Raw genomic sequence first — 115,343 nt, forward strand, 5'->3', positions numbered from 1 at the left:
TCTGGCACAACGACAAGACCGGCCAGCCGATCAAACGGTCTCTGATCCCCTACGACCACTGAACTTGACCAGACCCCTTGGACTCATTCATCTAGTAGGCGTTGAGCTGGGCTCTCCGCTTGGCAGCGATATTACCCGCAGTTTTGCGTGGAATGGAGATCCGCTGCGGGTCTCCGTCGGAGACGAACCTCTTACCAGGGTGCTTGTTCAGCCATTCCAGCCAGTACTGCGAGCACCACTTCCGGCACTCGCCCCGCTTGCCGTTGCTCTGGATCCGCTGGATCGCGCCCGCGTCGAAATTTTTCGCGTAGGGCGAAAACGAGGGTTCGGCGCCCGCGAGGAAGACGCCCGCGAAGTCGTAGCCGGTGCCGTCCCACGATCCGGCCTTGGCGATCTTCTTCGGGTACGGCATGGAGCCGAACGGCAGCGCGAGCGTGTCGGAGGCCGGCGCGCCGAGCTTCTTCAGCAACCGCTCCAGCCTGACGATCTGCTCCCTGACCTTCTTCTTCGACAGCACGGCCAGGTTGGGGTGGGACCAGGTGTGGTTGGCCACCTCGAAGCCGCGTTCGGTCAGCCACCGTACGGCCCTGGCCTGGTCCTCCTGGTTTCGCAGCCCGAAGGGGTAGTGGTTGATCCAGAAGGTGGCCACGGGCCTGAAGCTCGGGTACTTCTTCGCCACGTCGTAGATGATCCCGACCGCGGTGTCCTTCTTGGGCATGCCGCCGCCGTCGAGCGCGAAGTGGCTCGCGTGACCGTCGTCGAAGGTCAGCACGACGGGGAACTTGCCGGCCGGCACCCTGATGTCGCCGGTCACGAACTCCTTGGCGGTGATCGGGACGTAGCCCTGCCTGGCCAGCTTCTCCAGCTCCTGGCGGACCTGCGAGGGCGTGCGGTCGATCGACGCGAACCGCTTCTTCAGGATCCGGTGATACATGATCACCGGGACCAGGCCGAGCTCGTTGGCCTTCACCTGCCTGGCGAACTCGGGCGTGGCGGTGACCCCCGGCGGCAGGTCGGAGCTCGGCAGATCGAGTTTCGCTTCTGGCGTAATCGCGGGTTTCTTGGACGGCTTGGCCGTGCCGACGGCCGCAGTGCGACCCGCGGGCTGGTCCGGGGTGGGCAGCAGCAGAAGGGTCGCGATGGCGAGCGTGATCACCACGAGGTTGGCCAGCCCAATGATCCGCGCGAGCAACGCTGAATTCCGCACTGAACTCCCGTGCCGATCGGGGGCAGACCAATCACCTCAGCCTAGTCCAGAACGTCACAGAGATCGCTCACGACGGAGCGCCCGGCCAGTGCCCCGCATCCGCCGACGCGACCCATCTGCCCGACAGCGCGACCCACTCGGCGGTGCGGGACCCGCCGTGCGCCGCCGCCCCACCTTCCCGCTCCAACCCGCCGCCGAACCCCACGACCGGCCAACCGCACCGCGAACGGGCCACCGGGCGACCAGACCGCACGACCGGGCCTATGGACGAATGGCCGACCAGGCTGGGCCGCGATGCGACCCGACCGTGCCTCACCCCCGGCCTGCCTGCCCGATCCCGCGCCGGACCGGGCGAGACGGCCGCGCGAACCAAGCCGCAGGCGGGAGAGGTCTCGATGGGGCGGGGTCCCGGTCGGGCGCGTGCGGACCCCGGCCCGGGTGCCGAAGAAGGCGGCCGACGAACCCGATGTCTGCGGCCCCGGCCCCGTGGGTCTGGAGTGGCGTGATGGACGGACACCCGCCCCGTGCCTACGGTGGCCCCTCCCGTGCGTGCCGTACAGAAGCAGCCACGTAGATGGGCCGCGCAGACAGGGGCCACGGAGAAGGGGGCGCGACGCGGGTCAGTGGCCGGCGTCCTCCCAGGTGCGGCCGACGCCGACGGAGACCTCCAGCGGTACGCGCAGGCTGTAGGCGGAGTTCATCTGGTCACACACCACCTGCCTGAGCGTCTCCAGCTCGCCCGGAGCCACCTCGAACACCAGCTCGTCGTGTACCTGCAGCAGCATCCGCGAGGCGAGCCCCTCCTCGCGCAGCGCCTGGCTCACGTGGAGCATCGCGACCTTGATGATGTCGGCGGCCGACCCCTGGATCGGCGCGTTGAGCGCCATCCGCTCGGCCATCTCCCGCCGCTGCCTGTTGTCGCTGGTCAGGTCGGGCAGGTAGCGGCGGCGGCCCATGATGGTCTCGGTGTAGCCGTCCTTGCGGGCCTGGGTGACGATCTCGTGCAGGAAGTCGCGGACGCCGCCGAACTCCTCGAAATACTCCTCCTTGAGCGCCCTGGCCTCGGCGACGGGGATGTTGAGCTGCCCCGAAAGGCCGAAGTCGGACAGCCCGTAGGCCAGGCCGTAGTTCATCGCCTTGATCCTGGCGCGCAGCTCGCCGTCGACCTGCTCGGGTGGCAGGTCGAAGACGCGGGCGGCGGTCGCCTGGTGGAAGTCGTGGCCCGACTCGAAGGCGGCGATCAGCGACTCGTCGCCCGACAGGTGGGCCATGATGCGCAGCTCGATCTGGCTGTAGTCGGCCGTCAGCAGCGTCTCGTAGCCCTCCCCGACCACGAAGCCCTGCCTGATGCGGCGGCCCTCGGCGGTGCGGATCGGGATGTTCTGCAGGTTGGGCTTCTCGCTCGACAGCCGCCCCGTGGCCGCGACGATCTGGTTGAACGTCGTGTGGATGCGCCCGTCTTCGGTGATCTCCTTGATCAGGCCCTCGACCGTGGTGCGCAGCTTCTGCTGGTCGCGGTGGCGCAGCATGATGATCGGCAGCTCGTGGTCGGTCTGCGTGGCCAGCCAGGTGAGCGCGTCGGCGTCGGTGGTGTAGCCGGTCTTGGTCTTCTTGGTCTTGGGCAGGTTGAGCTTGACGAAGAAGATCTCCTGCAGCTGCTTGGGCGAGCCCAGGTTGAACGGCTCGCCGACCACCCGGTGGGCCTCCTCGACGGCCTGCTTGACGGCGGCGCCGAACTCCGACTCCAGGCCCGCGAGGTATTCGCGGTCGGCGCCGATGCCGGCCCGCTCCATCTCGGCCAGCACGCTCAGCAGCGGCAGCTCGACGTCTTCCAGCAGCTGGGTGCCCCCGCGCCCGGCCAGGAACGACTCCAGCGAGTCGGCCAGCTCGGCCACCGCGTGGGCGCGCAGCGCCAGGTCCTTGGCGGGGGCGTCCTCGTCGTCGCCGAACAGCGCGGCCTGGCCGCCGGAGTCTTCCTCGACCTTGAGGTCGCGGTGGAGGTAGCGGCGGGCGAGGTCTTCGAGGGCGAAGGTGCGCTGTCCTGGCATCGCCAGGTAGGCGGCGAGCGCGGTGTCGCAGGAAAGCCCCTTCAGCTCCATCCCCTGGGCCCACAACGCCAGCATGGGGCCCTTGGCGTCGTGGACGGCCTTCGGCCTCGCCTCGTCGCCCAGCCACGCCCTGAGAGCGCTCTCGTCGGCCTCGGTGAGCCTCGTCGGGTCGATGTGGGCGGCGGTGCCGTCGGGCGAGGCGATCGCGATGCCGTCGATACGGCCGGTGCCGCTGCCGTAGGCGCCCTTGAAGGTCAGCCCCGCGCGACCCTCGGGCATCGCCGACAGCCACCCCGCGACCCGGTCGGGGCCGAGGATCACGGTCTCGACCTCGAAGCCCCGCTCGGGCTCCGCCTCGCCGGTGCCGAGCACCTTGAAGACGCGCTCGCGCAGCTCGCCGCGGATCTGCAGCGAGTCGAACAGCTTGTTGATCTCCTCGCGGTCCCACCCGCCCTGCTTGAGCTCGGCCAGGTCGGCCTCGACGGGCACGTCGCGCAGCAGCTCGGTCAGGCGGCGGTTCATCAGGACCTGGGCGACGTGCTCGCGCAGCTTGTCGCCGACCTTGCCCTTGACCTCGTCGACCCGGTCGACCAGGGCGGTCAGCGAGCCGAACTCGCGCACCCACTTGGCCGCGGTCTTCTCCCCCACCCCTGGGATGCTCAGCAGGTTGTCGCTGGGGTCGCCGCGCAGCGCGGCGAAGTCGGGGTACTGCTGCGGCGTCAGGTCGTACTTCTCGACGACCGCCTCGGGCGTGAAGCGCGTCATGTCGCTGATGCCGCGCCTGGTCATCAGCACCGTGACGTCCGAGCTAACCAGTTGGAGCGCGTCGCGGTCGCCGGTGACGATCAGCACGCTCATGCCCTCGGCCGCGGCGCGCGTGGCCAGCGTGGCGATCAGGTCGTCGGCCTCGTAGCCCGCCAGCGACAGGTGCGGGATGCGCAGCGTGTCGAGCAGCTCGAAGATCAGCTGCATCTGGCCGCGGAAGTCTTCGGGCGTCTCGCTGCGGTTGGCCTTGTAGTCGGCGTATTCGGCGTGCCTGAAGGTCGGCTCCGACCTGTCGAAGCACACCGCCACGTTGGTCGGCTGCTCATCGCGCAGGATGTTGGTCAGCATCGAGGTGAACCCGTAGACCGCCTCGGTGTGCTGACCGTCGGTGGTCATCAGGTTGGCGTCCTTCAGGGCGTAGAACGCCCGGTAGGCAAGCGAATGCCCATCCAGGAGCAGCAGGCAAGGACGGGCGGGGGTCACTTCACTCTTCGGCACACTGGCAGCCTAGTCTCCATGTGCGACAGATAACGTGAGCTCTAGGCACAGGAGGCCTCCCCTTGACGTTCGACGTGACCGTGGTGAATGAGCTGAACAAGGGCACGCTCGGCGAGCGGATGGGCATCGAGTTCGTCGAGGCCGACGCCGAGCGGGTAGTGGCCAGGATGCCGGTGAAGGGCAACACCCAGCCGTACGGCCTGCTGCACGGCGGCGCCTCGGTGGTGCTGGCCGAGTCGATCGGCTCGATCGGGGCGGCCATCCACGCGGGCCCCGACCGCATCGCGGTGGGGATCGAGATCAACGCCACCCACCACAGATCGGCGACCGAGGGCTACGTGACGGGCGTGGGGACGAGGCTGCACGGCGGCAGGTCGCTGGCCAGCTACGAGGTCGTGATCACCGACGAGCAGGGCCGCAGGGTGTGCACCTCGCGCATCACCTGCATGCTGCGGGACGCCTGAGCGACACCGGTGACTTGCGCGCACCCTTTGCGCGCCCGCCCCACCCGTCGCTACGGTTGAGCCGGCAGAGCCCGCGGGGAGGCCGAGTAGAAAACGCGTGGGGCCGAGCAAGCCCCGCACGGTCCCAAAGGCCCCCCCGGGTTCCTCTGTACGGCTAGAGCACCTTCGACAGGAAGAGCTTCGTCCGCTCGTGCTGCGGGTTCGCCAGCACCTCTCGCGGCGCCCCCTTCTCGACGACGAGCCCGTCGTCCATGAACACCAGCGAGTCGCCGACCTCGCGGGCGAAGCCCATCTCGTGGGTGACCACGACCATGGTCATGCCGTCCCTCGCCAGGCCCTTCATGACGTCGAGCACCTCGCCGACCAGCTCGGGGTCCAGCGCCGAGGTCGGCTCGTCGAAGAGCATGAGCTTGGGCTGCATGGCCAGCGCCCTGGCGATCGCGACGCGCTGCTGCTGGCCGCCCGACAGCTGGGCGGGGTAGTTGCGCATCTTCCCGCCGAGCCCCACCCGCTCGAGCAGTTCGGCGGCCCTGGTGCGTACCGCGGCCGAGGACTCGCGCTTGACCCGCTGGGGCGCCTCCATGACGTTCTCCAGCGCGGTCATGTGCGGGAAGAGGTTGAAGCGCTGGAACACCATGCCGATGTCCTTGCGCTGCGCGGCGACCTCCCTCTCCTTGAGCTCGTGGAGCTTGCCGCCGTGCTCGCGGTAGCCGATCAGCTTGCCGTCCACCCACAGGCGGCCGGCGTTGATCTTCTCCAGGTGGTTGATGCAGCGCAGGAACGTGGACTTGCCCGACCCGGACGGGCCGATGACGCACATCACCTCGCCGTTGCGCACCTCGAGGTCGATGCCCTTGAGCACATCGACGTGGCCGAAGCTCTTGCAGACCTGCTCGGCCCTGACCATCACGTCGTTCATGCCGCCCCGCCTATGACCCTGACCCGGCCACCGCCGGGGTGTGACCCCTTCGCGTAGTGACGCTCCAGGTAGTACTGCCCCACCATCATGATCGAGGAGAGGATGAGGTACCAGATGCACGCCATGATCAGCATCGGGATGACCTGGTACGTCGAGGCGTAGATCGTCTGCGCGGTGAAGGTCAGCTCCAGGTACGGGATGGCCGCCACCAGCGAGGTGTTCTTCAGCATCGAGATCGCCTCGTTGCCGGTCGGCGGCACGATGACCCGCATCGCCTGCGGGAGCACGATCCGCCGCATCGTCTGCATGCGGGTCATGCCCAGCGCCTGGGAGGCCTCCTGCTGGCCCGGATCGACCGACAGGATGCCCGCCCTGATGATCTCGGCCATGTAGGCCGCCTCGTTGAGGATCAGGCCGACCGCCGCCATCAGCGCCGCGCTGTAGAGCGCGTTGGTCGGCCAGGTGACGAACTCGGGGCCGAACGGGATGCCGATCCCGAACTGCGGGAAGAGCGCGCCGATGTTGCCCCAGATCAGCAGCTGCGTGTAGAGCGGGGTGCCGCGGAAGACCCACAGGTACAGCCAGGACGCGCCGCGCATCAGCGGATTGGCCGACAGGCGCATGAGCGCGAGCACGATGCCCAGGCCGACACCGCCGATCATGGCGGCGATCGTGAGCCAGATCGTGTTGCGCACGCCGTTGAGCACGGGCTCGGACAGGAAGTACTTCCACTGTTCGGGCCAGTTCCAGTTCTGGTTGGTGATCACGTTGCTCACCAGCATCGCGCCGAGCACCACGATCACAGCCGCCGCGACCCACCGGCCCGGATGGCGGACGGGCACGGCTCTGATCGTTTCAGGCCGCGCCCTCTCCGTTTCTTCCATGGGTTACCCCTGCGCGCCGTTGATCACCGGGTCCGTGATGGCGCCGTCGCCGACGCCCCACTTGTCGAGGATCGACTTGTAGGTGCCGTCCGCGATGACCTCCTTCACCGCGCCGAGCCAGGCGTCCTTGAAGGTCCCCGAGTTCTTGCTCATCGCGTAGCCGTACGGCGCGGTGTCGTAGGCCTGGCCGATGATCTCCAGCTTGTCACCGGTCTGCTTGACCGCGTAGCCGACGATGGGCGAGTCGGCGAGCATGCCGTCGATCTTGCCGGACACCAGGTCGGCGTTGACCTCGGTCTGCTGCTTGCGCACGACCTGCTCGATGGCGGGCTTGCCGGCCTTGACGCACGCCTCGCTCTTGGCCTTGATGTCGTCGACCTGGACGGTGCCCTGCTGGACGCCGATCTTCTTGCCGCAGGCGTCGTCGGGGTTGACCCCCTTGGGGTTGCCCTTCAGCGTCGCCCACGCCGTACCGGCGGAGTAGTAGGTGACGAAGTCGACGACCTTCTCCCGCTCCTTGTTGTCGGTGAAGGACGAGGCGCCGAGCTCGTACTTGCCCGACTGCAGTCCAGGGATGATCGTGTCGAATCCGGCGTTCTGGAACTCGGCGGTCAGGCCGAGCTTGCCCGCGATGGCCTCGACCAGCTCGACGTCCCAGCCCACGATCTTCTGCGAGGCGGGGTCGACCGACTCGTTCGGCGGGTAGGAGGCGTCGACGCCGACGACCAGCTTGCCGTCGGACTTGATCGCGTCAGGCACCATCGCCGCAAGCGTGTTCTGCGGACTCGGCGCGGCCGTGGCCCCGGTGGCCGCGGGGGCCGCGGGGCTGGCGCCGGTCGTGCCGCCGCCACCACAGGCCGTGAGCGTCAGCGCGCCCGCGACGACGAACGTGCCAGCCGCGAGCGCGCGGCGGGAAAGAGTACCCATACTCACAACGGTCCCCTTCGGTTCCTGGTCTTGTCGCAGAGATGCTCCCGCAAGCTTGTCACCAGGCAGATCACCGCTCAGACACAATCGGACAACTTCCTACAAGCGTAAGTCTTTCGACATAGGCCGAATATCTGGTCAACATCTCTTGTGACGGACCTCTGTCACAACGCGCCGTCCTCCTCGTACCGTGGCGACGTGCGCCGACCCATCCTCATCGCCTGCGCCCTGGTGGCGCTGACGTCCTGCAGTTCGGCACCCGCGCCGGAGCGAGCACAGGCGAGGCCGACCTACGACCTGCCCGCCCGGCCGGTTCGCGTCAACGAGGTCCCGATCCACGCCGCGCCCGTCACCGACGGCGACGCCCGGTTCCAGGTCATCGGCCTGCAGACCGGTCAGGCCAGCCTCTCAGGCAGTCACGCCGAGTGGCCGGCCAAGGGGCAGTTCATCACTGTCCGTGTCGTGGTGGAAAATCCGGGAAGATCCACATCCCGGTTCGACGCTCGCAGGCAGCGACTGGTCATCGCCGACGGGCGCACCTTCCCGATCAGCGACACCGCGCAGATCACCAAGCGCCAGCCCGTCGAGATCCCGGTCGGCGCGGGCGTGCGGCTGGAGATGGACCTCTGGTTCGACATCCCCAAGGACGCCCGACCCACCGCCATCAAGCTGTACGGCGACCCGCCCATCGGCTATCCCGGCACCGATGGCGCCCAGGTGAGCCTGAAATGACAGCGGGCGAGGCCCGTAAAGGCCTCGCCCGCCGCGCCGTTCAGTGACCGTTGGCGCTCGGCTCACCGAGGTCGCCGCCCAGGTAGGCGGCCCGCACCGCGGGATCGTTCAGCAGATCGTGCGCCGGAGCGCTCTTGACGATCTTCCCGGTCTCCAGCACGTACGCCCGGTGCGCCAGTTGCAGCGCCTGCTGAGCGTTCTGCTCCACCAGCAGGACCGTCGTGCCCCTGCGGTTGATCTCCTCGATGATGTCGAAGATCTGCTTGACCAGCAGCGGTGCCAGGCCCATCGACGGCTCGTCCAGCAGCAGCACCTTCGGCTTGGCCATCAGCGCCCGGCCGATCGCCAGCATCTGCTGCTCGCCGCCCGACATCGTGCCCGCGAACTGGGTGCGCCGCTCGGCCAGCCGAGGGAACAGCTCGTAGGCCTCGTTCAGCTCAGGGGCGATGTCGCCACTGCGCGCGTAGGCGCCCATCAGCAGGTTGTCGTGGACGGTCATGCCGGGGAAGATGCCGCGGCCCTCGGGCGACTGGCCCAGGCCCGCCTCGACCCGCTTGTGGCCGGGCATCTTGCTGATGTCGCGCCCGTCGAAGACCACCGAACCCGACGACAGCGGACGCAGGCCGGAGATGGTCTTCAGCGTCGTCGTCTTGCCGGCGCCGTTGGCGCCGATCAGCGTGACGATCTCGCCCTCGTTCACCTCGACCGAGATGCCCTTGAGGGCCGCGATCTTGCCGTAGTGGACGTGGATGTCCTTGACCTCAAGAAGCATCTGCGGGTGCCCCCAAGTACGCCTCGATGACCCGCGGGTCGTTCCGCACCTCGTCGGGCAGCCCATCCGCGATCTTCTCACCGAAGTCGAGAACGCTGATGCGGTCGCTGATGCCCATGACGAGGCTCATGTCGTGCTCGATCAGCAGGACGGTGCGCCCCGCGTCTCTGATGTCCCTGATGAGCTGCTGCAGGGCCTCCTTCTCCGCGGGGTTCATGCCCGCCGCGGGCTCGTCGAGCAGCAGCAGCTTCGGGTTGGTCGCCAGCGCCCTGGCGATCTCCAGGCGGCGCTGGTCACCGTAGGGCAGGTTCTTGGCGTAGTCGTCGGCGCGATGGGAGACGCCGCAGAACTCCAGCAGCTCCATGGCCAGCGCCCGGCCCTCACGCTCGGCCTTGCGGTGCCACGGCAGGCCGAGGGCCACGCTCACCATGCCCGACTTGTGGTGCGCGTCCGCGCCCACCATGACGTTCTCCACCGCCGACATGTTGTGGAACAGCCGGATGTTCTGGAACGTACGGGCGACGCCACGCTTGGTGATCTTGAAGCGCTTGATGCCGCTGATCTTCTCGCCGGCGAAGCGCACCTCGCCCTCGGTCGGCTGGTAGACGCCGGTGACCACGTTGAACACCGTGGTCTTGCCCGCGCCGTTCGGGCCGATCAACGCGAAGATCTCACCCTCGTTCACGGTGAGCTCGACCCCGCGCAGCGCCGTCACGCCGCCGAAGCGCATCGTGAGCCCGCGCAGCTCGAGCAGGGCCTTCTTCTCCTGGCTCACTTGCTCACTCCCTCGACCGCCTCGGGCTTCGTCTCGGGACCCGCGACCTCGGCGCCGAGGCTGCCCATGCCGCCCGATCCCTCCTTCAGTTCAGCCTTTCGCTGTCTGGAAGGCAACAAGCCCTCCGGCCTGAAGATCATCAGAGCGACCAGCACCGCGCCGAAGATCAGCATGCGGTACTCCTGCAGGCCGCGGAAACGCTCCGGCAGCCACGCCACGATGAACGCGCCCAGCATGACGCCAGGCAGGTTGCCCGCGCCGCCCATGACCACCGCGGCCAGGATCGTCGCCGACAGCAGGAACAGGAAGTCGTTCGGGTTCAGCGAGATGACCTTCGCGGCCCAGACCACGCCCATCGCGCCACCGATCGAGGCGCCGATGGCGAAGGCGAGCATCTTGAACCTGAACGTCGGCACGCCCATCACCTCGGCGGCGTCCTCGTCCTCGCGGATGGCCGCCCAGGCCCTGCCGACCCGGCTCTTCTCCCAGCGCTTGACCAGGATGATCACGATGACGGCCAGCCCGACCAGCATGTAGTAGTACGGCCTCGGGTCCAGCACGCCGTACTTGAAGATCTGGACGCCGAAGAGCTCCACACCCTCGATGCTCGGCGGATGCGGGATGCCGCGGATGCCGTTCGGACCGCCGATCGCGTCGGTGTTACGGGCCGTGATGCGGATGATCTCACCGAAGCCCAGGGTGACGATCGCCAGATAGTCACCGCGCAGTCGCAGCGTCGGTGCGCCCAGCACCACGCCCGAAAGGGCGCAGATGAGGATGCCGACGACCATGATCTCCCAGAAGTTCCACCCCAGCTCGGTGCCCAGCAGACCCATCGAGTAGCCGCCCACCGCGTAGAAGGCGACGTACCCGAGGTCGAGCAGACCGGCCTGGCCGACCACGACGTTGAGGCCGATGGCCAGCACCACGAAGGTGCCGATCGGGAAGAACAGCACGCTGGCCCAGTCGGAGTACGGCGACATGATCGGCGCCAGCGAGTCCGATGGAAGCAGCAGCGCGCCGATGATGAGCAGCACGTAGACGGCCCACCGCTGCCACCAGGGGGCAACGGACCACGCGTGGTGCATGCGGTCGGAGAAACCCGCCCACGCGGATCGGATACTTGACATGGGATTCTTCTGGTTCATGCGCGCGCCTGCTGAAGTGATTCACCGAGAAGCCCGGTGGGCCGGAACATCAGGACCAAGACGAGGACCGTGAACGAGATCACGTGCTTCCAGTCGGAGCCGAAGATGATGGCGCCGTAGTTTTCCACCAGCCCCAGCGCGATTCCGCCGACCAAGGCCCCGCGAAGGTTTCCGATACCGCCGAGAACCGCGGCGGTGAAGGCTTTGATACCGAAGAGAAAACCGATGTAGTAGTTGGTGTTCTCATATGCCAGCAAATACAGCGCACCGGCCACACCGGCCATCGCGCCGCCGATGAGGAACGTCATCTGGACGATCTTGTTGATGTCGACGCCCATCAGCACCGCGGCCTCGGGGTTCTGCGCGGTGGCGCGGATGCCTCGGCCGATCTTGGTTCGGTTGACCAGCCGCTCCAACAGGATCATCATCCCGATCGCCGCCACGACCACGAACACCTGGTGAGTCATCACCTTGTGGCCGAAGATCGAGAACAGCTCCGTGCGCTCCATGATGCGCGGCAGGCCCATCTGAATGCGGCCGCGCTCAGGTCTGTTGAAGACGGTGGGGATGACCAGGAGCGCGAACAGCTCCTGCAGGAAGATGGAGGCGCCGATGGCCGAGATGAGCGCGGCCAGGCGTGAGGCGCCACGTTTGCGCAGCGGACGGTAGGCGATCCGCTCGAGCGCCGCGGCGGTGCCCGCCGAGGCCAGAGCGCCGGCGGCGACCATGGCCAGGATCAGCCCGACGAGCGCCACGCCGGTCAACGGAGTGTTGATGCCGAACACGAACGGCACGAACATCGCGCCGAAAGTGCCGATCATGAACACTTCCGAGTGGGCGAAGTTGATCAGCCTCAGCACGCCGTACACCATCGTGTACCCGAGCGCGATCAGCGCGTAGATGGAACCGAACGCCAGGCCGTCGATGGTTTGCGGCCAGAACTGAGCGATGAAGTCATTGAACACGAGACGATAACCACTTCTAGGCGAGGATTCTCCTGCACTGCCGGTAGCAGATGCGCGAAAGGAGCGGGACCGCTCGCGGCGATCCCGCTCCCCGCGCGTCAACTACCCGATCTCACCTGAGAGACAGGCGGGAGACCGTTACCCGAGCTTGGCCTCGGATGCCTTGCCGAGCAGGGTGATGTTGCCGCCCTTGACCTGGTACATGTAAATGTCCTTGGCCACGACCTCACCATTGGACTCGAACTTCACCTGCTTGGAAACGCCGGGGAAGTCGACCGTCTGGATGAAGGTGTTGATGTCCTCGGCAGTCACCTTACCGGCCTTGATCGCCTCGACGAAGACCGACGCGGCGTCGAAGCCCTCCGTGGCGTAGATGGCCGGGTCGGCGTTGTAGGCGGCCTTGTAGTCGGCCGCGAACTTCTTGACCTTCTCGTCGGTCACCTCAGGCGTGGCGATGTAGCAGGGGCAGCCCACGAGCGCACCCTCCGCGTTGGCCGCGCCGGCGCCCTCGATGAGGCCCTTGTCCAGCGAACCGTCGCCGCTGAAGAACTTCGCGTCCTTCAGGCCCTTGTCGCGCAGCTGCTTGAGCAGCGGGCCGGCCGCCGCGTAGTAGCCGCCGAAGAAGATGGCGTCGGGCTTGCCCGCGGCCACCTTGTTGACCACCGAGGAGAAGTCGCTCTCGGCCGGGTCGAGCGAGTCGTCGGTGACGGTCACGCCCTTGGCCTTGAGCTGAGCGCGGACCGCGTCGGCCAGCGGCTTGCCGTACTCGGACTTGTCGTCGATGACGAAGACGTTCTTGGCCGCGGCGGCGCCGGCGATGAAGTCGGCGATGCCGGGGCCCTGAACACCGTCGTTCGGCAGGACGCGGTGCCAGTACTTCCAGCCATTCTGCGCGAGCGCGGCGTTGGTCGCCGAGGCCGAGACGCTGGGAATCTTCGCCTCTTCGAGCACCGGCGCCACCTGGGCGGACTCACCGGAGAACGCGGGGCCCACCAGAGCGACGATCTTGTCGGTCTTGATGGCCTGCTGGGCGAGACCGACGGCCTTGGTGGCGTCAGCCTGGCTGTCGTACTCCACCATCTCGATCTTGACCTTGGGGTTGGTCGCGTTGTACTGGTCAATGGCCAGCTTCGCGCCGTTCCTGGGCGGAATGACAATGCCCGCGTTGGAACCGGTCAGGTCGCCCATGAAGCCAATCTTGACAGTGGTGGGCGCCGCCTCCCCGCCACCGGGCGCCGCAGGTTCAGTGCCGCCGCCGCACGCGGCGAGGCCGAGCGTGAGAGCCATACCAACGGCAAGCGCGCCGCCGAAGCGAGCAATCTTTGGCCGCAAGGCTGCCTTCCTTTCGCCTGATCCTTTGTCAGGACCGGAATCACAGAGTCATGCCCATGCGGGGATGACCCAGGGGGTTGTGACGGTTAGTACAGCCAGGAGATGTCACGGGTTGGTACAGCGAACAGCGTCGTTACCGCTTCGTTATTACACCGATCCTTTACGGCGACCGCAGCGAATTGAAAGGTCAAACAACCACAAAGGAACGTTCCACAGTGTGAAACGACCCGTAGACGCTTCCGCACCTCAGAGGGCATGCTGATGTGAAATCGGTCAGCCGCCGCGCCCCCGGATGATCGGAATCCCGCTCGGTTCCTCAGCCCTGCTTGGCCGCGTCGTCCACGACGATCTGCGCCACCTCGCGCATGCTCAACCGGCGGTCCATCGACGCCTTCTGGATCCACCTGAACGCCTGCGGCTCGCTCCAGCCGTGCTGGGACATCAGCAGCCCCTTGGCCCGCTCGACCAGCTTGCGGGTCTCCAGCCGCCCCGACAGCGACGACACCTCGGCCGCCAGCGCGACCATCTCCTCGTGCCTGCTGACCGCCATCTCGATCGCCGGCACGAGGTCGGCCTTGGTGAACGGCTTGACCAGGTACGCCATGGCGCCCGCGTCACGCGCCCGCTCCACCAGGTCACGCTGGGAGAAGGCGGTGAGGATGAGGCACGGGGCGATCCGGTCGGCGACGATCCGCTCGGCGGCGGAGATGCCGTCGAGGATGGGCATCTTGACGTCGAGGATCACCAGATCGGGGCGGAGCTCGGTGGCCAGTTTGACCGCGTGCTCACCGTCACCGGCCTCGCCCACGACGACGTAGCCGTCCTCCTGGAGCATCTCCTTGAGGTCGAGGCGGATCAGTGCCTCGTCTTCCGCGATCACCACTCGCCGCTGCGTACTCACGAGCAGAAGACTACCGATGTCCGCTAGATTAGATCCACGCTGGCGTCATCGGGCTGTTCTGTGCGGCTTGTGCCCAGCGTGTGGACAGGTCCGAAGATCGCCCCGATAGACCAATCGGCAGAGTCGATGGACTCAAAATCCATTCAGTGTGGGTTCGAATCCCACTCGGGGCACCTTGGCCGCCCGGTCCCACCGACCGGGCGGTTTCGTTTCGCCGCACCCCCGAAACTGTCGGTGACGATCGGCATACTGCACGCATGCACCGCCGCTCGACCGCGCGCCCTCCAGGGCTTCCCTGCCGGGTGATCGCCATGCTCTGCGGCGTTCGGCGGGAGGGCACGGTCGGCTACGAGTTCTCCCCATTGCGCCGGACCACCCGGTCACTCGCGAGTGGCTCGCCGTACAGGAGGCGTCGCCGTAGGAGAAGTTTCGCCGTGCGGAAAGCCCCGCCGTGCGGCCCTGTGCGGGAGCCTCGCCGTACAGGCCGCGTCGCTGTACCTGGAAGCTGTGCGCTGGACTTGAAGAGCTCTCTGCCGGCTGGAGGAGCGGCGTGCCTGGGTGGTCGGGGTGGCGGGCGCGGGGTGACGGTGATCGCGGAGGGAGGTGGCCGAGCTGACCGGCTGGATCGAGGAGCCGCTCGTGGGCGGCGGGGTCAACCAGGTGAGCAGGGTGGGAGCGACGGTACGCAGGCCGGTGGGTCGGTGGACGCCGACGGTGCACCGCCTGCTCGCGCATGTGGCGGCGGCGGGGTTCGGGGGCGCGCCGCGCGCTCACGGGATCGACGCGGAGGGGCGCGAGATCCTCGACTTCATCCCCGGCGAGGTGGCCCACCATCCGGTGCCCGGCCACGTGTGGCGCGAGGCGACGCTGCGGCGGGTCGGTGTGATGCTGCGTGAATACCACGATGCGAGCGAGGGGTTCGGCTCGGACGGGCCCTGGTGCCTGCCGCCACGCGAGCCCGCCGAGGTGATCTGTCACGGCGACGTCGCGCCGTACAACACGGTGTTCCGCGAGGGGCTGCCGGTGGCGTTCATCGACTTCGACACCGCGCATCCGGGGCCACGGCTGTGGGACGTCGCGTATGCGGCCTACCGGTTCGTCCCGCTGAGCGCCGGTGGCGACGTGGCCGGGCAGGGGCGGCGGCTGCGCATCCTCTGTGACGCGTACGGCGTGGCGTCGGCCCGCAGGCCCGCCCTGCCGGTCATGGTCCGCGAACGGCTGCACGCGCTGGTCGACCACATGCGCGCCAGGGCATCCGCGGGCGACGCCGCCTTCGCCGGGCACCTGGCCGATGGGCATGACACGCTCTACCTGACCGACGCCGACCACGTCGCCCGGCACGCCGCCTCGTTAGTCGAGGCCCTTTCTGCCGGGCGTCCAGAAGGGCTTGGTGATGACGTCCCTGCGTGACCAGCCGCGCTCGTCGACCAGGTGGGCGCGGATCATCTGGATGGTGCGCGCCTCCCCCGCCAGATAGGCGACGCCCGGCTCGTCGGGCAGGTCCAGCGCGGACACCGCCTTCACCAGCGCCGCGGAGTTCGCCGCGGGCGCGCCGTCTCTGCACACCTTGACGAGGTCGCCCTGCAGGTCGAGGTGACCGCCCGGCTCGTTGGCCTCCACCGCGCCATAGACGGGCTCGGTGGCGGGTACGGCACGCAGCATCGGCCCGAACGCCACCGCGGCCGTCTCCTCGCCGGCGAACAGGTGGTACGGCGCGCCCTGCCGTAACGTGAACCTGCCCTCGGGCTTGGTGAAGGAGACCTCCTGGCCTGGGCGGGCGGTCCTGACCCAGGCCGCGCCGGGCGAGTCGGCGCCGTGGTCGTAGCCGATCAGGTCGAGGCACTCCCACGCGGGGTCGTGGTGCCAGACGGAGTACGTGCGCAGGGTCAGGGGGCCGTGCACGAGGACGCGGACGTGCTGGCCCGGCGTCCAGGCCAGTCCCGCGACGGCCTCGCCGCCGATTCTGATTCTGCGCATTCGGGGGGCGATGTGCTCGTTCTCGACGATCTCACCGGTGATGAACAGCCGGGAACGCAGCGCGCGGGTGATGGTGTTCACGGCACCTCTCTCCGATATATCTGATGTGTTCAGCGACTATATCGCGACATATCTCAAATCGACACCCGTTCTGGGTGCAAGATGGGAAGCCGCTTACCGGAGGCCGGAGCCGTGGATGGGTGGCGGCGGGGCGTTCACCCGGGCTTCGTCAGGGTCACATCACCGGTACGCGGCACGCTTCGGTTGGGATCGCACTGAGCGGGGATGTTCACCACCGACATGATCCGTGGAGGGGGGCGGGGATGGCGCTGACCGTGTTGCACCGTGAGGCGTTCCTGGCAGAGCCGCACATCGGGGCGCTCGCCGTACAGGATGAGCAGGGGCGGGGGCCGCTGACCGTGCCGGTCTGGTACCACTACGCGCCCGGCGGCGAGGTGACCTTCCTGACCGACGGCGACTCACGCAAGGCCAAGCTGATCGCCAAGGCGGGACGGTTCACCCTCCTCGCCCAGCGGACGATCCCCACCTACCGTTACGTCTCGGTCGAAGGGCCCGTCATCTCCTCCAATCCGACCACCGTCGAAGAGATGACCAGGATCGCCGCACGTTACCTGCCCGAGGACGGCGTCGACGGCTACGTCGCCCAGTCGAACCTCTCCGTGCTCGTGACCTTCCACATGCGTCCCGAGCGTTGGCTGTCGGCCGACCTGGGCACCATCTGAGCCTCCGGTATTTTGTGGCGTGTGACTGCTATCGATCCCACCAGCACCGGCGCGCACGGCGTCGGGCTTGCCACCATCGCCGCCGACGGCACGGTTCTCGACACCTGGTTCCCTTCGCCCGAGTTGGGCGAGCCGCCTTCCGTGGGCACCCGGCGCCTGTCCGCCGAGGAGGCCGGTGACCTCGCCGCGCTGACCGGCAAGGACGACGTGCGCGGGGTCGAGGTGGTCGCCGTCCACACCGGCATCGCCAAGCTGTCGGAGGCTCCCGCCGACGCCCACGACGCCTACCTGCGCCTGCACCTGCTGTCGGCCCGCCTGGTGCGTCCCCACGGCCTGAACCTGGACGGCGTGTTCGGCAAGCTCGCCAACGTCGTGTGGACCAACCACGGCCCGTGCGCCGTCGACGGGTTCGAGCAGACGAGGGTACGGCTGCGCGCCAGGGGCGCGGTGACCGTCTACGGCGTGGACAAGTTCCCGCGGATGGTCGACTACGTGGTGCCCTCAGGCGTGCGCGTCGCCGACGCCGACAGGGTACGGCTCGGCGCCCACCTGGCCAACGGCACCACGGTCATGCACGAGGGCTTCGTCAACTTCAACGCGGGCACGCTCGGCGCGTCCATGGTGGAGGGGCGGATCTCGGCGGGCGTCGTGGTCGGCGACGGCTCCGACGTGGGCGGCGGCGCGTCGATCATGGGCACGCTGTCGGGCGGCGGCAAGGAGGTCATCTCGATCGGCGAGCGCTGCCTGCTCGGCGCGAACGCCGGCGTGGGGATCTCGCTCGGGGACGACTGCGTGGTGGAGGCCGGGCTGTACGTGACGGCTGGGACCAAGGTGGCGCTCCCGGACGGCCGCGTGGTCAAGGGCAAGGAACTGTCGGGGGCCAGCGGCCTGCTGCTGCGAAGGAACTCGCAGACGGGGGCGGTGGAGGCGGTTCCCCGCACCGGAACGGGGATCGAGCTCAACGCGGCCCTACACGCCAACGACTGACAGAGCTGCTCGGTACCGCCGACCGGGGTTCGTCCGGTCGGCGGTCGTCAGTCGAACAGCTCGTCCACGGTGACGACGTCGAACGCCCGATCGAACCAAACGTCCAGTTGCTCAAGATTGCGGCAGGCGAGAATGCGTCCACGCGCCTGCTCGGAAACCGCGACGCTCCGCCAGGACAAGGTCTTCAGTACGGCGTCGGCGGTAGCCGCAGCCTTGCCGAGCTCGTATGCCGGGTATCTGTCGAGCGCCCTCACTCCGACGGCTTGCCGGTACGCCTGCGGCTGACGGAAGAACTCGCGGAGCGCATCACTCATGCGAAGAGCTCGTCGATCGTCGTGATCTCGAAGGCGCGATCGAACCACACATCCGCCAGCTCGGGGTCGAGACAGGCGAGAATACGCTCGCGCGCCTCTTCCGGGACGGTCACCTTCCGCCTGGCCAGAACCTTCAGAACGCCCTCGGCCTTGGCCTCGGCCTGGTGCTTGCGAGCGAAGTCGCTCTTGTACTTGTAGGTTCCCACAGCCATCAGTTCCTCCAGATGCTTGCGGGCGGCCTCCGGCAGCGCCGTGACCAGGTAGTCGGAGTATATCCGGCCCCTCTGATCATCTAGGCTGACCAGCGACGCGTACACCGCCTCCAGTACTTCTATACCAGCAGATCCATCCGCGTGCGCCAGCGCCGACAGCACGGCCATCTCGGGCATGGCGATGGCTTCGGCATCGGACCGGATGACGGGCATCAGTCCGGGCCCTACGGCGTAGGGTGTTGTGACCGAGCCCGGCCCCATCACGATGGGCTTAGCCGCCCATGCGGCGACCTTGTTGGACGGGGTAAGAACCAGCAGCACGACAGGGCAGTGGCACCGGTCCCACACCGTCGCCACATAGACCGGCCAACTACCGAGTTTGTCCTTGTCTCCTTCCGCTGCATCTCAACGATCACCGCGAGGACAGCTTCCCCCTCGGCGCGAAACACGATCAGAGAGTCTGCGCGGTATTCGGCGGGGGTGCATTGCGACATGTCCGCCGACTCGATTCGCGCTTCGTCGAAGGACGGCACCGGGAGTTGGAAGACCCGGGTGAGGAGTTCGGGAACGAGCTCTGGATTGTTGTCGCAGAGCTCGATCCACATCTCGTGCTCAAGAGTGAGGGCCACGCCGGGAAGATTACCGAACGTTTGCTCGCGCTACTCTGCGTATACCGAAAATGTCTTTGAATTTGCTTGACACTCCAAGCCGCGATAGCACGCCAACGACGCGGGGAGCGCGAGGGGCCGGCAGGCCCCTCGCCGGGGTTTCAGGGGCGTGCCCCTGAAAAGCGCTGCCCGAGCCGGAGGCGAGGACCATGCCCGTGAGCCGGGGTTCCAGGGGGTTCGCACCCCCTGGAGAACGCAGCCCGAGCCGTTAGGCGAGGACCATGCCGTCAGTGGGCGTGGGAGACCGCCGACCCGATGGTGTGGACGCGGAGGGCGTTCGTCGAGCCGGGCGTGCCGGGAGGCGAGCCCGCCACGATGACGACCTTGTCACCCTTCTCGAGCCGCCCGAGCGACAGCAGCGACGCCTCCACCTGCCTGACCATGTCGTCGGTGTGGTGGACGAACGGCACCTGGAACGTCTCCACGCCCCACGTCAGCGACAGCTGGCCGCGCACGTGCGGCGCCGAGGTGAAGGCCAGCAGCGGGATCGGCGAGCGGTAGCGTGCCAGGCGGCGGGCCGTCTCGCCGGACATCGTGAAGGCAACCAGCGCCTTGGCTCCGACGATGGCGCCGACCTCGGCCGCGGCGCGGGCGATGGCGCCGCCGGTGGTCTCGGGGAGGCGGTCGAGGCTGTGGGTGGCGCGCAGGGAGGACTTCTCCGCGGCGCAGGCGATGCGGTCCATGGTGGCGACGGACTCGATGGGGAAGTTGCCGACCGAGGTCTCGCCGGACAGCATGACCGCGTCGGCGCCGTCCATGACGGCGTAGGCGACGTCGGAGGCCTCGGCGCGGGTGGGGCGGGGGGCGTTCATCATCGAGTCGAGCATCTGGGTGGCCACGATGACCGGGCGGGCCTTCTCGCGGCACAGCTCGATGATGCGCTTCTGGACGATCGGCACCTCTTCGAGGGGAAGCTCGACGCCGAGGTCGCCGCGGGCGACCATGATGCCGTCGAAGGCCTCGACGATCTCGGGCAGCCGCTCCACGGCCTGGGGCTTTTCGATCTTGGCGAGCAGCGGAAGCCGTACGGCCTCCTGCTCCATGATGTTGCGGACCACGTCGGCGTCGGAGGGGCGGCGCACGAACGACAGGGCGATCATGTCGAAGCCGGTGCGCAGCGCCCAGCGCAGGTCGGCCTCGTCCTTGTCGGTGAGGGCGGGCGCGCTGACGTTGACGCCGGGAAGGTTGAGGCCCTTGTTGTCGGAGATCATGCCGCCGATGACGACGCGGGTGGTGACACGCTGGCCGTCGACGCGGGTGACCTCGAGGACGACGCGGCCGTCGTCGACGAGGATGGTGTCGCCCGAGTGCACGTCGGACGGCAGGCCCTTGTAGGTCGTGGAGACCTGCTCGCGGTCGCCGGGGACCTCTTCGGTGGTGATGGTGAAGACGTCGCCGAACCCGAGGCGGACCGGGCCCTCCTCGAACTTGCCGACGCGGATCTTGGGACCCTGCAGGTCGGCGAGCACGCCTACGCCCCGGCCGAGGTCGGCCGCCACCTCCCGCACCCGGTCGAGAACCTCTTTGTGCAGCTCATGGGTGCCATGGCTGAGGTTGAAGCGGGCAACGTCCATGCCTGCGCCGATGAGCTCGCGGAGCCGGTCGGCGGAGGATGTGGCAGGACCGAGGGTACAGACGATTTTCGCGCGACGAGTCACGTGTCCTACCTTAAGTGGTACAGACCACTTGGCAGTCACGCGCGGGAGAAATCCCGGTGACGACGTCTCCACAGGTACCCGACCCAGGAGAGAACCACAAGGACTGCCACGCCGAGCCGTGCCAGATTCGTGTATTCCTCCGGGTAGACGACGCCCTCGATGTAGTGGTCGATGAATCCGGAGGGGGTCAGTCCCGCCGTCCCGGCCGCGCGCCGCCCCCAGTCCTCGGCGACGGTCAGGGGGCACTCGATGCCGGTGACGATCGACAGCACTCCCCAGCCGGCGACGGCCAGGTGCGCCCAGAGGGTGCGCGGCCAGCGCCAGGCCAGGAATCCGCCGACTCCCATGTAGGCGAGGAACAGGAAGTGCGCGACCATCGCGGCGTCCGCGACGAGCCGGTACACCACCCCATCCAGTACGGCAGGCACGAGATAGCTCCTCTGTGGTCACCGGCCGGCCTCTGCCTGGTCGACGCCACTCGGGCGCGACGGCGGGCCGCCGTCACATCACCGCTGAACCCCAGTGAGGCCGGCTCTCACCCCATGTCTACCTCTTCGCCATCGATTCATGGCGCCACTGTCGCCGCCTTGTAGGCGTTGACCACGCCCCTGCCGTAGAACCCGTTCTTGGCCGTGTCTCCCACGCAGGTCTGCTTCTCCTCCTGCCCGAAGTACCGGTACACGTAGGTGCGCGGCGTCGGGCAGGCCTTCTGGGTGGCGCTCGAGTACATCAGTCGTTCCACCGACGCCGGAGCCAGCGCCACCCCGCCGGGTCCCGGCCTGCCGAAGCGGCTGATCAGGATCGCGGCGACGCCCGTGGCGTGCGGGGCGGCCATGGAGGTGCCGTCGAGGTACTGGTAGTAGGCGCACTCGCCGCGGTGGCAGTCGCGGACGACCTCGGACGTCTTCGGCTTCCCCGCCGCGTCGATCTTGTTCTCGGCGCGCAGCACGGCCTTGGGCGCGGCGGCCAGGATGGACCTGGTGTGCGAGACGCCGCCGCCGTCGAGCGTGTCGCCGCCCGGCGCGGAAAGGTCGGTCTGCTCGATGCCGTAGTCGGAGTAGAGCGCCTTGCGCCCGGACGGGCCGAGCGCGGCGATAGAGATGACGCCGTCGGACTCGGCAGGCACGTTCAGGCAGGAGTTGTCGATGGTGCGGGAGTGGGCCTTGTTCCTGGGGTAGTTGGGGCTCGCCTCGTCCGTGCGCGGGTCGCCGAGGTCGATGGAGCCGTTGCCGAGCGCGGCGATGAGCGTGACGCCCTTGCCGCGGGCGTAGTCGAGGGCGCGCTGCATGCCGGTGATGATGCCGCGCTGCTCCAGCCTCTGGCGTGGGGTGTCGGCCTTGTTGTTGGTGCAGTTGAACAGCCAGGGGTCGATGTAGAAGCTCATGTTCACCACGTCGATGCCGTTGTCGGCGGCGTAGGTGAGGGCGTCGAGGCTGGGCTTGAGGAAGAACATGCCCGAGTCCTGGCCGGATCTGAGGTTGACCACCTGCACGTTGGGGGCGACGCCCGCGATGCCCCTGCCGTTGATCGGGGCGGCGATCGTGCTGGCGACGTGGGTGCCGTGGCCTTCGTCGTCGACGTCGGCGGGGTCCTTGCAGCTCTTGACTTCGCAGGGCCCGTCGAGCGGCTGGCCGCTCGGGTCCTTGGGCCGGTCGGTGACGAAGTTGCGGCTCAGCTTGCGGTTGAAGTTGGCGGCGATGTCGGGATGCTTGCCGTCGATGCCGGTGTCGATGACGCCGACCAGCACCTTCCTGTCGCCCGGCGCGACCGTGTTGGCGCGGTCGGCGCCGATCATCTTCATGTCCCACTGGCGCGAGGCCAGCGGTTCGCGCGCCTTCGTGCCCGGCGCGCCGTCCTTGCCCGGTCCCGTATCGGGCAGCGTCGCCGAAGTGCGGGCGGGCAGTGCCGTGGCGGTACGGCCGGCGGCCCATTCGGGGTGGAGGGCGGGCAGTGCCGTGATGGTACGGCCGGCGGCCCATTCGGGGTGGAGGGCGGCCCATTTCTGTCGGGCCGCGGCCGAGGTGAAGCCGATCGGCCGGTCGGTGGAGATCCCCACGATCGCCTCGTCGTCGCCGAGCGTGTCGAGGAAGGAGTCCGCCACCCCGTGTGCCACCACGTAGCCGAGCCGGGGCTCGGTCGACACGGTCCGCCCGCCGCCGGCTTCGATCGCGGCCAGCGCCTTGTCCTTGCCACCCGCCGCGTAGAAGACCAGATAGTCGGCGCCGGGAGAGGAGGCCGGGCGTGGTGGTGGGGCGGACGCACAGGAGGCAAGAGGTAGCGTCATCGCCGCCGCCACGATTGCATAGCCGATCCGCCGCATAGAGAACCCCCCGTTGTCGCTCACCACACGCATACGAGGGGAGCATCCTCTCGACACCATTCCCCGTCTGCAACTTATTCACCCTTTTGCGTGATTTATCGCAGCCTTTACCGGAAAGCGGTGGTGGGCCGGGCTCCTGCCGTACCGGACGAAGAACGCCCGCCCGAGCGGACCCCGGGCGGGCGTTCTCACACAGCAGACCTCACACAGCAGACCTCACACAGCGGACGTCACACCAGCGGGCGCGCCGTCGGCAGGATCGGGTACGGCAGGGCCGTCTCGCCGGTCAGGAACCGGTCCACGCCCGAGGCGGCCGCCCGCCCCTCGGCGATGGCCCAGACGATGAGCGACTGGCCGCGGCCCATGTCCCCCGCGACGAACACGCCGTCGACGTTGGTCATGTAGGTCTTGTCGCGCGCCACGTTCCCCCTGGGGTCGTAGTCGACGCCGAGGTCCTGCAGCAGCGCGCCCTTCTCAGGACCGAGGAAGCCCATCGACAGCGTGACCAGCTCGGCCGGGATCTCCCGCTCGGTGCCGGGGATCGGCTTGAAGCCCGACTGCGGCCCCTCGACCTCGACCAGGCGCAGCGCCCTGACGTTGCCGTCGGCGTCGCCCGCGAACTCGGTCGTGGAGACCGCGTAGACGCGGTCGCCGCCGCCGTCGGTCAGCTCCTCGTGCGCGCTCTCCGTCTTGAACAGGATGGGGAACGTCGGCCACGGCTGCGAGCCGGGCCGGGCGGCCGGCGGCTGCGGCATGATCTCCAGCTGGGTCACCGAGGCGGCCCCCTGGCGGATCGCGGTGCCGATGCAGTCGGCGCCGGTGTCGCCGCCGCCGATCACCACGACGTGCTTGCCGCGGGCGTTGATCGGGGAGTTCTCGAAGTCCTTGTTGGCCGGCGGCAGGTACTCCATCGCCTGGTAGACGCCCTTGAGGTCGCGTCCGGCGACCGGCAGGTCACGCCAGGCGGTGGCGCCGCCCGACAGCACGACCGCGTCGAACTCCTCGCGCAGCTGGGCGGCGGTGATGTCGACGCCGACGTCGACCGAGGTCCTGAACTCGGTGCCTTCGGCGCGCATCTGGTCCAGGCGCCGGTCGATGTGGCGCTTTTCCATCTTGAACTCGGGGATGCCGTAGCGCAGCAGCCCGCCGATGGCGTCGGCCCGCTCGAAGACCACGACGTCGTGGCCGGCGCGGGTGAGCTGCTGGGCGGCGGCCAGGCCCGCGGGGCCCGAGCCGACGACGGCGACCTTCTTGGCGGTCCTCCTGGCGGCCGGCTGCGGCGTCACCCATCCCTCGGCGAAGGCGTGGTCGATGATCTCGACCTCGACCCGCTTGATCGCCACGGGGTCGGAGTTGATGCCGAGCACGCACGCCGCCTCGCACGGGGCGGGGCAGAGCCTGCCGGTGAACTCGGGGAAGTTGTTCGTGGCGTGCAGCCGCTCGATCGCCTCCCGCCAGTCGTGGCGGTAGACGAGGTCGTTCCACTCGGGGATGAGGTTGCCGAGCGGGCAGCCGTTGTGGCAGAACGGGATGCCGCAGTCCATGCAGCGGGAGGCCTGCTTGGTCAGCTTCGGCGCGGGGAAGTCCTCGTAGACCTCCCGCCAGTCGCGGATGCGGACGTCGACGGGGCGGCGCGCGGGCAGCTCCCGGTCGTGCGTGAGGAAACCCTTGGGGTCGGCCATGGTGTGCGCCTCCTTAACCCTGAACCGCGGCCGTCATGACGGCCTCGTCGATGTTCCTGCCTTCGATGCGGGCGGCCTCGGCGGCCTGCAGCACCCTCTTGTAGTCGGTCGGCATGACCTTGCCGAACCTGGTGAGCGCGCTGTCCCAGTCGGCCAGCAGTTCCTTGGCGACGGGCGAGCCCGTCTGCTCGAAGTGCCTGCCGACGACCTCGTGCAGGAAGCGCGCGTCCTTGTCGGTCAGCGGCTCGATGGCCACCATCTCGCGGTTGACCCGCTCGGCCCGCAGGTCGAGCAGGTAGGCGACGCCGCCCGACATGCCGGCGGCGAAGTTGCGCCCGGTCTGGCCGAGCACGACGACCTTGCCGCCGGTCATGTACTCGCAGCCGTGGTCGCCCACGCCCTCGACGATGGCGGTGGCGCCGGAGTTGCGGACGCAGAAGCGCTCGCCGACCACGCCGCGGATGAACACCTCTCCCGACGTCGCACCGTACAGGGCGACATTTCCAGAAATGATGTGACCGTCGAGCGGGGCGGTGTCGTGCGGGCGCACCGTGATCCGGCCGCCCGACAGGCCCTTGCCGAGGTAGTCGTTGGCGTCGCCGGTCAGCCGCAGCGTCACTCCTCGCGGCACGAACGCGCCGAAGGAGTTGCCCGCCGAGCCGGTGAAGCTGATGTCGATCGTGTCGTCCGGCAGGCCCGCGCCGCCGTACCGCTTGGTCACCTCGTAGCCGAGCATGGTGCCGACGGTGCGGTTGACGTTGCGGATCGGCAGGTCGAGCGTGACCGGGGTGGCGTGCTCAAGCGCGCCCTCCGCCAGGGCGATGAGCGTGTTGTCGAGGGCGTGCTCCAGACCGTGCTCCTGGGCCAGGGTACGGCGCAGCGCCGTCCCCTCGGGCAGCTCGGGCCGGTGCAGGATCGGCGACAGGTCGAGGCCGTTGGCCTTCCAGTGGTCCTCGGCCGCGCTCATGTCGAGCAGCTCGACGTGCCCGATCGCCTCGTCGAGCGAGCGGAAGCCCAGCTCGGCGAGGTACTCACGGATCTCCTCGGCGATGAACTCGAAGAAGTTCACCACGAACTCGGGCTTGCCGGCGAAGCGCGCCCGCAGCTCGGGGTTCTGGGTGGCGACGCCGACGGGGCAGGTGTCGAGGTGGCAGACGCGCATCATCACGCAGCCCGAGACGACCAGGGGGGCGGTGGCGAAGCCGTACTCCTCGGCGCCGAGCAGGGCGGCGATGACCACGTCGCGGCCGGTCTTGAGCTGGCCGTCGACCTGGACGACGATGCGGTCGCGCAGGCCGTTCAGCAGCAGCGTCTGCTGGGTCTCGGCCAGGCCGAGCTCCCACGGGGCGCCCGCGTGCTTGAGCGAGGTCAGCGGGGAGGCTCCGGTGCCGCCGTCGTGGCCGGAGATCAGCACGACGTCGGCGTGCGCCTTGGAGACGCCCGCGGCGACGGTGCCGACGCCGACCTCGGCCACCAGCTTCACGTGGACCCTGGAGGCCGGGTTGGCGTTCTTCAGGTCGTGGATGAGCTGGGCCAGGTCCTCGATGGAGTAGATGTCGTGGTGCGGCGGCGGCGAGATGAGGCCGACACCGGGGGTGGAGTGCCTGGTCTTGGCGATCCACGGGTAGACCTTGTGGCCTGGCAGTTGCCCGCCCTCGCCTGGCTTGGCGCCCTGGGCCATCTTGATCTGCAGGTCGTCGGCGTTGACCAGGTACTCGCTGGTCACCCCGAATCGGCCGCTGGCCACCTGCTTGATGGCGCTGCGCCTGGCGGGGTCGTAGAGGCGCTCGGGATCCTCGCCGCCCTCACCGGTGTTGGACTTGCCGCCGAGCCTGTTCATGGCGATGGCGAGCGTCTCGTGCGCCTCCATCGAGATGGAGCCGTAGGACATGGCGCCGGTGGAGAACCGCTTGACGATCTCGGAGACCGGCTCCACCTCCTCCAGCGGCACCGGGGTCCTGCCGGAGGCGAACCTGAACAGCCCGCGCAGCGTCATCAGCCGCTCGGCCTGCGAGTCGACCAGGCCGGTGTACTCCTTGAAGATCTCGTAGCGGCGGCTGCGCGTGGCGTGCTGCAGCTTGAAGACCGTCTCGGGGTTGAACAGGTGCGGCTCGCCCTCGCGCCGCCACTGGTACTCACCGCCCACATTGAGGCGCCGGTGGGCGTTCTCCGCGCGTGGGTAGGCGTGGCGGTGGCGGGCGGCGGCCTCCTGGGCCAGGACGTCGAAGCCGACGCCGCCCAGCCGCGAAGTGGTGCCGACGAAGCAGGTGTCGATGACCTCCTCGCCCAGGCCGAGCGCCTCGAAGATCTGGGCGCCGGTGTAGCTGGCGACCGTGGACACGCCCATCTTGGACATGACCTTGATGACGCCCTTGCCGTAGGCCTTGATGAGGTTGCGCACGGCCTTGTGCTTGTCGACCTGGAGCATGCCGGTGTCGACCATGTCCTCGACGGTCTCGATCGCGAGGTAGGGGTTGACGGCGCCGGCGCCGTACCCGATGAGCAGCGCCATATGGTGGCACTCGCGCGCCTCGCCGGTCTCGATGACCAGGCCGATCTTGGTGCGGGTCTTCTCGGCGATGAGGTGGTGGTGGACCGCGCCGGTCAGCAACAGCGACGGGATCGGCGCCAGCCGCTCGGAGAAGCCGCGGTCGGACAGCACGATGACGCGCGCACCGCCCGCGATCGCCTCGGAGACCTCGGCGCAGATGGCCGCCAGCCGCTCGCGCAGCGCCTGTCCGCCGCCGGCGACCTTGTACAGGCCGCTGACGACGTAGGGGTGGAAGCCGGGCAGGTGGCCCTCGTCGTTGATGTGGATGATCTTGGCGAGCTCGTCGTTGTCGATCACCGGGTACGGCAGGACGAGCTGCCGGCACGAGGCGGGTCCCGGGTCGAGCAGGTTGCCCTCGGGGCCGAGCGTGCTGGCCAGCGAGGTGACCAGCTCCTCGCGGATGGCGTCCAGCGGCGGGTTGGTGACCTGGGCGAACAGCTGGCTGAAGTAGTCGAACAGCAGCCTGGGCTTCTCGCTGAGCACGGCGACGGGCGTGTCGGTGCCCATCGACCCGATCGGCTCGATGCCCGACTTCGCCATCGGCGACAGGATGATCCGCAGCTCTTCCTCGGTGTAGCCGAACGTCTGCTGCCGCTTGACCAGCGCCTCGTGGGTGGGGATCTCGTGGGAGCGGGCGGGCAGTTCCTCGAAGCGCACCAGCCCGGCGTGCAGCCAGTCCTCGTACGGCAGCGCGGAGGCCAGCTCGGCCTTGATCTCGTCGTCCTCGATGATCTTGCCGCGGACGGTGTCGATGAGGAACATCCGGCCCGGCTGCAGGCGGCCCTTGCGGACGACGTCCTCGGGCGCGAAGTCGAGCACACCGGCCTCGGAGGCCAGCACGACCAGGCCGTCGGCGGTCACCCAGAAGCGGCCGGGGCGCAGCCCGTTGCGGTCGAGGACCGCTCCGGCCAGCGTGCCGTCGGTGAAGGTGATCGAGGCGGGGCCGTCCCACGCCTCCATCATCGAGGAGTGGAACTCGTAGAAGGCCCGGCGGTCCGGGTCCATCTCGGTGTGGTTCTCCCACGCCTCGGGGATCATCATCAGCACCGCGTGCGGCAGCGAGCGCCCGCCCAGGTGCAGCAGCTCCAGCGTCTCGTCGAAGGAGGCGGTGTCGGAGCCGTCGGGGTCGCAGATCGGGAAGAGCCGCTCGAGGGCGCCGGGGATGAGGTCGGAGGCCAGCATGGCCTCGCGGGCGCGCATCCAGTTGCGGTTGCCCTTGACCGTGTTGATCTCGCCGTTGTGGGCGACGTAGCGGTAGGGGTGCGCCAGGGGCCAGCTCGGGAAGGTGTTGGTCGAGAAGCGCGAGTGCACCAGCGCGATCGCGGTCTCGTAGCGCTCGTCGGACAGGTCGGGGAAGAAGGGCTCGACCTGCAGCGGGGTGAGCATGCCCTTGTAGACCAGCGTGCGGCTGGACAGCGAGGGGAAGTAGACGTCCGCCTCGTGCTCGGCGCGCTTGCGCAGGCAGAAGGCGATCCGGTCGAGCTCCAGGCCGCTCTCGCCCTGCGGGCTCGAGACGAACAGCTGGCTGAAGTACGGCATGACCGCGCGGGCGCTCGGGCCCGCGTTCGAGGCGTCCACGGGGACCTCGCGCCAGCCGAGGACCGTCAGGCCCTCCTCCGCCGCGATCTCCTCGATGAGGCGGACGGCGCTCTGCCTCGCCTGTTCGTCCGAGGGCAGGAACGCCATGCCCACGGCGTAGTGGCCCTGGTCGGGCAGCGGGAAGCCGGTAGCGGCCCTGAGGAAGAGGTCGGGGACCTGCGTCAGGATTCCGGCGCCGTCGCCGGTGTCCGGCTCGCTACCCTTGGCCCCCCGGTGGTCGAGATTGCACAGGGCCGTCAGAGCCTTCACGACGATCCCGTGGTCACGTCGCCCGTTCACGTCCGCGACCATCGCGACGCCGCAGGCGTCGTGCTCGTTGGCGGGGTGGTAAAGGCCCTGGGGCTCGGGGAACCCGAGGTGGGCAGCAGGCATTGAATCCCTCCCGTCGTCATCGTCTGCTTTGGTGTTGCAGGCGGGGACGACGTTGGCCCTGCTGCGATTCAGTGGGTAGAGGGTATCGCACCCTGTCGGATTAGTGCCCACCAGGTCCACATCGCGAACATTCACAAAATTTCGGCATGCGGACGCTCTTGTCCCAACACGCGATACTTTTCGCGTATTCCCCACCCTTGTCTGGAGACCCGCCGGCCCCCGCCGCCACGGATAGGGTTGCCCCATGGAACGCGACGGCCTGGAGGCCCTGCTGGCGAGCGCCGGAATCGACGGCAGGCGGCTGCGCCACGCCCTCATGCTCGTCTGCGACGGCCGCTGGCGGACACTGGCCGACCTGGTCAGGGAGAGCGCCACGTCCAGACGTTCGATCGAGGCCCTCCTGCGCGAGGTCAGGCTCGAACGGCAGGGCGAGCGCTTCCGCGTGCCGCTCCCGCACACGCCCGACTACCAGGACCTGTTCGCGGTCGGCGAGCCGCCCGCCGACCCCGTCGCCCACCTGCTCCCCCACTACGAGCACGTGGTCAAGCGCATGCGCGACCTCATCGGCCAGGCCCCCGCCGCCCGGCAGGCGCTCGACCACGTCTCGGCCACCGCCGAGACCGTCGTCCGCCGCGCCCTGCTGCTCGGCGCCAGGTTCTGGCTGCCGAGGGCGCGCGTGCTGTGCGTCGGCGACCATGACCTGACCTCCCTGGCGATTCGGCTGGTGCACCCGGAGTGCGAGGTGACGGTCGTCGACATCGACGAGCGCATCCTGGCCTACATCGACGCCCAGGGCCTCGGCGTCTCGACCCGGTGGGCCGACCTGCGGCTCGGGCTGCCCGTCTCGGCGCGCGAGCACGACCTGGCCGTCACCGACCCGCCGTACACGCCGGAGGGGATCGGGCTGTTCGTCGCCAGGGCCGTGGAGGGGCTCAAGGACGACGGCAGGGTCCTGCTGGCGTACGGCGCGAGCGAGCGCACGCCCATGCTCGCCCTCAAGGTGCAGAACGCGCTGTCCGACCTCAACCTCACGCACGAGGCCATCTATCCCGACTTCAACCGCTATTTCGGTGCGGAGGCGATCGGCTCGGCCGCCGACCTGTACATCCTGCGGCCCACCACCAAAACCCGCCCCGCCGTGGCAGCCAGGGTCGACCGGCTCGCCACCGCGATCTACACCCACGGCCCGCAGTCCATCGAGTCGACGCCCGCCACGGGAGCCCGGCCCGACGCGGAGGCGCGACCTGCCGCGGGGGCGCGACCCGACGCGGGGACGCGGCCCGACGCGGGGACGCGGCCCGACGCGGGGACGCGGCCCGACGCGGGGGTGCGACCCGACGCCGCGACGCGACCTGCCGCCGGGGGGCGGCCCGACGCGGGCTCGGACTTCACGCCCGACCTGCTCGTCGGCGACTGGCCGAAGGACCTCCCCCAGCCGCGCACCAGGCTGGCCACCTGGCTGGCCAAGCCGCACGCCTCCGCGCCCTCCGCGGTGGCGATCGCGGTGCCCGCGGGGCTCGAGGCGGCGCTCCCCCGCCTGCTGCTGGCGGGGCGGGCCGCCCACGTGCGCGTCCACCTGGCCGAGCCGCCGCCGCGCGAGCTGCCCGTGGTCTCGGGCGTCTACGCGGTCACGGTCGACGGTCGCGTGCTCGACGCGGTACGGCTGCCGCCGCCCTCCGACGAGGCGGGCAGGGTGGTGCGCCGCATCCTCGACAACGCGCACGGGAAGCTGGCCAACACCTGGCGGGAGGGGCTCATCGCGGCCGCCGCGGCGCGGGGGGCCACGCTGACCAAGAACGACGCCCGCACCCTCATCCGGCAGGCGGCTCCATGGGCGGAGTCGGTCACGGTGCTGGAGGTGCCGCTCCACCGCCTGGAGGCGCTGCCCGCAGCCGTCGCCGAAACGCTCGCCACACTCCCCGCCTGACGCTCGCCTGCCCTCGGACGCACCCCGCCTGACCCCCGACGACCCTCAGACGCTCCCTCCGCTCCCCCTCGGACGATCTTCGGATCCGCTGGACGATCGAGGGATCCCCGGCGGCCGGACCGAGAGCCTGGGGTCGGCGGCCGGGGTCACGGGCCAGGCGTCACGGGCCGGGGGTCAGGTGGCGGCGATGACGCGGGCGGAGATGACCGTGCGGCCGAGGCCGTCGAGAGCGATCTGCGGGTGGGCCAGGTCGGGTTTCCCGCCGCCCACGGGGCCGACCCAGCTCACCGTGACGAAGTGTCCGAGCGCCCGCGCCTGCGCCCTGCTGCGGGAGACGTCGAAGGTCGCCGCCTGCCGTACGAAACCGCTCGTGCGCAGCTCGGACACCAGCGCGTCGGCCGCCCGCCCGTCGGCCAGGTTGAACAGGAAGAATTCGCCCGCGACCGTGCGGTCCGCGCTGGTGTAGGCGGCGCGCACCACCTGTGTGCACCCCGCGGCCTGCGCCCCCCACATCACTTCTCCGCAGTCGGTCAGCAGGGCGGCGGACTCGCGCACCATGCTCACCCCGCCCGAGGTGAGCGTCGCGGTCGCCGGGCCGAGCACCTCGGCCTCGGTGAGCGGCGCGGGATCGAGGACCGCGGTGTCGATGACCGCGTACTGCGCCGACGTCGGCTCCCCCGCGAAGACGGCGGCCCTCGGCCCGTCGCCGCGCAGGAAGACGAAGGCAGCGGCCGCGGCGAGCGCCACGAGGGCGGCCAGGATGGGGATGAGAACGCGGCGGGGCATGGTCATAAAGCCTAGGAGGTGCCGGTCAGCGCCACTACCCGCTTGAACAGAGGCTTCTCGACGGTCCGTACGGTGAGGGCGAGGTTGGCGAAGTCGTCCTTGGGTGTGGGCTCGGCGCCGTCGGCGCGCGACAGCCACACCAGCGCGACGTAGTGGCCCAGCGCGTAGGCGCCGCCCTCGGTGTAGGCGTCGGCGGGGAAGGCGGTGACGGGGCGCACCCAGCCGCCCCTGTGCAGCGACTTCAGCGACTCGACCAGCTCGCCCGCGGCCTTGGCGTCGTTGAGGTTGAGCAGCGTGAACTGGGCGAGGTAGCGGCCGTCGGTGCTGGTGTAGCCGGCCCGCGCGGCCTGCGAGCAGCCCGCGTCGGCGACCTGGGCGACGAGCTCCTCGCCCCACAGCGCGGCCGAGCAGTCGGTGTCGACGACCTTTTCGCCCAACTTGAGCGTGACCCTGTGCGCGCCCCTGAGTGTCTTGGTGGCGAACAGTTCCTTGGCGGTGATGGGCCGGGTGTCCTTGGCGCGCTCGGCGATGGGCTGGAAGACCTTGGGCGAGGTCCAGCCCTCGAACTTCTCCGGCCGCAGCCCTTCGGCTCTCAGCCCGGCGGCCTGCTGCGCGTCGGGCCTGGCGTCGGCGCCGAGCGAGGCGATCACGAGGGTGAGCGTGACGGCCGCGATGAGCACGCCCGCGACCGAGGCGATGATCACCAGCAGGCGCTGCTGCTCCGGCCGCAGCCCCCACTCGGTGAGGACGGGCAGGTTCCAGTCGGACGGCGGCGTTCGTCGGCGTTTCCTGGTGCTCACAGCCCGCCCGCTCCTCCGATCAGGTTGCCGAGCCCGAAGGTCAGCCCCGCCGCCACGCCTCCCACGACGAGCTGGCGCAGGCCGGAGAACCACCAGCTGCGCGCGGTGACGGTGGAGACCAGCGCCCCCGCCCCGAACAGCGCCAGGCAGGACAGCACCGCCGACAGCCACAGGCTCGTGACGCCGAGCAGGTAGGGCAGCAGCGGCAGGATCGCGCCCACGCTGAAGGACAGGAACGACGACACCGCCGCGATCTTGGGCGCGGGCAGGTCGGCGGGCGTGACCCCCAGCTCGGTTTGCGCGTGGACCTCCAGCGCCTTTCTCGGGTCGCGCGAGATCTGCCTGGCCACCTCGGCCGCCAGCGCGGGATCGACACCCTTGTCGATGTAGACCTGCGCGAGCTCCTCCTGCTCGGCCTCGGGATGCCGGGCGAGCTCCCGCCGCTCGACGTCGATCTCGGCCAGGGCCAGCTCGCGCTGGCTGGCCACGGAGACGTACTCGCCTCCGGCCATGGAGAACGCGCCCGCGGCGAGCCCCGCGATGCCGGCAAGCGCGATCACCTTGGTGTCGTCGGTGCCGCCGGCGACACCGGCGATGAGCGCGAAGTTGGACACCAGCCCGTCCATCGCGCCGAAGACCGACGGCCTCAGCCAGCCGCCGTTGACGTCGCGATGTTCGTGGTGGATCTCCGCGCGCCCGCTCATCAGGACTTCTTTTCCTCCGGTACGGCCTGCGTCTGGCCGTCCCCTTCCCCGTCGGGGGCGTGGTCACCCTCGTCGCCCCCGGCTGCCTGCTCTCCAGCGGAGGAGGGCTCGTCTGAGGTGTCAGAGACCTCGGCGGACTCGGCGGGAGGTTCGCCGGACTCGGCCGAGGGTGAGACGACGATCTCCTCGGTGTCCTTGTTCCTGGTCAGCCAGAAGTAGATCAGCGCCCCGACGAACAGCACGAGGGCGGTCCACTGGTTGATCCGCAGGCCGAGGAGGTGGACGGCGTGGTCGACGCCGCCGACGGGGTCGACCCGCAGCCCCTCGATCCAGAACCTGCCGAGGGTGTAGCCGGCCACGTAGAGCGCGAACAGCCTGCCGTGGTGCAGCGCGAACCGCTTGCCCGCCCAGATCAGCACGAAGCCGAGCACGACGTTCCACAGCGACTCGTACAGGAACGCCGGGTGGTAGAGCCCGGTGTAGCCGTCGATCGTGCCCGCCTTGCCCGGCTCGATCTCCAGGCCCCACGGCAGCGTCGTGGGGCCCCCGAACAGCTCCTGGTTGAAGTAGTTGCCCCACCTGCCGATGGCCTGGGCGAAGGCGATGCCGGGCGCCACGGTGTCGGCCACCGCGCTCAGCGACAGCCCCCGTTTACGGCAGGCCAGCCACACCCCGACGCCGCCGAGCGCGATCGCCCCCCAGATGCCCAGGCCGCCGTTCCAGATGAACAGCGCCTCGTACGGCTCGTTGGGCGCCCGGTCGCCGAAGTAGAGCTGCCAGTCGGTGATGACGTGGTAGAGGCGGCCACCGATCAACCCGAAGATCACCGCAGGGACGGCGATGTCGACGATCGTGCCGGGCGTTCCGCCGCGAGCCCGCCAGCGGCGCTCGCTGATCCAGACCGCGACGATGACGCCCAGAACGATGCACAGCGCGTAGGCCCTGATCGGGATCGGGCCGAGGTACCAGACCCCCTGGGAGGGGCTGGGAATCGAGGCAAGGGGCATGTCAGTGGAGAGTAGCGGACCCGTGGCTACTTGGCGGCATCGAGAACGGCCTGACGCAGCTCGCTGGGCACGAACACGGTGTTCTGCTCCATGTCCTTGCCGTTGAGCTTGACCGTCGGCGTGCCCTTCAGGTTGTTGGCCGCGATGGTCTTGTCGCTGGCGGCGACGTAGGCCTGGGCGTGCTTCTGCGAGGTCACGCACTGGGCGAAGTCAGGGGCGGTGACGCCCGCCTCCTTGCCCAGCTCGACCAGCTGCGCGGTGGAGAAGCCCTCGACGGTCTCGTCGGGCTGGTTGGCGAAGAGCTTGTCGTGGTAGGCCATCCACTGCTTGCCGTCGGTGACGCAGCGGGCCGCGGCGCCCGCGCGCACGGAGTTGTTCCTGGTGATGCCCTTGTTCATCTGCGGCGGGAAGATCGTCATCGGGTGGTAGACGACCTTGGCCTTGCCCTCGGCGGCCAGGTTCTTGAACGTCGTGCCGCTCGTCTCCTCCAGCTGCTTGCAGGCGGGGCACTGGAAGTCCTCGTAGATGTCGACGACGGGAGCGGTCACCCCTGCGTTGGCCATCACCACCGAGCCGTCGCTCTGGATCGTGACGGGCGCCAGGTTCGCTGCCGCCTGCTCCGACTGGCTCTGGTTGGCCGCGAACAGCCACCCGGCGCCGATCGCCGCGACGGCGACCACGCCCACGGTGACGTAGGTGGCGATCCGCTTGCGGTGCTCCTGCTTCTTCTCGGACTCGCGCTGCGCCTTGATCCGCTCCCGCGCGGACTGTTCCCGCTGGGCCTTACTCATCCTCATCCCCTCCGATGTCGTCCATGTCGCCGTCGCGCCTGCCCGCCAGCCCGAGAACGGTGTCCAGGGCCAGACGCCCCGGCGGGAAGCGGACGGTCCATACGGCCAGCAGCACCAGACCGAAGTCGCGGACGATGTCGAGCAGATAGCTCGGCTCCTCCCACGCCTTCAGCTCGCCGCCCCCGCCGAAGCAGCCGCAGTCGATCCGCAGTCCGTTGGCCCACGCCCACGCGATGCCGAAGACAAAGGCCAGCATGAGCAGCCCGCCGACCACCGCGGCCGCCCTGGTGAGCAGGCCGACCACCAGCAACACGCCGACGACGATCTCCGCGATCGGCAGGCCGTAACCCACGGTCGTGGCGAGCGCGTCGGGCAGCAACCGGTAGGCCTTGACCGCCAGGACGGAGTCGTGAATACTGCCGATCTTCAGGCCACCGGCCACGATCAGCACTCCGCCCAGGACCAGCCGGGCCAGGGTCGTCACCCAGGGTATCGCCACACTAGCGGTGCGTAGCCGTTGCGACGCGGTCACATGCCTCTCCTCTGTAGTCACATCTGGAATGCGCACAGTACCTGGATGCCATCTGATCACGTGCTGGATAAGACTCAACTAAGGTCGGCGGCCACGAGGCCGCCGTGTTGCTGAGCGCGGAACTCGCTCGGCGGCAGGCCGGCCCTGCGGGTGAAGATCCTGGTGAAGTAGGCGGGGTCGTCGTAGCCGACCCGCCTGGCGATCGCCGCGACAGGCAGCTCCGAACCGGCCAGCAGGTCCTTGGCCCGGTTGAGTCTGATCGACAGCAGGTAGTCCTTGGGGCTGCAGCCGGCCAGGCGGCGCACGACCACGCGCAGGTCGCCGACCGTCATGCCGAGCCGTTTGGCATGCTCGGCGACGGAGATGGGCAGGCAGGCGTCCCTGGCCAGGCCCGCGAGCACGGGGTCGCCCGCCGCGTCCTCGTCGGCCCTGGCGTGGCGCAGCGCGACGAGGACCTCGTGGACCAGCGCGGAGGTCTCGACCTCCAGGTAGGGGCTGCCCCTGCGGATGGCCTGCGCGATGCGGCCGATGGCGTGCGCGGCGGGCTCGGCGGTGGTGAGCGGGGTGACGGGCGTGGCCGCGTCGACGAAGCCGAGGTCCTGGTAGGCGAGGGCGGCGGGCCCGGTGAAGTCGACGAACCACTCGACCCAGCCGGTGTCGTGCGGGGCGTAGTGGTGCTTGACGCCGGGCAGTAGCCAGAGGACCGAGGGGGCGACGACCTCGACGGGCAGGCCGCCGGCGTGGGAGAACCAGCCCTTGCCCTGGGTGACGACGACGGCGACGTGGTGGTCGAGCGCGCGGGGGCCGACGGTGGGCAGCCGGCCCTCCAGGTGGCCGACGCCGAGACAGACGAGGCCGAGCCTGCGGTGAGCGGGGCCTGGGGTGAGGTAGTGCATCCACCGCCGGAAGTCGTCGGCCATCCGCTCCCCCCTTCCGTCCAACAACTTGACCAGCTTTGTCCATGGTCCCTGAGCTGGGAAATCGGCAAGCTGCTACGCGCGGAATCCTATCTCAAGGGGCAAGATGCGAAATTTCACGATTAATGGGGGCGCGTTCCTGCTGGACGGCGCGGAGTTCAGGGTGCTGTCCGGAGCCCTGCACTACTTTCGCGTCCTGCCCGAGCAGTGGCGCCACCGGCTCGGGATGCTCAGGGCGATGGGTCTCAACACGGTCGAGACCTACGTGCCGTGGGACCTCCACGAACCCCGCAAGGGAGAGTTCCGCAGGCTGGACGAGCTGGCCGCCTTCCTCGACGCCGCCGCCGAGGAGGGACTGCTGGCCATCGTCAGGCCGGGGCCGTACATCTGCGCAGAGTGGGACAACGGCGGCCTGCCCTCCTGGCTGACCGCCGAACTCGGCCCGCGGGTACGCACCCGCGACGCGGAGTACCTGTCCCATGTCGAGCGCTACTTCGACGAGATCGTCCCGCTGATCGCCGACCGGCAGGTCACCAAGGGCGGCAACGTGATCATGGTGCAGGTCGAGAACGAGTACGGCTCCTACGGCAGCGACGCGGTCTACCTGCGCCACCTGGCCGACGACCTGATCGCGCACGGCGTGGAGGTGCCGCTGTTCACCTCCGACGGCGCCGACGACTTCTACCTCACCGGCGGCACCGTCCCCGGCGTGCTGGCGACCGTGAACTTCGGCTCGGGCCCCGAGAATGCCTTCGCCAAGCTGCGCGAGCACCGACCGGACGATCCGCTGATGTGCATGGAGTTCTGGTGCGGGTGGTTCGACCACTGGGGGCAGGGGCACGTCACCCGCGACGCCGCCGACGCGGCCGACACCCTGGAGCAGATCCTGGCCGCGGGTGCCTCCGTCAACCTGTACATGGCGCACGGCGGCACCAACTTCGGCACCACCGCGGGCGCCAACAGGGTCGGCGAGCTGGCGGGCGGCGAGTACCGGCCCACGGTCACCTCCTACGACTACGACGCCCCGATCGACGAGCGCGGCGCGCCGACGGAGAAGTTCTGGCGCTTCCGCGAGATCCTGTCGCGCTACAACCCCTCGCCGCCCGACGTCCCCGGCCTGCCGCCCGTCCTGCCGCCCGCGGCGGTGCCGCTGGTTGAGTCCGTACGGTTGGGCGACGTCCTCGACGAGGTGGCAGGCCCCGCGGTGACCGCTCCCCTGCCGCCGACGTTCGAGGACCTCGGCCTGACCCACGGCCTGGCGCTGTACCGGGTCGAGGTGCCGGGGCCGCGCAGGCCGTACCGGCTGCGGGTGGGCGGCGTGCACGACCGGGCCCACCTGTACGTGGACGGAGAGCTGACGGCGGTGCTGGAGCGCGGGGGCGAGGAGCCGGTCCTGGAGGTGCCTGGTCCGGCCACGCTGGAGCTGCTGGTCGAGTCGATGGGCAGGACCAACTACGGGCCCGCGCTCGGCGAGCGCAAGGGCCTGATGGCGCCGCTCATGCACGACCAGCAGTACCTGCACGGCGTGACGGCCAGGCCGATCGCCCTGGGTGAGCTGCCCGCGCTGCCGTACGAGGACGGGCTGTCCGCAGCGGTGCCCGCGTTCTTCCGCGGCACGCTGGAGGTGGCCGAGCCCGCCGACGGCTTCCTCGCGCTGCCGGGGTGGGGCAAGGGGTACGTGTGGGTCAACGGTTTCCTGCTCGGCCGCTACTGGGACCGGGGTCCGCAGCGCACCCTGTACGTGCCGTGGCCGCTGCTGCGGGCGGGCGCGAACGAGATCGTGATCCTGGAGCTCGACCACGCGGGCTCCCCCACGCTCGACCTGCGTTCCGAACCCGACCTCGGCTGATCGACGCGGACGCGGTGGGCCCCCGGGATCTTCCCGGGGGCCCTGTTCGTGCCGGGGTCAGCTGCAGGAGAGCCTGGCCTCGCCCCAGTCGGCGTGGTCGTTGCCGTTGCCGTCGCCGCCGTCGGCGACGCGGAGCTGGACGTTCTTGGCGCCGGTCAGGTCGGCCGTCAGCTCGTAGGCCGGGTCGGCGGCCCGTAGCACCGGGCTCTGCGCCACCACCCTGCCGTCGGCCACGACGGAGAACTGCACCGAGCCGCGCGTCGCCTGCACGTCGTCGACGCCGACCCAGGCCGACAGCGCCGTGCACCGCGCGCCGAGGAAGTACGTGACCGACGCGGGGGCGTGCGTGCCCAGGCCCTTGGCGAAGGCCTTCCCGCCGATCGTGATCGGCTTGCCGTCGCCCTGGCCCTGCTCGCCGTTGGACTGGTCGCGCTCGACCGGCCCCCACCCGTTGGTGGCCGCGGTCCAGTCGATGTCGCTGACGAACACGTCTCCGGTGGGCGGCGGCGGCATCGTCCGTACGGCGGCGCCCGCCTCCAGCGTCTTGGTCACCCCGCCCACCTCGTAGGTGAGCGTGGCCTTCAGCTCGTATGGCTGGTAGGGCGCGTCGACCGGCGGCGTCACCTTCCACCCGGTGGACAGCTGCTGACCGGGCTCGACGGACGCGGCGTTTCCGTCACCGGTGACCGTCCAGCCCTGCGGCGCGCTCAGCCGTACCGCGACATTGCGCGCGACGGTGTCCTCCAGGTTGGCGAACACGGTCGTCACGTCGTTGGGCAGTCCTGGCTCCAGGGTCTCGGCGGCGGGCCGCACCGCCAGCGAGGCGCAGGCGAGCTGGTCCTGGGCGGGTCCGAGGTCGGTGACGGAGAAGTCGTCGAGGACGAAGTCGGCGCCGTCCTTTTCGGCCTGCAGCGAGCGCAGGCCCACCCAGACGTCACCGCAGCCGGCGACGACCCGCTCGGTGAACGTGGCGGTGGTGAGCTTCTGCTCCAGCGGGGTCTGGCGCAGCTCGACCGTCTGTCCGGCCTTGTCGTAGCCGGTCACCCAGGCGAAGGTGCCGGGCAGCGCGTTCTGGTAGCGGAAGGACACCTCGTAGGCGTGGCCGGGCTCGAACCTGGTGCTCCATGGCACGGTCCGGTAGACCAGTCCCTTGCGCTCCTCGTGCGCCTTCAGCGACTCCTGGCCGCCGATGACGTCGTCGACGGCCTTGCCGTTCCATCCGGCCTGGGTGTAGGGGGCGTTCTTCTGTGCGAGGTGGGTGCGCGGGTCGGTGCTGCCGCCCGCGTCGCCCTTCACGAACGGGCCCCAGCCCTGGTCGACGTGCTCGAAGTCCTCCACCTTGCCGGTGGGCTCGGTCCTGACCAGCCGTACGTCGTCGACGCGCACGGCGGCCTCGCCCTCCTCGGCGGTGACGCGCACGGTCGCCTTGTCCTTGGGCGCGGTGAAGGCCACCTTGACCCGCTGGAAGTGCGTGCCGTGCTTCTCGTCAGCGGCCACCTGGTTCTTCACCGTCGAGCGGTCGAGCCAGGCGGAGACATCGACGTCGCGGGCGCCGTCCACGCTCAGCGTGGTGCGCCGCGCCTTGCCCGGCTCGACCTCGATCCAGGCCGACAGGCTGTAGGTGGCGCCGGGGGTCAGGCCCTTGAGCCGCTGCGCCAGCGAGGCCCGCGCGCCCGCGCCGAGCAGCGCGACCCGCTGACCGGTGGCGGTGGTCTCGACGCTGACCGCGCCGCCGGTCTCCCACTTGTCCATCGTGTCGCCGTTGAAGCCGGGGTCGGCGATGCCGCTGCCCTCACCCCACTGCGCCTTGCCCTGCTTGGGCGCCTTGCCGGGATGGAGGACGTACGGCACGCCCGCCTCCGCCTGCAGCGTGATCTTCCCGTTGACCGGGACGGCGGTGCCCACCTCCACCTTGCCCTGGGTGGTCAGCTTGTAGACGCGCATCTTCGTGGCCGCGTCCCAGGTGGTCGTACCGCCCGCCGGGTTGTAGTGGTAGTACCTGCCCTCCCACGGGATCAGGTAGGTGCCGCCGTCGATCACCTTGGCCTGGCCCGCGTACACCTCCCGCTTGCCGTTCACGGCCGTGGCGCGCACGCCGTCGCCGAAGACGATGCCGTCGGCGTTCCAGTCCATGATCGGGAAGTGCTGGAGGTACTTGGCGGGGAGGTTGTTCTCCCAGATGTTGCGGTAGAAGGCGGCCCAGTCGACCTCGCCGGTCCAGCCCTCGAACTCCTCGATGCGGGCGTTGCCCAGGATGGGGTGGCTGTTCCAGACGTCCTTTTCCTGGTTGCGGATGAAGCGGATGATCTGGGAGTTGAGCCCCTTGTTGGTGGCGCCGCCGTAGCTGAGGTCGCTGGCCCAGTGCGACCACAGGGAGGCGCGCTCCAGCTTGTCGGCCCACTCGCTGGAGACCTGCCAGCCCTGCTCGCGCAGTTCGGCGAGCGTGCGGTCGGCCACCCACCCGTGGGTGTAGTAGACGTCGAGGTAGAGCAGGGCGAGGTTCGGGTCGGTCTCCTCGCGCAGCTGCTTGAAGCGCTTGGCCAGGTTGCCGGTGGCCAGGTCGGTGCGCTGGTCGATGTAGTACGACTGGCCGAGCCAGTCCCAGCCCCTGGCGTTCTTGTTGACGAGGCTCTCGTCGAACGCCTTCGCCTCGGCGTAGGCCTCGGTGGCGTTGACGTGGACGCCGAAGGCGGCGTTCCAGTCCTTGCCGGCGCGCAGCAGCGTGTTGAGGTCCTTCAGCCCGCCCGCGCGCTTGTTGTAGTTGCCGCCGTAGTCGGGGTGGGCCGAGTCGTGGCCCTCGGACTGGTAGCCCTTGAGGATGGCGAGCTGGCCGAGCCCGTCGGTGGCCAGCGAGATCCGCTTGACGTCGTCGAGCGTGCGCAGGAACGGGTGGGTGGCCTGGCTGGCGAAGTTGAACGGGATGTGGATGGCCACCCGCTCGCGGGTCTGGTCGGCGCCGAGCGGCTTGACGCCGATCCGCCGGAAGGCGATCGCGCCGTCCTGCCAGTCCACGCCGCCGTCGCCGTTGGCGTCGGGGGTGACGACGACCTTGGCCCACGGCAGTTCCTCGGTGAACGGCGCGCCCGAGGCCCGGTAGGTCCACTGGCCGCTCCACACGCCGACCGTGACCTTGCCCGCCGCGTCCTTGCGGGCCTGGTGCCAGAACCTGGCGGCGTCCACGTTGGTGGCGCCCGAGGGCCGGTCGAAGCTGGAGTTCGACTCGATCGCGGCGGCGAGCTCACCGGTGTTGACGATGGCGTAGGTCGCTCCCACGGGGGCCGTCTCGGCCGGGGTGGCGGAGGTGACCTGGGCGAACCTGTCGGCGGTGCGGGTGGAGTCGGGGTCCAGCCTGGTGAAGGCGGTGGCCGCGCCCGCCTGGTCGCCGGCCACCGACACCAGGTCGTGTCCGGGGATGTCGATCGTGCCGACCCTGAACGCCTCGGTGTCCTTGACGGCGTCGATCCTGAACGTGGTGGTCGCGCCGTCCAGCGCGATGCTGGCCTCCAGCTCCACGCCCGGCAGCGCGTCGAAGGTCAGCCGGTAGCGGGCCGTGGCGGCGTCGCTCCCCGTCGAGACCCCGGTGACCGGGTACGGCTTGCCGTTCAGCTCCACGTCGGTGATCGGGGCGCCGGATCCGCCGAGCCTGGCGCCGCCCGGGGCGGTGTAGCTCAGGACGCGGGGGAAGTCGCCGGCCACGGCCACGGTGAGCTCGGGCGAGGTGAGAGTGATCGTCTCCGCCGCCGCGGCGGGCGAGACGGCTAATCCTGACAGGGTGAGACCGCCGACGAGGGCAGCCGAAAGCAGACGCATGGGCATCGCTCCTGCGTTTAGGGGGTGAAAGGGGGTGAGGGGTTAGAGCTTGACGCCGCCCGCGGCGAGGTCGGCCTTCCAGAACCGCTGCAGGCCGATGAAGGCGAGGATGACGGGGATGACCGACACGAAGGCGCCGGTGATGACCATGTCGCGGTAGAAGCCGTAGCGCAGGCTGTTCCACTTGACCAGGCCGAGCGTGATCGGCCACAGCGACTCGTCGTTCAGCACCATCATCGGCAGGAAGAAGTTGTTCCAGATGGCGACGAACTGGAACAGGAACAGCGTGACGAGGGCGGGCGCCATCAGCCGGATGGCGACGGTGAAGAAGATGCGCAGCTCGCCCGCGCCGTCCAGGCGTCCGGCCTCCAGCAGCTCGCCGGGCACCGCCGCGTCGGCGTAGACCCTGGCGAGGTAGACGCCGAACGGGCTGACCATGCTGGGCAGCAGGACCGCCCACACGGTGTCGATCAGCCCGATCTTGGACAGCAGGAGGTAGAGGGGCAGGCCGAGCAGCGGGATCGGGATGAGCACCGCGAACATGATCGTGGCGAAGACCGCGCCGCGACCCCTGAAGGGGTACTTCGACAAGGCGTAGCCCGCCATCGCCGAGACCACGGTCGCGCCGAGCGCGCCGCCGACGGAGTAGAGGACGGTGTTCAGCAGCCAGCGCGGATAGACGCCGCCGTCCTGCTCCATCAGCCTGCCCAGGTTGGTGCCGAGGTTGATGTCGCCGAACCACAGCGCGGGCGTGTCGAACAGGTCGCCGCCCGACTTGGTGGCCGAGACCAGCAGCCACCAGATCGGCAGCAGGATGTAGACCGCGACGAGGAACATGAACGCGGTGGTCAGCGTGCGGGAGCGCATGGTCGGCTTCATCGGTTCACTCCCCGGGCGGTCAGCCAGGCCGAAAGGCGGATGAACAGGTAGGACAGGCCCGCCGCGATCACCGCGAGGGTGAGCGCGATGGCCGTGCCCTGGCCGTAGTCGTTGTTGTCGAGGGCGACCTGCAGGGCGCGCATCAGCGGCGTGTAGTCCTTGCTCACCGACGTGGTGATCCTGCTGAGCACCATCGGCTCGTTGAACAGCTGCAGGGTGCCGATGATGGAGAAGACGCCGGTCAGCACCAGCGAGGGACGTACCAACGGCACCTTGACGTACCAGGCGGTCTTCCAGCCGCCCGCGCCGTCCAGTTCGGCCGCCTCGTACAGCGAGCTGGGGATCGACTGCAGCGCCGCGTAGATGACCAGCATGTTGAAGCCGACCCAGGTCCAGGTGACGATGTTGGCCATCGACCACATGACCGCGGTGTCCGAGAGCGGGTCGAAGGGCAGCACGTCGGCCAGCGGCGAGATGTCGGGGGTGTACAGGAACGACCAGACGATGGCCGCGATCACGCCGGGCACCGCGTAGGGCAGGAAGTAGGTCAGCCGGAAGAAGCGCTTGAACCTGGCGCCGGCGCTGTCGAGCAGGAGGGCCAGCACCAGCGACAGGCCCAGCATGATCGGCACCTGGACGACTCCGAACAGCAGCAGCCTGCCGACGCCGTCGACGAAGCTGCCGTCGGCGAAGACGGCGATGAAGTTGTCCAGCCCCGAGAAGACCCGTTCGGGCGTGCCGAACCCGAGCCCCGAGCGCTTCACCTGGTAGAAGCTCTCGTTGATCGCGTAGCCGATCGGGACCAGGAAGAAGACGACGAACAGCACCGCGAACGGCAGGAGGAAGATGGCTGCCGCCCTGTTGCTGGTCGGCCTGCCCTTCCTGCGCCGGGGTGGGGCCGCTCGGGTCACGTCGGCTTCGAGCTGGGTTGTTGCCATCGGTCCTCCACGTCACCGCCCGGCGGGGCGGTGACGGTTACACGGTGACGGTTACACGGTCGGAGATGCGGAAGGTCGGGGTCAGGGGGCGACGGTCAGGCCCTTGTCCTTCAGGGAGGCCACCGCCTTCTCCTGGATCACGGTGAGCGCCGAGCCCAGGGTGCCGCCCTTGCCGTTGGCCGCCTTGCCGAACTCCTCGCCGAAGACCGCGTTCACCGCGGGCATCGTCGGCCCCCATCCGAAGTCGGGGTTGACGTTCTTGCTGGCCTCGGCGAAGGTCTGGAAGACCTTCTGGTCACCGTAGAAGGGCCGTCCAGCGTTCATGTTCGGCAGCGAGCCGCCGTCCACGGTGACGGGGAACAGGCCGCCCTTGGCGATCAGGTCGTTGAAGGCGGTGGCGTCGGTCGACATCCAGGCGGCGAAGTCGACCGCCTCCTTGATGTTCTTGCACCCCTTCAGCACCGCGTTCGGCGAGCCGCCCGAGTTGCCGACGGCCGGGCTGGCGCTGTCCCACACCGGCATCGGCGCGACCGCCCACTTGCCCTTGGTCTTGGGCACGGAGTCCTCGAGCACCTTGGTCATCCAGACGGCGCTGACGACCGTGGCGCTCTTGCCGTCGGTGTAGTTCTTCCACATCGCGTCGGACCAGCCGGGCAGCACGTCGACGAGCTTCTTGTCGATCAGTCCCTGCCAGTAGTCGGCGACCTTGACCGTGGCCGGGTCGTTCATCCTGACCTGCCAGGCGTCGCCGTCGATGCCGAACCACTTGGCGCCGGCCTGCTGGGCGTAACCGGCGAACAGGTACATGTCGTCGGGGCTGAAGGTGGCGATGGACACCTTGGGGTCGGCCTTGCGCAGCTTCTCGCCCGCGGCGGCGAACTCGTCCCAGGTCTTCGGCACCTCGATGCCGTGCTTGTCGAAGATGTCCTTGCGGTAGAACAGACCCATCGGGCCCGAGTCGACGGGGATGCCGAACTGCTTGCCGCCGAAGGTGACCGTCTTGAGCGTCCACGGCTGGAACTTGGCGTTGTACGGCTGCGCCTGCGCGGTGATGTCCTCCAGCGCGCCCTCGACCAGGAAGCTGGGCAGCGTCTCCGCGCCGACCTGGGCCAGGCACGGCGCGTTGCCCGCCTTCACGGCGGCGAGCATGCGCTGGTAGCCGCCCTGCGAGCCCGGCTGCGTCTGGGTGAACTTCACCTGGACGCCGGGATGGGCCGCGTTCCACGCCTTGGTGGCGTCCTCGTAGCCCGGCGCCCAGCCCCAGAACTCCAGCGTGACAGGCCCGCCCGCGGCCGCCGTCGAGGCGGCGGCGGAGGGCGCCGCCGAGCTCGTGGGTCCCGCCTGGCCGCCGCACGCGGCCACAAGCGACACACAGACCAGCGCTCCGGTGGCGCCCAGGATCGTCCTTGACTTGCCCATCGTCTTTCCCTCCAGGCCACGCGGGTGCGTCGCCCGCGTCCGATGCCCGTAACCATGGCCCCGCGTGCCGAGCCGGGGCCATGGACAAACGATGAGCAGCCCTTGTACTTACGTGCTCACAGGGATGCGATATCGCACAGAAACACAAACGCGGCTGTCCTGTTACGACAGCCGCGTTGCTTCCGTGACTTCGGTAAGGCCGGCGCCGTCACGTCGGGGCGGCCGGCCGGAGTCGGCTGGAGCGCCGCGATGGACGGGCGCCCGCCGGTGACCTGGGTGGCCTCGGCGGGTGCCTGCCGTACGGACGACTCAGCGGGCGGAGACGCCCGCGCGCAGTTCGGCGGCCAGCAGGCGCACCTCGTTCAGGCCCGCGGCCTCATCGGGCGCGTCGAGCAGCCTGCGGATGAACGCCGAGCCCACGATGACGCCGTCGGCGTAGCCGGCGACCTCGGCCGCCTGGCTGCCCGTGCCGACGCCCAGGCCCACGCAGACCGGCAGCGAGGTGTGCGCCCTGGTGCGGGCCACCAGGGCCTCGGCGGCCACGTTCACGGTCTCCCTGGCGCCCGTGACGCCCATCAGCGAGGCCGCGTAGACGAAGCCCGTGCAGCACTCCACGACGGCCTTGATGCGCTCCTCCGTCGAGCTGGGAGCCACCAGGAACACCGTGTCGATGCCCGCCTCGGCTGAGGCGGCCCGCCACGGGCCCGCCTCCTCCGGCGTCAGGTCGGGCGTGATCGTGCCGACGCCGCCCGCGTTGGCCAGGTCGCGGGCGAAGCGCTCGGCGCCGTAGCGGTCGATCGGGTTCCAGTAGGTCATGACCAGCGTCGCCGCGCCGGTCTTGGCCACGCCCTCGACCGTGCGCAGCACGTCGGCGATGCGGGTGCCGTTGAGCAGTGACCGGTGGACGGCGTCCTGGATGGTCGGCCCGTCCATGAGCGGGTCGGAGTAGGGCAGGCCGATCTCGATGACGTCGCAGCCCGACTCGACCATGGCGGTGGCGGCCTCGACCGCGCCCTGCTTGGTCGGGAACCCGGCGGGCAGGTAGCCGACGAGCGCCGCCCTGTTGTCGGCCTTGGCCTTGGCGAACACCGTCTGAAGAGTCGTCATCTCACAGCCCAAAGTACTTCATGGCGGTGCCCATGTCCTTGTCACCGCGGCCGGACAGGTTGACCAGGATCGTGGCGTCGGAGCCGAGCTCGCGGCCGAGCTTCAGCGCGCCCGCCAGGGCGTGGGAGGACTCGATGGCCGGGATGATGCCCTCGGTCCTGGACAGCAGGGCGAAGGCGTCCATGGCCTCGGCGTCGGTGATGCCGTGGTAGGAGGCCCTGCCGCTGTCCTTGAGCCACGCGTGCTCGGGGCCGACGCCCGGGTAGTCGAGGCCCGCCGAGATGGAGTGGGACTCGATGGTCTGGCCCTCGTCGTCCTGCAGGACGTAGGTGCGCGAGCCGTGGAGCACGCCGACCGAGCCCGCGGTGAGCGTGAGCGCGTGCTCGCCCGACTCCAGGCCCCTGCCCCCGGCCTCGTAGCCGTGCAGGGCGACGTCGTGGTCGTCGAGGAAGGCGTGGAAGATGCCGATGGCGTTGCTGCCGCCGCCGACCGCGGCGCAGATCGCGTCGGGCAGCCCTCCGGTCAGCTCCAGCATCTGGCGGCGGGCCTCGACGCCGATGATGCGGGCGAAGTCGCGCACGAGCTCGGGGAACGGGTGCGGGCCAGCGATCGTGCCGAACAGGTAGTGGGTGTTGTCGACGTTGGTCACCCAGTCACGGAAGGCCTCGTTGATGGCGTCCTTCAGCGTCTGGCTGCCGTTGGTGACGGGCACGACCGTGGCGCCGAGCAGCTTCATCCTGGCGACGTTGAGCGCCTGCCGCTCGCAGTCGACGGCGCCCATGTAGATCACGCACTCCAGGCCCATGAGCGCGGCGGCGGTGGCGGTGGCCACGCCGTGCTGGCCCGCGCCCGTCTCGGCGATCACGCGGGTCTTGCCGAGGCGCTTGGTGAGCAGCGCCTGGCCAAGCACGTTGTTGATCTTGTGGGCGCCGGTGTGGGTGAGGTCCTCGCGCTTGAGCACGATCCTGGCGCCGCCGGCGTGCTCGGCGAAGCGCGGCACCTCGGTCAGCGTCGTGGGACGGCCCGCGTAGGTGCGCAGCAGGTGGTCGAACTCGGCGATGAACGCCGGGTCGGTCTTGGCCTCGGCGTAGACGGAGGCGACCTCGTCGAGGGCGGGGATCAGCGCCTCCGGGACGAACCTGCCGCCGAAGATGCCGAACTTGCCGCCGCTGTCGGGGTCGTCGCCGCGGGCTCCGTTGCCGGCCAGGTCGGCGGCGGTCAGGACAGTCATCTCATCCCTCTGATCCGTGGTCGGGTCGGGTCGCGGGGTGGGCGCCGGCCGTGACCAGGGCCTCCACCGCCTTGCGCGGGTCGGCGCCGGTCACCAGGCTTTCGCCGACCAGGACGGCGTCAGCCCCTGACCGCGCGTACGCTAGCAGGTCGTGCGGGCCGCGAACCCCCGACTCGGCGATCTTGATGATGCCGTCGGGAATCTTCGGTGCGAGCTTGGCGAAGACGTCGCGGTCCACTTCCAGAGTCTTGAGGTTGCGCGCGTTGACCCCGATGATCCTGGCGCCGGCGGCGACCGCCCGCTCGACCTCCTCCTCGGTGTGGACCTCGACGAGCGGGGTCAGCCCGATCGACTCGGCCCGCTCGATGAGCGAGACGAGCGCGGGCTGCTCCAGCGAGACCACCATGAGCAGGGCCAGGTCGGCGCCGTGGGCGCGGGCCTCCCACAGTTGGTAGGAGGTGACGATGAAGTCCTTGCGCAGGATCGGGATGTCGACCCGCGTGCGAACCGCGGCGAGGTCGTCCAGGCTGCCGCCGAAGCGGCGCCGCTCGGTCAGGACGCTGATGACGTGGGCGCCACCCTCTTCGTAGTCGGCGGCCAGCGCCGCCGGGTCGGCGATGGCGGCCAGCGCGCCCTTGGACGGGCTCGACCGCTTGACCTCTGCGATGACCGAGACCTTGTCGCCGCCAAGCGCCGCGTAGGCGTCTCGCGGCGCGGGGGCGCGCCTGGCGCGCTCCTTCAACTCCTCGAGCGACACCGCCGCCTGCCGGTCGGCCAGATCTTCTCGCACGCCGGTCAGGATGTCGTCGAGAACGGTCCCGCTCAGGCTCCGCTCGTTCACGCGATCAAGGTCCCTCCGGTCGACAGTGGTGGGGGCGACGAGGAGTTCGCGTCGGCGTCCGCTCCCCGTCCCGTCTTTGCGATGGTATCGGCCGCCGCGGGCCCGCCTTGCCACAGCCCCCCTGCTACGGGGCCAGAAAAGCACCGAAAGGCAGATTACGGACGACCCAGAAGACCAGGACGAGCGCCAGGAGCGCCCAGAGGTAGGCCGGCCGCAGGGCGCGCGGCCGCCACGGCCGCCCCCGCCACTGGCCCGCCAGCCACCTGAACCACACGTAGGCGACGACGGGTACGGCGAGCACCAGCAACGGGTTGAGCTTCAGCGCGGCCACGGGATCGAGATGGGCCAGGGCGTGGGTGGCCCGCAGCGCGCCGCAACCGGGGCAGTACCAGCCGGTGAGCGTCAAGAACGGGCACGCAGGATAGTGGCCTGACTCGTTGGGATCGACCACCCCCACATAGGCGAAAGCCGCCCCCGCCGCCAGGGCGAGACCCAGCGGTGCGAGAACGGCTTTCCGGCCGCGTGTGTCGGTGACCACGCTGCCAACGATACCTAGTAGGTGGCTCCCACGCTGGCCGCGTAGCCGAGCAGGCCGACCCAGAAGATCAGGAAGATCACCCAGCCGGCGAGGCCGACGTAGGACAGGATCAGGCCCGCCAGGGCCATGCCCCTGCCCTCCTCGCCGGTCTTCTTGATCTGACCGAGCGAGATGTGGCCGAGGATGGCGCCGACGATGGAGCCGACACCACAGGTGAGCAGGCCCACGATGCCGCTGATGAGAGCGGCGATGGCCATGCCGTTGGTCTTGTTCGGCTGCGGCGCGCCGTAGCCGCCGTAGGGGTCGTAGCCGCCACCGGGAGGAGGCGGGTAGCCGCCGGGAGGCTGCGAACCGTAACCACCCGAGCCGTAACCGCCCGAACCCTGGCCCGCGCCGTACCCGCCGGATCCCTGACCGGCGCCATAACCACCGGAGCCCTGACCACCCGCCGGAGGGCCGTAACCACCCCCGGGCGGCTGCTCGCCGTAGCCCCCGCTACCGCCCTGGTTTCCGTAGCTCATACCGACGACTCCTCATGAATAGCGAATTGCCCGCAGAGCTTAGCGAGAAGCTGTCCTCCACGTGCGGAAGTAGCCGCATTGTGGACCTTTTGTAACCCTGCGGTCACGCGTGCTGCCTGCCATGGTCGTGCCCGGCCGTCATCAGCGCTCCTCGGTCGGGTCGTCTCCCCTGTCGATAGCCTCCCACAGCGACTTGTCGTCGCGTGGCCCGGCGTCCGTCCGCGGGCGGTCGTAGCGGCCCGACATGCTCGCCCAACCCGTGCCGCGTACGGCGGCCAGCACGCCGGCCGCGACGAGCAGCGCGCCGCCCGCCAGCGCCACGTACGGCCAGACGGCGTGCACGAGCGCCGTGACCTCCTGGGTCGCCGCCCCGACGGGGTTGCGCCGGGCGGCCAGCTCCCGCGCGGCCGAATCATCGGCGCCCTGCCAGGCCAGCAGCGCGACCCCCGCCCCGCACAGCGCCAGCACGCCGCCGACGATCCTGCGCCACACGCCCTTGGTGGCGAACAGCGCCACCATCGCCGCGAGCGCGGCCAGGGCCAGCGGTTGTCCGGCCGGCGCCAGGTCGCCGCCCGTCAGCTCGACGGGCGCGGCGGCGCCGTAGGTGACGGAGGTCCAGACGCGGCCGGCGGCCAGCAGCGGCAGGCCCGCGCCCGCCGCGCACAGCACCAGCCAGGCGCCCAGCTCGCGTTTCACGCCAGGTTTCACGCCGGGTTCCACGACAGGGGGAGCGGGTCGGCGTCGAAGCAGGTGCGGTCGCCGGTGTGGCAGGCGGCGCCCACCTGGTCGACCTTGAGCAGGATGGTGTCGCCGTCGCAGTCGAGCGCCACGGATTTGACGTGCTGGACGTGGCCTGAGGTGTCGCCCTTGACCCAGTAGGCGGAGCGGCTGCGCGACCAGTAGGTGGCCCTGCCCGTGGTCAGCGTGCGATGCAGCGCCTCGTCGTCCATCCAGGCGAGCATGAGGACCTCGCCCGTGTCGTACTGCTGGACGATGGCGGGCACCAGCCCGTCGGGAGTGCGCTTGAGTCGCGAGGCGACCTTCGGGTCGAGGGACATGCGGCCATTCAACCAGGCAGGCGCGGCGATGCCGCGCCTGGGCCGGGTGGGGGCTAGGAGTGGGCGGCCGAGACCCACGAGGCGTGCAGGTCGGCGTAGACGCCGGGCTCCTCGACCAGGTCGGCGTGCGGGCCGCGCTGGACGAGCCGTCCCGCGTCGAAGACGAAGACCTCGTCGGCGTTCTCCGCGGTCGACAGCCGGTGGGCGATCGAGATCGCGGTCCTGCCCCTGGTGACCCCTTCCAGTGCCCTGGCCAGCCGTACCTCGGTGGCGGGGTCGACGGCAGAGGTGGCCTCGTCGAGCAGCAGCAGGTCGGGGTCGGCCAGGTAGGCGCGGGCCAGGGCGACGAGCTGGCGTTCGCCCGCCGACAGCGACTCGCCGCGCTGGCCCACCTCGGTGGCCAGGCCCTTGGGCAGGCCCTCCAGCCAGTCGGCCAGGCCGAGCTCGGTCAGCGCCAGCGAGATCTCCTCGTCGGCGGCCGACGGCCTGCCGTAGCGGATGTTCTCGGCGAGCGTCCCGTCGAACAGGAAGCCGTCCTGCGGCACCATGACGATCCGCTCCCTCAGCGAGGAGAAGCGCACGTCGCGCAGGTCGTGGCCGTCGACGGTGACGCGGCCGTCCACCGGGTCCATCAGCCTGGTGAGCAGCTTGGCGAAGGTCGTCTTGCCGGACCCGGTCTCGCCGACGACGGCGATGCGCGTGCGCGGCGGGATGGAGACCGACAGCTCGTGCAGGACCGGCGCGCCGCCCGGGTAGGCGAAGTGCACGTCCTCGAAGGCGACGGCGATGGGCCCGCGCGGCAGGGTGACGCCTTCCTCGCCCGGGTCGGCGACGTCGGGCGGGGTGTCGAGCACGCCGAGGACGCGCCGCCAGCCGGCGACCGCGTTCTGCGCCTCGTTCAGCACCTCGGTGGCGATCTGCAGCGGCGAGACGAACAGCGTGACCAGGAACAGGAAGGCGACCAGTTTGCCGGCGCTGATGTCGCCCGAGATGCCGAGCCTGACGCCCAGCAGGACGATCCCCGCGATGGCCAGGGCCGCGACGATCTCGGTGAGCGGGAAGACCAGGCCGACGATCTTCTGGGCGCGCACCTGGGCGCTCCTGTTGGCGTTGATCGCGGTGTCGATGCGCTCGGAGGTGCGGCGCTCGGAGCCGTAGGCGCGGATGACGGCCGCGCCGACGACCGACTCGCTGACGGCGGACAGCATGTCGCCGGTGCGCTCGCGGACGGTGGTGTAGGCCGACGACAGCCAGCGCTGGAAGCGCGGCAGGGCGATCATCAGCGGGATGAAGCAGACCCACACCAGCAGCGTGAGCTGCCACGAGTAGACGAACATCAGTGCCGTGGCGACCAGCAGCTGGCCGAACGCCACGATGATCATCAGCCCGCCCCACTGCATGAAGTTGCTGATCTGGTCGATGTCGTTGGTGACGCGGGAGACCAGCGCGCCGCGGCGCTCGGTGTTCTGGGTGAGCACGGACAGGTCGTGGACGTGCCTGAAGCCGCGGACCCTGAGCGTGGCCAGGGAGGCCTCGGTGGCCTTGTAGAGGCGGACGTTCATCACGTAACCGCACAGGGCGGTGATGATGACCGCCGCCGCGCACAGCAGCACCGCTCGGGAGATGTAGGAGATGTCAGGGGTGCCGGACTTGAGGCCCGTGTCGATCGTCTGCTGGACGGCGATCGGCACGATGATCTTGCCGACCGTGGCGACCACGGCCAGGGCGAGCGTGCCCGCCAGCCCCTTGCGGAACTCCGGCGTGAGCGAGAGCCCGTGACGGACGGTGCCCAGCGCCGACCGGCCCGAGTCCTGGAAAGCGCCGCTCATGCCACGACCTCTTCTTCCTCTTCCGCCGCGATCGCGGCCCTTTCGGCCTCTTCGCGCTCGTAGGCGGTGACCAGGTTGCGGTATCCGGGGCAGCGCCCGAGCAGTTCCAGGTGGGTGCCGCGGTCGACGACGCTGCCGCGGTCCAGGTAGACCACCTCGTCGGCCAGGGCGATGGTGGCCAACCGGTAGGCGACGACCACGACGGTCGAGGCCGCTCCCTCCTCGGTGGTGGCTGCCGCGTTCAGGTCGCGCAGGCCGTACAGGATCTTGGCCTCGACCTGTGGGTCCACGCTGGAGGTGGCGTCGTCGAGAATCAGCAGGCGCGGGCGGCGCACGACCGCGCGGGCCAGCGCGATGCGCTGGCGCTGGCCGCCCGACAGGCTGGTGCCGCGCTCGCCGACCTTGGTGTCGAGCCCGGACGGCAGCTTGGCGACGAAGCCGTCGGCCTGGGCCAGGCGCAGCGCGGCCCACACGTCCTCGTCGGGGACGTCGAGGCCGAGCGCGATGTTGCCGCGCACGCTGTCGTCGAACAGGAACGTCTGCTGCGGCACCAGCGCGACCGCGTCGGCGATGCCGCCGTAGGCGATGTCACGCAGGTCGACGCCGTCCAGTCGCACCTCGCCCTTGTCCGGGTCGACCAGGCGGACCAGCGTCTGCACGAGCGTGGACTTGCCCGACCCCGTGGGCCCGACCAGCGCCACGGTACGGCCGGCCGGGACCTCGAAGGTGACGTCGTGCAGCACCTCGGCCTCGCCGTAGGAGTAGGACAGCGCGGATACCTGGAGCCCGGCGGGCGCCGAGCCCGGCACGCCGGCCTGGCCGTAGTCCATGGAGCCGGTCGCGTCGAGCACCGCCTGCACCCGCTGCCAGCCCACGACGCTGCGGGGCAGTTCGGCCAGCACCCAGCCGAGCGCGCGGATGGGGAAGGCCAGCAGCGTGAACAGGTAGGCGACCTGGATCAGCTCGCCGGAGTTGATGGCCCCGCCCGACAGCCGCACCGCGCCGACCATCAGCACGATCAGCACGCCGAGCGTCGGCAGCGCCTCCAGCATCGGGTCGAACAGGCCGCGGACCTTGCCGACGGCGATGTTGGCGTCGCGCAGCTCGTGGGCGCGGCGCTCGAACCGCTCGGTCTCCAGGTCCTCGCGGCCCAGGGTCTTGACGACCAGCGCGCCGTCGAAGCTCTCGTGCGCGATCTCGCTGACCTCGGCGCGCAGCTGCTGGGCGTGGGTGGCCAGCGGGCTGAGCCTGCGCTGGTAGACCAGGTTCAGCACGGCGATGGCGGGGAAGATCAGGAAGCCGACGAGGGCGAGCACGGGGTCGGTGACCAGCATCGCGACCGCCGCGGTGAGCAGCATGACGATCACGCCCACGGCCATCGGCAGGGGCGCCAGCGGCGCCCACGCGGCCTCGGCGTCGGCGCTGGCGTTGGACAGCAGCTGCCCCGTGGGGTGCTGGTGGTGCCAGGCCAGCGGCAGGCGCAGATACTGCTTGGTGACGTCCCTGCGCGATCTGGCCTGCATGCGGTACTGCAGGATGCCGGCCAGGATGCGCCTGCCCGCCACGCCGATCGCCTTGAGCAGGGCGGTGGCCATGATGAGAAGGACCGAGATCCACAGCGCGCCCGCGCCGGTCTCGCCCCTGGCGAAGGCGGGCAGCACGGCGTTCTCCGTCGCCCAGCCCAGTGCCCAGGCCGAGGCGACCGTCATCGCGCCGTACAGGCCGCTGCTGATGACGGCGGCTGCGAAAACCGCCTTCTCCGTGCGGATGGCCACCCCGAGAACACGGAGCCCCTGACGCATCACGGCTGAGGTGACCTTGGTCGCCACTCGAGGAAGATCCTTTCAATGGGGAAATCTGTACTTAAGTCCCTATCATGGTTGATCAGCTGGATATTCCCGCGCCCCAGTAGAATCGTCTGGTGACTCACGCCCGCGGCGAACGTTCCGCTCTGTGTGACCTGTTCGACACGCTCGGCCCCGAAGCGCCGACGCTGTGCGCGGGCTGGAGCACCTACGACCTGGCCGCCCACCTCGTGCTGCGCGAGCGGAGGCTCGACGCCGGTCCGGGCATCGCGCTCAAGCCGCTGGCCGGCTACACCGCCTCGGTCCAGGACGGCCTGAAGGCCAAGCACCCCTTCCCCGAGCTGGTGAACATCGTGCGCAGGCCCGGCGGCGTGTACGGCCTGCTGCCCCCGCTCGACGAGGTGGTCAACACGCTGGAGTTCTTCGTCCACCACGAGGACGTGCGCCGCGCCCAGCCGTCGTGGGAGCCGCGCGAGCTGCCCGGCGAGCTGGAGCGGCTGCTGTGGCGGCGGCTCGACATGGGGGCCAGGGTCATGCTGCGCAGGTCGCCGGTCGGCGTGATCCTGCACCGGCTCGGCGGCGGGGTGGCCATCGGCGGGGCCAAGGACGGCCCCAAGGTGGAGGTCACGGGGAAGGCGAGCGAGTTGCTGCTGTTCTGCTTCGGACGGCAGGAGCACGCCAGGGTCGACCTGACCGGCGACCCCGACGCCGTCGCCCGCCTCACCCACGCCTCCCTCGGCATCTGAAGGGCGGGCCGGATTTCCCCGCCCCAAGGCGGGCTGATGGCCGTACGATGGCCAGGTAAAGACGCCCCCCGGTTATGATCAAGAACATCTTCATAGAAGATGCCACTGATCGGCCCAGATCGGGTATATACGGCTGGGAATGGACTGCAGGAGGCCCCCATGCAGGTCAAGAAGGTCCTCACGTATCTCGCCGTGGCCTTCGTCGTCTTCTACCTGTTCACTCAGCCGAAGAACGCGGCGGCGGCGGTCAGCAACGTGTTCGACGGGATCGTGAACGGAGCCAACCAGTTGGCCGTCTTCTTCACCAACGTCGTGACCTGACAGACCCAACGATCCGCGCAGGTGGCGGGTCGTGCGTGTTGCCACCGACCTGACATCGAAAAGCGTAGAGTCGATCGATGAGAGATCGCCGAAGCGTCATCGAGCGGGCCGAGACCGAGGGCATCGAGCTCGTCCGGTTCCTCTATGCCGACCACGGCGGGGTGATCCGCGGCAAGGCGGCGTCCCGCACCCGGCTGGGCGAGCGGCTCGCCTCCGGCATCGGTCACACGGTGGCCATGATGGCGATGAACATGCTCGACCAACTCCAGGAGGTCGAGCAGTTCGGGCCCGTCGGCGAGGTCCGGATCATGCCGGACCCGTCGACCTTCGTTCCCCTCCCTTACTCTCCCGGCGCCGCCGCGATGGTCTCCGACCTGGTCCAGCTGGACGGCACCCCGTGGGGCGCCTGCCCGCGCACCTTCCTCAAGGACGCGGTCGCCGAGCTCGACAGCGAGGGCTACGCGCTGGTGGCGGCCTTCGAGCCCGAGTTCACCCTCGGCCGCCGCCTGCCCGACCCCTCGGGCGGGCCCGACCGGCTGGTGCCGATCGACGACAGCCTCTGCTACGCCACCACCGGCTTCGACCTGGCCCACGACTACGCGATCACCCTGGTCCGCGCCCTGGAGGCGCAGGGCCTGCGGGTCGAGCACTACCACCCCGAGCTCGGCCACGGCCAGCAGGAGCTGTCGATACGGCACGCGCCCGCCCTCAGGGCCGCCGACAACCACCTCCTCTATCGCGAGACCGTCCGCGGCGTGGCGATGCGGATGTCCATGTGGGCGTCGCTGGCCCCCAAGCCCATCGCCGACCAGGCGGGCAACGGCGCCCACCTGCACCTGTCGCTGTGGGACTCCGCGCTGCACGCCAACCTGTTCGACACCCGGCCCGAGCTGATGTCCCGCTTCGTCGCCGGGCTGCTGGCCCACCTTCCCGCCCTCACGGCGCTGACGTGCGGCAGCGTCAACAGCTTCCGGCGGCTGGCGCCCCGCATGTGGTCGAGCGCCTACGCCGTCTACGGGCCCGACAACAGGGAGGCTGCGGTCAGGGTCTGCTCACCGGTCGGCGAGCAGGGCTCGGCCAACCTGGAGCTGAAGCCGTCCGACTCCTCGGCCAACCCCTACCTGTCGCTGGGCGCGGTCATCCACGCGGGCCTCGACGGCATCAGGCGCGAGCTGGACCCTGGCGAGGCCGTGCTCGTCGACCCCGACACCAGGCCGGGCGCCTACCCGCGGCTGCCCTCCTCCCTCGACGAGGCGCTCGACGCCCTGGAGGCCGACCCGTTGCTCATGGCGGCGCTCGGGCCGCTGCGCGCCGAGGCCTACCTGGCGGTCAAGCGCTCGGAGGCGGCGGCGTTCAAGGAGCGCGACGCCGCCTTCGAGGTGTCGCAGCACATGCGGATCTTCTGACGACGGCCGCTACCTGACCGGGTGGCCGGCCGTACGGAGGGTGTCCTTGACCTCGGAGATCTTGAGCGTGCCGAAGTGGAACACCGAGGCGGCCAGCACCGCGTCGGCGCCCGCGGCGACGGCCGGGGGGAAGTGCTCCAGGCGTCCCGCGCCGCCGCTGGCGATCACCGGCACCCTGACCGCGGCCCGCACCGCGCGCAGCATCTCCAGGTCGTAGCCGTCGAGCGTGCCGTCGCCGTCCATGGAGTTGAGCAGGATCTCGCCCACGCCCAGCTCCTCGCCGCGCGCCGCCCACTCGACGGCGTCGATACCGGTGCCGCGCCGGCCGCCGTGCGTGGTGACCTCGAAGCCCGAGGGTGTGCCCGGCGCCCTGCGGGCGTCGACCGACAGCACGACGCACTGGGCGCCGAACCGCCTGGAGGCCTCGGTCAGCAGCTCGGGGCGGGCGATGGCGGCGGTGTTGAGCGACACCTTGTCCGCGCCCGCGCGCAGCAGCTTGTTCACGTCGTCGACCGAGCGGACGCCGCCGCCCACGGTGAGCGGGATGAAGACCTGCTCGGCGGTCCTGCGGACCACGTCGAACATCGTCTCCCGCTCGCCCGACGAGGCGGTGATGTCGAGGAAGGTCAGCTCGTCGGCGCCCTCCTCGTCATAGCGGCGGGCCAGCTCCACCGGATCGCCCGCGTCGCGCAGGTTCTCGAAGTTGACGCCCTTGACCACGCGTCCCGCGTCCACGTCCAGACACGGGATGACTCGAACCGCTACCGTCATGCCCGAAACGCCTCGATCTCGATCTCGACCAGCATCCGCTTGTCGATCAGCCCCGCCACCTGGACGCCCGTGCACGCGGGCCTGACGTGCCCGAGCACCTCCGACAGCGCCGTGCCGACCGCGTCGTAGTGGCGCTCGTCCACCACGTAATAGCGCACCATGACCACGTCCTCCCTGGTCAGACCGGCGGCCTCGACCGCGTCGAGCGCGATGTCGAAGCACGTCATGGCCTGCAGGTAGGCGTCGCCCTCGTGCTGCACCACGCCGCCGACCGTGGCCGTGCATCCGGAGACCACGACCCTCGGCCCGGCCACCACGGCCCTGGCGTAGCCGTACTTCTCCTCCCAGACGCCGCCCGAGAAGACCCTCGACCCCTCGCGCACGCAGCTCGCGCCCATCACGCGTCCCTCCCTCATGATGCCCTAGCCGCGCACCGCGATCAGGGCGTCTTCCAGCGTGAAAGCCTGCGCGTACAGTGCCTTGCCCACGATCGCGCCCTCCACGCCGTGGGGCGCGAGAGAGGTGAGGGCGATGAGATCGTCGAGAGAGGAGACGCCCCCGCTCGCGACGACCGGCTTGTCGGTTCGATCGCAGACCTGGCGCAGCAGGTCCAGGTTCGGGCCGCGCAGTGTTCCGTCCTTGGTCACGTCCGTTACCACGTAGCGCGGGCAGCCGTCGGCTTCGAGCCGGTCGAGCACCTCCCAGAGATCGCCGCCCGCCTCGGTCCAGCCGCGCGCGGCCAGCGTGGTGCCGCGCACGTCAAGACCAACTGCGATCTTGTCACCATACTCGGCGATGATCCTCCTGCACCAGGCCGGATTCTCCAGGGCCGCGGTGCCGATGTTCACCCTGCGGCAGCCGGTCGACAGCGCCGCCTCCAGCGAGGCGTCGTCGCGGATCCCACCGGTCAGCTCGACGTGGATGTCCAGCTTGGCGACCACGTCGGCCAGCAGCTCCCTGTTGGAGCCCCGGCCGAAGGCGGCGTCCAGGTCGACCAGGTGGATCCACTCGGCGCCCGCCTCCTGCCAGGCCAGCGCCGCGGTCAGCGGATCGCCGTAGCCGGTCTCGGTGCCGGCCTCCCCCTGCACGAGGCGTACGGCCTGGCCGTCGACGACGTCCACGGCGGGCAGCAGTACGAACGACATGGTCTTCAGGTCCTCCGGTCAAAGGCGAGCGTGACGATCACAGGGACGAACAGCAGGGAGAGCACGAGCACGGCCAGGCTGACCTGCCACGACGACCACAGCAGCCAGGCCAGCAGTTGCACGACGAGGAAGAGCAGGCCGATGGCGGTGTTCTGGGCCCGCTGGCGGCGGGCGAGCACACCGCCCTGCCTGGCGAAGCGGACGGGGCGCGGGAGGAGCCGGTTGACCAGCGCCCTCCTGCGCGACCTGCGGGCCATGCGCGCGGCGTTCAGCTGGGCCGCGCGCTCGCGCTCGGCCTCGCGGGCCGCCCGCCGCCGCGCCCGCTCCTTGCTCACGGGGCGGCCTCGGGCCGCGTGGGCGGCGGTACGTTCACAGCGTGCCGACCCAGTTGGCCAGCAGGGCCGCGCCCGCGTCGCCGGACTTCTCCGGGTGGAACTGCGTGGCCATCAGCGGGCCGTTCTCCACCGCCGCCACGAACGGCACGCCGTGCTCGGCCCACGTCACCAGCGGCGAGGTGAAGCCGGGCCCGGGATGCAGCTCCCAGTCGCGCACGGCGTAGGAGTGGACGAAGTAGAAGCGGGTGCCGGCGTCGAGCCCGGCGAACAGCACGCTGTCGGCGGGTGCCTTGACGGTGTTCCAGCCCATGTGCGGCAGCACCGGGGCCTCCAGGCGCTCGACCGTGCCCGGCCACTCGCCGCAGCCCTCGGTCTCCACGCCGTGCTCCACGCCGCGCTCGAACAGGATCTGCATGCCGACGCAGATGCCCAGCACGGGACGGCCGGCCGACAGGCGACGGCCGATGATCCGGTCGCCGATGACGCTCTTGAGACCCGACATGCAGGCCTCGAAGGCGCCCACGCCCGGCACGACCAGGCCGTCGGCCTCGATCGCGGCGTCGTAGTCGGCCGTGACCGTCACCTGGGCGCCGGTCCTGGCCAGCGCCCGTTCGGCCGAGCGCAGGTTGCCCGAGCCGTAGTCGAGGATGACGACGTTCTTGGTCACCACCACAACACCCCCGCCAGCAGCGCCATCGCGGCGCCGACTCCGCAGACGGCCGCGCCGATCTTCAGGCCCTGCCTGAGCAGCGACACCACGCCGCCGATCAGGAACAGGCCGACGAAGACCATCGCGATCGCCGTCCAGTTGTCGCTCATAGCACGCCCTTCGTGCTCGGCACCCCTGTCGCGCGCGGGTCGAGCTCGCTGGCCGCGCGCAGCGCCCTGGCCAGCGCCTTGAACTGGGCCTCGACGATGTGGTGGGCGTTGCGCCCGTACGGCACGCGCACGTGCAGGCAGATGGCGGCCTGCGCGACGAACGACTCCAGGATGTGCCTGGTCATCGTCGTGTCGTACTCGGGGCCGATCATCGGCGCCATGCCCTCGGGCTCGGAGTGCACCAGGTAGGGCCGGCCGGACAGGTCGACGGTCACCTCGGCCAGCGCCTCGTCCAGGGGGCAGGAGGCGTTGCCGTACCGCCTGATGCCGGACTTGTCGCCCAGCGCCTCGCGGAAGGCGGCGCCCAGCGCCAGCGCGGTGTCCTCGATGGTGTGGTGGGAGTCGATGTGCAGGTCGCCCTCGGTCTTGACGGTCAGGTCGAACAGACCGTGCTTGCCGAGCTGGGCCAGCATGTGGTCATAGAACCCGACCCCGGTGGCGACGTCGACGACGCCGGTGCCGTCGAGGTTCACCTCGACCAGGACCGACGTCTCCTTCGTCACCCGCTCGATACGACCGGTGCGCTCGCTCACAGAACCCCCTCCAGGGCAGCACGGAATGCCGTCATTTCCTCGCCGGTGCCGATCGACACCCGCAGCCACTCGGGCGGCCCGACCTCGCGGATCAGGACGCCCCGCTGGAGCAGCCCCTCCCAGATCTTGCGCCGGTCGCCGAACCGGCCGAACAACACGAAGTTGGCGTCGGAATCGGCGACCGTCAAGCCCTTGCCGCGCAGCCACGCCACGGTGTCGTCGCGTTCCTTCCTGAGCGCGTCGACCGTGCCGAGTAGCTCGGCGCGGTGGCGCAGCGCGACCCTGGCCGTCGCCTGCGTGACCGTCGACAGGTGGTACGGCAGGCGCACCAGCAGCATCGCCTCGACCACGGCGGGGTGGGCCGCCAGGTAGCCGAGCCGGGTGCCCGCCATCGCGAACGCCTTGGACATGGTCCGCGTCACGATCAGCCTGGGGTGCTCGGGCAGCAGCGTCAGCGCCGACGGGGTGCCGGTGCGGGCGAACTCGGCGTAGGCCTCGTCCACCACGACCATGCCGGGGGCCGCCCGCACCACCCGGGAGATGGTCTCCAGCGGGAGCGATGTGCCGGTCGGATTGTTCGGCGAGGTCAGGAAGACAATGTCGGGCCGGTGCTCCTCGACCGCGGCGACCGCCTTGTCGGCGTCGAGCGAGAAGTCCTCCTCGCGCGCCCCCGAGATCCACTCGGTGCTGGTGCCCGTGGTGATGATCGGGTGCATGGAGTAGGACGGCTCGAAGCCGAGCGCGCGGCGGTCGTGGCCGCCGAAGGCCTGCAGGATCTGCTGGAGCACCTCGTTGGAGCCGTTGGCCGCCCACACCATGTCGCGGGTCAGGCCGTGGCCCAGGTAGTCGGCCAGGTCTTCGCGCAGCGCGAGCGCGTCCCTGTCGGGGTAGCGGTTGAGCGCCGCCGCACCGCGCCTGATCTCCTCGGCGAGGTCGTCGACCAGCCGCTGGGAGGGCGGGTAGGGGTTCTCGTTGGTGTTGAGCTGCACGGGCACGTCGAGCTGCGGCGCGCCGTACGGCTTGCGGCCCCGCAGATCGTCGCGGATCGGCAGGTCGTCCATCCTCATGAGGGGATCTCCCAGTCGAACCTCGCGCGGATGGCGGCGCCGTGGGCGGGCAGGTCCTCGGCGTCGGCGAGCACGCAGGTGTGCCCTGCCGCCTCGGCGAGTGCCTCACGGGTGTAGTCGATCACGTGGATGCCGCGCAGGAACGACTGCACCGACAGCCCGCTGGAGTGGCAGGCGCAACCGCCGGTGGGCAGCACGTGGTTGGAACCGGCGAGGTAGTCGCCCAGGCTCACCGGGCTGTAGGCGCCGACGAAGATCGCGCCCGCGTTGCGGACCTTCGCCGCCAACGCGGCGGCGTCGGCCGTCTGGATCTCCAGGTGCTCGGCGGCGTAGGCGTCGACCACCTGGAGCCCGGCGGCCAGGTCGTCGACCAGCACGATGCCCGACTGCCTGCCCGCCAGCGCCTCGGCGATCCGCTCGGAGTGGCGGGTCGCGGCGACCTGGCCGGGCAGCTCCTTCTCGACCGCCTCGGCCAGCTCCACGCTGTCGGTGACCAGCACGGCCGCGGCGATCACGTCGTGCTCGGCCTGGCTGATGAGGTCGGCGGCCACGTGCCTGGGGTCGGCGGTGGCGTCGGCGAGGATCGCGATCTCGGTGGGGCCCGCCTCGGAGTCGATGCCGATGACGCCCTTGAGCAGCCGCTTGGCCGCGGCCACCCAGATGTTGCCGGGGCCGGTCACCATGGTCGCGGGGGCGCACTCCTCGGTACCGTAGGCGAACATCGCCACGGCCTGCGCGCCGCCGACGGAGTAGACCTCGTCCACGCCGAGCAGCGCGCACGCGGCCAGGATCGTGGGGTGCGGCAGCCCGCCGAAGTCCTTCTGCGCGGGGCTGGTGACGGCCAGCGACTCGACCCCCGCCTCCTGCGCGGGGACCACGTTCATGACCACGCTGGAGGGGTAGACCGCGCGCCCGCCCGGCACGTAGAGGCCGACGCGCTCGACCGGCACCCACCGCTCGGTGACCGTGCCGCCGGGGACGACCTGGGTCGTGGTGTCGGCGCGCCGCTGGTCGCGGTGCACCTTCCTGGTACGGCTGATCGCCTCTTCGAGCGCCGCCCTGACCTTGGGGTCGAGCTCGTCCAGCGCGCGCTGGATCGCCTCGACGGGGACTCGGGCGGACTGGATCTCGACACCGTCGAACCTGGCGGTCAGCTCGCGCACGGCTGCCGCCCCGCGATGGCGTACGTCCTCGCAGATGGGCCGCACCTTCTCCAGGGCGGCCTCGACGTCGAGTTCGGCGCGGGGCAGCACGTCGCGCAGGTTCCCGGGCAGAGAACCGCGCAGGTCGATACGGGAAATCACCCATACAGTCTACGGACTGTCCCAAGCTCGACCCGTTCTGTCCATAATGCGGGACAGCCGGTGATATTTCACCCACGATGCGTGGCCTGCCGATCCTCTACGATCGGGACCGTGAGCAAGGCGAAGAAGGGCGGGCAGGGCACTCCCGCGACGGTCGCGCTGGCCAAGGCACAGCTCGACTTCACGCTGCACCCCTACGAGCACGACGCCAACGCCCAGGCCTACGGCGAGGAAGCGGCCGACGCGCTGGGCCTGCCGTACGACAGGATCTTCAAGACGCTCGTGGCGGAGGTGGAGAGCGGGCTCGCGGTGGCCGTGGTGCCGGTGGCGGGCAAGCTCGACCTGAAGGCGTTCGCCGCGGCGCTGGGCGGCAAGCGGGCCGCGATGGCCGACGCGGCCAAGGTCGAGCGGGTCACCGGCTACGTGGTCGGCGGGATCAGCCCGCTCGGGCAGCGCAAGCGGCTGCCCACCGTGGTCGACGCCTCCGCGCTCGACTTCGAGACGATCTACTTCTCGGCCGGCAAGCGGGGACTGCAGATCGAGACCGCGCCGAAGAACCTGGTCGAGCTCACCAGCGCGGCCACCGCGTCCATCGCCAAGACCGGTTACTAACAGGAAACCTGCTCGCCAGACTGCCACTCCACTGTCGTGCCTGGTCAGGGTCGTAGTGGCAGTCCACTTAGCAGGTTTCCCATTAGTAGCAAACCTTGCCATCGCCGTCCGCGAACGCATGCGGCAGGATCGCAAGAGTGACCGAAGCGCACTACCTCACCGCCACCGAGATGGCCCGCCTGGTGCGGGCCCGCGAGGTGAGCGCCGTCGAGCTGCTCGAAGCCCATCTGGCGCGCATCGAGCGGGTCAACCCCGCCGTCAACGCCATCGTGACCCTGGTCGCCGAGCGGGCGCTCGAGGAGGCCAAGGCGGCCGACGCCGCCGCCGAACCGAGGGGCCCGCTGCACGGCGTGCCCGTCGCGCACAAGGATCTCGTCGACACCGCGGGCATCAGGACCACGTACGGCTCGCCGCTGTTCGCCGACCATGTCCCCGTCCAGGACGACCTGCTGGTCGAACGGCTCAGGAGGGCCGGGGCGATCACGGTCGGCAAGACCAACACGCCCGAGTTCGGCACCGGCTCCCACACCGTCAACGAGGTGTTCGGCGCCACCCGCAACCCCTACGACCTGTCGAGGTCGGCGGGCGGCAGCAGCGGGGGCGCGGCGGCGGCGCTGGCCACGGGGATGGTCCCGCTGGCCGACGGTTCGGACATGGGCGGGTCGCTGCGCAATCCGGCGAGCTTCTGCAACGTGGTCGGCCTGCGCCCGACGCCGGGGCGGGTGCCCGGCGTCTCGGACACCGCGGCCTGGTACACGCTGGCCGTCTCGGGGCCGATGGCCAGGACCGTCGAGGACCTGGAGCTGATGCTGTCGGTGATGTCCGGCTTCGACCCGCGCTCGCCGTACGCGATCAAGGAGCCGTACACGCCCGATCCCGAGACCTCCGTGCGGGGGCTGCGGGTGGCCTTCAGCCCCGACCTCGGCGGGCTGCCCGTCGACCCCGAGACCGCGGCCGTGACCGCCTCGGCGGCCGGGGTCTTCGAGCGGCTCGGCGCCCGGGTGGAGCAGGTCGACCTCGACCTGTCCGACGCCGACGACGCCTTCAGGATCTACCGCGCCTGGTACTACGCGCTGAGCTTCGGCGAGCTCGAAGGGCTCGGCGCCAACACCGCCTGGAACGTCGAGCAGGGACGCCGGGTCACCGGGGCCGACCTGGCCCGCGCCGAGAAGCTGCGCAGCGGCCTCTACCAGCGCATGGCCGCCTTCTTCGACGCCTTCGACGTGCTGATCGCGCCGGTCAGCCAGGTGCCGCCGTTCCCCGTCGAACGGCCCTACGTCGACGAGATCAACGGCGTGAAGCTGCCCGACTACCTGTCCTGGATGCGCTCGGCGTACTGGATCAGCGTCCTGCACGCTCCCGCGGCGTCGGTTCCCGCCGGGTTCACCCCGACCGGCCTGCCCGTGGGGGTGCAGATCGTCGGCCGCCCGTTCGCCGACGCCCGCGTGCTGCGCGTGGCGCGCGCCTTCGAGCAGGCCACCGGGTACGGCGCCCGCCGCCCCGGCCTATAGCCGGTCGATCTCCCCGTACGGCCTGCGCAGCGGCGACTCGCGGTAGGCCACGATCGCCTCCATCGTCCCGTAGAGCCCGACCGCGACGAACGGCCAGGTCACCAGCACGCCCTCGGCGGTCAGCTTGAGCGCGCCCGCGACCACCTTCACGCCGGGACCCGCGGCGGCGGCCTCCACCGTGACCGCGCCGAGGGTGAAGGTGGTGCCGACCCACTGCGTGACGAAGGCCGCGATCCCCCCGCCGGCCGCCAGCCCGAGCAGCACCTCCAGGCGTTTGTCACGTGCCAGGTTCCACGCCACGACCGCGCAGACGAGCGCGAGTCCGCCGGTGACCACGGCGTACCATCCGTCGGCGGCGATGAGGGCCTGCGTCGCGGGATCGGCCAGCACGACCTCGCCCCCCGCGACCGCGTACGGCGCGCGCGGCGCGAGCAGCGACCACAGCATGCCCGCGGGGACGCCGAGGGCGGCCAGCGCGAGAACGGTCACCGCGAAAGCCCGCACATGCCCCACCTGGCCACTCCCCCTCACAAGTGTGTCCGAACCTGCTCGATGGTATCCCCCGGCTAGGCTCGTGCCGTGATTGAAGACAAGGTCTGGCTGATCGAACCCTCCGGTCCGCTGCGAGGCGATGTGGAGGTCCGCGGATCCAAGAACGGCGTGTCGAAGCACATGGTGGCGGCCATGCTCGGCACCGGTGAGAGCTCCATCCACAACGCCCCCGAGGTCGGCGAGGTCGGCATCACCGCGGCGATGCTCGAAGCGCTCGGCATCCATGTGGAGATCACCCGCAAGGAGATCAGGATCGCCAAGGGGCGGGAGATCAGGCCCCGCGTCCCCACCGCCTTCAGCGGTCTGAACCGCATCCCCATCCTCATGCTCGGCCCGCTGCTGCACCTGGCAGGCGAGGCGTTCGTTCCACTGGTCGGCGGCGACCCCATCGGCCGCAGACCGGTCAACTTCCACGTCGAGGCGCTGCGCGCGATGGGCGCCGAGGTCGAGGTCGGCGAGGACGGCATCCACGCCAAGGCCACCAGGCTGCGCGGCGCCAGGATCGAGCTGCCCTACCCCAGCGTCGGCGCGACCGAGACGATCCTGATGTCGGCGGTGCTCGCCGAGGGCAAGACCGTGATCAAGAACGCGGCCATGGAGCCCGAGGTCGTCGAGCTGGCGCTGTTCCTGCAGCGCATGGGCGGCCGGATCGAGCTGTCGCCCGACCGGCGGATCGTCATCGAGGGCGTGCCCGAACTGCACGGCGCGCAGACCTGGCTGGCCGGCGACCGCATCGAGGCCTTCTCCTACCTGGCCGCCGGCCTCATCAGCAGGGGCGAGGTGCGCGTGCACGGCTGCCCGCAGGACCGCCTGGTCACCGCGATCACCACGCTGGCCAGGATGGGCGCCCAGTTCGACATCAACGACGACTACATCTGCGCCACCGCGCCACCCGAGGGACTGCGCTCGGCCGCCGTCCAGACCGACACCCATCCCGGGTTCATGACCGACTGGCAGACACCGCTGATGGTGCTGTTCACCCAGAGCCAGGGCATGTCGGTGCTGCACGAGACGGTCTTCGAGAACCGCCTGGTGTACGTGCCCGCGCTGCAGCAGATGGGCTGCGAGATCGAGGTCTTCGACCAGTGCCTCGGCGGGCCCGCCTGCCGCTACCACGACACCAACGCCAAGCACTCGGCCGTGGTGCGCGGGGTGTCGAAGCTGCGCGGCGCCGACGTGATGCTTCCCGACATCAGGGCGGGCTTCTCCGCGGTGCTGGCCGCCGCGGTGGCCGACGGGGCCTCCAGGCTGCGCGGCGTCCAGCACATCGAGCGGGGCTACCACCGCCCGTTCGAGCAGTTCGGCTCGCTCGGCCTGAACGTCCAGCGGGAGGGCTGACGGGGGCGCCTGGCGCCCGTCAGGCCATGGTCGCGTTTGCTGATCGCAAAGGCTGTTGAAGCACGCGTTTGGCCCCCGTCTTCTCGTCGCAGATCATCTGAGTGACTGTGCTCAAATCCCTCGCCGGGCTCGGCATGGCGGGGGCGCTCGGCGGCGTGCTGGCCGCGGCGATGGCGGCCCCCACCGTCGGCGGGGCCGCCATCGCCGTGCGCGACGCCACCACCACCTTCACCGACCTGCCGCCCGCGCCGCGCGAGGAGCCGCTGTCCCAGCTCACCACGCTGCTGGACCGCAACGGCAAGGTGTTCGCCCAGTTCTACGAGGCCAACAGGACGCCCGTGACGCTGGCCCAGGTGGCCCCCGTCATGCGCCAGGCCATCGTGGCCATCGAGGACGCCCGCTTCTACGAGCACTCCGGGCTCGACATCAAGGGCACGCTGCGCGCGGTCATCACCAACACCCAGGCGGGCAGCATCAGACAGGGCGGCTCGTCGCTGACGCAGCAGCTGGTCAAGAACATCCTGGTCGAGAACGCCGAGACGGAGAAGGAACGGCAGGCCGCCCGCGCGCCCAGCCTCTCCCGCAAGATCAGCGAGCTGCGTTACGCGCTGGCCATGGAGGACAAGTACCGCAAGGACGAGATCCTCGAGCGGTACCTGAACATCGCCTACTTCGGCGCGGGCGCCTACGGCGTCGAGGCGGCGGCCAGGCGGTTCTTCTCCACCACGGCCGCCAAGCTGACACTGGCGCAGGCGGCGACGCTGGCGGGGGCGGTGCGGCTGCCGTACACCACCGATCCTTCGCTGGGCAAAGAGCAGCAGGCGCGGCTGCTGGAGCGCCGCGACATCGTGCTGGACCGCATGGCGGGCCTGAACATGATCTCCAAGGAGACGGCGGCGGCGACCAGGAAGCAGCCGCTGAACATCAGGCTGCGGCCCGAACCCGGCGGGTGCGCCGAGAGCGAGTATCCCTACTTCTGCCTCTACGTGCAGCGCGAACTCCTCACCAACCCCGTCTTCGGCGACACCACCATCGAACGGCAGCGCCGCCTGTCCAGGGGCGGGCTCGTGCTGCGCACCACCCTCGACCCCGCCGCGCAGCGGGCCGCCGAACAGGCCATCAGACAGCGGGTCCACCCCGCCGACACCGAGGTCGCGGCCGAGGCGATGGTCGAGCCCGGCACCGGCAGGATCAGGGCGCTGGCCGCCAGCAAACGATTCGGCCGCAACCCCGACAACAAGAACAACGGGCCGAGAACCACCTTCAACCTGCCCGCCGACGTACGGCACGGCGGCGGCATGGGCCTGCAGGCCGGCTCGACGTTCAAGGTGTTCACCCTGGCCACGGCGCTCAAACAGGGCTGGCGCTTCGGCCAGGGCTTCCAGACACCCGGCGCGCTCGTCCCCTCCGAGGGCTACCGCAACTGCGCCGGCCGGCCCGTCAACGCGCCGTCCGCGACGATCCACAACGCCAGCGGCGAAGGCAAGGGCGGCCCGCACAGCATCGAGACCGGCACCTGGAACTCGGTGAACATCTTCTACATGATGCTGGAGCGCAAGGTCGGCCTGTGCGCCGTCGTCCAGACGGCCAAGTCGCTCGGCATCGCCAGGGCCGACGGGCAGCCGCTGCGCGAGGTGCCGACCTTCACGCTCGGCGTCAACGAGATGGACCCGCTCACCGTGGCCGCCGCGTTCGCCGCCTTCGGCGCCCGCGGCCGCTACTGCCGTCCCATGGCGATCGTCGACATCACCGACAGGGAGGGGCTGCGCACCGCCGTACGGCCCGCCTGCGCCCAGGCGATGGAACGGGACGTGGCCGACGCCGTCAACCACGTGCTGACCGGGGTGTTCTCCAAGGGCACGATGAAGGGACAGAGCATCGGCAGGCCCGCGGCGGGCAAGACCGGCACCAACAACGGCTACACCTCGGCCTGGTTCGCCGGCTACACCCCCGACCTGGCGGCCGCGGTGAGCGTCGGCGACATCCGCGGCTCCTACCGCTACCCGCTGCGCGGCGTGACGATCGGCGACGAGTCGTACGGCGCGGTGCAGGGCGCGTCGCTGCCCGGCCCGATCTGGGTGGACTCGATGGAGGCGGCGCTGCGCGACACCCGCGCGACGTCGTTCCACCGGCCCGACATGTCACGCTTCGGCGGCGGCCACACCCCCGGCCTGGCCAAGGCGGAGGCCGCGGCCCGCCGCGCCGAGATCCGCCGCTTCGTCAAGAAGTACCGCGAGCGGTACCGCCGCTTCTACAGGTGGATGACCAGACACCCCGACCGCCCTCAGCGCAACCACCCTCACCGCCGCCACCGCCACTGAGCGCCCCGGAGTGGAAGGCATGGTCCCTCACGGTGGCGCGCTCCGCGCGTTCGGGCTCGGGGCTGTTCTTCCCAGGGGCTTTCCAGCCCCTTCGACCCCGGCCTGAGCCGCTTGGAGGGCAAGGCGGCAGACCACGATCGGGGACCGGCCGGAACCGTGGCCGAACACTCCTGACTTGTTGAATGAGGCCAGACGCCAGGGTCTGCAGCCTTAGCGTTCAGGGTGCCGGTCGGCGCAGGTCCGCAGGCTCCTTGCCGCCCTAGTGGCTGGCTCACTCATAGCGTGCCATGCCGCCGGCCCCCGCCGTGGTGTGGCTCGACAGAGGCATGACCTGCTCAATTCTTCAAGTCAGAGTGCCCGCCACGGCCCGACCCAAAGTCGTCGACCACTGTGGAGCCCACCCCCGTGATCACCATCGGAATCGACCCGCACAAGTCCTCACTCACCGCCCTGGCCGTTGACGCCGCCGGCCACCCGATCAGCCAACGCCGCTTCACCGTCAACTCCGGCACCTTCCGCCAGCTCACCGCCTGGGCCGCGGCATGACCCGAGCGCCGCTTCGCCATCGAGGGCGCCAACGGCCCCGGCCGCCGCTCGCGCTGGCCCACCCGTGCGGGACGCGCGCCTGCACCAGCCCGTCTCGGCCGCAGCGCGGGCATGCGGGCGCCCGGTAAGCAGACAGGATGTCCACCCGCCGAGTGCCGCTCACAGCGCGATCGCCTCGGGCCCGAACAGCGCCTTCACATCGGCGGCGAACGACGGCTCAGAGCTGACCGGGAACTCCGGAACCGCCAAAACCGCGACCTTACCGTTCGGCTTGCGCAGGTTGATGCGCAGCGGCACCTTGCCCTGGTGCATCTTCAGCACGTTGCGCAGCTCTTCCACCAACTGCTGGTTGAGGCGTTCCTCGCGCAGCTGGATGGTGATGGGGTGGCCGGAGTCGCTGGTGACGCCGGAGACGTCGATCGGGGTCAGATCGTTGGCGAAGACGCTGATCGCCCCGTCGCGGTTGTTGATCTGGCCGCCCACCGACACGACCGCGTCCTCGCGCAGCTCGGGGCTGTACAGCTCCCAGTTCTTGGGGAAGAACAGGCACTCCACGGCGCTGTCCATGTCCTCGACGGTGACGATCGCCCACACGTTCCCGGCCTTGTTGACGCGCCGGTCCACTTTGGTGATCAGCCCGCACACCCGGACGTCGGCGCGGTCGTCGCGGCCGCTGTCGAGCAGGTCGGCGATCGTGGTGTCCCGGTTGCGGGCCAGCAGCCGTTCGGTACCCGCTAGCGGGTGGTCGGAGACGTACAGGCCCAGCATCTCCCGCTCGAAGTCCAGCTTGGCCTTGCGGTCCCATTCCAACTCGGGGATGGCGACGGAGAAGGTCTCGTCCTCGCTGGCTTCGTCGCCGCCGAACAACGAGTCCTGACCGTGGGCTTCGTTCTTCTTGATGCCGATCACCGAGTCGACCGCCTGCTCGTGGATCATCAGCACGCCCTTGCGCGGATGTTCGAGCGAGTCGAAGGCGCCCGCCTTGATCAGCGACTCGATGACGCGCTTGTTGCAGGCCGTCAGCGGGATCTTGGCGAGGAAGTCGTTGAAGTCGGTATAGCGGCCCTTCTTGCGGCCCTTGATGATGCCTTCGACGACGTTCTCGCCGACGTTGCGGACCGCGCCGAGGCCGAATCGCACCTTGTCGTCGCCGACGGCGACGAAGTCCAGCTGGGATTCGTTGACGTCCGGCGCCAGTACCTGGATGCCCATCTTGCGGCACTCGGCCAGGTAGACGGCGGCCTTGTCCTTGTCGTCGCCGACGCTGGTCAGCAGCGCTGCCATGTACTCGGCCGGGTAGTTGGCCTTGAGGTAGGCGGTCCAGTACGCGACCAGGCCGTAGCCGGCGGTGTGGGACTTGTTGAAGGCGTAGCCGGAGAACGGCAGCATGACGTCCCACAAGGCCTGAATGGCCTCGTCGGAGAACTTGTTGGCGCGCATCCCGGCCTGGAAGTTGACGAACTCCTTGGCCAGGATCTCCGGCTTCTTCTTGCCCATCGCGCGGCGCAGCAGGTCGGCGCCGCCCAGGGTGTAGCCGGCCAGCTCCCGGGCGATTGCCATGATCTGCTCTTGGTAGACCAGCAGATGGAAGGTGGAGCCCAGGATCGGCTCCAGCGCCTCCTTCAGCTCCGGATGGATCGGCTCGATCTCCTGCCGGCCGTTCTTGCGGTGGGCGTAGTTGGTGTGCGCGTTGGCCGCCATTGGACCCGGCCGGTACAGCGCGAGCACGGCGGCGATGTCCTCGAAGCGGGTCGGCTCCATCAGCCGCAGCAGCTGCCGCATGGGCCCGCCGTCCAGCTGGAAGACGCCCAGGGTGTCGCCGCGAGCCATCAGCTGGTAAGTGGTGGCGTCGTCGAGGGGGATGGTCAGGGTGTCGAGCTTGACGCCCCGGTTCTGATCGATGATCTTGATGGCGTGATCGATGATGCCCAGGTTCCGCAGACCCAGGAAGTCCATCTTGATCAGGCCCATTTCCTCGCATGAGGGATAGTCGAAGCCTGTGATGATCACGCCATCCTTGTCCCGCATGTGCATGGGGATCAGGTCCAGCAGCGGCGCCGACGACAAGATGACCGCCGCGGCGTGCACGCCGGTGCCGCGGATCAGACCCTCGATACCGCGGCCTGTGTCCATCACCTTGCGCACGTCGGGGTCATTCTCATACAGGGCGCGGATCTCGGCGCCTTCGGCGTAACGGGGGTGCTCCTCGTCGAACAGCTTCGACAGCGGGACGCCCTTGCCCATCACGTCCGGCGGCATCGCCTTGGTGATCTTGTCGCCGACCACGAATGGGTAACCGAGGATGCGGGCGGCGTCCTTGACGGCGGCCTTGGCCTTGATCGTGCCGAAGGTGTTGACCTGCGCGGTCATCTCGCTGCCGTACTTCTCGGTGACGTAGCGCACCATCCGGTCGCGCTGGCGGTCGTCGAAGTCGAGGTCGATGTCGGGCGGGCTGATGCGCTCGGGGTTGAGGAAGCGCTCGAACAGCAGGCCGTGCTCGAGCGGGTCGAGTTCGGTGATGCGGGTGGCGTAGGCGACGATCGACCCGGTGGCGCTGCCACGGCCCGGCCCGACCGCGATGCCGTTGTCGCGGGCGTACTTGCAGATGTCGGCCACGACCAGGAAGTAGCTGGAGAAACCCATCGGACCGATGATCTTCATCTCGGTCTCGTACCGCTCCATCACCTCGGCGGGCACGGGAGTCCCGTAGCGCATCTCCAGGCCGCGCTCGACCTCCTTGCGCAGCCACGACTCCTGAGTTTCGCCTTCCGGCACGTCGGGGAACTGCGGCATCCGGTCGACGTAGGTGAACACGTCGCTGTAGTCGCCGACCATCTCGGCGATCAGCAGCGTGTTGTCGCACGCCTCGGGCAGCTCGGGAAACAACCGGCGCATCTCGTCGGCGCTCTTGAGGTAGTAGCCCGAGCCGTTGAACCGGAACCGGTTGGGGTCGTCCTTGTTCTTGCCCACGCCGACGCACAGCAGGCTGTCGTGAGCGTCGGCCTGGTCCTCGGTGACGTAGTGGCTGTCGTTGGTGACCAGCAGCGGGATGCTCAGCTGCTTGGCCAGCTTCAACAGGTCGGCGCGGACTGCCCGCTCGATGTCGATGCCGTGGTCCATCAACTCCAGGAAGTAGTTCTCCCTGCCGAACATGTCCTGATAGTCGGCGGCGACCTTGACCGCCTCGTCGTACTGGCCGAGCCGCAGCCGCGTCTGCACCGCCCCGGACGGGCATCCGGTGGTGGCGATGATTCCCTCGGAATACTGGGAGATCAGGTCACGGTCCATCCGCGGCTTGGAGTAGTAACCCTCGAAACTGGCCAGCGACGACAACCGGAACAGGTTCCGCAGGCCCGTCGCGTCTTTGGCCCACATGGTCATGTGCGTGAACCGGCCACCGCCGGAGACGTCCTTGCCACCCTCGCCGTCGGCCACGCCGGTCTCGGCGCGCTGCCCCCAGAAGACCTGCTTCTTGACGAACCGGTTCTCCGGCGCCACATACGATTCGATTCCGATGATCGGCTTGACCGAGCTGTCCTTGGAGGCCTGGTAGAACTCGTAGGCGCCGAACATGTTGCCGTGGTCCGACATCGCGATGGCGGGCATCTCCAGCCTGGCAGCCTCGCCGAACAGCGGCTTCATCTTCGCCGCGCCGTCGAGCATGGAGTACTCGGTATGCACGTGCAGGTGTACAAACGAGTCGCTGGACGGCATGGAGCGGCGCCTCCTCGATCGAGACCGGATGTGCAGGCTTCGAGCCTAGTGGTCCGCACCGACCTTTCCGGCCGCCGCCACCACCCCGTTGACGAGATGTACGGCCTCGGCTACACAGTGCGCGGCGCGCCCCCGAAAGCCCTCCTGGCCTGCACATATATCGTTCTCGTGACGAAGGAGACACGGTGTGCGCACAGCTTGAAGAGGGCTACTCCCATGCGCTCGGCAACCGCCAGGTGCAGATGATCGCGATCGGCGGCGCCATCGGCGTCGGGCTGTTCCTCGGCGCGGGTGGACGCCTGGCGGCGGCGGGTCCCGCGCTGGTGCTGTCGTACGCGATCGCGGGCCTGGCCGCCTTCTTCGTCATGCGCGCGCTCGGCGAACTGGTCCTCTACCGGGCCACCTCCGGCTCCTTCGTGGAGTACGCGGGCGAGTTCGTCGGCCCCTGGGCCGCCTTCGCCAGCGGCTGGATGTACTGGATCAACTGGGCCTTCACCGGTATCGCCGAGCTGACCGCGGTCGCCACCTACGTCCACTACTGGGCTCCGGCCTTCCCCCAGTGGCTCACCGCGCTGATCGCGCTGGTCTTCGTGCTGGTGGTCAACCTGTTGTCGGTACGGGTGTTCGGCGAGCTGGAGTTCTGGTTCGCGCTGCTGAAGGTGCTGGCCATCTGCGCCTTCCTGGTCGTCGGCCTGTTCCTGGTGATCACCGGCGCGAACGTGGGCGGCGCCGAGGCCGGCCTGGCCAACCTCAGCGCGCACGGCGGGTTCTTCCCCAACGGCTTTCCCGTCGTGCTGATGAGCCTGCAGGCGGTGGTCTTCGCCTACGCCTCGATCGAGCTGGTCGGCATCGCGGCGGGCGAGACCAGGAACCCGGAACGGGTGATGCCGAAGGCGATCAACGGCGTCGTGTGGCGGATCGCGCTCTTCTACGTCGGCTCGATCGTGCTGCTGGCGATGGTGCTGCCGTGGACGCTCTACAGCGCCGACGAGTCGCCGTTCGTCACGGTCTTCGCCAAGCTGGGCGCGCCGTGGGCGGCCGACGCGATGAACCTCATCGTCATCACGGCGGCCACGTCCTCCCTCAACTCGGGCCTGTACTCCACGGGGCGCATCCTTCGGGCCATGGCGCTGAAGGGCGAGGCGCCGTACTTCACCGGCGGGCTCAGCTCCCGCCACGTGCCCTACGGCGGGATCCTGCTGACCGCGGCGGTGTTCCTCGCGGGCGTGGGGCTGTTCTATTTCGTGCCGCAGCGGGCCTTCGACATCGCCACGGCCGTCGCCTCGCTCGGCGTGATCACCACGTGGGGCACGCTGGTCTACTGCCAGCTGCTGCTACGGCGCTCCGGACACCGCTCCACCTTCGCGATGCCGGGCACGCCGTACAGCAACTGGTTCACGCTGGGGTTCCTCGCGCTGGTGGTCGTGCTGATGGCCTTCGCCGACGAGGACCAGCGGGTGGCCTTCTTCCTCATCCCCGTGCTCGCGGCGGCCATCGCCATCGGGTGGAAGGTGGTCAGCTCTCCTCGGAGAGGTGCAGGCCCGCTTCGATGACCGCGTTCATGATCGGCGCGAGCCGCTTCACGCCCAGCATGGGGGCGCGCTCGGCCATCCTGGCCACCAGCTGACGCTCCCGCTCCAGGTCGCGGCCGGCGAAACCGCCGACGGGCTTGAGGGACTGGACGACGCCCGCCAGCTCCGCCCGCCGTTCGAGGAGGGTTGCGAGGGCGGCGTCGACCCTGTCGATGGCGGCCCTGGCGTCGGCCAGGGTCACGGGAGTGTCGTGGCGGGCCAGCGCGCCGAAGAGGGTGACCGCCTCGCTCGCCCGCGTGATCTCCTCCTCGCCTGCCGAGGGCGACAGCAGCAGGCCGTCGGCGCCGGCCGCGATCGCGGCGCCGGCCAGGCCGGGATCGGCGGAGACGTCGGCCAGCACCGGCCGTCCCGAGCGCGCCTTGGCCTCGCGCAGCAGTGACAGGTCGAGGGTGAGGTGTCCCGCGTGGGTGCGGGTGCCGCTCTCGCACAGCGCCACCCGGTCGTTGCCCTCGGCCGCGCAGTAGTCGGCGATGGCGAGCCACTCCTCCAGTGTCGCGGCGTGGCCGCGCTGGACGATCACCGGCAGGCCGGTCCTGGCCACCGCCCGCACCAGCTGGAAGTCCTGCATCCACGCCGCGCCCACCACCACACCGGCCGCGCGCTCGGCGATGGCGGGCAGGTCGTCGGCCGAGAAGGGCTCGACGAAGAGCGGTCCGTCGAGCACGTCCTCGGCCCGTACCCGCCCGTGGTGCGGGCGCAGGCTGATCCATCGGGTGATGACGGGACGCGTTTCGAGGGTGGAAGACATCTCGATCCCAACGCTCAAGCCGGTCCGAGCGGAGCCGGCGGTCTCCAGGAAAGAAAAAGGGCAGAGACCTCGGGGTCTCCGCCTGTCGCCGGCTCCAGGTGGTCGCTAACGCATGACCGGCCCTCCGGGAGCCGGCTCGATAAACGTGTAGCGAGGAGTCATGGATCTAAGACTACACGGGTCGCTGCCACCCGATCCCTATGGGAGTATTTCTAGGCTTAGAAGGGGGTTTGAGGCCGTTGATGTCGGATGGACAGCAGCACGCCGGACGCCGCGTCGCCGGTCGGTACCACCTGAAGGAGCCAATCGGGCGAGGCGGCATGGGCATCGTCTGGCGTGCCCATGACGAGCTGCTCGACCGCGAGGTCGCGGTCAAGGAGGTCCGCTACGCGGCCGTGCTGGGCGACGAGGTGCAGCTGCTCAACCGCCGCACCATGCGCGAGGCGCGCGCGGCGGCCAGGTTCACCCATCCGAACGTGATCGTCGTCCACGACGTGATCGAGGAGGACGACCGGCCGTGGATCGTCATGCAGCTGGTCCCCTCCCGCTCGCTGGGTCAGGTGATCAAGGCCGAGGGACCGCTGCGGCCCAGGAAGGTGGCCGAGATCGGCCTGGCGGTCCTGGAGGCTCTCAAGGGCGCCCACGACGCCGGCGTGCTGCACCGTGACGTGAAGCCGGAGAACGTGCTGCTGGCCGAGGACGGCCGGGTCGTGCTGACCGACTTCGGCATCGCCACGCTGGAGACCGAGACCGCGCTGACCATGACGGGCCTGGCGGGCACGCCCGCCTTCATCGCGCCCGAACGGCTCAAGGGCCTGCCCGCCCGCCGCGAGTCGGACCTGTGGTCGCTGGGCGCCACGCTCTACACCGCGGTCGAGGGCAAGGCCCCGCACGAGCGCGGCATGGCGATGGCGACCATGATGGCCGTCCTCAACGACGACGCTGCGCCCGCGGCCAAGGCCGGGCCGCTCAAGCCCGTCCTGGACGGCCTGCTGGCCAAGGAGCCCGTCCAGCGCCTGTCCGTCGACGAGACCGCCAGGCTGCTGCGCAGGATCATCGACCAGGCCCCGAACGAGACGGTCAGGGTGGAGCGCCCGCCCGCCGTACCCGACGTGGACGTGGACGACACACCCACCGACCCCAGCCTGCCCGCGATCGCACCGCCCGTGGCGGCCAGGCCCCCCGCCAGGAAGCCGTCCGTCCCCAAGCCCAGGCCCGCGGCCCCCAAGCCGTCGGCTGCCCCCGAACCGCCGGCGCCCAAGCCGCCGGTGTCCGAGCGCGAGCCAGAGGTCGCCACGCCCGCCCCCACCACGGCCATGCCCGCGGCGGCGGCCGAGGCGTCCTCCGAGCTGTTCGAGACGGGCATGCGGCTGCCCGAGACGCCCACCGCCGCCTCGGAGCGCACGCCTCCCGTACGGCGCGCGCTCCCCTTCGTCGCCGTCGCCATCGCCATCCTCGTGGTGGGCGGCGTGGCGGGCCTGCTCGGGCTGCGCTCGGCGGGCGACGGCGGCGGCACCACGGCCTCGAAGGAGCCGACCGAGAAGGTGACCACCACGGTCACGGCGACGGCCACGGCGACGACCCCCGCCGCCCAGCCCACGGCGACGGCCTCGGCGACCCCTTCCACGACCTCGTCGCCCTCCCCCTCGCAGACCGCCGCCGCGCTGCCCGAGGGCTGGCGGATGTACAAGGACAAGAAGCTGGGCTTCTCCGTCGGGCTGCCCCCGGACTGGAAGGAGTTCCAGCGCAAAGGCAGGCAGGTCTTCTTCCGCGGCCCCGGCGCCTCGTCCAACTCGTACCTGTTGATCGAAGAGGCCGTGGACCCCGGCGACGACCCCTACGGCGACTGGAAGAAGCAGGAGCCGAGCGCCAAGCACACTTTCGGCGGCTACGAGCTGCTCGACATCAAGAAGGTCGACTACATGAAGGCCGCCGCCGACTGGGAGTTCACCTGGAACACCTACACCGGCGCGACCAGGGTGCGCAACCGCGGCTTCGTCACCGACAACGGGCGCGGCTACGCGATCTACTGGCACACGCTCAAGGCGAACTGGAAGCGCGACCTCCGGTTCTTCGACACGTTCGCGGCGACGTTCAAACCCGCCAAGTAGGCTTCGCTGGTGCGCGTCGGCAACAGGTACCGCCTGATCGAACCCATCGGCGAGGGCGGCATGGGCATCGTCTGGCGCGCCCACGACGACCTGCTCGACCGGGCGGTGGCGATCAAGGAGGTTCGCTACACCGGCATCGGCGAGCAGAAGCGCGTCCAGCTCAACCAGCGCACGATCAGGGAGGCGCGGGCGGCGGGCAGGCTCGACCATCCGAACGTGATCGTCGTCCACGACGTCATCGAGGAGGACGGCCGCCCCTGGATCGTGATGCAGCTGGTGCGCTCGCGTTCGCTGGCGGAGGTGATCAGGCAGCGGGGCCCGCTGCCGGTGGCGCAGGTGGCGGGGATCGGCGCCGCCGTGCTGTCGGCGCTGCGGGCCGCGCACGCCGCGGGTGTGCTGCACCGCGACGTCAAGCCGGAGAACGTGCTGCTGGCCGAGGACGGCAGGGTCGTGCTGACCGACTTCGGCATCGCTGCCGTCGACGCCGAGGCGGGCCTCACCGCGACGGGCAACCTGGTCGGCACGCCCGCCTACATGGCCCCCGAGCGGCTCAACGGCCTGCCCGCCACGCCCGCCTCCGACCTGTGGTCGCTGGGGGCGACTCTGCACACGGCGGTGGAGGGCGGCGCGCCGTACCGGAGAGACTCGTGGGCGGCGACGGTGGCGGCGGTGCTGCGTGACCCGCCAGAGCCGTCACAGCTGGCCGGTCCGCTCGCGCCGGTGATCTCGGGGCTGCTCCAGCGGGATCCGGCGGCTCGGATGAGCGTGCAGGAGGCGGGCGCCAGGCTGGCGGCGCTGGAGCCGGCCGCCGCGCGGGCCGGGCACGAGCCCGCGACCCGCCTGTCGGGGCGCGACGCCGCCACCAGGGAGCGGTCCGTGAAGCGGCGCTCTCCGCTGGTGTGGGCCGTCCCCAGCGTCGTGCTCGCCGCGGCGCTGGCCGGTGGCGGCGTCTGGCTGGCGATGCGGCCCGCCCCCTCCGGTACGGCAGGCCCGGCGCCTGCCTCGTCCGCGCCCGGCACGACGACGCCGAGCGAGACCACGGCCCCCACCAAGGCCCCCACCTGGCGGCTGCTCACCAGCAGGCTGGGCCGCTTCTCGGTGTCGGTGCCCAGGGAGTGGACCGCGAAGAAGACCCCCGACCGCGACAGCGTCAGGGTGACGGGGCCGGACGCTCCAGGCACGCTGATCATCGAGTGGACCGAGCCTGAGGAGCCCGTCAGCGATCCCGTCGAGGCGTGGCTGCGCCTGGAGAAGGAGATCCAGGCCAAGGGCGAGTTCGCGGGCTACCGGCGGGTGGGCATCCGCCCGCTCACCTATCTCGGGGTGCCCGCCGCCGACTGGGAGTTCACCAGGAGGAGGGACGGCGAGGTCATCCACGTGATCAACCGCGGCTTCCGCCTGGCCGACGGCAGGCCGTACGCCGTCTACTGGGAGGCTCCCGAAGCCTCGTGGCGCGAGGGCCTGCCGTACTTCGACCGGTTCGTCAAGACCTTCCAACCCACGTGAGCTCCGTCAATTACGGGGTAGTCCGTCCTTCATGTCCGAATCCTCGGAGATCATCGGTGGGCGCTACCGTCTGCTCAAGACCATCGGACGCGGCGGGATGGGCACCGTGTGGCATGCCCACGACGAGGTTCTCGGCCGCGACGTCGCGGTCAAGGAGGTCGTCCCGCCGCCCGACCTGACGGGGCCAGAACGCGAGATCTTCACCGTCCGCACGCTGCGCGAGGCCAGGGCCGCCGGCCGGGTCGCCCACCCCGGCGTGGCCACCGTCTTCGACGTGGTCGAGGAGGGTGGTCATCCGTGGATCGTGATGGAGCTGGTCCGTTCGCGGACGCTGGGCGCCATGGTGCGCGAGCTCGGGCCGCTCGAACCCGCCAGGGTGGCCGCGATCGGGGTGGAGCTCCTGGGGGCGCTGCGGGCCGCGCACGCGGCGGGGGTGCTGCACCGCGACGTCAAACCGGACAACGTGCTGCTGGCCGAGGACGGCAGAGCCGTGCTGACCGACTTCGGCATCGCCGTCACGGACGACGACGCCTCCGTGACCAGGACGGGGGTGCTGCTCGGCACGCCCGCCTACATCGCGCCCGAGCGAGCCGCGGGAGGCGACGCCGAGCCCGCCTCCGACCTGTGGTCGCTGGGCGTGACGCTCTACACGGCCGTGGAGGGGCACTCGCCCTTCCAGCGCGGTCATCCGCTGGCCACCATGGCGGCCGTCATGCACGAGGAGCCGCTGCCGATGTCGGCGGCGGGGCCGCTGGCCCCTGTCGTGAGCGGGCTGCTGCGCAAGGATCCCGCCGAGCGGATGAGCCTGGACGAGGCCGAGCAGCGGATGCGCTTGATCGTGCTGGGCATCGCGCCGGAGGCGACCGCCCCGGTCCCGGTGCGCGCGGCGCCTGCCGTACGGACGACAGGGGGTGGAGGCGGGGCGCCCGCGGGCCGTCGGCCCCGGCGGCTGGCCGCGCTGGCCGCCGCGGCGCTGGCGGTGGCGCTGGTCACCGGCGGGATGGCGTGGATGTCGAGCCGCGACCCCGGGCCCGAACTGCGGCAGCCGCAGCCGGCCACGGTGCCGCTGGTGGACAGCACGCCGTCGGCCACCTCCGCGCCGCCGCCCTCGCCCGCCGAGAAACCCGCCGAGCGACCGGCCGAGAAGCCCGCCGAGATGCCCGTTGAGAAGCCCGTTGAGAAGCCCGTCGAGGAGCAGCAGCCCGCCGACGTCCGGGAGAACAGGCGGACGGGCATCGAAGACAGACGGCAGGACCCGCCCGCGACCCGCACCCGCGAGCCCTCCCCCGACCCGCCGGAAGAGCAGCCCTCACCGACCGGCGCCCAGGGCCTTCCAGGTCAGGTGGAGCCCGACGAGGGCCGTGGAGAGCAGCAGGGAGAGCAGCAGGTGGAGCGGCAGGTCGAAGGCGGCCAGGGGCAGGTGCCGGGCGAAGACTGAGGTCAGGACTCCGCGCGCACGGTGTCGAGCGCCTTCTGCAGGTCGTCGGGGTAGTCGCTGCTGAAGGACATCCAGTCGCCGGTGGACGGGTGCTCGAAGCCGAGCGCGACCGCGTGCAGCCACTGCCTGGTCATCCCGAGCCTGCTCGCCAGCGTCGGGTCGGCGCCGTACATCAGGTCGCCGACGCACGGGTGGCGCAGCGCCGCCATGTGGACGCGGATCTGGTGCGTGCGCCCCGTCTCCAGCTTGATGTCGAGCAGGGACGCCGCCCTGAACGCCTCGACGGTGTCGTAGTGGGTCACCGACGGCTTGCCGCCCGACACCACCGCGAACCTGCCGTCGCCCGACGGGTGCCGGTCGATGGGCGCGTCGACCGTGCCCCTGAACGGGTCGGGGTGGCCCTGGACCAGCGCGTGATAGCGCTTGTCGACCGTGCGCTCCTTGAAGGCGCGCTTGAGCACGGAGTAGGCGTGCTCGCTCTTGGCCACGACCATCGCGCCCGTGGTGTTGGCGTCGAGGCGGTGCACGATGCCCTGCCGCTCGGCCGCGCCGCTGGTGGCCACCGTGTGGCCGGTGCCGAGCAGACCGCCGATCACCGTCGGGCCCGTCCAGCCCACGGTGGGGTGGGCGGCGACGCCGATCGGCTTGTTGACCACGACGATGTCGTCGTCCTCGTAGATGATCGTCATGCCGGGCACTGGCTCGGCCACGGGCATGGGCGTGGTGGGCGGCGGCGGCAGCGTGACGTCGAGCCACGCGCCGGCGTGCACCCGGTCGGACTTGGCCGCCTCGGCGCCGTCGACCAGGACGTCTCCCGAGACGATCAGCTCGGCCGCACGGGTGCGGGAGAAGCCGAACAGCCGCGACAGGGCCGCGTCGAGCCGTTCTCCCTCGAGCCCGTCGGGGACGGGCAGACTGCGCTGTTCAGCCATTCTTGGCAGACACCTCCCTGGTGCCGTCGATCTGGTAGCCGCGCCAGGCCAGGAACACCGCCACGATGCCGCCGCACACGATCATCGAGTCGGCGACGTTCCAGACGGGGAAGTGCCCGGGGAAGGTCTCGATGAAGTCGACCACATGGCCCTGCAACTGGCCCGAGGCGGGACGGCCGAAGCCCGCGGGGTAGCGCAGCAGCCGGTCGGTGAGGTTGCCGAGCGCTCCGCCGAGCAGCATGCCGAGCGTGATCGCCCAGGGCAGGCTGCGCAGCTTGCGCGCCGTACGCAGGATCGCGACCACCACGCCCGCGGCGACCAGGGTGAAGACGAAGGTCATCCCGGTGCCGATGCTGAAGGCCGCGCCCGAGTTGAAGATCACCCGGAACTGCAGCAGGTCAGGGATGATCACCATCGGCGGCTCGCCCTCCAGCGTCCGCAGCACGAGCGTCTTGGTGAGCAGGTCGAGGGCGTAGATCACGACCGCGATCAACGCGAGAAGGCCGATCAGGCGTCGCCCGACCGGCCTCTCGCCTCGTTCGCCGTCGCTCAGCGGCGCTCCTCCCGCTGCTTGCACGTCACGCACAGCGTCGCTCTCGGGAACGCCTGCAGCCGCTCCTTGCCGATCGGCTTGTGGCACGATTCGCACACTCCATAGGTCCCTGCGTCGATCCTGGCGATCGCACGTTCGTTCTGCGCGACCAGGTCGCGTGTGTTCAGGGTAAGGGCGATCTCGCGTTCGCGCTCATAGGTCTTCGCCCCGGCGTCGGCCTGGTCGTCGCCGGCGCCCTGCGTGACATCTCCCGACGCGATCTCGGATTCGTGCCGCAGGATGTCCGCCTCGAGCTCGGCGATCTCCTGCGCGAGCGCGTCGCGCACCTCGGCCAGCTCCTCTGCCGACCACATCGAAGGGGTCGCGGTCTGCGTGACTGCCGCCATGGCTGCCTCCATGCTGATCAAGGCTCAAACGGTGCGGGCAGCTTAGGCCGTGGATAACGAACCGGCAAACGACCCGCCGTACGGATTACCCCTCCCGTACTATCCCGCCTCGACCAATCAACTCCTCACCATAAGCATCCATTCCCGGTTCTTTGTCGCCATTTGCTGCGATGGAAATCGGGAAGAAGGCAACCTCCACTCTGCGTTATGGTTGCAGTCTGCAAGGCGTTGACGGAGCCCTGTGACCGACATCACAGGGGCATCACTCCTGAGCCGCTGGAAGAACGGCTCGCCAGAGCTCACTAGAACCGGCCGCAGACCAAATGAAGTGGGTCCCCCAGGGGGTCAAGAGGGGTGGTACCGCGGAGCCCGTGCGGCTTCGTCCCTTCACACCGTCACCAACCTGACATGTGGAGGTCCCGCCCGAGATGTCCCACTATTTCCGCTCTCTACCCGCGCAGGTCGACCTGCCCGCGCTCGAGCGTGAGGTCCTCGACCGGTGGCGGGACGGGAAGATCTTCGAGCGCTCCCTCGAGCAGAACGAAGGCGCCCCCTCCTGGGTCTTCTACGAGGGCCCGCCCACCGCCAACGGCCTGCCGGGCGTCCACCACGTCGAGGCGCGCGTCTTCAAGGACCTCTTCCCCCGCTACAAGACCATGCGCGGCTTCAGCGTGCCCCGCAAGGCCGGGTGGGACTGTCACGGCCTGCCGGTCGAGGTCGGGATCGAGAAAGAGCTCGGGCTGACGGGCAAGAAGGACATCGAGGCGTACGGCATCGCCGAGTTCAACGCCAAGTGCCGCGAGTCGGTGCTGCGCCACGTCGACGCCTTCGAAGAGCTGACCGAGCGGATGGGCTACTGGATCGACCTGTCCACGGCCTACCGCACGATGGACCCCGACTACGTCGAGTCCGTCTGGTGGTCGCTCAAGGTCATCTTCGACAAGGGCCTGCTGTTCCGCGACTTCCGCATCACGCCGTACTGCCCGCGCTGCGGCACCGGCCTGTCCGACCACGAGCTCGGCCAGCCCGGCGGCTACGAGACCGTGTCCTCGCCGTCGGTCTACGTCCGCATGCCCGTCACCTCGGGCCCGCTGGCCGAGCTGAACGCCTCGCTGCTGATCTGGACGACCACGCCGTGGACGCTGGTGTCCAACACGGCCGTGGCCGTACACCCCGAGGTGACCTACGTCGCCGCCCGCACCGCCGACGGCGAGGTGCTGGTCGTCGCCGAGCCGCTGCTGGCCCAGGTGCTCGGCGAGGACTACACCGAGGTCGCCCGCTTCACCGGCCGCGAGCTGGAGCGCACCTCCTACTCCAGGCCGTTCGACCTGGTCGACATCCCCGGCGCGCACTACGTGGTCCTGGGCGACTACGTGACCGTGGAGGACGGCACCGGCCTGGTCCACCAGGCCCCCGCCTTCGGCGCGGACGACATGACCGTCTGCAAGTCGTACGGCATGCCGATCGTCAACCCGATCGGCCCCGACGGCCGCTTCCTGCCCGACGTCCCGATGGTGGGCGGCACGTTCTTCAAGGACGCCGACGACGAGCTCACCGCCGACCTGCGCGCCCGCGGCCTGCTGCTGCGCGGCGGCCACTTCGAGCACAGCTACCCCCACTGCTGGCGCTGCCACACCCCGCTGCTCTACTACGCGCTGCCCGCCTGGTACATCCGCACCACCGCGGTCAAGGACCGCATGCTGGCGGAGAACCAGAAGACCAACTGGTACCCCGACACCATCAAGTGGGGCCGCTTCGGCGAGTGGCTGCGCAACAACGTCGACTGGTCACTGTCGCGCTCGCGCTACTGGGGCACGCCGCTCCCCCTCTGGGTCTGCTCCGAGGACGAGTCGCACATCACGTGCGTGGGCTCGCTCGCCGAGCTCGGCTCGCTGGCGGGCCAGGAGCTGTCCGGGCTCGACCCGCACCGCCCGTTCGTGGACGACATCGCCTTCCCCTGCCCCTCGTGCGGCGGCGAGGCGCGCAGGGTGCCCGACGTCATCGACGCGTGGTACGACTCCGGCTCGATGCCGTTCGCCCAGTGGGGCGCCAAGGGCAAGCCTGAGGGCGTCTACCCCGCCCAGTTCATCTGCGAGGCGACCGACCAGACGCGCGGCTGGTTCTACTCGCTGATGGCGGTCGGCACGCTCGTCTTCGACCAGTCCTCCTACGAGAACGTGCTCTGCCTCGGCCTGATCCTGGCCGAGGACGGCCGCAAGATGAGCAAGCACCTCGGCAACGTGCTGGAGCCCATCTCACTGATGGACGAGCACGGCGCCGACGCCCTGCGCTGGTTCATGGCCGCCTCGGGCTCGCCGTGGGCGGCGCGCAGGGTCGGCCACAACGCGCTGGAGGAGATCGTCAGGAAGGTCCTGCTGACCTACTGGAACACCGCCTCCTTCTTCACCCTGTACGCCAACGCCGAGTCGTGGTCGCCCTCCATGGCCGCCGAGGCGCCGCCCGCCGCGCAACGCCCGCTCATCGACAGGTGGGCGCTGGCCGAGCTGCACAGGACGGTCGCCGAGGTCTCGGACGCGCTCGACGTCTTCGACACCGTGCGCGCGGGCCGCAGGCTGGCCGAGTTCCTCGACGACCTGTCCAACTGGTACGTCAGGCGCTCGCGCCGCAGGTTCTGGCAGGGCTCGCACGAGGCGTTCGCGACCCTGTACGAGTGCCTGGAGACCGTCACCAGGCTCATGGCGCCGATCACGCCGTTCGTCACTGACTACCTGTGGGACGTGCTGCGCGGCGTCGACGCGCCGTCGTCGGTCCACCTGACCTCCTGGCCCGCGGTGAACGAGGACCTGCTCGACCCCGAGCTGTCGGCCCAGATGGCGCTGGTGCGGCGGCTGGTGGAGCTGGGCCGTTCGGCCCGCGCCGCCTCGGGCGTCAAGACCAGGCAGCCGCTCGGCCGGGCACTCGTGGGCGCGCCCGGCTGGGCCGGGCTCACCGCCGAACTGCGCGACCTGATCGCCGACGAGCTGAACGTGCAGGCGCTGGAGGACATGTCCGGCTTCAGCGCGGACCTGGTGTCCTTCACGGTCAAGCCCAACTTCAGGGCGCTCGGCAAGCGGTTCGGCTCGCAGACCAAGCTGGTCGCCGCCGCCGTCTCGGCCGCCGACGCCGCCACGCTGGCCGCGACGCTGCGCTCCGGATCGCCGGTCTCGCTCGAGGCGGGCGAGCTCGGCACGGTGTCGCTCACGGCGGACGAGGTGATCGTCACCGAGCAGCCCAAGTCCGGGTGGGCGGTGGAGACCGGCGCGGTCGACACCGGCACCGGCGAGACGGTCGCGCTCGACCTGGCCATCACCGACGAACTGCGCAGGGCCGGACTGATCCGCGAGGTCATCCGCCTGGTGCAGGACGCCCGCAAGTCCACGGGGCTGTCCATCACCGACCGGATCGACCTGTGGTGGTCGGCGTCCTCGCCCGAGCTGGCCGAGGCGCTGCGCTCGGGTGGCTCGCTGGTCGGCGAGGAGGTCCTGGCCGCGAGCCTCACCGAGGGCCAGGCCGACGGCCTGCCCGTCCAGTCCGACGCCGACCTGGGGCTGGCCTTCCAGCTGCGGCGCGCCTGACGACGACGACGAAGAGCGCGGCCCCTCTCCCGAGGGACCGCGCTCTTCCCATGCCTGCCACCAGGCCTCGGACTCCGGTACGGCGCGCCCGGCGCACGGCGGGCTCTGACAGCTCTGGTACGGCGGCGCCGCCCGTGAGCTTCACGGGCGGCGCTGCTGGGGTGTCCTGAGGTGCGGGTCAGCCGACCGTCTGGTGATCGTGCATGCACACCGAGCAGGGGGTCAGCCCCTTCGCCTCGGCCTCGCTCTGCGGCATCGACCGTACGCCGCTCGCCTCGGCCGCCCTCACCAGCGGGCAGGAGGAGCTGTGGAAGCGCCTGGTGCCGCCGATCACCTTGACGATGGCGGGACGTTCGAGCCTGACGGTCTCGTTGGCGCTCTCACCCTTCTCGGGACCGGAAGCGCCTGCCGTACCCGAGGAGGGTGGGGTGGGACCGGAGGCGACCGGAGGCCCGGCGCGCCCGGGTGCGGTCGCCTCCGGCTCCACCGGCTCGTTGGCCGGGGACTCGGCGCGGTCGAACCACCCACCGCCGGATCGCGCGGGCCTCGCGCCGCCGCTGGGGCGCTCGGGCTCGGCTTCCCTGCCGCGGGTGGAGGCGCCGGAACCCGGCGCAGAGGTGGAAGATCCCGGCGCTGGCGCGGCGGCATTGGAGCCGGACGCGGGGGTGGAAGATCCCGGCGCTGGGGTGGATGTGGTGGAGCCCCGCCCTGGGGTGGAGACGTCGGTGCCCGCTGCGGGGGTCAGGCCCGCGGGAGGGCGCAGCCGCTGGGTCTCCCGGGAGGCGGCGTTCTCGTCTTCCTTCGGCTGCTTGGTGGCCGACGCGTCGTTGCCCTTGGCCGCGGGAGGGGTGGGTTTGGCCAGGTTGGGGACGGTAGAGCCGCCTGGAGTGCCCGCTACGAGCCTCCCGGGCGAGCTAGGCGGCAGAGGAAGCCCTCCCGGCGCCGTGTCGCCCTCGTCGACCTCAGCGGCCGGGAGAGCACTCTCCGCGCGCTCGCCCTCGGCCCGCGAGCCGCCCTTGGCGGGATCGCTCTTGGCGGGATCGCTCTTGGCGGGATCGGCCTTGGTGGGAGCGGTTGTGGAGGTGGCGGCCTTGGACGTGGCGCTCACCCCGGGGCGCTCGTCCGTCTGAGCGGTCTCGGGTCGTTCGGCAGCGGCGCTCGCCTCCGCCTTGCCGCTGGACTGAGCCTGCCTGCCATCGAACGGGGATTGCTTGCCGCCGGGCTGGACCGCCTCGCCATCGGGCTGGGCTTGCTTCCCGTCGGTCGTGGTGGCTTCCGGCTTCCCGCCGGGCCTGGTGCCTTCGGGTGCCTCACTGGTCTTGGGACCGGCTGACTGGCCGCTGTCCACCGCCTGCGCGGCGGGGGGCTTGGCCGACACACCCGCTGGGGGGCGCGGGTCGGTCTGGGCCGCGTTGCTCTCGAACGCCTCGGCGCCGTGCGCGGCCTGCGTGCCGGCGGACGCGCCTGAGGTGCCGGAGGACGGGCCGGGGACGGGTGGACGGCCCGCGGGAGTGGCGTCCCTGGGGACGGCCGGGGCGGCCGTGTAGGGGGCGCGGCCTGCGGGCTGGCCCTGCCGCGGCTCGGCGGCAGGAGGAACCTGCCGCCCTCCGAGCGCGGCGTCGGGCAGGCACGTCGTGCAGGGCGTGAAGCCCTCCTCGCGTGCCTCCTCGAAGGTGAGCTCCTCGTGCTCCCGCCCACTGAGCTGGCGGCAACTCGCCACGTGGTAGCGCTTGCGTCCCGGAATCACCAGGACGATCGCGCCGGGTGAGATCCCCCTCGGCGCCGCCGCCACGGCGGACGCGGGTCGCGGCGCCCCATGGGCGATCCCCTGCTGCGGCCGCATCCCCGAGGGGAGGGGCTGGGCAGGGGCCAGCGGCCTGGGCGGCTGCTGCGGCATCGTCGGCGCCGTGGCCGCCCCCGCGGGCGTGACCGCCGTGGGGGTGACCGTCGGAGCGTTCGCCTGCGAAGCCTGCGCCCCGGCGCCACCGCCGCCAGGGAAGAGCTCATGACGCCGCAGGAACGCCCCGATCACGAGGAAGAGCGCGGACAGCACGCTGACCACGATCGACCACATGATCAAGAACGGTTCAGCCATGACGAAGCCCGCGATCAGCAACACAACCGCCGCGAGCACCAGACCAGCGCTGATGAGGATCACAGGGGACTCTTTCGAGTGACGGGTCAGAAACGAACCTGACCCGCTACCTTACCGGCGTTAGCGGCGATCGTTGTGCGGGCCGTCGGCACCCTGGAAGGCGCCCTGGTGCTGCGCCGGGTCGCCGCCGAACGGGTTGGCGGCACCGGGCAGGGGCTGCTGTCCGGTCTGCGGGACCGCGTGGGTCATGGCGGGGGCGCCACCCATCGGACCGCTGGGGATCACGGGGAAACCGCCGCTGCCGCCCTCCGCGGAGACGTTCAGCTCGGCGAGCTGGTTCTCCAGGTAGAGCTTGAGCCTGCTGCGGTATTCGCGCTCGAAGCTGCGCAGCTCCTCGACCTTGCGCTCGAGCTCGTCACGAGTCTGGACGAGGGAACCCATCGCCTGACGGTGGCGCTCCTGCGCGTCGCGCTCCAGCGTCTCGGCGCGGGCCCGCGCGTCGCCGATGACCTGCTCGGCCTGGCGGCGAGCCTTGGTGAGGATGTCGTCGGCCTCGCGACGGGCGCGGGTGACGGTCTCGTCGGCCTCGCGACGGGCGTCGGAGATCGCCTGGTCGGCGGTCTGCTGCGCCAGGGCGAGCACGCGGGCCGCGGTGTCCATGTTGTCCTCGGCCGGAGGCATGTTCATGGCGACAGGGACCGGCTGCGGCTGCGGGGGCGCCTGCATGGGCTCCGGCTGCGGCGGCGCCATCATCTCAGGCTTGGGCTGCTCCTGGACGGGCGCGGAGGCCATCGGCATGCTCATGCCGCCCGGCACCTTGCCACGCAGGCACTCGGCCAGCTTGGCGCGGAGCTCCTCGTTCTCTTGGATCAGGCGGTCAAGCTCAGCCTCGACCTCGTCGAGGAAGGCATCCACCTCTTCCTCGTCGTAGCCCGGCCGCAGCCGGGTGGTACTGAATTGCTTGTTCCGCACATCAGCGGGCGTCAGCGGCATCTTTTTGGTCTCCTTGGCGCGCTTGGAGTCTGTCCGGAGGGACGGTACCCGATCACTACAGCGCGGACACGAGTTGGATCATGACCAAGACCACAATGAAGAGCACTGTGAAGCTTAGGTCAAAGGCCACCGTACCCAACCGGAGGGGCGGAATGAAACGGCGGAGAAACTTGAGAGGTGGGTCGGTCGCGGTGTATGTGGCCTCGGCGAGCACGAGAACGAATCCCGAAGGCCGCCATTGCCTGGCGAACGCCTGCACCGTCTCAAAGATCATTCTGCCGATGAGCAACACCAGATAGAGAGCAAGGATTACGACCAAGATCTCGCCTACGATCCCCACGGTCCGGCCGCGCCTCCACTTCTGGGTGCCCCTCCCGGCCTCGGCGAGACCTGGGTCGGGTCGATAGACATACAGAGACTCTAACTCTGGTTGAAGAATCCGCGTTCCGCGATTCGGGCCTTGTCCTCGGCGGTCACCTCGACATTGGCTGGGGACAACAGGAACACCTTGTTGGTAACACGTTCGATGCTGCCGTGTAGGCCAAAGACCAGACCTGCCGCGAAATCGACAAGGCGCTTGGCGTCGCTGTCAACCATCTCTGTCAGGTTCATGATGACGGGTGTGCCGTCACGGAAGTGCTCGCCTATCGTCCGCGCCTCATTGTAGGTGCGCGGGTGGAGCGTCGTGATGCGCGCCAGATCGGTCGTGCGGCGCTCCAGGACGGTCGTGGCCGGTCTGGGCGCCGGCACACTGGCGTCGGTGTCGTCCTCGCGGTCGTGTGTCGCCGCGGGACGCTCCTGCTCTGCCCGACGCGACTCGTCTTCGTAGTCGTAGTCGTCGTCGGTGTAGGTCTCGTACCTCTCGTAGCGGTCGTCCTCCACGAGACCGAGGTAGACCGCCATCTTGCGCATCGCGCCGGCCATCGCTACGTCGTCCTCCTGCTCATGGTCGCACTCGCTCGGGCCTTCCGCCTGGCATCGCGTCGGCGGCGGGTCCGAGGCGGTAGCCGTACCCCCTTGGAGCTCACCGCTGATCGACCTCTACGTCTTTCGCGCACCTCAAGGTCCGCTGGAGGGGACATTACCTGACGAAGAGCTTGCGACGACCGAGCAACGCCGTACCGACGCGCACGTGTGTCGCGCCGTGCGCGATGGCCTGGGCCAGATCGCCGCTCATCCCCGCCGAGATTATGGTCGCACCAGGATGCCCGGCCTGTACGGCCAGCGCCAGATCCCGCAGCCTGGCGAACGCCTTGCCCGGTTCCTCCCCCAGCGGGGCGACGGCCATGACGCCGCCGAGCCTGACGCCCTCGGTGGCGGCGATCTCGTCGGCCAGTCCCGGCACGTCGGCGGTCCTGGCCCCGCCCCTCGCCGGGTCGTCGTCCAGCGCCACCTGCACCAGGCAGCTGATCTGCCTGCCCGCCCTGACGGCCTCGCGCCCGAGCGCGGCGACCAGCCGCGACCGGTCGACGGAGTGGACGACATCGGCGTAGCCGGCGACCGAGCGCACCTTGTTGGTCTGCAGCTGGCCGACGAAGTGCCAGGTCAGCGGCAGGTCGGCGCATTCGCGGGCCTTGACGGAGGCCTCCTGGTCGCGGTTCTCCCCGATCTCCCGCACGCCCAGCTCGGCCAGGATCCTGACGTCGGCGGCCGGGTAGGTCTTGGTGACCGCGACGAGAGTGACCTCGTCACGGGCGCGCCCCGCGGCAGCGCAGGCCTCGGCGATGCGCGCCTCGACCTCCGCCAGACCGGCCGCTATCTGCGTTTTGCGTGTTACGTCCACAAGGCATCCATCGTGCACCGTTCGCGCCGCTCCCGCGAACCGAAGCCGCCGGAGTCGCGCCCCCTAGAACGCACCGAACCCCCACCGCGACGACCCATGAGTCTCGCAGCGGGGGCGTGATCCCCTCGCCCGGCCCGGCCGGGTGAGGAATCTCACTTCAGGAAGTCGGGCACGTCCAGCTCTTCTTCCTGCTCCTCGAACACCACGCGCGGCCGCCTGGGCGGCTCCGACATGCGGGAGGAGATCGGGGTCGGCGGGTTGGCCACCTCGGGAGCGGGGCGCGGGATGGACACCGGCGGGGGCGGCTCCTCCACGGGCGCGGGCGGCGGGGTCTCCACCGCTCGCACGGGCTCGGGGCGCGGCTCAGGGCGGGTCTCGACCCTCGGCTCGATCCGGGGCTCGGGACGCGGCTCAGGGCGCAGCTCCGGACGCTGCGGCTCTGACCTGGCCTCGAAGCGCGGCTCGACCCGGGCAGGCTCGGCACGCGGAGGCTCGACCCGGGGCTCGACCCGCGCGGGCTCGGCCTTCACGCTCGGCGCGGGCGCCGGGGCCGGCCGTACGGGAGCCGAGGCGGCGGGCGCGGCGGACGGCGTGCCGGTCGCGGGCCTGGACTGCTGGCGTGGCTGCTGCAGCGTCGGCTTGTCGGCGGGGGCCACCTCGTCGAAGCCGGCGGCGATGACGGTGACCCGCACCTCGTCGCCGAGCGCGTCGTCGATGACCGTTCCGAAGATGATGTTCGCGTCGAGCGCCGCGGCGTTCGAGACGAGCTGGGCCGCCTCGTTGATCTCGAACAGACCGAGGTCGGAACCACCCGCGATCGACAGCAGCACGCCGTGGGCGCCGTCGATCGAGGCCTCCAGCAGCGGGCTGGAGACGGCCATCTCCGCCGCCGCGACCGACCTGTCGTCGCCGCGCGCGTGGCCGATGCCCATCAGCGCCGAGCCCGCGCCCGACATGACCGACTTCACGTCGGCGAAGTCGAGGTTGATCAGACCGGGCGTGGTGATCAGGTCGGTGATGCCCTGGACACCCGACAGCAGCACCTGGTCGGCCGCCTTGAAGGCGTCGAGCACGCTGACCTGCCGGTCGGAGATCGACAGCAGCCGGTCGTTGGGGATCACGATGAGGGTGTCGACCTCGTCGCGAAGGGTCTCTATGCCCGCCTCCGCCTGCATGGCGCGGCGGCGGCCCTCGAAGCTGAACGGCCTGGTGACCACACCGATGGTCAGCGCGCCGAGGGAGCGGGCGATGTTGGCCACGACGGGCGCGCCGCCCGTGCCGGTGCCGCCGCCCTCGCCCGCGGTGACGAAGACCATGTCGGCCCCCTTGAGGACCTCCTCGATCTCCTCACGGTGGTCCTCGGCCGCCTTGCGGCCCACATCGGGGTTGGCGCCGGCCCCGAGGCCGCGCGTGAGCTCTCTGCCCACGTCGAGTTTGACGTCGGCGTCACTCATCAGCAGCGCCTGGGCGTCGGTGTTTATCGCGATGAACTCGACGCCCTTGAGTCCCTCCTCGATCATCCGGTTGACGGCGTTCACTCCGCCGCCGCCAATGCCGACGACCTTGATGACCGCGAGGTAGTTCTGCGGTGCTGCCACGACGAGGGGCCTTTCCGCTCGTTGACTTGCCATTTCACTGCTGTTCGAAAAACTCTCGACCTCAAGTTGAGATTCAGATTTATGTCAACCTGAGGAGTGATACGGACAGTAGGAGTCGCCTACCGGGCGGGTCAACTAACCGCGCCGCAAGCCCGTCCGGCGTGTCGCGCGCCGTCCCATTCGCGACCACCTTCTCATTTCATCGACACGACGTCGGGCGAACTGACGTCGTAGACCGTCGCCGTGCGCGGGAGCAGCGCCTCGAGCACGCGGACCTTGTCCGCGCCCCTGTCGGCCCCTCCCCAGACGACCGTGCGGCCGTTGGTGAGCCTGAAGGAGATGCCCTCGGGCGAGGTGGCCCGCACCTCGTCGATGCGCGCCAGCAGGCGGTCGGGCAACACCCCGATGGCCTTGATGGCCGCCACGGTGGACGGATCGGCGGGGCCAGGCCTGTCGACCCGCAGGACGGGCAGGTGGGGCGGCGCGCTGTCGCGCACCTCCGTCACGAAGCCCTTGCGGTCGATCAGCGCCGCCTTGCCTCCGTACGGCACGACGGCGACCGGCTTGCGCTCGACCACCTCGATCTTGAGCGTGCTCGGCCACGCCCGCTCGACCTTCGCCGAGGCGAGCTGCCGGATCTCCAGCACCCTGCCCTGGACCGCGCCGAGGTCGACGGTCGCCAACGGATGCAGGTCGGCGACCGCGGCCTGCTTCTTGATCTGGTCGGCGGGGACTGTGAGATTTCCCACGATCTCCACCGACCGCACGCCGAGGACCGGCGAGAAGAACACCAGCCACACGGTGGTGCCCACCACGCCGGCCGTGAGCAGCGCCACGAACGCCTGACGCGCCTTCACCTGGCAGACAGCTCCGCCACGATCTTCGGGCCCAGCTCGGTCACGTCGCCCGCGCCCATGGTGAGCACCACGTCGCCCGGCTGGGCCAGCGTGGCCACCAGGGCGGGCACGGTCGTCTTGTCGGGCGCGTAGGCCACCCTGGCCTCGGGCAGCGGCACCCGTGAGGCCACCATGGCCCCCGAGACGCCGGGCTCGGGATCCTCGCGCGCGCCGTACACGTCGAGCACCACGGCCTGGTCGGCCAGGCCGAGCGCGATGCCGAACTCGTCGGCGAAGAACCTGGTGCGTGAGTAGAGGTGCGGCTGGAAGACCGCGATCACCCTGCCGTCGCCGGAGTAGGAGGCGACCACGTCGCGGGCGGCGCGCAGGTCGGCGGCCAGCTCGGTCGGGTGGTGGGCGTAGCTGTCGAAGACCGCCACCCCGCCCGCCTCGCCCTTGGCCTCGAAGCGCCGCTTGGCCCCCGTGAAGGCCGACAGGCCGTCTCTGATCTCCTCGAACGGCAGGCCGAGCTCGTCGGCCACGGCGATGACCGAGGTGGCGTTGAGCGCGTTGTGGGCGCCGGGAACCGACAGCCTGACCTCGCCCCTGCCCACCACGTCGAAGACGACGCCGAAGCCGTCGGGCCGCACGCCGGCGATCTGGTAGTCGGCGCCCTCGCTCTCGCCGTAGGTGACGACCTTCAGCCCGAGCCCGCGCGCGGGCTCGATCAGCGCCGCGGCGCCCGGATCGTCGGCGCAGACCACCAGCGTGCGGCGCACGCGCTCGGCGAAGCGGGCGAAGCTGTCGTGGACCGCCCCGGGGTCGCCGTAGTTGTCGAGGTGGTCGGCCTCGACGTTGGTGACCACCGCGATGTCGGGGGCGAGCATGAGGAAGGAGCCGTCGCTCTCGTCGGCCTCGGCCACGAACACCTTGCCCGAGCCCTCGTCGGCGCCCAGACCCGTGGTGACGAGCTGGCCGCCCACGCAGTAGGACGGGTCGGTGCCGCACTTCTGCAGCGCCACCGTGAGCATCGAGGTGGTGGTGGTCTTGCCGTGGGTGCCCGCGATCGCGACGCCGGTGCGCCCGGCCATGACCGAGGCCAGCGCGGCGGCCCGCGGGATGATCCGCAGGCCCTGCTTGATCGCCTCGCCCAGCTCGGGGTTGGAGTCGCGGATCGCGGTGGAGACGACCACGGTGTCGATGTTCTTGATGTGGGAGGCGGCGTGGCCGATGTGGACCCTCGCGCCCAGCTCGCGCAGCTCCGTCACCATGTCGGAGCCGCGGGCGTCGCTGCCGGAGACGGAGACGCCGCGCTTGAGCAGGATGCGGGCGATGCCCGACATGCCCGAGCCGCCGATGCCGATGAAGTGGACCCTGCCGAGCTCGTCGGCGGCAACGGGGTCGACCAGCCGTACCAGACTCATGAGCGGCCTCCCGCGATCTCGAGCACCTTGCGGGCCAGGGCGAGGTCGGCGTCCCTTCGCCCCATCGAGGCCGCGGCCTCGGACATGGTGGCGACCCGCTCGGGGTCGCGGAGGATGGGCAGCACGTTCTGGATGATCCAATCAGGTGATAGGTCGGAGTCGTCGATCAGGAGGCCGCCGCCGCGCCGCGCGATCGGCTCGGCGTTGAGCCGCTGCTCCCCGTTGCCGTGCGGCAGCGGCACATAGGCGGCCGGCAGACCGACGGCGGTCAGCTCGGCGCAGGTCAGCGCCCCGCTCCTGCACAGCGCGAAGTCGGCTGCGGCATAGGCGAGGTCCATGCGGTCGACGTAGGGCAGCACGACGTACTGCGGGTCGCCGGGTGGCGGCTCCTGCTCCAGGGAGTTCTTCGGGCCGAGCACGTGGAGCACCTGCACGCCCGCCCTGCGCAGGGTGGGCCCGGCGGCCAGCGCCGCCTGGTTGAGCGAGCGGGCGCCCTGCGAGCCGCCGAAGACCAGCAGCGTCGGCAGGTCGGTGCGCAGCCCGAACCACGAGCGGGCCTTGTCGCCCGTCGAGAGCCTGTCGAGCTCGACGATCTGCCTGCGCAGCGGGATGCCGATGTACTCGGCCTTGGCCATGGCGCTCTGCGGGTGCCCGGTGTAGACGTGGTCGGTCAGCCGCGCGCCCAGCCTGTTGGCCAGGCCGGGACGGGCGTTGGCCTCGTGGACGACGATGGGCAGCCCCCGCCGCCTGGCTGCGAGATAGGCGGGAGTGGCGACATAGCCCCCGAAGCCGACCAGGATGTCGGCCTGGGCCCTGTCCATGATGGCGGCGGCGGCGTTGATGGCGCCCGCCAGCCGTCCAGGGACGGTCAGCAACTGGGGCGTCAGCGCCCTCGGGAGTGGTACGGCCGGCACCAGCTGCAGGTCGTAGCCCCTGGCCGGGACCAGCGTGGTCTCCAGGCCCCGCTCCGTGCCGAGACAGGTGACGCCGACGCCCGGCACGAGCCTGCGCAGCGCGTCACCCAGGGCAAGAGCCGGCTCGATGTGACCGGCCGTCCCGCCACCGGCGAGGACCACCCTCATATCGCTTACTCCCTACTAATGAGAAACGTGCCGCCCTAACGTTCCGCATCTGGCCCGACTCGTCCAGTGGGCGCGTTTCTTGTTAGTCGTCGCGGTCGGCCCCGTTGCGCACCTCCCAGGCCCAGCCAGCTTAGAGCCCTCGCGGCCGGTCCGGGGCCACGCGCGGCCAGAGCCTCCCGCGCGCCTGGTTCGCGTTTGGCGAATGACAACAACATGCCAAGGGCGGCGAGCGTCGGCAACAGGGCCGAGCCGCCGTAGGAGACCAGCGGGAGCGGGATGCCGGTGATGGGCAGCACGCCGATCACCGCGCCGATGTTGACGATGGCCTGCCCGGCGATCCAGGCGATCACGGCGGCGGAGGCCAGCCTGATGAACGGGTCGTTGACGCGCATCGCCACCCGCAGACCCGCGTAGCCGAGCAGGCCGAACAGCGCGATCACCGACAGCGTGCCCATCAGCCCCAGCTCCTCGCCGAGGATGGAGAAGATGAAGTCGCTCTCGGCGTGGGGGATCCAGCTCCACTTGCCCCTGCTGCTGCCGAGGCCGAGGCCGAACCAGCCGCCCGAGCCCATCGCGATCTGCCCCTGCACGGCCTGGTAGCCCGCGCCCTGCGCGTGGCCCCACGGGTCGAGCCAGCCGGTGATGCGGTCGGACCGGTAACCCTCGGTCGTGATCATGAACACGGTGGCGACCGACATCACGCCGACGATGCCGCCGAACAGCTTCAGCGGCGCGCCCACCACCCACAACAGCGACAGGAAGATCATCATCAGGACCAGCGTGGTGCCGAGGTCGCGGCCGAGCATGACCATGACGGCCAGGATCGCGGTGCCGGGCAGCAGCGGGATCAGCAGGTGCCGCCACTCGATGCGGCCGCCGCGCGCCTTGCGCGCCAGCAGGTCGGCCCCCCACAGCGCCAGCCCCAGCTTGGCGGGCTCGGAGGGCTGCAGGTAGATCGGGCCGATGTCGATCCAGCGCTGGGCGCCCAGCTGCGACTCACCGGCGAAGATCACGATGCCGAGGCCGATGATCGACAGCGCCATGAGCGGGTAGCCGGCCCACCGGAAGAACCGGTGCGGCAGCCGCGAGCAGATCCACATCACCGGCACGCCGAGCGCCGCCGACATCGACTGCTTGACGAACCAGTAGAACGGGTCGCCCGTCTTCTGCAACGCCTCGATGCTGGAGGCCGACAGCACCATCATCAGGCCGAGCGCCAGCAGCAGCGCACTGCACCCGATGATCAGGTAGTAGGTCGTCAGCGGCTTGTCCAGCAGCTCCCGCAGCGCGGCGGCCTGCTCCTTCGTCCAGCCGGTGGGGCGCTCGACGGGGTTGTCGGCCGTGGTGCTCACGAACGCTCCCCCAGCTTCCCTACGGCGCGCGCGAAGGCCTCCCCCCTGGCAGGGTAGTTGGCGAACATGTCGAGGGAGGCGGCGGCCGGGGCCAGCAGCACGGTGTCTCCGGGGGCGGCGAGCCTGGCGGCTTCGGTGACGACACGGTCCATCACCCCAGTGTCGCGATCGGCGAGATCGACCACCGGGACATTCGGCGCGTGTCGCGCCAGCGCTTCGGCGATCGCGGCCCTGTCGACGCCGATGAGGATCGCCGCGCGCAGCCTGGGCGCGGCCTGCCTGACGAGGTCGTCGACGTCGGCGCCCTTCAGCTGGCCGCCCGCGACCCACACGATCGAGGGGTAGGCGGCCAGCGAGGCGGCGGCGGCGTGCGGGTTGGTGGCCTTGGAGTCGTCGATGTAGTCGACCTCGGCGAGCCTGCCGACGTGGGTCATGCGGTGCGGGTCGGGCACGAAGTCGCGCAGGCCCTGGCGTACGGCCTCGGGCGGCACGCCGACCGTGCGGGCCAGGGCGGCGGCGGCCAGGGCGTTGGCCACGTTGTGCGGCGCGAAGGGGCGCACGTCGTCGAGCGTGGCCAGCTCCTCGGCCTGCCGTACGGGATCGGCGACGAAGGCGCGGTCGACCAGCAGGTCTTCGACCACGCCCAGCTGACCGGGCCGCGGCACCCGCAGGGTGAAGCCCACGGCCCCCTGGTACGGCTCGGCCAGCGCGCAGGCGATCGGGTCGTCGGCGTTGTGGACGACCGTGCCCGCCCGCTCGAAGATGCGGGCCTTGGCCCTGGCGTACTCGTCGAGCGAGCCGTGCCAGTCGAGATGATCGGGCGCGACGTTGAGGATCGCGGCGGCGTGCGGCGCCAGGCCGCTCGACCAGTGCAGCTGGAAGCTGGACAGCTCCACGGCCAGCACGTCGTACGGCCCGCCGACGGCCTCGACCACCGGCACCCCGACGTTGCCGACCGCCAGCGCCTTGCGCCCGGCGGCCAGCAGCATCGAGGTCAGCATGCGCACCACGGTCGTCTTGCCGTTGGTGCCGGTGAGGGCCAGCCACGGCGCGGCCTGCGCGGGCCGCAGCCGCCAGGCCAGCTCCACCTCGCCGACCACCTCGACGCCCGCCGCGAGCGCGGCGGCGATCAGCGGGTGGTGCGGCGCCCACCCGGTGGTGACCAGCGCGGCGGCCCCGGCCGGCAGCTCCATGGCGCCGAAGCGCACCTCGACGCCGAGTTCGGCCAGCTCCGCCGCCACGACGCGCTGCCGCTCGCCCTCGGCAGCCTCCAGCACGACCACGCGCTCGCCGCGTCCGGCGAGCACCCGCGCCGCCGCGGTGCCCGACACGCCGAGCCCGGCTACCACGATCACTTGGGCATCCACTCCAGGTAGAACAGGCCGAGACCCGCGGCCGCGCACAGGCCCGCGATCAGCCAGAACCTGATCACGATCGTGGTCTCCGCCCAGCCTTTCAGCTCGAAGTGGTGCTGGAGTGGAGCCATGCGGAAGACCCGTTTGCCGGTCATCTTGAAGAAGCCGACCTGGATGATCACCGACAGCGTGATGATGACGCACATGCCGGCCAGGATGACCAGCAGCCACTGGGTGCGGGTGGTGATGGCCAGGCCCGCCAGCACGCCGCCCAGCGCGAGCGAGCCGGTGTCGCCCATGAAGATGCGGGCGGGCGGGGCGTTCCACCACAGGAAGCCGATGAGCGCCCCGAGCACGGCGGAGGCCACGACCGCGAGGTCGAGGGGGTCACGCACCCAGTAGCAGTTGGGCCCGAGGTTGTCGATGCAGTTGTTGCGCAGCTGCCAGTTGCCGATCAGCACATAGGCGCCCAGCACGGTGGCGGTGGCGCCGGAGGCCAGGCCGTCGAGGCCGTCGGTCAGGTTCACCGCGTTGGAGAAGCCGACGATCATGATGAGGACCCACGCGGTGAACAGGATGATCCCGATCGAGGGGCCGAAGTCTCGCAGGAACGACATCTTGTCCTGGGCGGGCGTGATGCCGTAGACGTTGGGGAAGCGCACGACCAGGACCGCGAAGACGGCCCCGACGACGAGCTGGCCGAGCGCCTTGGCGCCGCTGCGCAGGCCCAGGCTGCGCTGCTTGTAGATCTTGATGAAGTCGTCGAGGAAGCCCACCATGCCCAGGCCGGTCATCAGGAACAGCACGAGCATGCCCGAGATGGTCGGGGGTTCGAGCGTGATCAGGTGGGAGACGGCGTAGGCCACCAGCGCGGCCAGCACGAAGACGGTGCCGCCCATGGTGGGCGTGCCCTTCTTGCTGAGGTGCGCCTGGACACCGTCCTCGCGGACCTCCTGGCCGTAGCCTCGCCTGGAGAAGAGTCTGATCGCCAGCGGGGTGCCGAGCATCGACAGGATCAGGCCGACCGCGCCGGCGATGATGATGCTGATCACTTGGCGACCCTCCCGAGGACCAGCTCAGCCGCGCGCTGGAGGTCCATCGCGCGCGGCCCCTTCACCAGCGCGGCGTCGCCCGGCCGTAGCCATTCGGCCAGCAACTCGCCCGCGGCCTCGGCGTCGGCCACGTGCACGATCTGCGGCCCGCCCGGCGCGCCCTGGGCCGCGGCCTCCTCCGCACCGGCGAACGCGCCGCGCAGGACCGGCTCGGCGTCGGGGCCCGTCACGATGAGCCCGGTCAGGCCCGCGGCGCCGGCCATCCGGCCCACGCCCTCGTTCAGGGCCTCGCTCTCCTCGCCCAGCTCGCGCAGCGAGGCGATGACCGCGAAGCGGCGCCTGTCCTTGCCGAGGACGGCCAGGGCCTCGAAGGCGGCGCGCATCGAGTCGGGGTTGGCGTTGTAGGCGTCGTTGATCACGGTGACGCCGTCGGCGCGGTCGGTGACCTCCATGCGCCACCTGCTGCGCGGCTCGGCCTGGGACAGCTCGTCGGCGATGGTCGTCAGCGGCAGGCCGAGCTCGTAGGCCGCGGCCGCGGCGGCCAGGGCGTTCTCCACGGCGTGCGCGCCGTACAGCCTGAGCTCCACGTGGGCGCCGCCCGAGGGGGTGCGCAGCGTGAACGACGCACGCCCCCTGCCGTCGACGACGACGTTCTCGGCGCGGATGGCGGCCTCCTCGGCCAGGCCGAACAGGGTGACGCGGGCCCTGGTGCGGGAGGCCATCGCGCGCACCAGCGGGTCGTCGGCGTTGAGCACCGCCACCCCGTCGGCCGGCAGCGCCTCGACCAGCTCGCCCTTGGCGGCGGCGATGGCCTCCTTGCCGCCGAAGACGCCCAGGTGCGCGGTGCCGACGTTGAGCACCACGCCGATGCGCGGCGGGGCGATGCGGGCCAGGTCGGCGATGTGGCCCGCGTGGCGGGCGCCCATCTCCAGGACCAGGAACCGGGTGTCGTGCTCGGCCTTCAGCACGGTCAGCGGGTGGCCGATCTCGTTGTTGTGGTTGCCCGCCGGCGCGATCGACGGGCCGATCCTGCCGGTCAGCCTGGCCAGCAGGTCCTTGGTGGTGGTCTTGCCCGCCGAGCCCGTCAGGCCGATGACCGTGGCGGAGGGCAGCGACTCGGCCACCGCGCCCGCCAGCTGCGCCAGCGCGCGCAGCGGGTCGGTCACGACGACGCAGGGCACCTCCAGCGGCCTGGTCGACAGCACCGCCACCGCGCCCGCCTTGATCGCCTGGGCCGCGAAGTCGTGGCCGTCGACGCGCGCGCCCTTGATCGCCACGAACAGGGATCCCGGCTCGACGGCCCGCGAGTCGATCACGACGGATCCGCGCACCACCGCGCGCGGGTCCGCCATGCCTGACAGGGCGCCCGAGGTGATCTCGGCGATCCTGGCCAGCGGCATCGGGATCATAGGCTCTTCCTGCTTTCCTTACGTGCGTCGATCGCCTCGGCGACCACGGCCCTGTCGTCGAAGGGGATCACCTCGCCTGAGATGTACTGGCCCTGCTCGTGGCCCTTGCCCGCCACGACGACCACGTCGCCTGACTCGGCCGCGCCGACCGCCATGAAGATCGCCGCCGCCCTGTCGGGCTCGACGATCACGTGGGCGCGCCGCTCCCGCGGCACCTGGAGCGCACCGTCCATCATCGCCGCCAGAATGGCCAGCGGGTCTTCAGAGCGCGGATTGTCGCTGGTGAAAATGGCCACATCGGCCAGCCGCGCGGCGGCCTCGCCCATGAGCCTGCGCTTGCCCCTGTCGCGGTCGCCGCCGCAGCCGAGCACGACCGTCAGCCTGCCGGTGGCCACCGACCGCAGCGAGGTCAGGACCGACTCGACCGCGCCGGGTTTGTGCGCGTAGTCGACGACGGCCTGGAACTCCTCGTCGGCGGAGGTCACCCGCTGCATCCTGCCGGGGATGCCGGTCACGGCGCCGACGCCGTGGACGGCGGTGCGCAGCGGCACGCCCGCCTCGACGAGCGTCACGATCGCGCCGAGCCCGTTGGCGACGTTGAACGGGCCGGGCAGCGAGATCGTGGCGTCCTCCTCCACGCCGCCGGGGCCGACGACCCTGAAGGCGCTGCCGTCGGCGCCGAGCCTGACGTCGAGCGCGCGCCAGTCGGCCTCGGGATCGCCGGTGGCGGAGAACGTGGTCATCGGGATCTTGGCCAGGCCGAGCAGCTCGCGGCCGTGGCGGTCGTCGAGGTTGGTCACGCCGGTCCTGCTGAACTCCGGCTGGAACAGCTTCACCTTGGTGGCGAAGTAGTCGTCGAAGTCCTTGTGGAAGTCGAGGTGGTCCTGCGAGAGGTTGGTGAAGAGCGCGACGTCGTAGAAGACGCCGTCGACCCTGCCGAGCGCCAGGGCGTGGCTGGAGACCTCCATGGTCGCCGCCGTGACGCCGCGCTCGCGCATGAGGGCGAACAGGCCGTGCAGGTCGGCGGCCTCCGGCGTGGTCAGCTTGGGCTGGATGACCAGGTCGCCCGCGTGGATCTCGACGCCGCCGACCAGCCCGGTGGTGTGGCCGGCCGCGCGCAGCCCCGACTCCAGCAGGAAGGTGGTGGTCGACTTGCCGCTGGTGCCGGTCACGCCGAGGACGGAGATGTCGTGGCTGGGCTGGCCGTACACCCAGGAGGAGATCTGGCCGAGCAGGGCGCGCGGCTCGGAGACGACCAGCACGGGAAGGCCCGTGGCGACGGCGGCGTCGCGGCCCGCCGGATCGGTCAGGACGGCCACCGCGCCCCGCGCCATCGCCTGGGCGGAGTAGTCGGCGCCGTGGGCGGCGCTGCCGGGCAGGGCGACGTAGAGGTCTCCCTGCACGACCTGGCGGGAGTCGATGGTGACGCCGGTCACCGCGGCCAGCGGTGAGCGGGCGCTGCCTGACGGAGCGTCAAGCATGGTCGCCAGCCCGCTCAGCGGTCGGGGCGGGCTGGATTGAGGACGCATAGACGACGGGGGACGCACGGCGGCAGCGTACCCTCCCTGTTCACTGTCCGGCGCCGATCCGCGCGGTCGGCGCGGCCGGTGCCGGGGTCTGGGCCGGCGGAATCTTCCTGCTCTTGATGGCGAACGTCATCACGTCCTTGAACACCGGGGCCGCGACGTGCCCGCCGTAGATGTCTTTTTCCGGCTTCTGCACCACCGCGAGGACGACGAGCTCCGGCTTGTCCGCGGGGGCGAATCCGACGAAGGAGGCGGTGTAGCCGTTGTAACGGCCCAGCTGCTGATCGTAGCGGTTGGCGGTGCCTGTCTTGCCCGCCACCCGGTAGCCGGGGATGGCTGCCAGCGTACCCGTGCCCTCGGCGCTGACGGCCCCCTCCAGCATGGCGGAGATCTCCTTGGCGGTCTGCTCGCTCACCACTCTGGTCTGCTTGCCCGGCTTGGCTGGCACGAACCTGCCGTTCGCGTCGGTCTCGCCGGCCAGGATCTGCGGCTGGACCCTGACCCCGCCGTTGGCGATGGTCTGGTAGACGCTGGCGGTCTGCAAAGCGGTCACCGACACGCCCTGGCCGTAGGCGACCGTGCAGCGCTGGGAGCCCGACCAGCTCTTGTAGTCGGGCAGGAGACCGGCCTCCTCGCCCGGCAGGCCGAGACCCGGCCTGGAGCCGAAGCCGAAGCCCTTGAGCATGGCGAACAGCCGCTCGTCGCCGACCCTGCGGGCGGCCTGGATGGTGCCGACGTTGCTGGAGGTCTCCACGACCTTCTTGAACGTCATCGTCTCGGTCTTGTGCGGGTGGGAGTCCTTCAGGATCTGGTCGGCGCACCTGATGTGGTCGGCCACCCTGAAGGTCGTGTCGGGCCGTACGGCTCCCGCCTCGATCGCGGCCGCCGCGGTGATGACCTTGTTGGTGCTGCCGGGCTCGAAGACCTCGGACACGGCGCGGTTGACGAAGGAGGTGTCGGGCGCCTTCTGCCAGTTGTTCAGGTCGAGCTCGGGCGCGTTGGCCATGGCGATGATCTGCCCGGTCTTGACGTCCATCACGATCACGGCGCCGCTGAGCGCGCCGCTGGCGGCCACCTGCTCGGCGATGGCCTTCTGGGCGGCCCACTGGATGTCGCGGTCGATGGTCAGCCGTACGTCGCGGCCCGCGATCGGCGCCTGGCGCTGGCTGCGGGTCATCGGGATGCGCTGGCCGTCGCGGCCCTGCTCCACGCTCTGCTTGCCGTCCTGGCCGGCCAGGCGCGAGTTGCGCATCAGCTCGACCCCCTCGAGCCCGGTGCCGTCGCGTCCGACGAACCCGATGAGCGTGCCCGCCAGGTCGCCGGCCGGATAGGTCCTGCGGTAGTGCTTCTTGGTGGTGACGGCCGGCAGCTCGTGGTCGAGCACCCGGTCGGCGACGACGGGGTCGACGTCGCGGGCGATGAGCTCGTAGCGCGAGGTGACCTTGGCCAGCTTCGCGGCGATGTCGGTCTCGGGCTTGCCCAGCTCCTTGGCCAGGGTCGCGGCCACCTTGGCGCGCTGGCCGGCGAGGACCTTGCTCGGGTCGACGGCGATCTCGCGCGCCTCGACGGTGACGGCGAGCTCGTGTCCGCCCGCGTCGGTGATGGAGCCGCGCTTGGCCGGGATGACCTCGCTGATCACCCGCTGGTCGGCGGCCTTGGCCTCATAGATCTTGGAGTCGAGGCCCTGGAGCTGGATGAGCCGCCCGGCGAAGATCGACAGGATGAAGGTCATGCCGATGAGGCCGATGTTGAGGCGCCTGCGGGGGTTGCCCAGGCGCAGCACCAGCGGCGGTTTCGGCGGTCTCGGGGGCGGCGGCGGCCTGCGGGCGGGCCTGCGCGGCGGCGGCGTGCGGCCCTCCGGCGTGCGGCCCTGTGGCGTCCGGCCCTGTGGGGTGCGACCCTGCTGGGTCTGGCTCTGCGGCGGGCGGGCCTCGCGGCGCTGGCCTCCCCGAGGTGCGGGCACGGTGGGGTCGGTACGACCGCGCCTGCCCTCCTGCGACCCGGCGCCCGTCAGGCCGCGCGGGAGGTCGAAGGGGTCGTTCTCGCGCGCTCCAGGCCCGCTCGTCCGGCCGGAGTCGTCGGCGGGCCGGCGGGGACGGCCCTCGGAACCCGGTTCCTGACGGCCGTCCCTGCTCGATCCCTCGTCGTCTCGGCGGGGGGGTGCCTGGTCCTCGTCCCTGTGGCGGCGCGGCGGCTCCTCGCGTGGCCCCTCGGATCGGCCTGAGCTCGTGCCGCCCTGCCGTCCCGACCGGCCGGGGCCGCCCGGCGTACGACGAACGGCGCCGGGCCCTCCCTGAGAGCCGGCGCCGCCACCACCACGGCCGGGGCCCTGGCCCCGGCCGCCTGTCTCCCTCACCGGTTCGTGCCCGCCTTGTTCGGGTCGATGGTGTTGATCTCGCCGTCGGGCCCCTGGCCCTGACCCTCGGCCCGCTTGGCGAGCTCGGCGGGCTGCTCCTGCCGCTCGATCTCCCGCTCCAGGGCGTTGGACTGCTGCTGCATCTCGGCGATCTGCTCCCTCAGCTCGCTGGCGGTGAAGGAGTCGCGGGCCAGAACCGTGTTGAGCAGCAGCAGGCTGACCAGCCCGCCGCACAGCAGGCCGACCACGAGCAGCACGAAGGGAGCGCGCTGCTTGCGCGGCATCGGCCGCCGCGCACGCACCGGCCTGCCCTCCTGGGCCGGGGCGGGCCGCTGACCGATCGGCCGGTCAACCGCGGGCCGCTCGGGGGCGGGGCTGGTCTCGTGCGGGGCGCTCTGCCTGCGCACGCCGGTCCTCGCCGGAGCGGTCCTGGGCACGCCGCCCCTTGCGGGCGCACCCCGCCTGATCTCCTGCTCAGTCCTCGTCAACACGGATCCTCTCTGCCGCCCGCAGGCGGGCCGAGGCCGCCCGCGGGTTACGGGCGAGCTCTTCGTCAGTCGGGAGCTCTGCTCCCCTCGTCAGGAGGCGGAACCTCGGCTGGTGAGCCGGGAGGGGGACGGGCAACCCTGGGGGGCTGGTGTCCCTGGTTCGCGCCGTGAGGACCTGCTTGGTCAGCCGGTCCTCGAGGGAGTGGTAGGAGAGCACGACGACTCGCCCACCGAGCGCCAGCGCGTCGAGGGAGGCGGGGAGGGCCGCCTCGAAGGCGGTCAGTTCCGCGTTGACCTCGATGCGCAACGCCTGAAAAGTCCGTTTAGCGGGGTTGCCCCCGGTACGTCGGGTAGCGGCGGGAATCGCCGCGCGAACGATCTCCGCGAGCCGCTTAGTCGACGTTATGGCTTCCTTGGCCCTTTCCTTGACAATGAGGCCCGCGACACGCGGTGCGAACCTTTCTTCTCCGTAATCACGCAGGATGCGGGTCAACTCGGCCGCCGAGTAGGTGTTGACCACTTCCTCGGCGGTGAGCGCCTGCTCGGTGTCCATGCGCATGTCGAGCGGAGCGTCGTAGGAGTAGGCGAAACCCCTCTCGCCCTCGTCGAGCTGGGGCGAGGAGACGCCCAGGTCGAACAGAACCCCGTCGACCACGGGACGGCCGGCTCCGGCCAGCACCTCGGCCATCTCGTCGGAGGAGGCGTGCACCAGCGTGACCCGGTCGGCGTACGGCGCGAGCCTGCGGGTGGAGAAGTCGATCGCGAACGGGTCACGGTCGATGCCGATCAGGTGAAGGCCCGGGTGCGCGGCCAACAGCGCCTCCGAGTGCCCGCCGAGCCCGAGGTTGGCGTCGACGACCACCGGCGACGGCCCCGCCAGCGCGGGGGCGAGGAGCTCCAGAACCCGCTCGAGCATCACGGGAACGTGACCACCCGTGCCCGCAGCGTTGCCTTCCACGTGCATTACTGAAACCCCCCTCCTGCTAAGAATGCGTCCATACTCGCGGATGACGCGACAGCCCGATCCCGGTGCCCAGCTCATGGGTCCCCACCCGTAGCCGTCCGGCCAGGTCCCCATCCGCACCCGCTTCGTGGGCGCCTGCCATCTGACACCGGGGAAGGTGCATCAGCTGGCGGGCGAGTGGTTGCGGGTGGAGACCTCGCCGAACGACATCACCGACGGATCGGCCGTGACTAGAGAATCCCTGGCAGCACCTCCTCCGAGAGATCGGCGAAAGCCTGCTCCTGGTCGGCCAGGTAGGTGTCCCAGGCCTGCTGGTCCCAGATCTCCAGACGGGTGTTGGCCCCGATGACCACGCAGTCACGCTCCAGCCCCGCGTAGGCCCGCAGAGCCTGGGGAATCGTGATGCGCCCCTGCTTGTCCGGAGTCTCGTCGGACGCGCTGGCGAAGAAGACGCGGCTGTAGTCCCGGACCGCCTTGGCGGTGACCGGGGCGGTGCTGAGAGCCTCGGTAATGCGCTGGAACTCCCCCACAGGAAAGACGTAGAGGCATCGCTCCTGGCCTTTGGTGATCACAAGACCCTCCGCCAGCTCCTCACGGTACTTAGCCGGCAGGAACAGCCGTCCCTTGTCGTCCAGACGCGGTTGATGGGTGCCGAGGAACACCGGCCCCACCTCCCGTGCCTCGCGAAGCGCTCAGTGCTGGTGCACCTGCCCTCCACTGCGCACCACCATACTCCACTTCTCCCCACCGTCAACTGATTCAGACCTTCTTCGGCCGTTGTTTCACGCGCGTTTCCGCAGGTCAACGCGATGGAGCGGGAGTGGGGCGGCGGCCGGGCCACGGAGCGTCGCGGGCGTGTCGATCGGCCGGAAGATCGGCGAGCAGGCCGTCGGCGCGCATCGCGTGGGGGAAGGTGGAGGAAGCGTGTCACCGGATTCGCACCACTATGCGACAAGAACCGGACGGATCACCTGAACACTGTGGCTGTTCCCTGAATATCCACAAAAGTCGCCCAAGCATCCCCGCCGTCGTAGGGTCGTACGCACAATGAAAAGGAATGGCAAGGCGCCCCAAAAGCACCCTCGCGCTGGGGAGAGCCGTCGCACTTCTCTCATGGAGGCCTGGTGGCAGTAACCCATGACGTCCCTCGCCAGCTCGACGAGCTGGTCTCCACCGCACACCGGATTCGGCAGGCGATCGAATCGGTGATCGAGGGTAAGAGCGACGCCGTCCGGCTGACCGTGACCGTCCTGCTCGCCGAGGGCCACCTTCTCATCGAAGACGTCCCAGGCGTGGGCAAGACGATGCTGGCCAAGGCGCTGGCGCGGTCCATCGACTGTCCCGTCAGGCGCGTGCAGTTCACCCCCGACCTGCTGCCGAGCGACATCACCGGGGTGAGCGCCTACAACCAGCAGACCCGCGAGTTCGAGTTCAAGCCTGGCCCCGTCTTCGCCAACATCGTGGTGGGCGACGAGATCAACCGGGCCTCGCCCAAGACCCAGTCGGCGCTGCTGGAGTGCATGGAGGAGCACCAGGTGACCGTCGACGGCGTCACCTACGCACTCGACGCCCCCTTCATGGTCATCGCCACCCAGAACCCCATCGAGATGGAGGGCACCTATCCCCTCCCCGAGGCCCAGCGCGACCGCTTCACCGCGCGGGTGGCGATGGGCTACCCCGAGCCCGCCGCCGAGCTGGAGATGCTCGACGTGCACGGCGGCACCTCGCCGCTGGACAAGCTGGAGCCCGTCGCGACCACCGCCGAGGTGCGGGCGCTGATCGAGGCCGTGCGCGGCGTCTACGTCTCCCAGCCGGTCAAGAGATACGCCATCGACCTGGTGACGGCCACGCGTCACTCCCCCGACCTGCGGCTCGGCGCCTCCCCCAGGTCCACTCTGCAGCTGGTGCGCGCGGCCAGGGCGCACGCCGCGCTGTCGGGCCGCGACTACGTCATCCCCGACGACCTGCAGGAGCTGGCCATCCCCGTGCTCGCGCACCGGCTGCTGCCCAGCATCGAGGCGCAGGGCCAGCGCAGGGTGCCCGAGCAGGTCGTCACCGAGCTCGTCAGGCGAGTGCCCGTGCCGGAGACTCGAGCGTCGTGATGGCGGGACTGCGGGCGCTCACCTCCAGGGGCAGGTCGTTCCTGGCCTCGGGCGTGGCCGCGCTGCTGATGGCCCTGCTCCTGGGCGAGCACGACCTGCTCAGGATCGGCGTGCTGATCATGGCGCTGCCGCTGCTCGCCGCGCTGGTGGTGGCCAGGACCCGCTACCGGCTGAGCTGCGCCCGCCGCCTCGACCCGCCCAGGATCGAGGTGGGCGGCGAGGCGACGGTCACGCTGCAGCTCGAGAACGTCACCAGGCTGCCGACGGGGCTGCTGCTCATCGAGGACACCGTTCCCTACGCGCTCGGCGCCAGGCCCAGGTTCGTGCTGGACAGGGTGGAGTCGAGGGGCGTCAGGGAGATCGACTACCGCGTCAGGTCCGACCTGCGCGGCCGCTACACGATTGGACCGCTGTCGGTACGGATCACCGACCCGTTCGGCCTGGTCGAGCTGACCCGCTCCTTCTCCATCGCCGACACGCTCGTCGTGACGCCCCACGTGGTGGCGCTGCCGCACGTGCGGCTGTCGGGCGAGTGGATGGGTGGTGGCGACAGCCGTACCAGGAGTGTGGCGGCGGCGGGCGACGACGACGTGGCCCCGCGTGAGTACCGGCAGGGCGACGACCTGCGGCGGGTGCACTGGCGTTCCACCGCCCGCCACGGCGAGCTGATGGTGCGGCGCGAGGAGCAGCAGTGGCAGAGCCGCGGCGCGCTGCTGCTCGACACCCGCAGGCACGCCCACCGGGGCGAGGGCCCGCGCTCGTCCTTCGAGGTGGCCGTCTCGGCCGCCGCCTCGATCGGCCTGCACCTGGCCCGCGAGGGCCTGGGCCTGCGCCTGGTCACCGACCAGGGTCCCGAGCACCTGAGCGACACGGGAGTGAGCTGGTCGCTGCTCGACACGCTGGCCGTGGTGCGCCCCAGCCCCGCCAGGTCGCTGGAGCTCGGCCTCACCGCGCTGCGCCAGGGCGGCGGCGACGGCCTGGTCGTCGCGGTGCTCGGCGCCATGGACGCGGAGGAGGCCAGGGAGCTGGCCAAGGTCAGGCACGGCAGCGCCACCGGCGTGGCCGTCCTGCTGGACGTGGAGGGCTGGGAGGCCAGGGACTACGGCTCGGCCGACCGCAGGCAGGCGGTCGAGGCGGTGCTCGCCGGTTCGGGATGGCGGATCGTCACCCTGCCCGCGGGCACCTCGCTGGCGACGGTATGGCAGAGCGCGGGCGTCAAGAACCGCTTCACCGTGGGAGGTGCGGCATGAGGCTGCCCATCTGGGCGGGTGTGGCCACGCTCGCGGTCTCGCTCACGCTGTACCCGCTGTTCGACGGCGGCGCGTGGCTGTGGGGCTCGCTGGGCGCGGTGCTCGCCGTCACGGCCGCGGGCGTGCTGTCCAGCAGGCTCACCCTGCCCGGCTGGGCGGCGCCGCTGCTCGGCCTGGTGGCGCTCGGCGTCTACCTGACCGCCGTCTACACCGGTGAGAAGGCGTGGGCGCTGCTCGTGCCGACGAAGGAGTCGGCGCTCGCGCTGGTCAAGCTGCTGGGCGCGGGTTTCGCCGACATCCAGCGCTACGCCGCGCCGGTGCCCGACGAACCGCCGATCGCCATGCTCACCACCGCGGGCGTCGGGCTGATCGCGATCGTCGTCGACCTGTTCGTCACCAGGCTGCGCAGGGCCGCCCTCGCGGGCCTGCCGCTGCTGGCGCTGTTCACGGTGCCCGCGGCGGTGCTGCCCGACCCGATCGGCTGGCCGGCCTTCATCCTCGGCGCGCTCGGCTTCACCAGCCTGCTGATCGCCGACGGCCGCGAGCGGGTGGGTCACTGGGGCCGGGCGGTCCTGGTACGGCGCAGCCGCGCCACCGAGGCGGGCGTCCAGGAGGCGGCCGATACGCGTGGCCTGCGCCTTTCGGGCAAGCGGATCGGGTTCACCGCCATCGCGCTGGCCGTCCTGCTGCCCGCGCTGCTGCCGACGCTCGAACCCGACCCGCTGTTCGGGTTCGGGGTGGGCGGTTCGGGCAAGGGCAGGGGCAGTTCCATCAGCATCCCTGATCAGGTCGCCGACCTGAAGGGGCGGCTCCAGCTGCCGGAGAACAGCACTGTGCTGTCCTACACCAGCAGCGACGACACGCCTCGTTATCTCAGGATCTACTCCCTCGACGTCTTCGACGGCCGGCGCTGGACGATGAACCCGCTGAAGGGCAGGCCGGAGAACAGGGTGGACCAGGGTCCGCTGCCCCCTCCTCCGGGGCTGGCCGCGTCGATGAAGACCACGAGGATCGAGACCGACATCCAGGTCAGCGAGGACATCACGCCCCTGCAGTTCCTGCCGCTGCCGTACCCGCCCCAGCTGGTGCGGGCGGAGGGCGACTGGCGCGCGGACGTCGACTCGCTGATGGTCTTCTCCTCCGGTGACCTGGCGGGCGGCCTGAACTACCAGGTGGTCAGCACCGAGCCCGACCCGACGGCCGACCAGCTGGACGCCGCGCCGAAGACCGCCGACCCCGCGGTCAGCGAGCGCTACCTGAAGCTGCCCGAGCTGCCCCCGCAGGTCAGGCAGCTGGCGCAGCGGGTGGTCAAGGACAGCAAGTCGCCGTACGAAGCGGCGGTGAGCCTGCAGCGGTTCTTCACCACCACCGGCGGCTTCACCTACAGTCTGACCACCGAGGGGCACGACACCGAGGCGCTGACGAACTTCCTGGAGCAGACCAGGGCGGGCTACTGCGAGCAGTTCGCCTCGGCGATGGCGGTGCTGGCCAGGTCGATCGGCATCCCGGCCAGGGTCGCGATCGGCTACACCGGCGGCACCAAGATCGAGGGCCGCTGGGAGGTCCGTACCCACGACTCCCACGCCTGGCCCGAGCTCTACTTCGAGGGCGTGGGCTGGCTGGCCTTCGAGCCGACCCCGGCGGGCAGCGCGGGACAGGGCACCGCCCGCGTCCCCGACTACACGCTGCCCAGGCCCGCCGAGACCACCCCCAGCAGCGACCCCTCCACGAGCGCCGCCGAGAGCGGCGACACCCCCAGCGGCGCGCCCAACAGCAGGGACAGGCTGCGGGAGCTCGACCCCGAGGGCGTCTACACCGGCCCGATCACGCCGGTGGAGACCACGCCGCTGTGGGTCGTGATCGCGCTGTCGGTGGCGGGGCTGCTGGTGATCCTGCTCATCCCCGCCATGGTGCGGCTGGTGATCAGGAACCGCAGGGTGCGGGCGCTGGGCTGGAAGGTCTCCGGACCGTCCGACGACGTCACGGCCAGGGCCAGGACGGTGGACACCTCGGTGGCCGCGGCCTGGGCCGAGCTCGACGACGTGCTGTGCGACTACGGGATGGCGCGGCTGCCGAGCGAGACCCCGAGGGCGCTGGCGCGCAGGCTCACCCAGCAGCACGAGTTCGGCGCCGAGCCGGCCGCCGCGATCGCCACGATCGCCTCAGCGGTGGAGCGGCTGCTGTTCGCGCGCGACCCGGGCGAGATCGCCCCGATGAGGAAGGAGCTGCGGACCGTACGGCGGGCGCTGGCGGCCACCGTGTCGCGGACCAGGCGGGTGCGCGCCACCCTGCTGCCGCCCTCGACCCTGCGCCGGATCAGGGGCATGGGCGAGGGGATCCTGGACGGTTTCGACCGGCTGGAGAACATCAGGCTCTGGAACGTCAGGCGCTGGAACGCCAGGTTCGGGAACAGGGCAGCACGCAAAGACGCCTGACCGCCGAACTGTGCGGCCGCTCCTCACCAGGAGCGGCCGCACAGTGAAACCATCGGCTCAGCGCTCGTCGTGACGACGGCGCCAACGCTCTTCCATGCGTTCCATGAAGCTTCCGCGGTTGCCCCGGCGCTGGCCCTTGGCCGGCGGCGTTCGCGTGCCGGACTCTGGCGCGGCGGAGTCACCGCCGAATCCGTTCATGCGCTTCCAGCTGGACAGACCCCACAGACACGCGGCGAGCATGACCACGAAACCGCCGACGCCGAGCGGGATCTGGTTGATCACGACGCCGACCATCAGCAGGACGATGCCGAGTGCAAAGCCGATGGAGGCTTTGACCAGGCGCCGCTTGTAATGGCTGCGCGGATCGCTGATCCGAACGGTATTGGCCCACTTCGGGTCCTCGGCGTAGAGGGCCTGCTCGATCTGGTCGAGCAAGCGCTGCTCGTGCTCAGAGAGCGGCACGGCGCCTCCCAAGGACGGCCCCATTTCGGGGAAGACGGCAACGGACGACACTGGGTGTCCGGACCTCGCGGTCGGTTATCCCCAGAATACGAGGCTGTAGACGTAGGCGAAAGAAAACGTCCAACGTAGACCAAACCGGAGGTGACGTCATAGCTCTAGACATGCCTATTCTCCCCCACCCTCCGAGATGTCGCGACATCGGGCGTCATGCCTCCATTTCATCAAGCCGCCCCCTGACTAGTGAAGCCGGGACCACCGCATCAGGGCCGAACCTGCTGATCGCTTTGTCCATCGCGCGTTCGGCCTCCCGCCATCCTGCCTCTTTCTCGCCGATGCTGAGCTGGTGAGAGGCGAAATCGGCAGGCCTGAGACTCTCCAGCCTGACGCCCACCAGCCGCAGCCTGATCCGCTCGAGCCCGGCGGCGGCGTAGAGCTCGCAGGCGGTCGCGTAGATCTCCTGCGCGACGTCCGTCGGCTCCCGCAGCGTCCGCGAACGAGTGATCGTGGAGAAGTCGGCGCGACGCAGCTTCACACTCACTGTTCTGCCCACGTGGCCGCCCGCACGCACGCGCGCGGCGACTCGTTCCGAAAGTCGCAGGAGTTCGCGCCTGATCACCTCTGGGTCGTCGACGTCGGCCGCGAACGTCTCCTCCGCGCCGATGCTCTTGTCGGGCACGTGGGCGGTCACGGCGCGTTCGTCCTTGCCCCACGCCAGCGCGGCCAGGTGGGTGCCCGCCGCGTGGCCAAGCTCGCGCTGCAGGGTGGTCAGCGGCACCCTGGCCAGATCGCCCACCGTCCTGATGCCCAGGCGCACCAGCGACTGCTCGGTGCGCTCGCCCACGCCCCACAGGGCGCTGACGGGCAGCGGGTGCAGGAACTCGACCACGCGGTCGGCGGGGACGACGAGCAGGCCGTCGGGCTTGCACTGCTTGGAGGCGAGCTTGGCGACGAACTTGCTGCCGGCCACCCCGACCGAACAGGTGATGCCGAAGCGCTCCAGCACCTCGGCGCGGATCTTGGCGGCGATGTCGGCGGGTGTGCCGAGCCTGCGCCTGGCGCCGCCCACGTCGAGGAAGGCCTCGTCGGAGGCGATCGGCTCGACGAGCGGGGTGACGGAGTGGAAGATCTCCATCACGCCCTTGGACACCTCGGAGTATTTGCCGTGGCTGGGTGGGATGATCGTGGCCTGGGGGCAGATGCGCCTGGCCCTGCTCATCGGCATCGCCGAGTGCACGCCGTACCGTCTGGCCTCGTAGGTGGCGCTGAGGACGACGCCGCGGCCCGCGGGCGAGCCGACGATCACCGGGCGGCCCCTCAGCTCGGGGCGCTCCAGGAGCTCGACGCTGGCGAAGAAGGCGTCCATGTCGACGTGGAGGATGGGGCAGGCGCTGTCGTCGGCCCCGATCCTGGTGACCCCGCTCCTGGCGAGGGGGCCGACTCCGGTGATCTGCTTGCGCGACACGACGTCATTCTACCCGAACGCGCGTTCGACAGTCGTATCGTGGCCGCATGAGCGAGCCGTCCGTGGCGGCAGGCTCGAGGCGCGAGCGGGCCGCGCTTCTCGGCGGGCCCAGGACGCACCAGGCGGTCGCGCGCCTCGGGCGGCCCGGGGCGCGGGGGGCTGCCGCGCGGAGGTCATCGGTGGCCCAGGACGTGGAGCTGGGTGGCGATGTCGCGCAGGACGGGATGGGTGGCGGCGGCCTGCTCCAGGGCGACCAGCGCGTCGGCCGCGCCGGGCTCTCCGTCGATCAGGCGGCTGGGCACCAGGTCTGCGAAGATCCGCACGCCGTGGATCTCGCCCACCGCGAACCCGGTCGCCGACAGCAGCTCAGCCAGCGTCTGCGCGGCGAATCTGCGCGGGGTGGGGTCACGGTCGCCCCACCGCCCCATCGGGTCGTCCATGACCGCCCTGGCCTCGTCGAAGTGCCCGGCCAGCGCGCGGTGGATGGCGCTGGCGACCGGGTTGGCCGCCAGCACGCTCACCGCGCCGCCCTCGCGCAGCAGCCCCGCCACGGCGGTCAGCGCGGAGATCGGGTCGTCGACGTACTCCAGCACGCTGTGGCACAGCACCAGGTCGGCGCTGTCGCGGGGCAGCAGCTCGCCGAGGTCGGCGGCGTCGCCCTGCAGCGC

General features: G+C 70.3%; 98 protein-coding genes and 1 tRNA gene (1 of these 99 running past the window's edge). 24 read left to right on the top strand and 75 right to left on the bottom strand.

Annotated elements, in window-relative coordinates; translation table 11 throughout:
- Window positions 1–91: 91 nt before the first annotated feature.
- Together ACFXJ8_RS02740 and polA are read right to left on the bottom strand one after the other, a co-directional pair.
- On the bottom strand, window positions 92–1,207 hold the full coding sequence (locus ACFXJ8_RS02740; protein WP_379642064.1) for a polysaccharide deacetylase family protein: 1,116 nt from the start codon (window positions 1,205–1,207) through the stop codon (window positions 92–94).
- A gap of 620 nt (window positions 1,208–1,827) precedes the next feature.
- Complete coding sequence (gene polA, locus ACFXJ8_RS02745; protein ID WP_379642065.1) at window positions 1,828–4,518, bottom strand: DNA polymerase I; 2,691 nt, start codon at window positions 4,516–4,518, stop codon at window positions 1,828–1,830.
- A 119-nt stretch (window positions 4,519–4,637) separates the two neighbouring features.
- On the opposite strand from polA, the gene ACFXJ8_RS02750 reads away from it, so the two are divergent.
- Entirely contained in the window at window positions 4,638–4,982 is a 345-nt protein-coding gene (locus tag ACFXJ8_RS02750; RefSeq protein ID WP_379642546.1) for a PaaI family thioesterase, read from the top strand.
- A gap of 154 nt (window positions 4,983–5,136) precedes the next feature.
- Here ACFXJ8_RS02750 and ACFXJ8_RS02755 read toward each other — a convergent pair whose 3' ends face one another.
- The 3 genes from ACFXJ8_RS02755 to ACFXJ8_RS02765 are packed head-to-tail and all read right to left on the bottom strand — an operon-like array spanning window position 5,137 to window position 7,712.
- Window positions 5,137–5,901: an amino acid ABC transporter ATP-binding protein gene (locus ACFXJ8_RS02755; RefSeq protein WP_379642066.1), complete on the bottom strand. Its 765-nt coding sequence runs from the start codon at window positions 5,899–5,901 to the stop codon at window positions 5,137–5,139.
- Window positions 5,898–6,785 carry an amino acid ABC transporter permease gene (locus ACFXJ8_RS02760; RefSeq protein WP_379642067.1) on the bottom strand — a complete coding sequence of 296 codons (888 nt, stop codon included), beginning with the start codon at window positions 6,783–6,785 and terminating at the stop codon, window positions 5,898–5,900. The genes ACFXJ8_RS02755 and ACFXJ8_RS02760 overlap by 4 nt, the downstream gene beginning before the upstream one ends.
- Before the next feature lie 3 nt (window positions 6,786–6,788).
- Complete coding sequence (locus ACFXJ8_RS02765; RefSeq protein ID WP_379642068.1) at window positions 6,789–7,712, bottom strand: ABC transporter substrate-binding protein; 924 nt, start codon at window positions 7,710–7,712, stop codon at window positions 6,789–6,791.
- Between the two features lie 198 nt (window positions 7,713–7,910).
- On the opposite strand from ACFXJ8_RS02765, the gene ACFXJ8_RS02770 reads away from it, so the two are divergent.
- Window positions 7,911–8,444 carry a DUF4352 domain-containing protein gene (locus tag ACFXJ8_RS02770; RefSeq protein WP_379642069.1) on the top strand — a complete coding sequence of 178 codons (534 nt, stop codon included), beginning with the start codon at window positions 7,911–7,913 and terminating at the stop codon, window positions 8,442–8,444.
- Window positions 8,445–8,484: 40 nt separating this feature from the next.
- On the opposite strand, the gene ACFXJ8_RS02775 is transcribed toward ACFXJ8_RS02770, so the two are convergent.
- The 6 genes from ACFXJ8_RS02775 to ACFXJ8_RS02800 all read right to left on the bottom strand — a co-directional run bounded on the left by ACFXJ8_RS02775 (window position 8,485) and on the right by ACFXJ8_RS02800 (window position 14,337).
- Window positions 8,485–9,216, bottom strand: coding sequence for an ABC transporter ATP-binding protein (locus tag ACFXJ8_RS02775; protein WP_379642070.1), 732 nt, complete (start codon window positions 9,214–9,216; stop codon window positions 8,485–8,487).
- On the bottom strand, window positions 9,206–9,946 hold the full coding sequence (locus ACFXJ8_RS02780) for an ABC transporter ATP-binding protein (RefSeq protein WP_379642547.1): 741 nt from the start codon (window positions 9,944–9,946) through the stop codon (window positions 9,206–9,208). Before ACFXJ8_RS02780 ends, ACFXJ8_RS02775 begins: the two co-directional genes overlap by 11 nt.
- 41 nt (window positions 9,947–9,987) lie before the next feature.
- Entirely contained in the window at window positions 9,988–11,121 is a 1,134-nt protein-coding gene (locus tag ACFXJ8_RS02785) for a branched-chain amino acid ABC transporter permease (protein ID WP_379642071.1), read from the bottom strand.
- Window positions 11,122–11,135: 14 nt separating this feature from the next.
- On the bottom strand, window positions 11,136–12,104 hold the full coding sequence (locus ACFXJ8_RS02790; RefSeq protein ID WP_379642072.1) for a branched-chain amino acid ABC transporter permease: 969 nt from the start codon (window positions 12,102–12,104) through the stop codon (window positions 11,136–11,138).
- 138 nt (window positions 12,105–12,242) lie between these two features.
- Window positions 12,243–13,391 carry a branched-chain amino acid ABC transporter substrate-binding protein gene (locus tag ACFXJ8_RS02795; RefSeq protein WP_379642548.1) on the bottom strand — a complete coding sequence of 383 codons (1,149 nt, stop codon included), beginning with the start codon at window positions 13,389–13,391 and terminating at the stop codon, window positions 12,243–12,245.
- 361 nt (window positions 13,392–13,752) lie between these two features.
- A complete protein-coding gene (locus ACFXJ8_RS02800) occupies window positions 13,753–14,337 on the bottom strand; it encodes an ANTAR domain-containing response regulator (RefSeq protein WP_379642073.1) in 585 nt (194 codons plus the stop codon).
- 99 nt (window positions 14,338–14,436) lie between these two features.
- Here ACFXJ8_RS02800 and ACFXJ8_RS02805 point away from each other — a divergent pair.
- A tRNA-Leu gene (locus ACFXJ8_RS02805) sits at window positions 14,437–14,510 on the top strand.
- A gap of 430 nt (window positions 14,511–14,940) precedes the next feature.
- Window positions 14,941–15,747, top strand: coding sequence for a phosphotransferase enzyme family protein (locus ACFXJ8_RS02810; RefSeq protein WP_379642074.1), 807 nt, complete (start codon window positions 14,941–14,943; stop codon window positions 15,745–15,747).
- Here the strand turns inward: ACFXJ8_RS02810 and ACFXJ8_RS02815 are convergent.
- On the bottom strand, window positions 15,688–16,395 hold the full coding sequence (locus ACFXJ8_RS02815) for a siderophore-interacting protein (protein ID WP_379642075.1): 708 nt from the start codon (window positions 16,393–16,395) through the stop codon (window positions 15,688–15,690). The genes ACFXJ8_RS02810 and ACFXJ8_RS02815 overlap by 60 nt on opposite strands.
- Window positions 16,396–16,637: 242 nt before the next feature.
- Between ACFXJ8_RS02815 and ACFXJ8_RS02820 the strand changes: the two genes are divergently transcribed.
- Together ACFXJ8_RS02820 and dapD are read left to right on the top strand one after the other, a co-directional pair.
- Window positions 16,638–17,057, top strand: a complete 420-nt coding sequence (locus tag ACFXJ8_RS02820) for a pyridoxamine 5'-phosphate oxidase family protein (RefSeq protein WP_379642076.1) — start codon at window positions 16,638–16,640, stop codon at window positions 17,055–17,057.
- A gap of 21 nt (window positions 17,058–17,078) precedes the next feature.
- A complete protein-coding gene (gene dapD, locus ACFXJ8_RS02825) occupies window positions 17,079–18,044 on the top strand; it encodes a 2,3,4,5-tetrahydropyridine-2,6-dicarboxylate N-succinyltransferase (RefSeq protein ID WP_379642077.1) in 966 nt (321 codons plus the stop codon).
- A 47-nt stretch (window positions 18,045–18,091) separates the two neighbouring features.
- Here dapD and ACFXJ8_RS02830 read toward each other — a convergent pair whose 3' ends face one another.
- From ACFXJ8_RS02830 to gltB, 7 genes are all read right to left on the bottom strand, one after another.
- Window positions 18,092–18,358, bottom strand: a complete 267-nt coding sequence (locus ACFXJ8_RS02830; protein ID WP_379642078.1) for a hypothetical protein — start codon at window positions 18,356–18,358, stop codon at window positions 18,092–18,094.
- Window positions 18,355–18,891 (bottom strand): hypothetical protein, encoded by a 537-nt coding sequence (locus ACFXJ8_RS02835; protein ID WP_379642079.1) that lies wholly within the window; start codon window positions 18,889–18,891, stop codon window positions 18,355–18,357. The genes ACFXJ8_RS02830 and ACFXJ8_RS02835 overlap by 4 nt, the downstream gene beginning before the upstream one ends.
- A 574-nt stretch (window positions 18,892–19,465) precedes the next feature.
- Entirely contained in the window at window positions 19,466–20,896 is a 1,431-nt protein-coding gene (gene pyk, locus ACFXJ8_RS02840) for a pyruvate kinase (RefSeq protein WP_379642080.1), read from the bottom strand.
- Between the two features lie 35 nt (window positions 20,897–20,931).
- Entirely contained in the window at window positions 20,932–21,324 is a 393-nt protein-coding gene (locus ACFXJ8_RS02845) for a DUF2784 domain-containing protein (RefSeq protein WP_379642081.1), read from the bottom strand.
- Between the two features lie 137 nt (window positions 21,325–21,461).
- Entirely contained in the window at window positions 21,462–23,180 is a 1,719-nt protein-coding gene (locus ACFXJ8_RS02850) for a S8 family serine peptidase (protein WP_379642082.1), read from the bottom strand.
- 266 nt (window positions 23,181–23,446) lie between these two features.
- A complete protein-coding gene (locus tag ACFXJ8_RS02855) occupies window positions 23,447–24,898 on the bottom strand; it encodes a glutamate synthase subunit beta (RefSeq protein ID WP_379642083.1) in 1,452 nt (483 codons plus the stop codon).
- A 13-nt stretch (window positions 24,899–24,911) separates the two neighbouring features.
- Window positions 24,912–29,420 carry a glutamate synthase large subunit gene (gene gltB, locus ACFXJ8_RS02860; protein WP_379642084.1) on the bottom strand — a complete coding sequence of 1,503 codons (4,509 nt, stop codon included), beginning with the start codon at window positions 29,418–29,420 and terminating at the stop codon, window positions 24,912–24,914.
- A gap of 244 nt (window positions 29,421–29,664) precedes the next feature.
- On the opposite strand from gltB, the gene ACFXJ8_RS02865 reads away from it, so the two are divergent.
- Window positions 29,665–31,347 carry a bis-aminopropyl spermidine synthase family protein gene (locus ACFXJ8_RS02865; RefSeq protein ID WP_379642085.1) on the top strand — a complete coding sequence of 561 codons (1,683 nt, stop codon included), beginning with the start codon at window positions 29,665–29,667 and terminating at the stop codon, window positions 31,345–31,347.
- A gap of 174 nt (window positions 31,348–31,521) precedes the next feature.
- Here ACFXJ8_RS02865 and ACFXJ8_RS02870 read toward each other — a convergent pair whose 3' ends face one another.
- The 7 genes from ACFXJ8_RS02870 to ACFXJ8_RS02900 form a co-directional block, all read right to left on the bottom strand.
- A complete protein-coding gene (locus ACFXJ8_RS02870) occupies window positions 31,522–32,133 on the bottom strand; it encodes a hypothetical protein (protein ID WP_379642086.1) in 612 nt (203 codons plus the stop codon).
- A gap of 11 nt (window positions 32,134–32,144) precedes the next feature.
- The gene (locus ACFXJ8_RS02875; protein ID WP_379642087.1) at window positions 32,145–32,933 is read right to left on the bottom strand and encodes a hypothetical protein; all 789 of its coding nucleotides are present in this window, start codon (window positions 32,931–32,933) and stop codon (window positions 32,145–32,147) included.
- A complete protein-coding gene (locus tag ACFXJ8_RS02880; protein ID WP_379642088.1) occupies window positions 32,930–33,637 on the bottom strand; it encodes a VIT1/CCC1 transporter family protein in 708 nt (235 codons plus the stop codon). The genes ACFXJ8_RS02875 and ACFXJ8_RS02880 overlap by 4 nt, the downstream gene beginning before the upstream one ends.
- Complete coding sequence (gene lgt / locus ACFXJ8_RS02885) at window positions 33,637–34,644, bottom strand: prolipoprotein diacylglyceryl transferase (RefSeq protein WP_379642089.1); 1,008 nt, start codon at window positions 34,642–34,644, stop codon at window positions 33,637–33,639. Before lgt ends, ACFXJ8_RS02880 begins: the two co-directional genes overlap by 1 nt.
- 26 nt (window positions 34,645–34,670) lie before the next feature.
- The gene (locus tag ACFXJ8_RS02890) at window positions 34,671–35,435 is read right to left on the bottom strand and encodes a DsbA family protein (protein WP_379642090.1); all 765 of its coding nucleotides are present in this window, start codon (window positions 35,433–35,435) and stop codon (window positions 34,671–34,673) included.
- Window positions 35,428–35,919 (bottom strand): MauE/DoxX family redox-associated membrane protein, encoded by a 492-nt coding sequence (locus tag ACFXJ8_RS02895; RefSeq protein ID WP_379642091.1) that lies wholly within the window; start codon window positions 35,917–35,919, stop codon window positions 35,428–35,430. The genes ACFXJ8_RS02890 and ACFXJ8_RS02895 overlap by 8 nt, the downstream gene beginning before the upstream one ends.
- Window positions 35,920–36,041: 122 nt before the next feature.
- A complete protein-coding gene (locus ACFXJ8_RS02900) occupies window positions 36,042–36,887 on the bottom strand; it encodes an AraC family transcriptional regulator (protein ID WP_379642092.1) in 846 nt (281 codons plus the stop codon).
- 103 nt (window positions 36,888–36,990) lie between these two features.
- Between ACFXJ8_RS02900 and ACFXJ8_RS02905 the strand changes: the two genes are divergently transcribed.
- Window positions 36,991–38,733 (top strand): beta-galactosidase family protein, encoded by a 1,743-nt coding sequence (locus ACFXJ8_RS02905; protein ID WP_379642093.1) that lies wholly within the window; start codon window positions 36,991–36,993, stop codon window positions 38,731–38,733.
- A 57-nt stretch (window positions 38,734–38,790) separates the two neighbouring features.
- Here ACFXJ8_RS02905 and ACFXJ8_RS02910 read toward each other — a convergent pair whose 3' ends face one another.
- The 13 genes from ACFXJ8_RS02910 to ACFXJ8_RS02970 form a co-directional block, all read right to left on the bottom strand.
- Window positions 38,791–42,543, bottom strand: a complete 3,753-nt coding sequence (locus ACFXJ8_RS02910) for an endo-alpha-N-acetylgalactosaminidase family protein (RefSeq protein WP_379642094.1) — start codon at window positions 42,541–42,543, stop codon at window positions 38,791–38,793.
- A 42-nt stretch (window positions 42,544–42,585) separates the two neighbouring features.
- The gene (locus ACFXJ8_RS02915) at window positions 42,586–43,422 is read right to left on the bottom strand and encodes a carbohydrate ABC transporter permease (protein WP_379642095.1); all 837 of its coding nucleotides are present in this window, start codon (window positions 43,420–43,422) and stop codon (window positions 42,586–42,588) included.
- Window positions 43,419–44,360, bottom strand: a complete 942-nt coding sequence (locus tag ACFXJ8_RS02920; RefSeq protein ID WP_379642096.1) for a carbohydrate ABC transporter permease — start codon at window positions 44,358–44,360, stop codon at window positions 43,419–43,421. Before ACFXJ8_RS02920 ends, ACFXJ8_RS02915 begins: the two co-directional genes overlap by 4 nt.
- Before the next feature lie 81 nt (window positions 44,361–44,441).
- Window positions 44,442–45,779 carry an ABC transporter substrate-binding protein gene (locus tag ACFXJ8_RS02925; RefSeq protein WP_379642097.1) on the bottom strand — a complete coding sequence of 446 codons (1,338 nt, stop codon included), beginning with the start codon at window positions 45,777–45,779 and terminating at the stop codon, window positions 44,442–44,444.
- 309 nt (window positions 45,780–46,088) lie between these two features.
- Window positions 46,089–46,886 carry a tryptophan synthase subunit alpha gene (trpA, locus tag ACFXJ8_RS02930; RefSeq protein WP_379642098.1) on the bottom strand — a complete coding sequence of 266 codons (798 nt, stop codon included), beginning with the start codon at window positions 46,884–46,886 and terminating at the stop codon, window positions 46,089–46,091.
- 1 nt (window position 46,887) lies between these two features.
- Complete coding sequence (gene trpB / locus ACFXJ8_RS02935; protein WP_379642099.1) at window positions 46,888–48,117, bottom strand: tryptophan synthase subunit beta; 1,230 nt, start codon at window positions 48,115–48,117, stop codon at window positions 46,888–46,890.
- A 1-nt stretch (window position 48,118) separates the two neighbouring features.
- Window positions 48,119–48,958, bottom strand: coding sequence for an indole-3-glycerol phosphate synthase TrpC (trpC, locus tag ACFXJ8_RS02940; RefSeq protein WP_379642100.1), 840 nt, complete (start codon window positions 48,956–48,958; stop codon window positions 48,119–48,121).
- Window positions 48,959–49,082: 124 nt separating this feature from the next.
- A complete protein-coding gene (locus ACFXJ8_RS02945; protein ID WP_379642101.1) occupies window positions 49,083–49,496 on the bottom strand; it encodes a DUF2752 domain-containing protein in 414 nt (137 codons plus the stop codon).
- Between the two features lie 14 nt (window positions 49,497–49,510).
- Window positions 49,511–50,017: a DUF4190 domain-containing protein gene (locus ACFXJ8_RS02950; protein ID WP_379642102.1), complete on the bottom strand. Its 507-nt coding sequence runs from the start codon at window positions 50,015–50,017 to the stop codon at window positions 49,511–49,513.
- A gap of 141 nt (window positions 50,018–50,158) precedes the next feature.
- Window positions 50,159–50,725: a Trp biosynthesis-associated membrane protein gene (locus ACFXJ8_RS02955; RefSeq protein ID WP_379642103.1), complete on the bottom strand. Its 567-nt coding sequence runs from the start codon at window positions 50,723–50,725 to the stop codon at window positions 50,159–50,161.
- Window positions 50,722–51,075: a phosphoribosyl-AMP cyclohydrolase gene (gene hisI / locus ACFXJ8_RS02960; protein ID WP_379642104.1), complete on the bottom strand. Its 354-nt coding sequence runs from the start codon at window positions 51,073–51,075 to the stop codon at window positions 50,722–50,724. The genes ACFXJ8_RS02955 and hisI overlap by 4 nt, the downstream gene beginning before the upstream one ends.
- A 53-nt stretch (window positions 51,076–51,128) precedes the next feature.
- Window positions 51,129–52,904, bottom strand: coding sequence for an ABC transporter ATP-binding protein (locus tag ACFXJ8_RS02965; RefSeq protein ID WP_379642105.1), 1,776 nt, complete (start codon window positions 52,902–52,904; stop codon window positions 51,129–51,131).
- A complete protein-coding gene (locus ACFXJ8_RS02970; protein ID WP_379642549.1) occupies window positions 52,901–54,706 on the bottom strand; it encodes an ABC transporter ATP-binding protein in 1,806 nt (601 codons plus the stop codon). The genes ACFXJ8_RS02965 and ACFXJ8_RS02970 overlap by 4 nt, the downstream gene beginning before the upstream one ends.
- Before the next feature lie 119 nt (window positions 54,707–54,825).
- On the opposite strand from ACFXJ8_RS02970, the gene ACFXJ8_RS02975 reads away from it, so the two are divergent.
- The 3 genes from ACFXJ8_RS02975 to ACFXJ8_RS02985 all read left to right on the top strand — a co-directional run bounded on the left by ACFXJ8_RS02975 (window position 54,826) and on the right by ACFXJ8_RS02985 (window position 57,182).
- Window positions 54,826–55,455: a TIGR03085 family metal-binding protein gene (locus ACFXJ8_RS02975; RefSeq protein ID WP_379642106.1), complete on the top strand. Its 630-nt coding sequence runs from the start codon at window positions 54,826–54,828 to the stop codon at window positions 55,453–55,455.
- A gap of 159 nt (window positions 55,456–55,614) precedes the next feature.
- Window positions 55,615–55,776: a hypothetical protein gene (locus ACFXJ8_RS02980; protein ID WP_379642107.1), complete on the top strand. Its 162-nt coding sequence runs from the start codon at window positions 55,615–55,617 to the stop codon at window positions 55,774–55,776.
- A gap of 77 nt (window positions 55,777–55,853) precedes the next feature.
- Entirely contained in the window at window positions 55,854–57,182 is a 1,329-nt protein-coding gene (locus ACFXJ8_RS02985) for a glutamine synthetase family protein (protein ID WP_379642108.1), read from the top strand.
- A 9-nt stretch (window positions 57,183–57,191) separates the two neighbouring features.
- Here ACFXJ8_RS02985 and hisF read toward each other — a convergent pair whose 3' ends face one another.
- The 9 genes from hisF to hisD are packed head-to-tail and all read right to left on the bottom strand — an operon-like array spanning window position 57,192 to window position 63,216.
- Window positions 57,192–57,953, bottom strand: a complete 762-nt coding sequence (gene hisF / locus ACFXJ8_RS02990; protein WP_379642109.1) for an imidazole glycerol phosphate synthase subunit HisF — start codon at window positions 57,951–57,953, stop codon at window positions 57,192–57,194.
- Entirely contained in the window at window positions 57,950–58,351 is a 402-nt protein-coding gene (locus tag ACFXJ8_RS02995; protein WP_379642550.1) for a RidA family protein, read from the bottom strand. Before ACFXJ8_RS02995 ends, hisF begins: the two co-directional genes overlap by 4 nt.
- 24 nt (window positions 58,352–58,375) lie before the next feature.
- Window positions 58,376–59,098: a bifunctional 1-(5-phosphoribosyl)-5-((5-phosphoribosylamino)methylideneamino)imidazole-4-carboxamide isomerase/phosphoribosylanthranilate isomerase PriA gene (gene priA, locus ACFXJ8_RS03000; RefSeq protein ID WP_379642110.1), complete on the bottom strand. Its 723-nt coding sequence runs from the start codon at window positions 59,096–59,098 to the stop codon at window positions 58,376–58,378.
- 5 nt (window positions 59,099–59,103) lie between these two features.
- Window positions 59,104–59,433, bottom strand: coding sequence for a hypothetical protein (locus ACFXJ8_RS03005; protein WP_379642111.1), 330 nt, complete (start codon window positions 59,431–59,433; stop codon window positions 59,104–59,106).
- A 34-nt stretch (window positions 59,434–59,467) separates the two neighbouring features.
- Window positions 59,468–60,100, bottom strand: a complete 633-nt coding sequence (hisH, locus tag ACFXJ8_RS03010) for an imidazole glycerol phosphate synthase subunit HisH (RefSeq protein WP_379642112.1) — start codon at window positions 60,098–60,100, stop codon at window positions 59,468–59,470.
- Entirely contained in the window at window positions 60,097–60,252 is a 156-nt protein-coding gene (locus tag ACFXJ8_RS03015) for a hypothetical protein (RefSeq protein WP_379642113.1), read from the bottom strand. The genes hisH and ACFXJ8_RS03015 overlap by 4 nt, the downstream gene beginning before the upstream one ends.
- Window positions 60,249–60,845 (bottom strand): imidazoleglycerol-phosphate dehydratase HisB, encoded by a 597-nt coding sequence (gene hisB / locus ACFXJ8_RS03020; RefSeq protein ID WP_379642114.1) that lies wholly within the window; start codon window positions 60,843–60,845, stop codon window positions 60,249–60,251. Before hisB ends, ACFXJ8_RS03015 begins: the two co-directional genes overlap by 4 nt.
- Window positions 60,842–61,912: a histidinol-phosphate transaminase gene (locus ACFXJ8_RS03025; protein WP_379642115.1), complete on the bottom strand. Its 1,071-nt coding sequence runs from the start codon at window positions 61,910–61,912 to the stop codon at window positions 60,842–60,844. Before ACFXJ8_RS03025 ends, hisB begins: the two co-directional genes overlap by 4 nt.
- Entirely contained in the window at window positions 61,909–63,216 is a 1,308-nt protein-coding gene (gene hisD / locus ACFXJ8_RS03030) for a histidinol dehydrogenase (protein ID WP_379642116.1), read from the bottom strand. The genes ACFXJ8_RS03025 and hisD overlap by 4 nt, the downstream gene beginning before the upstream one ends.
- Window positions 63,217–63,327: 111 nt before the next feature.
- Here hisD and ybaK point away from each other — a divergent pair, with 111 nt between their 5' ends.
- Both ybaK and ACFXJ8_RS03040 read left to right on the top strand, forming a co-directional pair.
- Complete coding sequence (ybaK, locus tag ACFXJ8_RS03035; RefSeq protein WP_379642117.1) at window positions 63,328–63,828, top strand: Cys-tRNA(Pro) deacylase; 501 nt, start codon at window positions 63,328–63,330, stop codon at window positions 63,826–63,828.
- Between the two features lie 137 nt (window positions 63,829–63,965).
- On the top strand, window positions 63,966–65,339 hold the full coding sequence (locus ACFXJ8_RS03040) for an amidase (protein ID WP_379642118.1): 1,374 nt from the start codon (window positions 63,966–63,968) through the stop codon (window positions 65,337–65,339).
- Here ACFXJ8_RS03040 and ACFXJ8_RS03045 read toward each other — a convergent pair.
- Complete coding sequence (locus ACFXJ8_RS03045) at window positions 65,334–65,843, bottom strand: hypothetical protein (RefSeq protein WP_379642119.1); 510 nt, start codon at window positions 65,841–65,843, stop codon at window positions 65,334–65,336. The two genes, ACFXJ8_RS03040 and ACFXJ8_RS03045, sit on opposite strands and share 6 nt — an antisense overlap.
- Window positions 65,844–65,918: 75 nt before the next feature.
- Here ACFXJ8_RS03045 and murA point away from each other — a divergent pair, with 75 nt between their 5' ends.
- The 3 genes from murA (at window position 65,919) to ACFXJ8_RS03060 (ending at window position 70,096) form a co-directional block, all read left to right on the top strand.
- Window positions 65,919–67,229, top strand: a complete 1,311-nt coding sequence (gene murA / locus ACFXJ8_RS03050; protein ID WP_379642120.1) for a UDP-N-acetylglucosamine 1-carboxyvinyltransferase — start codon at window positions 65,919–65,921, stop codon at window positions 67,227–67,229.
- A gap of 107 nt (window positions 67,230–67,336) precedes the next feature.
- On the top strand, window positions 67,337–69,550 hold the full coding sequence (locus ACFXJ8_RS03055) for a transglycosylase domain-containing protein (protein ID WP_379642121.1): 2,214 nt from the start codon (window positions 67,337–67,339) through the stop codon (window positions 69,548–69,550).
- Window positions 69,551–69,955: 405 nt separating this feature from the next.
- On the top strand, window positions 69,956–70,096 hold the full coding sequence (locus ACFXJ8_RS03060; RefSeq protein ID WP_379642122.1) for a hypothetical protein: 141 nt from the start codon (window positions 69,956–69,958) through the stop codon (window positions 70,094–70,096).
- 159 nt (window positions 70,097–70,255) lie between these two features.
- Here ACFXJ8_RS03060 and dnaE read toward each other — a convergent pair whose 3' ends face one another.
- Window positions 70,256–73,810, bottom strand: a complete 3,555-nt coding sequence (gene dnaE, locus ACFXJ8_RS03065; protein WP_379642123.1) for a DNA polymerase III subunit alpha — start codon at window positions 73,808–73,810, stop codon at window positions 70,256–70,258.
- 185 nt (window positions 73,811–73,995) lie between these two features.
- On the opposite strand from dnaE, the gene ACFXJ8_RS03070 reads away from it, so the two are divergent.
- Window positions 73,996–75,363 carry an amino acid permease gene (locus tag ACFXJ8_RS03070; RefSeq protein ID WP_379642124.1) on the top strand — a complete coding sequence of 456 codons (1,368 nt, stop codon included), beginning with the start codon at window positions 73,996–73,998 and terminating at the stop codon, window positions 75,361–75,363.
- Here the strand turns inward: ACFXJ8_RS03070 and ACFXJ8_RS03075 are convergent.
- Window positions 75,326–76,150, bottom strand: a complete 825-nt coding sequence (locus ACFXJ8_RS03075) for a chorismate mutase (RefSeq protein ID WP_379642125.1) — start codon at window positions 76,148–76,150, stop codon at window positions 75,326–75,328. The genes ACFXJ8_RS03070 and ACFXJ8_RS03075 overlap by 38 nt on opposite strands.
- Before the next feature lie 242 nt (window positions 76,151–76,392).
- On the opposite strand from ACFXJ8_RS03075, the gene ACFXJ8_RS03080 reads away from it, so the two are divergent.
- From ACFXJ8_RS03080 to ACFXJ8_RS03090, 3 genes are read left to right on the top strand one after another with little or no spacing between them, the layout of a single operon-like run.
- A complete protein-coding gene (locus tag ACFXJ8_RS03080) occupies window positions 76,393–78,261 on the top strand; it encodes a serine/threonine-protein kinase (protein ID WP_379642126.1) in 1,869 nt (622 codons plus the stop codon).
- A 9-nt stretch (window positions 78,262–78,270) separates the two neighbouring features.
- Complete coding sequence (locus ACFXJ8_RS03085) at window positions 78,271–79,767, top strand: serine/threonine-protein kinase (protein ID WP_379642127.1); 1,497 nt, start codon at window positions 78,271–78,273, stop codon at window positions 79,765–79,767.
- A gap of 31 nt (window positions 79,768–79,798) precedes the next feature.
- Complete coding sequence (locus ACFXJ8_RS03090; RefSeq protein WP_379642128.1) at window positions 79,799–81,205, top strand: protein kinase; 1,407 nt, start codon at window positions 79,799–79,801, stop codon at window positions 81,203–81,205.
- A 2-nt stretch (window positions 81,206–81,207) separates the two neighbouring features.
- Here the strand turns inward: ACFXJ8_RS03090 and ACFXJ8_RS03095 are convergent, their stop codons facing one another.
- Genes ACFXJ8_RS03095 through ACFXJ8_RS03105 form a run of 3 tightly spaced genes read right to left on the bottom strand, consistent with a single transcriptional unit; the run spans window position 81,208 to window position 83,076 of the window.
- The gene (locus tag ACFXJ8_RS03095; protein ID WP_379642129.1) at window positions 81,208–82,137 is read right to left on the bottom strand and encodes an RluA family pseudouridine synthase; all 930 of its coding nucleotides are present in this window, start codon (window positions 82,135–82,137) and stop codon (window positions 81,208–81,210) included.
- A complete protein-coding gene (gene lspA, locus ACFXJ8_RS03100) occupies window positions 82,130–82,723 on the bottom strand; it encodes a signal peptidase II (protein ID WP_379642130.1) in 594 nt (197 codons plus the stop codon). The genes ACFXJ8_RS03095 and lspA overlap by 8 nt, the downstream gene beginning before the upstream one ends.
- Window positions 82,687–83,076, bottom strand: a complete 390-nt coding sequence (locus ACFXJ8_RS03105; protein ID WP_379642551.1) for a TraR/DksA family transcriptional regulator — start codon at window positions 83,074–83,076, stop codon at window positions 82,687–82,689. Before ACFXJ8_RS03105 ends, lspA begins: the two co-directional genes overlap by 37 nt.
- 428 nt (window positions 83,077–83,504) lie before the next feature.
- Here ACFXJ8_RS03105 and ileS point away from each other — a divergent pair, with 428 nt between their 5' ends.
- Entirely contained in the window at window positions 83,505–86,651 is a 3,147-nt protein-coding gene (gene ileS, locus ACFXJ8_RS03110; protein ID WP_379642131.1) for an isoleucine--tRNA ligase, read from the top strand.
- Window positions 86,652–86,829: 178 nt separating this feature from the next.
- On the opposite strand, the gene ACFXJ8_RS03115 is transcribed toward ileS, so the two are convergent.
- From ACFXJ8_RS03115 to mraZ, 18 genes are all read right to left on the bottom strand, one after another.
- Window positions 86,830–88,809, bottom strand: a complete 1,980-nt coding sequence (locus tag ACFXJ8_RS03115; RefSeq protein WP_379642132.1) for a hypothetical protein — start codon at window positions 88,807–88,809, stop codon at window positions 86,830–86,832.
- A 57-nt stretch (window positions 88,810–88,866) separates the two neighbouring features.
- Window positions 88,867–89,739 (bottom strand): DivIVA domain-containing protein, encoded by an 873-nt coding sequence (locus ACFXJ8_RS03120; protein WP_379642133.1) that lies wholly within the window; start codon window positions 89,737–89,739, stop codon window positions 88,867–88,869.
- A 55-nt stretch (window positions 89,740–89,794) separates the two neighbouring features.
- Complete coding sequence (locus tag ACFXJ8_RS03125; protein ID WP_379642134.1) at window positions 89,795–90,079, bottom strand: YggT family protein; 285 nt, start codon at window positions 90,077–90,079, stop codon at window positions 89,795–89,797.
- An 80-nt stretch (window positions 90,080–90,159) separates the two neighbouring features.
- Window positions 90,160–90,663, bottom strand: coding sequence for a cell division protein SepF (locus tag ACFXJ8_RS03130; protein WP_379642135.1), 504 nt, complete (start codon window positions 90,661–90,663; stop codon window positions 90,160–90,162).
- Window positions 90,664–90,820: 157 nt separating this feature from the next.
- Window positions 90,821–91,522, bottom strand: coding sequence for a YggS family pyridoxal phosphate-dependent enzyme (locus ACFXJ8_RS03135; protein WP_379642136.1), 702 nt, complete (start codon window positions 91,520–91,522; stop codon window positions 90,821–90,823).
- Window positions 91,523–91,674: 152 nt separating this feature from the next.
- Window positions 91,675–93,120, bottom strand: coding sequence for a cell division protein FtsZ (ftsZ, locus tag ACFXJ8_RS03140; protein WP_379642137.1), 1,446 nt, complete (start codon window positions 93,118–93,120; stop codon window positions 91,675–91,677).
- A 194-nt stretch (window positions 93,121–93,314) separates the two neighbouring features.
- Window positions 93,315–93,977, bottom strand: coding sequence for a cell division protein FtsQ/DivIB (locus tag ACFXJ8_RS03145; protein ID WP_379642138.1), 663 nt, complete (start codon window positions 93,975–93,977; stop codon window positions 93,315–93,317).
- On the bottom strand, window positions 93,974–95,380 hold the full coding sequence (murC, locus tag ACFXJ8_RS03150; protein WP_379642139.1) for a UDP-N-acetylmuramate--L-alanine ligase: 1,407 nt from the start codon (window positions 95,378–95,380) through the stop codon (window positions 93,974–93,976). Before murC ends, ACFXJ8_RS03145 begins: the two co-directional genes overlap by 4 nt.
- Complete coding sequence (gene murG / locus ACFXJ8_RS03155) at window positions 95,377–96,462, bottom strand: undecaprenyldiphospho-muramoylpentapeptide beta-N-acetylglucosaminyltransferase (RefSeq protein WP_379642140.1); 1,086 nt, start codon at window positions 96,460–96,462, stop codon at window positions 95,377–95,379. Before murG ends, murC begins: the two co-directional genes overlap by 4 nt.
- A 35-nt stretch (window positions 96,463–96,497) precedes the next feature.
- Window positions 96,498–97,814, bottom strand: a complete 1,317-nt coding sequence (gene ftsW, locus ACFXJ8_RS03160) for a putative lipid II flippase FtsW (protein ID WP_379642141.1) — start codon at window positions 97,812–97,814, stop codon at window positions 96,498–96,500.
- A complete protein-coding gene (gene murD, locus ACFXJ8_RS03165; RefSeq protein WP_379642142.1) occupies window positions 97,811–99,169 on the bottom strand; it encodes a UDP-N-acetylmuramoyl-L-alanine--D-glutamate ligase in 1,359 nt (452 codons plus the stop codon). The genes ftsW and murD overlap by 4 nt, the downstream gene beginning before the upstream one ends.
- A complete protein-coding gene (mraY, locus tag ACFXJ8_RS03170) occupies window positions 99,166–100,221 on the bottom strand; it encodes a phospho-N-acetylmuramoyl-pentapeptide-transferase (RefSeq protein WP_379642143.1) in 1,056 nt (351 codons plus the stop codon). The genes murD and mraY overlap by 4 nt, the downstream gene beginning before the upstream one ends.
- A complete protein-coding gene (murF, locus tag ACFXJ8_RS03175) occupies window positions 100,218–101,630 on the bottom strand; it encodes a UDP-N-acetylmuramoyl-tripeptide--D-alanyl-D-alanine ligase (RefSeq protein ID WP_379642144.1) in 1,413 nt (470 codons plus the stop codon). Before murF ends, mraY begins: the two co-directional genes overlap by 4 nt.
- Window positions 101,627–103,159 carry a UDP-N-acetylmuramoyl-L-alanyl-D-glutamate--2,6-diaminopimelate ligase gene (locus ACFXJ8_RS03180; protein WP_379642145.1) on the bottom strand — a complete coding sequence of 511 codons (1,533 nt, stop codon included), beginning with the start codon at window positions 103,157–103,159 and terminating at the stop codon, window positions 101,627–101,629. The genes murF and ACFXJ8_RS03180 overlap by 4 nt, the downstream gene beginning before the upstream one ends.
- 40 nt (window positions 103,160–103,199) lie before the next feature.
- Window positions 103,200–105,119: a peptidoglycan D,D-transpeptidase FtsI family protein gene (locus tag ACFXJ8_RS03185; RefSeq protein ID WP_379642146.1), complete on the bottom strand. Its 1,920-nt coding sequence runs from the start codon at window positions 105,117–105,119 to the stop codon at window positions 103,200–103,202.
- Window positions 105,120–105,508: 389 nt separating this feature from the next.
- Window positions 105,509–106,000: a hypothetical protein gene (locus ACFXJ8_RS03190; protein ID WP_379642147.1), complete on the bottom strand. Its 492-nt coding sequence runs from the start codon at window positions 105,998–106,000 to the stop codon at window positions 105,509–105,511.
- Window positions 105,987–106,964: a 16S rRNA (cytosine(1402)-N(4))-methyltransferase RsmH gene (gene rsmH / locus ACFXJ8_RS03195; protein WP_379642148.1), complete on the bottom strand. Its 978-nt coding sequence runs from the start codon at window positions 106,962–106,964 to the stop codon at window positions 105,987–105,989. The genes ACFXJ8_RS03190 and rsmH overlap by 14 nt, the downstream gene beginning before the upstream one ends.
- A gap of 230 nt (window positions 106,965–107,194) precedes the next feature.
- Window positions 107,195–107,626, bottom strand: a complete 432-nt coding sequence (gene mraZ, locus ACFXJ8_RS03200; protein ID WP_358123489.1) for a division/cell wall cluster transcriptional repressor MraZ — start codon at window positions 107,624–107,626, stop codon at window positions 107,195–107,197.
- A gap of 462 nt (window positions 107,627–108,088) precedes the next feature.
- Here mraZ and ACFXJ8_RS03205 point away from each other — a divergent pair, with 462 nt between their 5' ends.
- From ACFXJ8_RS03205 to ACFXJ8_RS03215, 3 genes are read left to right on the top strand one after another with little or no spacing between them, the layout of a single operon-like run.
- Window positions 108,089–109,066 (top strand): AAA family ATPase, encoded by a 978-nt coding sequence (locus ACFXJ8_RS03205; RefSeq protein ID WP_379642149.1) that lies wholly within the window; start codon window positions 108,089–108,091, stop codon window positions 109,064–109,066.
- A complete protein-coding gene (locus ACFXJ8_RS03210; RefSeq protein ID WP_379642552.1) occupies window positions 109,066–110,316 on the top strand; it encodes a DUF58 domain-containing protein in 1,251 nt (416 codons plus the stop codon). The genes ACFXJ8_RS03205 and ACFXJ8_RS03210 overlap by 1 nt, the downstream gene beginning before the upstream one ends.
- Window positions 110,313–112,751 carry a transglutaminaseTgpA domain-containing protein gene (locus ACFXJ8_RS03215; protein WP_379642150.1) on the top strand — a complete coding sequence of 813 codons (2,439 nt, stop codon included), beginning with the start codon at window positions 110,313–110,315 and terminating at the stop codon, window positions 112,749–112,751. The genes ACFXJ8_RS03210 and ACFXJ8_RS03215 overlap by 4 nt, the downstream gene beginning before the upstream one ends.
- Window positions 112,752–112,808: 57 nt before the next feature.
- Here the strand turns inward: ACFXJ8_RS03215 and ACFXJ8_RS03220 are convergent, their stop codons facing one another.
- The 3 genes from ACFXJ8_RS03220 to ACFXJ8_RS03230 form a co-directional block, all read right to left on the bottom strand.
- The gene (locus tag ACFXJ8_RS03220) at window positions 112,809–113,213 is read right to left on the bottom strand and encodes a DUF3040 domain-containing protein (protein WP_379642151.1); all 405 of its coding nucleotides are present in this window, start codon (window positions 113,211–113,213) and stop codon (window positions 112,809–112,811) included.
- 205 nt (window positions 113,214–113,418) lie between these two features.
- Window positions 113,419–114,675: a DNA polymerase IV gene (gene dinB / locus ACFXJ8_RS03225; protein WP_379642152.1), complete on the bottom strand. Its 1,257-nt coding sequence runs from the start codon at window positions 114,673–114,675 to the stop codon at window positions 113,419–113,421.
- A 173-nt stretch (window positions 114,676–114,848) separates the two neighbouring features.
- Window positions 114,849–115,343 carry the 3' portion of a methyltransferase gene (locus tag ACFXJ8_RS03230; RefSeq protein ID WP_379642153.1) on the bottom strand. 261 nt of this gene lie beyond the right edge of the window, so 495 of the gene's 756 nt are visible here — the last part of the coding sequence; the start codon falls outside the window, past its right edge; it ends in the stop codon at window positions 114,849–114,851.

The sequence above is a fragment of the Nonomuraea sp. NPDC059194 genome (genome assembly GCF_042754765.1).
In the GTDB taxonomy this organism is placed as follows: Bacteria; Actinomycetota; Actinomycetes; order Streptosporangiales; family Streptosporangiaceae; genus Nonomuraea.

Bases quoted from the DNA above. Each gene is read 5' to 3' on its own strand.
- trpB (WP_379642099.1), bottom strand. From the start codon at position 48,117: ATGACTGTCCTGACCGCCGCCGACCTGGCCGGCAACGGAGCCCGCGGC.
- ACFXJ8_RS03025 (WP_379642115.1), bottom strand. From the start codon at position 61,912: ATGAGGATGGACGACCTGCCGATCCGCGACGATCTGCGGGGCCGCAAG.
- ACFXJ8_RS02950 (WP_379642102.1), bottom strand. From the start codon at position 50,017: ATGAGCTACGGAAACCAGGGCGGTAGCGGGGGCTACGGCGAGCAGCCG.
- hisI (WP_379642104.1), bottom strand. From the start codon at position 51,075: ATGTCCCTCGACCCGAAGGTCGCCTCGCGACTCAAGCGCACTCCCGAC.
- lgt (WP_379642089.1), bottom strand. From the start codon at position 34,644: ATGCCCCTTGCCTCGATTCCCAGCCCCTCCCAGGGGGTCTGGTACCTC.
- ACFXJ8_RS02750 (WP_379642546.1), top strand. From the start codon at position 4,638: ATGGGCATCGAGTTCGTCGAGGCCGACGCCGAGCGGGTAGTGGCCAGG.
- ACFXJ8_RS03090 (WP_379642128.1), top strand. From the start codon at position 79,799: ATGTCCGAATCCTCGGAGATCATCGGTGGGCGCTACCGTCTGCTCAAG.
- ACFXJ8_RS03180 (WP_379642145.1), bottom strand. From the start codon at position 103,159: ATGCGTCCTCAATCCAGCCCGCCCCGACCGCTGAGCGGGCTGGCGACC.
- ACFXJ8_RS02785 (WP_379642071.1), bottom strand. From the start codon at position 11,121: ATGTCAAGTATCCGATCCGCGTGGGCGGGTTTCTCCGACCGCATGCAC.
- ACFXJ8_RS02920 (WP_379642096.1), bottom strand. From the start codon at position 44,360: ATGGCAACAACCCAGCTCGAAGCCGACGTGACCCGAGCGGCCCCACCC.
- ACFXJ8_RS02795 (WP_379642548.1), bottom strand. From the start codon at position 13,391: ATGGCTCTCACGCTCGGCCTCGCCGCGTGCGGCGGCGGCACTGAACCT.
- ACFXJ8_RS03015 (WP_379642113.1), bottom strand. From the start codon at position 60,252: ATGAGCGACAACTGGACGGCGATCGCGATGGTCTTCGTCGGCCTGTTC.
- ACFXJ8_RS02915 (WP_379642095.1), bottom strand. From the start codon at position 43,422: ATGAAGCCGACCATGCGCTCCCGCACGCTGACCACCGCGTTCATGTTC.
- rsmH (WP_379642148.1), bottom strand. From the start codon at position 106,964: ATGCACGTGGAAGGCAACGCTGCGGGCACGGGTGGTCACGTTCCCGTG.
- ACFXJ8_RS02765 (WP_379642068.1), bottom strand. From the start codon at position 7,712: ATGGGTACTCTTTCCCGCCGCGCGCTCGCGGCTGGCACGTTCGTCGTC.
- ACFXJ8_RS02925 (WP_379642097.1), bottom strand. From the start codon at position 45,779: ATGGGCAAGTCAAGGACGATCCTGGGCGCCACCGGAGCGCTGGTCTGT.
- ACFXJ8_RS02865 (WP_379642085.1), top strand. From the start codon at position 29,665: ATGGAACGCGACGGCCTGGAGGCCCTGCTGGCGAGCGCCGGAATCGAC.
- ACFXJ8_RS02910 (WP_379642094.1), bottom strand. From the start codon at position 42,543: ATGCGTCTGCTTTCGGCTGCCCTCGTCGGCGGTCTCACCCTGTCAGGA.
- ACFXJ8_RS02870 (WP_379642086.1), bottom strand. From the start codon at position 32,133: ATGCCCCGCCGCGTTCTCATCCCCATCCTGGCCGCCCTCGTGGCGCTC.
- murG (WP_379642140.1), bottom strand. From the start codon at position 96,462: ATGAGGGTGGTCCTCGCCGGTGGCGGGACGGCCGGTCACATCGAGCCG.
- ACFXJ8_RS02995 (WP_379642550.1), bottom strand. From the start codon at position 58,351: ATGGGCGCGAGCTGCGTGCGCGAGGGGTCGAGGGTCTTCTCGGGCGGC.
- ACFXJ8_RS03080 (WP_379642126.1), top strand. From the start codon at position 76,393: ATGTCGGATGGACAGCAGCACGCCGGACGCCGCGTCGCCGGTCGGTAC.
- ACFXJ8_RS03120 (WP_379642133.1), bottom strand. From the start codon at position 89,739: ATGCCGCTGACGCCCGCTGATGTGCGGAACAAGCAATTCAGTACCACC.
- ACFXJ8_RS02775 (WP_379642070.1), bottom strand. From the start codon at position 9,216: ATGCTTCTTGAGGTCAAGGACATCCACGTCCACTACGGCAAGATCGCG.
- ACFXJ8_RS03130 (WP_379642135.1), bottom strand. From the start codon at position 90,663: ATGGCCGGCGCGATGCGCAAGATGGCGGTCTACCTCGGTCTCGTGGAG.
- ACFXJ8_RS03105 (WP_379642551.1), bottom strand. From the start codon at position 83,076: ATGGCGGCAGTCACGCAGACCGCGACCCCTTCGATGTGGTCGGCAGAG.
- dnaE (WP_379642123.1), bottom strand. From the start codon at position 73,810: ATGCCGTCCAGCGACTCGTTTGTACACCTGCACGTGCATACCGAGTAC.
- ileS (WP_379642131.1), top strand. From the start codon at position 83,505: ATGTCCCACTATTTCCGCTCTCTACCCGCGCAGGTCGACCTGCCCGCG.
- gltB (WP_379642084.1), bottom strand. From the start codon at position 29,420: ATGCCTGCTGCCCACCTCGGGTTCCCCGAGCCCCAGGGCCTTTACCAC.
- ACFXJ8_RS03095 (WP_379642129.1), bottom strand. From the start codon at position 82,137: ATGGCTGAACAGCGCAGTCTGCCCGTCCCCGACGGGCTCGAGGGAGAA.
- ACFXJ8_RS02755 (WP_379642066.1), bottom strand. From the start codon at position 5,901: ATGAACGACGTGATGGTCAGGGCCGAGCAGGTCTGCAAGAGCTTCGGC.
- ACFXJ8_RS02820 (WP_379642076.1), top strand. From the start codon at position 16,638: ATGGCGCTGACCGTGTTGCACCGTGAGGCGTTCCTGGCAGAGCCGCAC.
- ACFXJ8_RS02900 (WP_379642092.1), bottom strand. From the start codon at position 36,887: ATGGCCGACGACTTCCGGCGGTGGATGCACTACCTCACCCCAGGCCCC.
- ACFXJ8_RS02965 (WP_379642105.1), bottom strand. From the start codon at position 52,904: ATGAGCGGCGCTTTCCAGGACTCGGGCCGGTCGGCGCTGGGCACCGTC.
- ACFXJ8_RS02850 (WP_379642082.1), bottom strand. From the start codon at position 23,180: ATGACGCTACCTCTTGCCTCCTGTGCGTCCGCCCCACCACCACGCCCG.
- ACFXJ8_RS02855 (WP_379642083.1), bottom strand. From the start codon at position 24,898: ATGGCCGACCCCAAGGGTTTCCTCACGCACGACCGGGAGCTGCCCGCG.
- ACFXJ8_RS02780 (WP_379642547.1), bottom strand. From the start codon at position 9,946: ATGCGCTTCGGCGGCGTGACGGCGCTGCGCGGGGTCGAGCTCACCGTG.
- ACFXJ8_RS02970 (WP_379642549.1), bottom strand. From the start codon at position 54,706: ATGCGTCAGGGGCTCCGTGTTCTCGGGGTGGCCATCCGCACGGAGAAG.
- ACFXJ8_RS03075 (WP_379642125.1), bottom strand. From the start codon at position 76,150: ATGTCTTCCACCCTCGAAACGCGTCCCGTCATCACCCGATGGATCAGC.
- hisF (WP_379642109.1), bottom strand. From the start codon at position 57,953: ATGACGGTAGCGGTTCGAGTCATCCCGTGTCTGGACGTGGACGCGGGA.
- ACFXJ8_RS02880 (WP_379642088.1), bottom strand. From the start codon at position 33,637: ATGAGCGGGCGCGCGGAGATCCACCACGAACATCGCGACGTCAACGGC.
- ACFXJ8_RS02985 (WP_379642108.1), top strand. From the start codon at position 55,854: ATGAGAGATCGCCGAAGCGTCATCGAGCGGGCCGAGACCGAGGGCATC.
- ACFXJ8_RS02890 (WP_379642090.1), bottom strand. From the start codon at position 35,435: ATGAGTAAGGCCCAGCGGGAACAGTCCGCGCGGGAGCGGATCAAGGCG.
- murF (WP_379642144.1), bottom strand. From the start codon at position 101,630: ATGATCCCGATGCCGCTGGCCAGGATCGCCGAGATCACCTCGGGCGCC.
- ACFXJ8_RS02980 (WP_379642107.1), top strand. From the start codon at position 55,615: ATGCAGGTCAAGAAGGTCCTCACGTATCTCGCCGTGGCCTTCGTCGTC.
- trpA (WP_379642098.1), bottom strand. From the start codon at position 46,886: ATGACGACTCTTCAGACGGTGTTCGCCAAGGCCAAGGCCGACAACAGG.
- ACFXJ8_RS02905 (WP_379642093.1), top strand. From the start codon at position 36,991: ATGCGAAATTTCACGATTAATGGGGGCGCGTTCCTGCTGGACGGCGCG.
- murC (WP_379642139.1), bottom strand. From the start codon at position 95,380: ATGAGTCTGGTACGGCTGGTCGACCCCGTTGCCGCCGACGAGCTCGGC.
- ACFXJ8_RS03210 (WP_379642552.1), top strand. From the start codon at position 109,066: ATGGCGGGACTGCGGGCGCTCACCTCCAGGGGCAGGTCGTTCCTGGCC.
- ACFXJ8_RS02830 (WP_379642078.1), bottom strand. From the start codon at position 18,358: ATGAGTGATGCGCTCCGCGAGTTCTTCCGTCAGCCGCAGGCGTACCGG.
- ACFXJ8_RS03215 (WP_379642150.1), top strand. From the start codon at position 110,313: ATGAGGCTGCCCATCTGGGCGGGTGTGGCCACGCTCGCGGTCTCGCTC.
- priA (WP_379642110.1), bottom strand. From the start codon at position 59,098: ATGTCGTTCGTACTGCTGCCCGCCGTGGACGTCGTCGACGGCCAGGCC.
- ACFXJ8_RS02760 (WP_379642067.1), bottom strand. From the start codon at position 6,785: ATGGAAGAAACGGAGAGGGCGCGGCCTGAAACGATCAGAGCCGTGCCC.